Source organism: Chitinophaga niabensis, from assembly GCF_900129465.1.
GTDB classification, from domain to species: Bacteria; Bacteroidota; Bacteroidia; order Chitinophagales; family Chitinophagaceae; genus Chitinophaga; species Chitinophaga niabensis.
The window spans coordinates 4,115,997-4,224,143 of record NZ_FSRA01000001.1; the positions used below are offsets into that span (position 1 = coordinate 4,115,997).

Genomic DNA, 108,147 nt, shown 5'->3' on the forward strand with positions numbered 1-108,147 from the left:
CTTACGTAGCTTCTAAAGTAAAATCCTGTGCAGAGATCGGCTACCATTCCACGCTGCTGCGTTTCGATGACCACATTTCAGAAAAGCATCTGCTGGACCATATCAATATGCTGAATGAAAATCCGGATGTTGATGGTATCCTCGTGCAACTGCCATTACCTAAAAGCATCAACGAAGAACTGGTGATCAACACCATCGATCCCAGTAAGGATGTAGACGGCTTTCACCCCATGAACGTGGGTAAAATGGTGAGCGGTCTCCCTACTTTTATTCCTGCTACTCCTTACGGCATCATGCTGATGCTGGAGCATTATAATATAGAAACAAAAGGCAAACATGCCGTAGTGATAGGCCGCAGCCATATTGTGGGTACGCCCATGAGCATTCTGCTGAGCCGCAACAGCAATCCCGGTAACTGTACCGTTACGCTTTGCCACTCGCAAACAAAGAACCTGAAAGAACTGTGCCTGCAGGCAGATATCGTGGTAGCCGCCATTGGCCGCCCCGATTTTGTAACGGGGGATATGGTGAAAGAAGGCGCGGTGGTAATTGACGTAGGGATCAACCGTGTAGCGGATAACACCAAAAAAAGCGGGTTCCGCCTTGTAGGTGATGTGAAATTTGATGAAGTAGCTCCTAAATGCAGCTTTATCACCCCGGTACCCGGAGGCGTAGGTCCGATGACCATCGCAGCTTTATTGAAAAACACTTACCATTCTGCCATTGGCCAGAAAGGTAATCGTAATTAAGGATCAAGTACCTTTGTACCATATGCAAAGCACCGTTATACATACTGCCACATTACCTGTTATGGAATCTTTCTACACTATCCAGGGTGAGGGATTCCATCAGGGAAAGGCTGCTTACTTCATCCGCCTCGGCGGTTGTGATGTAGGCTGCGTATGGTGCGATGTAAAGGAAAGCTGGGATGCAGATAAACATCCGCAGCGGGATATTACAGGCATGGTACAGGAAGCAGCAGCACACCCCGGCCGGATTGCTGTTATCACAGGAGGGGAACCCCTGATGCATCACCTCGATGGCCTTACTAAAGCATTACACAAAGCGGGTTTCCGCAATCATATTGAAACCTCCGGCTCCTCTCCCCTGAGCGGCAGCTGGGATTGGATCACCCTTTCTCCCAAAAAGTTCAAAGCCCCTTTACCGGAAGCCTGCAAACAGGCCAATGAGTTAAAGATCGTGATCTATAACAAATCTGATTTTGCATGGGCAGAGAAATACGCGGCCCTGGTTGGCAAACAGTGCAAGTTGTACCTGCAACCTGAATGGAGCCGCGCAGCAGAAATGACCCCGCATATCATTGATTATGTGAAGGATAACCCGCAATGGCAGATTTCCCTGCAGGTGCATAAGTATATCAATGTGCCTTAAGCGTACCAATCCCGTATCATTCCCGTATCATTCCCGTATCAATCCCGTATCCATCCCGTAGTAAGGTGGGGTACCTGTCAAAATAGCAGCATCAGATCACCTCAAAAGCAGCTAAATACCGCAAAACACCTCAAATCCCCTCTTTTGATTTCTGCCATCCCCGCCAGAGATTTACTTTCACCGTACAGTACTTAAACCGCATAATTTATCGTTATTTAGTGATCGACTATGAAACACTACCTGTTATTATTATGCTGCCTGATCAGCATCCGCCTCACGGCACAAACAGTCACGTATGAAACGGCCGGCAAAAAAGCCCAGGCCTTCTTTGATCTGGCCATTGATGCCATGCGTGTTTATCAACCAAAAGAAGCGATCAAACATTTACAGGACGCCATCAAAGCACAACCGAAATTTGCAGATGCCTACGGGCAGATGGGGCTTTCCTATGTAGAGCTGAAACAATATACCCAGGCCCTGGAAGCCTTTACCAAACTACAGGAACTGGCGCCCGGTGACCTGCGCAGAGTACGCCTGGCCAATGCAAAAGCACTTGCGGGCAACGGCCGTTTCAAGGAAGCGCTGGACATGGTGAACCAATTCATCGAAACATCCAAAGCTCCTGTTCCCAATGCAGATAAGCTGAAGAAGAACATGGAATTTGCTGTAACAACCACGCCTGTTCCCTTTCAACCGCAGAACCTGGGAGATCATATCAATTCCGCAGACCCGGAATATTTCCCTTCCCTTACCATCGATGGTAAAACGTTGGTGTATACACGAAGAGTGAAAGGAAGGAATGAAGACTTCTTTATTTCCGCGAAAGACAGCATTCAATGGCAGCAGGCAAAAGATATGGGCGAACCTGTGAACTCCGCTTTCAACGAAGGGGCACAGAATATTTCGCAGGATGGGGAAATGCTGGTGTTCACCGGCTGCGATTTCCCGGATGGGCGTGGCAGTTGTGATATTTATTATGCAGTTAAAACAGCGGAAGGCTGGCAGGCCCCAAAGAACATAGGCGGCGCTATCAATACCCGCGCCTGGGAATCCCAGCCCTGCCTTTCACCTGATAAACAAACATTGTACTTTGCCCGTGAAACAGATGATGCCGGTGCAGATATCTTTGTAAGCCAGCTGGGAAAAGACGGGCAATGGTCCCGCGCAGAAAAGCTGGGGCCGAATATCAATACCCCCGGCCGGGAAACCACTCCTTTCCTGCATGCAGACGGGCAAACCCTGTACTTCGCATCCAACGGGCATCCCGGTTATGGCGGCCTTGATATCTTCTATTCCCGCAAACAGGCGGATGGCAGCTGGGGGCCTGCTGTAAATCTTGGTTATCCCATCAACACCATAGAAGAAGATGCGAGCCTTGCAGTAGCCGCAGATGGCAAAACCGCTTACTTTGCATCAGACAGATCGGATAGCCGTGGCGCATTGGACATCTATAGCTTTGAATTGTACGAGGCGGCAAGGCCCTTACCTACGCTGTATCTGAAAGGATATGTGTATGATGCCAAAACAAATGCAAGATTAACAGCATCCCTTGAACTGATAGATCTGCAGAACAAGCTGACCATTGCCACGATCCGCAGTAATGAGAACGGAGATTTTATTGTGCCGCTCCCTACCGGGAAAGATTATGCCTTTAACGTAAATAAAAAAGGATACCTCTTCTATTCAGATAACTTCTCTTTAAAGGAAGTAAAAACAGGAGAACCGTTTGAAAAGAACCTTCCCTTGCAACCGCTGGAAGCAAATGCTGTAGTGATCCTCCGCAACATCTTCTTTGAAACAAAACAATACGCACTGCAACCGGCTTCTGCTACCGAGCTGGATAAACTCGTAGCCTTGCTGAAAGATAATCCTACCATGCAGATAGAGATCAGCGGGCACACGGACAATGTGGGCAGCGATGCAGATAATCAATTGTTGTCTGAAAACCGTGCTAAATCTGTTGTACAGTATCTCATTCAAAAAGGTATTGCGGCAGCGCGCCTGAAAGCAAAAGGTTTTGGTGAAACAAAAGCCATCGACACGAATGATACGGAAGCAGGCCGCGCACAAAACAGGAGAACAGAATTAAAGGTGATCAGTTTGTAGTGATAAACATGGCAACATTATTCCCCTTATCGGAGCATGCAACACTCCGCAGTGTATTACATAAGTTACAACCGGATACTCAACCGGTTTGGGGCATAATGGATGCGCAACAGATGATAGAACACCTGGACCTTATTGTACAATATACCTTCAGCGGGGAACAAACCCATGTATTTACGCCGGTGGAACAGGTAGAAAAGGTAAAGCAGTTCTTATGGTCAGACAAACCATTACCGAGGCTGTTCAGGAATCCTGCCATGGGCGATGTGATCGTACAATATCCTGACCTTAACACCGCCATTCAATCACTTTTCAAAACACTGGATGGCTTTCATCTGTATTATAAAGAACATCCTGCTTATGAAACAACGCACCCTATATTCGGGATGCTGAACTACGAGGGCTGGTTAAGATTTCATCAGAAACACTTTCAACATCACCTTACACAATTCGGCTTATTATAATCCTTTCACGGCGTGCCGTAACACGCTGTCCATTTGTTGTGCATTCAATTTTACATTCTTTGGGAACAGCGAGGAGAGCCAGTCTCCATACATTACATTGGGCAGCATAATAAAACGCCTGCCGAACTCCGCATGTAATTTTTCCACGGCAGTATTCCTTTCATCCGATGTTTTCTTATAGAACACATCAGAAAAATCGCCGAGGTTATCCCCTACCAGCATGGCAATCTCATACTTCTTTTCTACCTGAGCACGGCGCGGCTCTTTATCTGAGCTGCCTGAAGAAAGGATCAGGTGCTCATTGTCTGCAAACGGGAAATTCCATTTCTGCAGGTTCTTTAAAGTAGCTGCGCGTTCAGACTCCTGCCTGTTGGTGATATAATAAATGGTGAGCCCGGTAGAAGCGGCATATTTAAAGAAAGCCAATGCGCCGGGAACGGTATCGCAGATAGCTTTGGAGGTCCATTGTTCCCATGCCTGCTGCGTATAAGGCTGGCCATTGAATGCAGATGTTACAGAGAAGGGGCTGTTATCCAGCACCGTTTCATCAATGTCTGTAACAATCGCACGCGGGCGGAGCGTTTGCTGATGGCTCATTTCTTCCACACGTATGGCGGCTAACTGGTAAGCCTGCAGGCATAAGGCTTTATATTCTGCGGCACGCTGTTGCCAGAGAGCACCCCATGCCGGACCATACTGTAATGATGTGTTGCTTTGCGCAACTTTTTGTGTACGGCATGCGGCAAAGGTTAATAACAAACAGATAAGAAAAGAGGTGTGCTTCATCCAACAAATCTAAAGTAAATTGGGGTATAAAATTGTTGGCCCATGTGTGAAATGTTTAACCGGGTAGCCCTTACTTTAATCCCGCAGATCGGCGATGTGGTAGCAAAAGAACTACTGCATCATTTTGGAAATGCCGCCGATGTTTTCGCAGCTAAAAAAAGAGAACTGGAACGTATTCCCGGCGTTGGGGAATACCGGGCCAATGCCATTAAAAGTTTCTGTGAACACCACATCGTAGAAAAAGAAATGCAGTTTATAGAAAGTAATGATGTGGAAGCCGTTTTCTATACAGATGCCAGCTATCCTGAACGCCTGCGGCATTGTTACGATAGCCCCGTGATGTTATATCATAAAGGCACCGCCGCATTACAGGCTCCCAAAATGCTGGGTATTGTAGGTACGCGCCAGCCTACTGCTTACGGCATACAACTTTGCGAACAATTCATCGATGCATTCAAAGCAGAAGATATCACCATTGTAAGCGGCCTGGCCTATGGTATTGATATCACTGCCCACCGTGCTGCTTTACAGGCAGGCTTACCAACTATCGGCGTATTGGCACATGGCCTCCAAACCCTCTACCCTGCAGCGCATCATTACACCGCGCAGCAAATGCTGCAGCAGGGCGGGCTGCTCACAGATTTTCACAGCAGCGCCAGGCTCAATAAACAAAACTTCCCCCGCAGGAACCGGATCGTTGCCGGCATCTGTGATGCCATCCTGGTAGTAGAAAGTGGTGCTAAGGGAGGTTCATTGATCACCGCAGATATCGCTGCCGGTTATAACAGGGATGTAATGGCCATTCCCGGAAGGGTCGGAGATCCGGGATCCGCAGGTTGCCTGGAACTAATCAAACAAAACAAGGCTTCCCTGGTATCCGGCCCACAGGATGTGCTGGAAATATTGAACTGGCGGCCCCTGGCACCAGTAGCCCAGCCGGTTTTGCAACAAAACCTTTTTAATACCCTGGATGCTGACGAAAAAGTGCTGCTTCAATTGCTGGAAACCCATAAAGCCCTCCACCTGGATGAACTCCGGCAACGCAGCGCTATGAGCAGATCACAGATCTCTGAGAAGCTCATACACCTGGAAATGATGGCATTGCTAAGGCCCTTACCGGGAAATACATACGAATTAATCAATACATGAAGTTCCGCAAAAAACCCGTACATTTGCGTGCAATTATTTACGAACTATCAAAATAATTGCGATATGCCTGCGGGAAAATCCAAACAGAAATTTGTAGCTGACGGTCTCACCTTTGACGATGTACTCCTTGTACCGGCTTACTCCGAAGTGCTGCCCAGAGAAGTAAATATCTCTACCCAACTTACCAAAAACATCCGGATCAACATACCCATGGTGTCTGCCGCTATGGATACCGTTACTGAAGCCAAACTGGCCATTGCACTGGCACGCGAAGGCGGCATCGGCATCCTGCATAAGAACATGAGTACGGAGAAACAGGCGGAACTGGTAAGGAAAGTGAAACGCAGCGAGAGCGGAATGATCCTGGACCCGCTGACACTCAGTGCCGACTCCACTATCGGACAGGCTTTGAAAATGATGCGGGAAAACGGCATCGGTGGTATTCCCATCGTTGACGGCGACAAGAAACTGAAAGGCATCCTCACCAATCGTGACCTCCGTTTCGAGAAACACAATACTAAAAGGCTCATCAGTGAAGTGATGACCAAAGAAAACCTGATCCTTGCCCCGGAAGGCACTGATCTGAAAAAAGCCGAAAAGATCCTCCAGCAACACCGCATCGAAAAACTGCCGGTGGTGAATAAACAAGGTAAACTGGTAGGCCTTATCACTTACCGGGATATCCTCCAGCTGCAAAGTTTCCCCCATTCTGCCAAAGACGGCTATGGCCGTTTACTCGTAGGTGCAGCACTTGGTATTACACCGGATGTACTGGACCGCGCAGCAGCTTTGTTACATGAAGGCGTAGACGTTGTAACCCTGGATAGTGCGCATGGCCATTCCATCTATGTACTGGAAGCATTGAAGAAACTCAAGAAAACATTCCCTAAGCTCCAGGTGATCGGCGGAAACGTAGCTACGGCAGAAGGTGCGCTGGCACTGGCTGCAGCAGGTGCAGATGCGGTGAAAGTGGGTGTAGGACCCGGTTCCATCTGTACTACCCGCGTAGTAACAGGTGCCGGTTTCCCGCAATTGTCTGCCATCCTCAATGCTGCACAGGCATTGAAAAAATCAGGCGTTCCCGTGATTGCAGATGGTGGTATCCGTTATACCGGCGATATGGTGAAAGCCCTGGTAGCAGGTGCCTCCACCATTATGGCAGGTTCCATCTTTGCCGGTGTGGAAGAGAGCCCCGGAGAAACGATCATCTACGAAGGCCGTAAGTTCAAATCTTACCGTGGTATGGGTTCTATCGAAGCCATGTCCGAAGGCAGCAAAGACCGTTATTTCCAGGATGTGGAAGCAGATATCAAAAAGCTGGTACCGGAAGGAATTGTGGGCCGCGTACCTTACAAAGGCAACCTCTCCGAAGTGGTACAGCAATTTGTAGGTGGATTACGTGCAGGGATGGGTTACTCCGGTTCCAAAGATATCAAAACCTTACAGGAAGCGCAGTTTGTGAAGATCACTTCCGCTACTGTAAAAGAGAATCACCCGCATGATGTGGTGATCACCAAAGAAGCGCCGAATTACAGCCGCTAAGCATATTAAAAAAGAGATGTGAGTTTTCACATCTCTTTTTTTTAATCTAATCATTCAACGCTTTCATAAAAGCAATGATCTCCTGCTTCTCTTTCTGCGTTAAATGCAAAGGATCAGGAGAAAGCGTTTGATTGCCCAGCTGAATGCCATATCCTGCTGCCCCGCCTTTATCGTAAAAATCCATCACTTCTTCTAATGTACGGTAAGCGCCATTATGCATATAAGGGGCCGTTAAAGCTATATTGCGAAGAGTGGGTGTTTTAAACGAGAAATTCAATTCTTCTATCTGTGTATGTGTGAATCTTCCCGGATCCTTATCCAGTGAAGCAATACCGGGTTTGCTCAATACGCCCAGCACTTCAGACTCTGTATTGGTAAAGGCCGGACCTGCTGTACCATTAAACAGCGGTATAAAATGGCAGGTAGCACAGCGGGCTTTGCCCATAAATAAATTAAAGCCCCTTTTTGCTGTATCGCTCATTGCCTGCTGATCTCCACGCATGTACCTGTCGAATGCAGAACTGAATGGATGCAGCTCCCGCACATAACTGGCAATGGCCATCATTACCTGCCGGGATTGGATGCTATCTTTCATTTGTGGAAATGCTTTCCGGAAACGGTCTTTCATTTCCGGCATTTTATTGAGCCATGCTGCTACTTTTTCCGGGGAGGAATGCATTTCATCTTTATTATTCAATACATCCATTACCTGGTTCTCTAAGGTGGGAGAACGCATATCATAGAACTGCGCATGCTGGAAACCAGCGTACATCAGGGTAGGCGTGTTGCGTAATATAGTGGCAGTTCCATTTAAAGTGAGGCTTTGATTCAGCCCGTCTGTAAATGCTTTCCCCGGCTGATGGCAACTCTGGCAACTACGTTTACCATTACCCGCCAGCTGATCATTGAAGAACAATGCCTGGCCCAGGCTTACTTTTTCTGCTGTGGGTAAGGCTTCTGTAGCATGTACAAAGAAACTGATATTGATGGCAGCACTATCAAAAAGCGTAGCAGCATCATTCCTGACGGCCGTTTGCTCCTTCACCAAAGGCAATCCTTTGCTCATCATTTTCCTGGTAAGCGGGTTCAGTTCAGTGGTAATAAAACCGGCATAATCAAATTGTGATTGTGCTGTATGTTGCCTTGCGATGGCAATAGGCCGGTCAAAATCAGCACGCATATCCACACCCATCAGTGACATCATTTGTGCCACAGCATCGAGGGATGCGGCGGACTCACTGATACCCAATCCGGATAAAGGTGTATCAAACCCGCTTAATCCAAGAATGATGACACGGAACACTTCCAGCCTGCAGGCATCCAGTACATGCGCCGTATCAAACTGTGTGTTTTCAATGGTGTGCCTCAGCGGAATAAGCCCTGATATAAAAGACCGGATCTCACTATGCAGGGTGGTAGAATCGTTCATATTATAAGGATATATCAATTCCTCGATCACCTGCAAACCGGAGGGTTCCGCTTTTTTATTCTCCTCTACTTCTATCTCCGGCAACGGAGGGCCATTCAGTAAACGGGAGGTGGCGGGTGCATAATATTCACTAAACCATTCCAGTTTTTTATATCGCTTTCTGCAATCTGCAAAAGCCTGCCGTAATGCAGTGGTGTCTCCTGAAAGCTGCAGCAGTTGATTGGCACTGGCTTCCAGGGAATCTGCCTGCGCATACAGCCATATATGCACCCTACTGTCAAAGGTCTCTTTTCTTGCTTCCCGGCAAGATGAACACCAGATCAAACAAACGAGCAAAGCTTTAATTAAGGGATGATTCGCCATAAAAAAGTAAAGTTTCCTCTTACGGGAGGAAACTTTTTTTATTGAATTTGCAAGAAAGATCATTTCTCAATTCCAGTGATGATAACAGTTTGCCCGCCTTCTTTGTTAGTTGTAAGGCCGCTACCGTCCGCATTTTTGAACTTATCGTCCGTCCAGGTATGCGGGTGAATGTTTACAACAAAAGTATTGGGTTTGCCAATGAGGTCTGAAATATCATACATGGCACCGTATTCCCATGAACTTAATTTTTGTTCGTTAGCAGGATTATACTTGGCGTTGAAAGCAGCGTCTGTACGGCGGTGGTCCATTTCAATCATCGGTTTGATTGCTTTGGTGGCAATGTTATATTGCCAGATGCGGCCATCGTGCTTGTTGTTTAGATAGTAAGAATCCCCATCTTCCTGGATATACACAAAGTTTTGTGTAACACAGATATTGTCGGGGTTCACGATGCTGTTACCGGGATTAACACCTCCGTCTATCAATGGAGTAAGTTTTCCTTTCAGGGGATTAGCGGCATCCAGTTCCAGCTGATAAACACGGCCCCACATGGTAAGCCCCGCAACAGGGGTTACTTTATCTGCCTGGCTAACGCCGGTGGAGGTAAAATACAATTTGCGGTTATTGGCCACGGAGCCTTTACCATAATCCAGGTCTTCCACACGGGCAAACTGGATAGCATTATTGGTGACTGTTTGTGCAGCTAACTGCGCGCCGGTGCTCGTTGCAACATTTTCATAAGCAACAAACTCCACATCATAAGTAGAACCTACCGCCATATCTGTTTCAACGATGTTTTTATCCAGCCTCCGTAACATATACAATTTGCCATTTGCCATATCTCCGGCAGCATTCGCATAATACAGGTTTACCTGGCCAAGTCCCTGGCGGCTGCTTTCATCTTCTCCGATAAAAATAACGGTTTTGCCGGGATAGGCATTTTTGTTTAAGGGAACTGCATTCTCTGCACTGCATTTACCCAGGGCAGGTAATGTGCGGTTTGTTTTTTTCAGGTTAATCGCTCCCAGGGGGTCTATGCCATGGATCATCGATTCACCATCTGTTTCTCCTGCGGTAAGGAAGATAGGACCAAAGCCATTTTCTGCAGGGGTAGCCAGGGTACCGGAGCAAAGGCGCATTTTACCACCTTCTGCATCTACGATGTACTCCCCTTTCAGTGGTTTCAGGTTCTTATCCAGGTAAACACGGGAAACAGAAAACAGGATCTCGTGGTTATTGATCAGGATATAACCGTTACCGGCAGGATCTTTCATCATTCCACCTCCATCAGGCTGTGCGCCGTAAACAAAATCGGCAGAACCGGAAAGCTTATCATCGCTGCTGATCAGCGGGTAGATCTTCAGACTTTCAAAACCGGCCAGGGTTTTTACGAGGGAAGGGGTTATGGAAGAAGTACTCAGCTCAACAGGAGGCGCAGGCTGGTCCTTGTCATTATTGCAGGATACCATTGCAATGCCCGCAAGTAACGGGCATACCCGGAGCGTTAGGTTAAAAAGCTTCATTATACAGATTTTAGTATTGGCTGCAATATGCACCTGTCAGGTTACCAGCATCTTAAGTGTGCGTTAAGGTTATATGAACAAATCACCAGGAGAAAATTATCTTCAAAGGCCTTATTTTTGAGCGATATGATGCACCCGACCTTGCGCAAACGTCTTCCACTGCTACTTAGCCTGCTTTCAGGGATCCTTATGTGGGCTGCCTGGCCTACTTCCCCACTTACCTTCCTGGTATTTGCAGGATTAGTTCCCCTGCTGGCACTCACGGACCTGGTCAAAGGCCGCGGGGCATACTGGGGGCTTACTTTCCTGAGCTTCTGGATCTGGAACACGGGCACCACCTGGTGGGTAGGTAACACCACTGTTCCCGCAAGCGGCATCTTTGCCAATGCATTCAATGCGCTGATCATGACCATTCCCTGGCTGGGCTATAAAATAGCCCGGGAAAGGATGAGCACGGCCATGAGTTATTTTGCGCTCATCATTTACTGGTTAACTTTTGAATACATTCACCTGGAATGGGACTTCAGCTGGCCCTGGCTCATGCTGGGCAATGCATTTGCCATGCGGCCGGACTGGGTGCAATGGTATGAATATACCGGCACCACGGGCGGAACATTATGGGTATTGCTGGTAAACATCCTCTTCTACAGTGTGATAAAAACCAAACCTTCCGCAGTATGGAAACCATTAACATTAGTGATCGTTCCGCTGGCACTTTCTTATGGGCTCTTTCCGAAACCGGGCAAAACAAATGGTATACACGTAGTAGTAGTGCAGCCCAATATTGATCCTTATGATGAAAAGTTCAGTGAAGGATCTGCACAACAGCAACTGGAAAAATTAATTACGCTCACCAAACAAAAGATCAGGCCGGAAACCCGCTATGTGATCTGGCCGGAAACGGCCCTTTTTACACAAGGGGCCTGGGAGCATGAACTGAACCTCATGCCGGATGTGATCCGGATCCGGGAGTTCTTACAACAATATCCCAATACCAGGCTCATTGCAGGAGCTTCTACCTTTAAGCAATATACAGGAACAAGCGAAGTACCATTAACCGCAAGGACCCGTGCAGACGGCGGCCCTCCTTATGATGCGTTCAATTCCGCCATACAGGTGGATACCTCTGGCAATATACAGATCTATCATAAAGCGAAATTAGTGCCCGGGGTAGAGCTCACTCCGTATATGCGTTATTTCCCATTCATGAAAAAACTGGCGCTGGACTTTGGTGGCATTTCCGGCAGTTATGGTCTGACCCCCGGGGTGAACTTATTTACAGATCCGGCACAGGGTTGTAATGTTTTTGATGCCATCTGTTATGAGTCCGTATATGGTGATTTTGTAGCACAAAAAGTACGGGAAGGGGCTAACATATTGGCTATTAGCACTAACGACGGATGGTGGGGCAACACCCAGGGCCATAAACAGCATTTACAATATGCAAGACTGAGGGCGATCGAAACAAGGCGCTGGGTAGCACGCAGTGCTAATACGGGCACCTCTGCTTTTATTGATCCCTGGGGTGCAGTGATTGATCCTCAACCCTATTGGCAACAAGGAATTATTGCACATGATGTAACACCACGATATGATCTTACGTTTTATGTAAAATATAGCAGCAGCATCGCCAAAGCTCCCCTGATCTTTTGTATATTGCTCTTGTCATACACCATTGTTTTACGTGTAATACGCAGGCAACATGTGGAAAAAAATCAGTAACGGAAACCAGGAAGGTGCTTATTGGGCAGAAGGCGAAGGGAAAGTAGTTGTATTAATACATGGATTTGCAGAAGATCATTCGGTTTGGGAACATCAAACGGCGTTCCTGAGGGTACACTACCGTGTATTGGTACCAGACCTGCCGGGAACCGGCAATTCCCCATTAACACATCCTTTAAGTGTAGAGAGCATGGCAGAATTCATCTATGCCATGCTGGTAACGGAAGGAGTCAGTGAGGCTACAGTTATCGGGCATTCCATGGGCGGATACGTGGCGCTCGCCTTTGCGGAAAAATATCCGCACCTGCTGGAAGGATTGGGTTTATTCAGCTCCACCGCCAAAGCAGATAGCCCGGAGAAAGTGGAAGCACGGCAGAAATCCATCCGCATGATGCAGCAATACGACAGGGAACCATTCCTGCGGCAGCTGATACCAAATATGTTCGCGGAGGCGTTTCGCAGCAAACAGGCTGCCCGCGTGGAAAATTTTGTGCAGCAGGCCCTGCCGGGCAATAAAGAACCGCTCATTGCGTATTATGAAGCAATGATAGCCAGGCCGGACAGAACAGCCGTATTAAAAGAGATCAGGGTACCGGTGCTGTTCTTCATCGGCAAAGATGACCAGGCAGTACCACCAGATAATACATTAGGACAAGTAACACTCCCGGCTATTGCCAGCGTGCATATTTTTGACCAGGTAGGACACATGGGACTATTAGAGGTTTACGAAGAAAGTAATCTCGTCCTTCATCATTTTATAGCTTTTTGCCAGCGGGCGTTGTAACAGGAATTTGCGGAAAATATTAATCATCACTTTATTGGGCCTGGTTTCCATGGCTGCAAAGGCCGATCACGTTATCGGTGGTGAAATGTATTATACCTACCTGGGTAAAGTTGGTGCGAATAATCAATACTCCATCACGCTCAAGCTCTTTATCCGCTGCGATGCAACCAGTCAGCAAATAGATCAGCAGGTAAATATTACCATCTATAATGCCGGCGGCAGCAGGGTAAGGGACCTGGAGAACATTCCCCTGGGCAACCTGCAACGTTATTCCGCGAATGAAGTTGATCCCTGCATCATCAACCCTCCCAATGTATGTTACCAGATCGGTTATTATACCAGAACGGTAGATCTGCCTCCTAACGCCAGCGGCTATATTGCCACTTTTGAACGTTGCTGCCGGCGGATAGGGCTTGCTAATATATTTTCAGACAACAATAATGTAGGCGGCACTTATTCCTGTAGTATCCCCGGCAACCATAATGGTTTTGATACAAACAGCAGTCCTACTTTTTCAAAAGAAAGAGGCGTGATCGTTTGTGCCAATAACCGGTTCAAATACGATTTCGCCGCGGAAGATCCGAATGGAGATTCATTGGCCTACTCCTTTTCTACTGCATTTACAGGAGCAACCAGGGATGACCCGAAACCAGACGTATCCAGCCCTCCCGGCCAGACCGTTACTTACAAATCTCCCTTTTCCGCAGACCTGCCATTGGGAGATAAGGTAACCATTGATCCCTTAACCGGCGTCATTTCCGGTATTGCTCCCAGGAGCGGCCTGTACATTGTAACAGTTACCGTGAAAGAATACCGCAATGGTATTTACATCGGCGAACACCGCAAGGAATTCCAATTCACGGTAGAATCATGCGTGCGGCAGGTAGTAGCAGCCATGCCGGATAAATATAATGACTGTGATGGCTATACGATCACCTTCATCAATAACAGTACGCCGAACAAAGAATATGTATGGGATTTTGGTGATGGTAATACGTTAACCACTACCAGCCGCGAACCTTTTCAATATACTTACGCCGTTCAAAATACCTATACCGTAAAACTGTCTGTAGACAAGAACAGTAGTTGCGGCGACAGTGCTTTTGCCAAAGTGCTTGTTTACCCTGTATTAAAACCCTCTTTTGATGCCAGCGGGCTTTGCATCACCAAACCTACACAGTTCATCAATACTTCCACTAACGACATTGGTAATTTTGAATACTATAAATGGGACTTTGGGGACGGTGCTATCCTGAATGATACGGCTAATGTGAGAACAACGAGCTGGCAATACACCCGGCCCGGGGATTATATTGTTAGCTTATATACCAGAACAGACAAAGGCTGCGAGAAAACATTTAAAGACACGCTCAGCATTTATGATAAACCGCCATTCACCACTACCGGCGATACAGTGCTTTGTATCAATGACGGTTTAACGCTGAGCGCTGAAAGTACGCTGCCGGGATCTTATCTCTGGGGTCCAACACCATTATATAATATCACAGGGGAAACTACTCCTAACCCATACGTTACGCCGAAGGTGGATTATACCTATAACGTTACCTTCACTGATAATACCGGCTGTACCAATACCAAAGAAGTGAAAATAGATGTACGGGATAAATTATTGGTACGTACCGGGGCAGACAGTGTGATCTGCACGGGCGATCCCGTAAACCTCCAGGCAGTAGCAGACGGGCCTTACCGGTTCACCTGGACCGATCTTGGCACCCGTGCTATTTTAGGCAACACAGCCAACATAACAGTAACGCCCGCACGATCAAGCTCTTATGAGATCAGAGTAGACCTTGGTACCTGTTTTGCGGCGGATTCCATCAATTTCAGAGGGGTGGATCCACCCAATGCTTTTGCCGGTTTGGATACTGCCATTTGTTATGGAGAAAAGCTTTGGCTGCATGCCAGCGGCGGTGCTTATTATTCCTGGACGCCACCCGGTACCCTTACGAGCCCAAGGCTTCCCAGCACACTGGCATGGCCTAAAACCACCACTACCTATGTGGTAACCGTTACGGATACACTCGGTTGCCCCAAACCAGTCACTGCATCCAGGACCGTAACCGTTATTCCTCCCGTTCCAGCTTTTGCCGGGAATGATACCATTATTACCAAAGGCCAGTTATTCCATATGCATGGAAGCGGCGGATACAGCTACACCTGGACTCCGGCAGACGGGCTGACCAACCCAAATATTGCAGATCCTGTCACCAATATCAACCGCGATTTCACTTATCACCTGGTAGTCAGAACGATAGAAGGATGCGTGGGAGAAGACGATATTAAGATCCGGTATATGGCCGGCCCTGAAATTTATGTGCCCACTGCGTTTACCCCTAACGGTGATGGTGTGAATGATATATTCCGGCCACTGCCCGTAGGGATCACCAAACTGGAATCCTTCAGGGTGTATAACCGCTGGGGAGAAGAGGTTTACAGCACCAATGAATATTTGAAAGGATGGGATGGTACCCGCCGTGGTCAACGGATAGATTCCGGTACTTATGTATGGATCGTAAGAGGTATGAACGAAGCAGGCGTGATGATGGAACGCCGGGGAACGGTAGTATTGATCCGCTGATAAATGATAATAACTCACTAAGAAAGCATTACACTTGAGCTTCTTTTTTATGTGCGGATAAGCCCGCCAATCGCACTTAAAACCCTTTATTTTCCGTAAATTCAGAGAGCACAACAAGCCTTACCCCATGGGCAAATTTGTATTCCTCGTTATCTTGAACTGCATGCTTTTTTGCATCGCAAACGCCTATCACATCATCGGCGGAGAGATCTTTTACCGCAACGTAGGATTCAATGCACTTAATGGTAATTTCCGCTATGTAGTTACGCTCAAATTATACCGCGATGGCGATTTTGTATGCGGCAGCCGGCAGGGTTGCCTGGATTATTTTGAGAACCCTGTTCCGATCAACATCTTTAATGCAGCAGGCAGCCGTGTGGGGCCTCCCAGGATACTAAGCATACAATACACCCGCCCTTTGAGGGACACCCTGAAGAATCCCTGCCTTGCGCCACAGACCATTTACCTGGAAGTAGCTTTTTATATCAGCGATACCATTGAGCTTCCTCCCATTGCCGGCGGATATTATATTTCTTATCAACGTTGCTGCCGCGGGGAAGCATTGACCAATATCTACAATTCAGAAAGAGAAGGCTCTACTTTCTATACCGTTATCCCCGGTACCGGATCAAGGCCCGGCAATAACAGTGCTTATTTTGGTATAGACGAAGCGCCCGTGATCTGTGCAGGCCTTCCCTTCCGTTATAACTATTCCGCCACAGACCCTGACGGCGATAGTTTAACGTATGAACTCTGCAGCGCCCTGGCGGGAGGTAATACCCGGAACAATGAATCTGTTTCTCCACCACCATACACCACAACAGTCAGTTATATAGCTCCTTATCATGGCGGTGCGCCTATGGGCGGAAATCCCGCCATGGCCATTGATAACAATGGCCTCATCACCGGCATTCCGGACAGGCCCGGGAAATTTGTTGTATCCGTATGCGTAACGGAATATGACCGGGCCACGAAACAACGGCTGGGCACACATCATAAGGACCTGTTGATCACGGTCTACAATTGCGTTACGCGGATCACGGCGTCCACTCCTTCCCTGCTCAATAACTGTAGTGATACCTTAGGATTTTCCGTGCCCATTACCAATAACAGCGTGGCAGGTTTTACCTCTACTTTCCAGTGGACCTTCAGTGATGGTACGGACACGGTCACTAATTCCCGCGATGTGTTCTTTCACCAATTCGCTGATACAGGCGTATATCGTGTTAAACTGGTAGTGAATCCGGGATTACCCTGTACGGACAGTACCACAGGCAGGATCAACAATTATCCCGGACTGCGTGCAGGCTTTACCGTAGATGGATTATGCAGGGAGAACCCTGTGTACTTTAATGATACTTCTTCCTACCGGTACGGCCGTATTATCAGCCGGAAGTGGGATTTTGGTGTACCCAATACCAAACTGGATACCTCGCTTGTGCAAAATCCTGTATATAGATTTCCCAAGGGAGAAGTGTATACAGTCCGGTTGATGCTGCAAACCAACCGGGGCTGCGAAGCAGAAGTAACAAAGAACCTCCGGCTCTACGAAGTGAATCCATTTGCGGGGAACGATACCATCCTTGCCCGTGGGGAAACGTTGAAGTTACAGGCATCCGGAGGGGATACCTATGCCTGGTGGCCACCCACAGGGCTTAGTGATGCCAACATACGGGACCCGCTCCTACGCTGGAACAACGAGATAGATTTTGTGCTGAGGGTATCTAACCAGCAGGGATGTGTGGGGTATGATTCCATCAATGTTAAATACTACACCGGCCCTGAGTTCTATATCCCCAATGCTTTCACTCCTAACGGGGACGGTACCAATGATTACTTCCGGTTCATTCCGGTAGGTATTAAAGAATATCATTTCTTCCGCATCTTCAACCGCTGGGGTGAACTGATGCACAGCTCCCTGGACTTCCGCAAAGGATGGGACGGTTATTACAAAGGCCGTCCGGCTGCCATAGATACCTATCTCTGGATCCTGGAAGGGGTAGACATGAACGGCAGGAAACTTTTCAAAAAAGGAACGGTAACTTTGTTGCGCTAAAATGAACGTAACATGAAAATTGCCCTGATCACCGGCGCCACTGCCGGTTTTGGAGAAGCTTGTGCAGAAAGGTTTGCCAAAGAAGGATACCATCTTGTGATCACCGGCCGCAGGGCAGAACGGTTACAGGAAGTACAGCAGCAACTGGAGCAGCAATATAAGGTAAAGGTTAAAACCCTTGTATTTGATGTAAGGGATAAAGCAGCGGTAGAAACCGCGCTGGGTTCCCTGGAAGATGCATGGCGGGCAATAGATGTATTGGTAAATAACGCAGGCCTTGCCCTGGACCTTTCCACCATCGACGAAGGCAATACAGAAGACTGGGATACCATGCTGGACACTAATGTAAAAGGCCTCCTTTACGTTTCCCGTACCGTGATCCCCTGGATGCGGGACCGCCGAAAAGGCCATATTGTGAACATTGGCTCCACTGCCGCCAAAACCGTTTATGCAAAAGGGAATGTGTACTGCGCCAGCAAAGCTGCCGTGGATGCACTTTCACAGGGTATGCGAATAGACCTCCTCCCCTATAATATCAAAGTAACCGCAGTACATCCCGGTGCTGCAGAAACAGAATTCTCCCTGGTGCGGTTCAAAGGAGATGCCTCCCGCGCCAAAGATGTGTATAAAGGATTCACTCCCTTAAGCGGGAAAGACGTGGCTGACGTGGTGTTTTACTGCTGCTCCCTGCCTCCGCATGTTTGTATTAACGACCTGGTGGTGACCCCAACGGCCCAGGCCAATGCTTATTATATCCACCGGTAGAAAATTACACATACGTGTTATATTACAGTTTATAATTATTATATATATTTGAAATCCCGGGTAATATTAGTGCGGAAATGATACTGTAACGGCCAGGGAGCCGGATGCCTTATAAATACCACCAAGTAGAACGAGAGTATACATTGCATTGAAAGGATGCAACCATCAAATGCGCCTATTGATAATCCTATATACCATATCCCTATGCTAACTTTTGTTACTATGTACGTCATCAGACTGTACTATCCTAGATGGAAAGAATTCTTTAGTTTCTATTTTGACAGTTCTCGCAGGAACAATTATGGCCGTTGGGCCATGCGTCAAAGCTGGAAGGGCGAAAAACAGTACTCCTTCGGCTATAGCTGAAAAAACATTCGTTTTTCATAAAAAAGGCTTTCGTTTATGCGAAAGCCTTTTTTATTTTATGCCGTGAGTGCTTTGTAGATGTTCTTCAATTGATGGGTATGCCGCTTTGTATGCACTACCATAAAATTAAGCCACTCCAACCGGGTAAGATGGCCAGCACCGGGTAATTCAAAATCCAGGCAGGTTTTAGTAAGGTCCAGTGTGCTGGCTGCCTCTTCAATTTCTTCCCAGATCTTTTCCAGTTGGCCCCTTACTTCCTGTTTAACATGCGGCCCATCTGAAGGAATGATAAAGTCCGGCGACTTCATTTTGATATCGAAGTTCAGGAACTGGTCCCGCAATGGTTTTACCATTACGTCCGGCGGCCTTTCTGTTTCTGTTGTATTACCATACAGGAGACCGGCAGATACTGCTTTGGTGAGGTGTTCACCTACTTGTCCTCCCGTCCAGCTGCCTTCAAAAGGCACCTTGTTGAGTTGCTCCTGGTTGAAAGCATCCAGGGCTTGTAATAAGGCAGTTTGGGTTTCTTTGATTTCCGTATTTAATTCCGTTGCCATAATGTGCGTATTTTATACCTGCAAGTTAGGTGCTCTGCTTTTTGGAGAGCGGGGGGGAATACGTTAATTAAGAGGCTTTTTGCGACATAATTGACAAGGATTGGGAAAAAAAGTACTAATACCGGATACCGCAGATGTTTATTTTTACTTGTTATGAAAACACTCTTACTCCTCTGCTGTTGCGTACAGATCTCTATGGCGCAAACCATTGATAGAACGGCCACAGCTGAAACAAAAGCCTTGTTCAAAAACCTCCTTTTACTCTCTGAGGATCATGTGTTATTTGGTCACCAGCATGCTACAGAGTATGGGCATGGCTGGGCTAATGAAGCTGACAGATCTGATGTAAGGTCTGTAGTGGGTTCGCATCCCGCAGTGATAGGTGTTGATTTCATGGGCTTCTCCGGGAATTCTCCCGAAGCAGTAAAACAGGCAAAAGAGCAGATCAGAAAAACGGTAACAGATGCTTATGACCGTGGTGGTGTGATCACTGCTGCCTGGCATTTCTCCAACCCGGTTTCCAAAGGTGGTTTCTATTGGGTGGACTCTCTTTCCTTACCGGCAGTTAAATATATCATTCCCGGTGGCAGCGCACATCAAACTTATAAAGAGATCCTTCGCGGCATTGGGGAATGGGCACATAGTGTAAAAGGGAAGAACGGAACGCTCGCCCCCGTGATCTTCCGCCCTTTCCATGAATTTGACGGGGATTGGTTCTGGTGGGGAAAAGGCCATACCTCCCGGGAAGACTTTATTTCATTATGGCGCTTTACGGTTTCTTACCTGAGGGACAGTCTCCAGGTACATAACTTCATCTATGCCTTTTCGCCGGATAATAAATTCAATACGAGAGAGGAGTTTTTAGAACGTTATCCCGGAGATGAATGGGTAGATATGGTAGGCATGGATAATTACGGGGATATGGGAAGAGACCGTTATGACCTGGAAACGGCTGCGCGTAAGTTAAAGATCGTATCGGACCTTGCCCTTGAAAAAGGTAAACTGGCTGCCTTCACGGAAACAGGACTGGAATCCATTCCCAATACAAACTGGTGGACGGGTACCCTTTTAAAAGTATTGAAAACACCAGGGCTGCGATTAAGTTATGTGCTGGTGTGGCGCAATGATATGAAGAGCCCTACGCATTATTATGCGCCATTTCCGGGGCAGGTAAGTGTACCGGATTTTAAATTGTTCTATGATGATCCGTTTACTTTGTTTGAGAAGGACCTTAAAAGTATTTACAAATTATAGTGTCACTAACTGTACACACACTTCTTCCCGTTTCCCTTTCACTTTTTTATACGCCACCAGCACCTTGCCTTCTCCAACTGTTTTCAACACAGGGAAGTTGGCATAAGCATCAGCAGATGTAATAAAACCGGCAGCGATCTTTTCACCGTTGCCTGCTTTGTGCTGGATGCCTATCCTGCTGCCACTGGTATCTACTGCTTCGTCCCATACCAAAGCAAGGTCCCCGTTCTTTAACGCGGTGATTTGCGGATGTTTGGCAGTAGGTAATGCACTGATACTTTCTCTGCGCGTGTAGGTGATACCGTTATCAGGAGACTGGCAATAAAAAACGCCCTGCCCTCCGCCCATGGTGAACCATGCAAAATGCAGGCCCTGTGCGTTCTTCACTAATGCAGGCCCGGTATGGGGGCAACCATTGATCGCCCAGTTATCTGCGCTGATCCGTACGGGCGGCGAAAAAGTAGCACCGCCATCTGCGGATACAATATGTACCATATCCCGGATCGTATCATTGATGATGTCCCTGAAGGTTGCATGTAATCCACCATCAGCATCTACATATAAAGCAGTGCGGCAACACTGGCAAACCGTTTGCGCAATCTGTCTTTCTTTCTGAAAGCCGGGCGCTTTGCCGGTAGTGGCAATGTATAAAGTGGAACCTTCTTTCGTATCATTCTTCCTGTTATCCAGCCATATGGTAACAGCTTCACCGGAAGGCAGTAAAGCCATATCAAAATAACGCTGGTCATAACTGGCGGTATCTGTTACCAATGGTTGTGCAGGTAACCAGTTTGCACCCGCATCGACGGACCGGGTGTAATACACTTTGCCTGCATATTTATTTCGCGGGTCGCCGCTTTGTGTGCCATACATGGCTATTACTTCCCCGTTGGGCCTGAACACCATTTTGGGCATGTTCTCCGGATGTGCCTGGATGCCTGATGTAGTAGGGATCAGTTTTCCTTTTGAAAACGTCAGGCCTTCATCCGGGGAAACAGCATAATACAACTGTTCGTTTTCTACCCAGCTCACTACGATCTGCCCTTGTGCATTACGCGTCATATAAGTACAGGAGGCATCGCGGGAAGTATCCGATAATACCAGTTCCTTTCCTCCTGAAAATGATGTTGTTCCTGTATCACATGCTACTAAGAAAAGCAATCCTATCAACCAATATCTCATGATCATTTTTTTGCGCTGAAGGTATAAGCTACTCCAACATTAAAGGTTCTGTTCGGGCCGGGGCGGTAACTTTTGCCGAAGGCACTTTTATCTACTGTTACAGCATACATCACATCTGCCACATTGCGGCAGTTCACCCAACATTCAAAGCCCCCGATGCTATATCCCACGCGGGCATTCAGCAGATCGTAACCTCCGTATTCTTCTGTATTCGCCGGGTCCATAAAGTATTTACCCACATGCTGCCATTCCAGTCCGGTGCGGATACCTTTCAGGAAAGCGGGTTTCCAGGTGATCTCTGTATTGGTGATCACAGCCGGTGCGCCATTCATACGGTTGCCGCCGAACTGTTTTCCTTTATCTTCATACCTTACAAAATCATGCACCGCATAAGTGCCGCCGGTACGGAAAAGGATGGAAGGTACCGGTGCATAACGCAGGTTCCATTCTACGCCGCTGTGGCGGGTTTTACCAGCATTCTGATTTTCTGAAGAACCATCCGGTAAACGCACGCTTACGATCTCATTGGTACCATCCATACGGTAAAGGCTCACATCCACATATCCCTTGTTCTTTGCAAAAGAGAACCACCCACCGATCTCGTAGTTGTGATAGGTGGCAGATTTAAGTGTGGGTACTTTTACCCCGCGATAGAGTTCGGAAATATTAGGGGGTGCAAAGCCCACGCTGTAATTGGCGTACAATCCACGGTCATGACCGAAATCGTACGTCAATCCCAGCTTAGGCGTCCAGGCATGAAAGTAATTACGTTCATCAGGAGAACCGGTAAAAGCGGAAGGAAGAAGATGATTATCAAAATTGTAATCCATCCTGTCGTAACGCAATGCGGCAATTACTTTCATGTGTTCTATAGGGCTCATCTCAGCCTGCGCATATAAGGCTGTATTTAATAAACCGGCATGGTAATCCGTTAATACGGAATCTGTTGGGGTGTAGCCGGTGAAATATCCGGCCGCATCCCTGTCAACATCAATATAGTTAGCAAAATAAGTAGCAGGACTGTAATCCGCGCTAAGCCCGGTTATCAGCGAAGCATGCTTCCAGCCGAAACGTTTTTTATGCTGTACCAGCAAACCATAACTCTGAAAAGCATCGCTGTTTATTTCACCGCGGGCCTTTAAAGGGTCGTTGGTTGTTTTGATGGCATAGAAAGGATTCTGCCCTATTTCATTATGGCGGTAAAAGGCCGTGAAACTGGTGAAGTTACCGGCGTTCCACTGATGCTCCAAAGTACTGCGCACCCTGAAAGCTTTTACCATCCTGTAAGAGAAGGTGTGAAAACTTTTGTAGTTCTTCGAAAAGAAGTTCGTACTATCTATACCACCCGTCTGATCTGTTTTATAATCCACTAAGGAGATCCCGTTGGTCCAGGTAGTACGGTCGTTGATCTTGTATTCCGTTTTTAAAGTGAGGGCCAGTTTGTGGAAGTCGCTATGTTCAATATATCCATTGTGCTGGTTGGCATAATACCCTCCCAGGATCACACCCAGTTTACCTTTGGTGCCTGATACACTGAAGTCTGTGCGTTTGTATCCCTGGTTGCTCATTTCCGCCTGCACTTTGGCAGTAGGTAATAAGGTAGGGGAAAGTGTGATAAAGTTCACGGCGCCTCCAACGGCTTCGCTGCCATATAAAGAAGAGGCCGGGCCGCGGATCACTTCTATTGTTTTCAGCGCAGCCATATTTATTTCAATGAGCGCATTATGGTTAAAGTCTCCCGTGGTGCGGATGGGAATACCATCTTCCAGGTAGAGGAAAAGGCTGCGGTAACCAATGGGCTGGCGAATAGCCATGGTATGCTGTTCATTTCCCAGGTCTACCATGTACACGCCGCTCACTTTGTTCAATACCTGTTCCAGCGAAGTAGCTTTTGTTTCTTTGAGCTGCTGGGTAGAGATAGAACTGATGGCGATCGGTGCTTCCGTGCGGAACTGTTTATCCCGGCCTGCGGAAACGATCACTTCATTCAAACGGGTGGAAAGCGGTTCCATGTAAATGACCATCTCTCCTTTTTGTGCAGCGGGCATGCGTTTAGCAACATAACCTATATATGATACCTGTATGGAATCGATCCGGTGTGGTTCTGAGAGTGTGAACCTCCCCTGCGCATCTGTTGTGCAGCCGTTGGCATTACACTGGATGGTAACACCGGGGAGTGCTTCCCTTGTTTGCGCATCAATTACCCGGCCCTGTAATTGCATTTGGGCAGCGGCGGGTATGCAGGGAATGGTTAATAAAAAAAGTATAAAAATGCGAAGCATGTTTTAGCTTTTAGCTTGTACGTAATGGGGTTACTATGCGTTGCCAGCAAGGCACGCTTTATGGATGCAAAGATGCATTATACCCGGGGCACGGGTAAGCTCAAGATGTCTGAATTGCCCGTAATCAGGCCTGAGGTGGGTGAAACACCGCATGAAGGGGATCGCGGTGTGCGCCGCCATTATAAGCGGTAAACAGCTCTTTAACAGCTATGGAAGGGGTAAGATGGAATGAAGTGTTGATCACTGCGAAAACCACTTCGTACTTATCTTTCAGGGCATTGCCGTTCTGCTCTTTCTTCGTTTCCTTCTCCATCTGCTTCATCAGCTGGCATTGACCATGGCAGGCCAGCTGGGGTTTGGCCTTGTTAATACACAGCACTTTAGCGATGTAATCCCTGTTCATCATGAATTCCGCCAATACCAGTCCCTTGCTGAATGTTTGCAGCATAAGGCTTGTTAAGGTTATTATGACGAATACATGTTTCACCGATAACCGCAAATGTAGACATTAACCGGATGTATACAATGATTTTTATCAGGAGGGCCCGGTGTTTCCGGGCCCTCTGAATATTATTGTGCAAGCATGAACCGCAACGTTAAACCTCCGCGGGTAGTGGTGATCGGGTAAGCTGTAGAGATCACCGGAATGGTCTGACGACGGTCATAGAAGAACTTGATATTTAAGCGGTTGTTCACCACATAGTCTATTGTAGGCTGAATACCGATCACTTTCTGACCGCTGGTGGGGATCACCAGGTCCGCATCCAGGCGGTTGTTCACGGTTTTATCGTCACGGAAGCTCAGGTCCAGCCGGAAGTTGAGGTCATTTTCCAGGCGGTTGCCACCTTCCTTGCCAATTTTGAATGGCATCGGGAATCCGCGAACACGGTATCCTGCGCCCATGGTTATTTCGCTGGAGCGCATTTCGCTCAATTGATAATCGATCAGGCTGAGACTTAATGTACGGCTGCGTTTGAAGCCCAGGCGCACATTCAGGCTATTGGTAAAGGTCATATCCGCTTCCAGCAACGGTGCAAACTGTTCGGTGATAGTCATGTTCGGCAACAGGAAGTACGGTACGTAGTTACCGGAAACAGAATCGCGGAAGGCAGGATAACCTAACAGCAATGGATCGTAGAACATCAATGCGGTGTTGTAGGAGTTCATACTGAGGCTTCCTACATATGCATGTGTTAAGGTGAAGTTGGTCAGGAAGTCCGTGAATGGTTTTACCCTGCTCAATCCATTATAAGTGATCCGCCAGTTAGGTCTTGGCAGGATGTTCTTGAACGGATTGGACCTTACACCTGATTCTCCCTGTTTCAACAAACCGATCGTTTCAGGACTCTTACCGGTATAGGCTGCCAGGAAAGCCGGGATCAATACATCCTGTGCATAACGGCCATAACCATAGCGGTAATCCGGATCTTTAGGATCAAATTCAGGTACACTTCCTCCATTATTATAGGGGTTCTCTTTACCTAAACGGGCAGAGATCACCTTACGGTAAGATTCAAAATCCTTGAAGGTGGTAGATACACCATTCTGTGTATTGATCTTGCCCCACATGGTTTTAATGGCAATGAACGTTATTTCAAAACCACCTGCATCATAAGGGTTGAGGTGACCGAAAGCACCATTACCGATGGTATCCTTGTAGAGTTCAGAGTGTGTTTTGGTAAATGACTTTGTGAGATTGAGGTCTATCCGCAGATCACGTACCGGCTCAAGGTTCACCTGAACATCCAGTTTTTGCGTGAACTGTTGCTGGAACTGGATATTGAAAAGCGTATCCCTGGAAAGGAGTCCTTTCTTCGAGAAGTCGTCCATCCATTTCTTATTAGGCTGATAACCGAATACAAATGGAAGGCCAGGTGCCATGGATGCAAAGTTCATCCCTATCAGTTTCGTACTATCCAGGTAACCTGGTAAACGGGTACCGGCGTTTTCCGAGTAATTGATGGTTGCTCTCTTTAAAGACATGGCTACACGCATCAGTGCTTTCACGAAACCGGATACCTGCGCATCGTCTTCCGCTGCTTTCGGTTTTTCTTTCGGTGCAGCAGCGTTGTTCATGATCGGCGGCTGTACAAAATCACTACCGGAAGAAGCGTTCATCTTCCTCAGCCATTTACTCTTATTATAGAGGTCTGTGAATTTCAATTCCGCATTTACCATTTTCTGGTGAGAGTTCTCAATGGCGTTACCGAGGTACAATGCCAGGCGGGATGCGCCTATCCACCTGTATTCCGTTCCATAACTTACCGCTACGTTCGTCCAGCTCAGGAGCGGGAATTTTGAAGTAGGCAATGTATACGTAATGGTGGCATTGTGGAAATAGTTGGTGGTACGGCCTAACTTGAAGAAGTTAGTACGCACACTGTCTTTCTTCGGCCCGGTATTGATACGGCCCTGTGGTTCATCGATACGTGCCATGTTTGTGGCATTGAAGTCGATAGACAGGTTACGGGTGAGGTCCAGTTTGAAAATATAATAACGGTCGAAGGTGAAATACTTATCGTACGTTTCCTGTAAAAGGAATGGCCCGCCACCTACGTTACGCAAACGCGTTGCACCGAACTGCCGTGTTACATCTGCACGGAAGCTGATGATAGAAGGAATGTAGTTAAAGTTGAATTCTTTCACCAGGCCAAACCAGGGCGATTTACTTTTGATCAGTTTCCTGAATGGTTCAATGAACCTGGGTGTTCCTGCAAAGTTGTACCCTAAACCACCACGATGGCGGGTGAGCACATCACTCTGGATAACAGGGTTATGCCGGCTGATCTGTGAATAGGAATAGCTGATATCAAAGTTCTCAATATCCCAGAGGCGGCTCTTCGATTTACCAACCGCCATTTTACGAACGTTGGTAAAGTTGAGGCTGGTGATAGAAGTGAAGTCCTGTGCATTCTTACGGATGGAATCCCTTTGTTCTTTATCTCTCGCCAGGGCCAGTTTATCTTTCAGTTTAATGTCCAGGTCATATGGATCATATTCCGGATTGCTCACGGTTTGAGAATATCCTGCGTATACGGGAACCGTGATGCCGGTACGTTTTGGCAATAGTTTTCCAAGGTCCAGGTTCGTGGCTACATCGTATTGCAGGTAGTTATCACGGAAACGTTCATTCACCCGCTGATCAATTCCACCGAAACCTGCGGTGTGCATATTACCGCTGAAGGTAACGGAACCCAGGTCTGCCAGTTGCAGGTCCATCCGTGCTAAAGCAGCATACCCGCCTTTTTCATCCAAACCGGTAAGGCGCAGTTCATTGAACCATACTTCCGTACAAAGCGGCATCCCGTCGTTCTGAGGATTCAATACGCCGATCATGATACTGCGTACATCCCCTAAACTCGGGTTACCCATAATGGCAATGAAGTTATTACCATCTGCCTGCACGTAAGGGATCAATGGAGACGCACCATCGTTATTACGTTTCTGTTTCAACTGGCTGAAACGGTCCAGCTGAAGATCGAGGTTGTTGAGATCGGGCCATATTGCTGCTTCCGTTGTAGAATTCCATGGTGTTACTTTTAACGGAATACGGTATTCGTAATAGTTCTCTGTAAAGTCACTACCCACCCGCACGATCGCTTGCAGATCATTGTCCTTTAAAGAAGTGGGAACATTTACGGCTTCCGCGTGGATGAACATCTGGATGCGGCTGTATTGGCGGAGGTCCAGGTTCAGGTTCTTATACAATGCTCTTGTATCACCATCTTTCAGATCACAGATCTGTGCAGAGAGAGATTGTTCATTGAGCAGGATGTTAGTATTGTTGGTGCTCAGGGTATTCTGACGCAGGATACCGGGAGGCAGTACATATGGAATAGGTTTGCGGCGTGAGTTCTCCTCAATGTTCACGGCGGAAGCATTGAATGCTGTTGTCTGATCCACAGGGATAGGATCACCCGGTTTCAGTTCATACAGGTAACGGCGCCATTGATTACGCACGAGGTCCAGTTTCGCAAAACGCAGCACCACGGAATCTTCAAAGCCGGTGAGGAACATCCGCATGAAACGGATGGATTTGAAATCCGGGATATTACCCACTTTTCTGTCGTACTGGTTCACCGGTACTTTGAACTGGTACCATACTTCATCATGTGTGGAATTATCAGGATACTGTACCGTGGTGGTAAATTTGTCTACCAGGTAATTGCTGCCCACCTGCATGTTCGGTGTAATGTTCACACGATACTGGAAGTATTCTTCCGTTTCGTTCATGGTATTATCCCTGTTCAGGTCTTCTGATTCAGGATAGTTGGTAGCAGCCTGTGAAAACTGTGAATTATTATCAGAAACCGGGGAGTTACCTTCCGGCCCGTTAATATATTTATACCTTCCGAGGATGCCGGTACCTTTTCCGCCGGTAGGGTTTGGTGCCGCATCATAGTCTCCATGACGGTACCATTTGTAATTATCGTTGGAAGGATCTTTCAGTGCATTCCGGTAAGCATCAGAGCTGGCACCGAAAACGGCTAAGAGATCGTTCAGGTAGGCAGCGCGGAAATGTTGTTCATCATCGTCCAGCAAACCATCAAAACCAACGTCCTGGTAACGGCGGATGGCAGGGTCGTTATCAAAAGCCTGCGTGATCTGCTGCTGGAATTTAGGAACACGGCCCCAGCGGCTGGAGTCCAGTTTGTTCCGGTCTGTGATGGGATTAGGTAATCCGTTTTCAAAAGCTTTACGGGAATCTTTCAGTACATCTTCAGAAACGTTACCTAAGTTGAAATATAACTGACCGCCTGTGCTGGTTGGATTAGTGATGAAAGGGTCCTGGATCCAGAATTCGATGAACTCGATATTCGCCGTTTCAAAGTCGCTGTTATCGATGGCGCGCATCATACCTCCCCAGCGGGATTTTGGATTACGCAACCTGCCGTTCGGGAACAATGCCAGCGGAGAGGATTCAAAGTTGTAAGGCCCTTTTTCTTCCGGGTAATAGGCAAGGTCCAAAGTACTTAACTGGCTTTGTCCGAAATCTGTGGAACGGTTCGGGAACACATCTTTCTGATAAACGAGGCGGGTACGCGGATCACTTTGTGATGGGCCTACGCCTGGTGGCAGATTGGGTGAGTTCGGGATCTGTAAGGTAGGCTCAATAATATACCAGGCCAGCAATGCCCTGTTGCGGCCATAAGGCAATGTATCATTCAAAGCAGCTTCGGGGAAAAGGATATTACCGTTTGCATCCGTAGCATCTCTTGGTGTAGAAGCCAAAGCCCAGCTGGTAGCAGGGAATTTGAGATCGTATCCGTTGCGGGCTCCTTCAAAATCGTCTATCATTACCTGGCCCTGTTTGCTGCCGGCAGCATTCACCAGTTTACTGTGGCCGGGGAACAGGCGGGCCACCTCTCCTGTGAAATTGATAGTGGCAGGGCGGGTAGACTGGAAGTTGGGTAATTTATCCAGCATGCGGGTAAGGCCGCGCCATTCTGAAACATAGTTTGCATCCAGGCCTACTACGGTATTCTTGATCGGATCGTCCCCATAGTTCACTTTCTGGTAGTAAGGTCTTTCACTCATTCTTACTACCGTACCGCCAATGTTCAATTTATCATTCACGAAATAATCCAGGCGCGTACCCATATAGTTGCGGACCTGTTGACCGAAGAGGGCGTTGTTTTCAAACTGCACATTGATGGGAACACCTGAGCTCAGTACACCACCGTTGATGATCTTGATCCGGCCCAGGTTATAATCGATAATGAAATCCACGTTCTCGCGCAACATCTGTCCACCGGCTGTAACAGTTACAGAACCGGGCGGGATGTTATAAGCGTTCAGTGAAATTTCAGAAGAGTTGGAAGATTTATAGGAACCTTTCAGGATGTACCTGTTCAGGTTCGGGAATTGCTGTGCGATCACTTTGATGGAGTCGTACAGCATGGGGTAGAGATATTGTTTTTCCAGGATAGGGTCTCCTTCAAAGGCTTTCCGTAATCCATCCGAGAAAGGCTCCAGCACGGGGAAGATCACTTTCCCGTTCATGGAGTTGATCGTATATCCTTCCACGTAATCGAACACCCCATCCGGCTGAGGGTCGTTCTGATTATTGAGCCTGTCCAGGTTGAGGATGGTAATGATCGGTGCGCCTGCATATTGACCTTTGGCATCGGGGAGGTATCTTTTTTCACTCGGCACCCTGTCTCCTGCTCCTGTTCCGGTACCCGGGTCCTTGAACAGAACATCCAGCTTGAAATCCTGCCGGTTGATCTGGAAGGCATTGGTGGCGTAGATGTTTTTCATCATCAGGTCCCAGATGGGTAATGCGGGGCGTGCGGATGTAGCTTTGAGGAGTTTCAGGAACAGGATCCGCTGGTTGGCAGAATTATTCTGGTCCGGCGGTACATCCTGGGAAAACTCACCCACCTGGTAAACACGGCCATTGTAAGAATACTGGTAAGCTACGGCCAATACCTCATCCGGCTGCAATTGCTGGTTGAGGGAAATGAAACCCAGCTGGCGGTTCACTACGTAATCCGCAGAATCCAGTTTACGGGCAAAGGTTTTTTCAAACTCCTGCACCGGTTGCAGGCCCATTGCCAGCAGGCGGCTTACCACCGTCCCTGAATTCCTGGCCCCGGGATCGCTTACCAGGTTGGAATAGAGGATGTTGGTTCCGTTGTTGGGCTTACGGTCTGAAGTGGTAACAGTAAGGCTGGTATTAAAGGGGCGGTATTCTCCAAGGTCCATCAGACCTACGATATCCCGTGTATCCGTAGTAGCCCCTGTTTTATTGGTCACCCAAACTTCCACCCGGATGATATTCGTTTGGGTACGGATAACCGGCAGGGTGGCCATGGCATAATTAAAGGTATCGCGGAAGAACTGGCCCATCAGGAAGTGCCGGTTATCTTCGTATTCATCTGCTTTGATGGTAAAATCCTGGATACTGTTCCCTCCCCGCAGCACCATGTTCTGCTTTTGGGATTTTTGGTTACTCAGTACGCTCGTAACCGTGAGGCGGCCGAACTGCAACTGGGTTTTGACTCCAAAAAGTGATTGCACTCCTGAGATCAGGGAGCTGCTGAGTGGAAAACTTACGTTACCAGCTTCTATCTTTTTAATGATCTCATCCTGGTAGCCGGTATATTCCAGTTTTACCTGGTTTTCAAAATCGAAGGTGGACTGGGTATTATAATTGGTGATCAGCTTCAGCTTCTCCCCGATCTTTCCGGTCACGTTCATATTAATATCAATGTCGAAGTCGAAACCTCCGTTCTTACGGGCCCTTTCTACCAGCACGGGGTTCTTTACGTTCTGCCCCTGGTAACCAAAAGTAAGTCCCAGTGATCCTTGTGGTTTAATATCCACTTTGGTACCACCGAAAACACGGTCGAACAATTTATCGCCATAATATAACTGGGGAGCGGTGGTCCGCTGGTTGAGGTTACCGATGGTATTGGCCCTTTTCTGCCAGTAATCCTGTTCACTTTGCTGTGCCTGGAGGCGGTAAAAGTCGGCAAAGCTCATCACGGTAGGCTGCCGGTAATTTTGGCCACCTATCTTTTCGGTAACGATATATTGTTTTGTAACTGGGTCGTATTCAACATCTTTTCTGATGAGGGCGGGATCTTTGAGATCGATCGCATTCTTCACAGGGTCGGTCACAGCGCTGCCCCTCCGGTCACGGATGGGGAACTTCAGCGTGTCAGGCTTCGCAGTAGTATCTGGCTTCGCAATATCAGCTTTCCGGTTAACCGCAATCTCACTATTACTTTTATAGGTATATCCCGAACTATTCCTTGGTCTGGCGGCCGATTCCACAATGATAAAAGAGACAACACCTATTACTGCAATAGCACCATAGTAATTCTTTCTTGGCAAGCGATCTTAGGTTTTATAGAGGTCAAGGACTATAAATTTATAAACTTTTGAGGGATTTCTTTATAAGTACCTCCAATTCATTTAATTGAGGCTCTGCTTTCAGTACCCTCTGTACTGCCTGCTCAGCCATATTACGGGCAATACCCAAGGTTACCAAAGCATTTAACGCGTCATCCTGTATTGTATTGTGAGAAGTTACAGATAAATGTAATACATCCTCTTTACCATGTTTCTTCATTTTGTCTTTCAGTTCAAGAATGAGGCGCTTGGCCGTTTTAGCGCCTATTCCTTTCACTCCTTCCAGCATTTTCTCATTTTCCATGAGGATGGCCCGCTGAATGTCTTCCGGATGGAGGGAACTGAGCATCATCCTGGCGGTGCTGGCCCCAATGCCGGAAACGCCGATCAATTGGAGGAACATACTGCGTTCCGCATCGTCAAAAAAGCCGTACATGGTGTGGGCGTCTTCCTTGATATGTACGAAAGTGAGTAGTTTGCAGACTTCCAAATGCTGGATCTGTGACCAGGTGTGCAGGCTGATCTGAACTTCGTACCCCACCCCATTAACATCCAGATGCAGGAGGGTGGGCGATTTATAAGCCAGTTTGCCGTTTAAATATGCAATCATAATAATTTATCAGGAGGTAAATTTAAATCATAAATAGAAATATTCGTTTAAGTCGTACTTTTACGCCCATTTTAAACTTATCCAAATAATATGAGCAAAATAACGGCCGCCATCACGGCGGTGGGTGGGTATGTTCCCGACTATGTACTGTCTAACCAGGAATTAGAGAAATTAGTAGAAACAACAGACGAATGGATCACCACCCGAACCGGCATCAAAGAAAGGAGGATACTGAAGGGCGAAGGGAAAGGAACTTCTGAGTTATGCGTACCCGTGGCCCTGGAAATTTGCAAAAAAAGAGGCATCAGCCCGTTGGAGATAGACCTGCTGATAGTGGCAACAGTAACGCCGGACATGGTGTTTCCTGCTACCGCCAACGTGGTAACGGATAAGATCGGCGCGAAAAATGCATTTGGGTTTGATATCAGCGCAGCCTGCTCCGGCTTCCTGTATGCACTGGATACCGGTGCAAAGTTCATTGAAAGCGGGCGTTATCAAAAAGTAATGATCATCGGAGCAGATAAAATGAGCTCCATCATCGACTATACAGACAGGGCAACCTGCATCATCTTTGGCGACGGCGCCGGCGGCGTATTGCTGGAAGCTAACACGGAAGGTTATGGGGTAATAGACAGCATCCTGAAAAGCGATGGCCATGGCCGTGAGTTCCTGAACATGAAAGCCGGAGGTTCCAACCGCCCTGCCACCCTTGAAACCGTAGCTGCCCGTGAGCACTATGTATTCCAGGAAGGTAAAACGGTTTTCAAATATGCGGTGGCAAACATGTCTGACGCTGCCCGCGGCGTAATGGAACGCAACCACCTTACCGCAGATGACATTGCCTGGCTGGTACCACACCAGGCCAATCTCCGGATCATTAACGCCACTGCCAGCGCAATGGGCTTACCGGAAGAAAAGATCATGATCAATATCCAGCGTTATGGCAATACCACAGCCGGTACTATTCCTTTATGCCTCTGGGATTGGGAAAGCAAGCTGAAAAAGGGAGATAACCTGGTCCTGGCTGCCTTTGGGGGTGGTTTTACCTGGGGAGCCTGTTACGTGAAATGGGCTTACGATTCCAAGAATTAAGCGACTAATCATATTGAAAAGGGGATGTTCCTGAGGGGAGCATCCCCTTTTCTTTTGTCGAAGGAGTAACGAACCTTGAGCCTATGTCAAGCCTATGTGAAGCATATCCCAGGTATAAGAAAAGGCTACCCTGGGTGAGGGTAGCCTGTAATTTTATCGGGCTGGTTTAAAAGAAACCAGGTTCTTCGTTAATATAAAAATCAGAGCGGTAGAATCCATACAGGTCGGTGCCGCAGAAAGGGCAATAACGGATGCTGATATGGTTGACAACTTTTTTCTGTCCTTCTTTATAACCGGGCGTCAGGTAAAACCGGTACACGTTATGGGTATCCATCCGGTGTTCCGGGTAAGGCTTCACGATCCTTAAATTGATCCCTTCTTCGCGGGATACCTCATGTCTGATGCCAAACCTGGCGCAGCAGTACTTACGATACATATTCGGGCCATTTTCTTTCGTAGTTAGGTTATAATGGTAAACAAAGGGGGCTTACAGGCAGGTTAGCTAAGGCGCATTCAACATTACATAATAGCCTTTATAGACCGGATGCAGGTTTGCTACGGAAAGCGAATATGGGTACCATATCGGGTGAAACAAACACATCCCTGGGTTTCAATAATTGCTATGTGACTATGTGAATCTTTCTTAAATCTCAAAAACCAGCCCATGCTGCGTCAGGGCGTTATACTTCTTTTTGTCGAACCGGTAAAGGTGTGCTCCCTTTTTAGAAGTGCTCTTATCTTTTTCGTCCAGTTTTTCCAATATATCCATCGCTAATATCTTCTTCCTGAAGTTACGTTTATCTAATGGACGCTGGTATATTTCTTCATATAAATTTCTCAGTTGCGGCAGGGAAAACTTCTCTGGCAGCAGCTCAAAGCCGATGGGGTGGAAATGGGCCTTGTCCCTCAAACGGGCCAGGGCATCGTTCAGCATTTGTGTATGGTCAAAGATCAGTTCAGGGATCTGGTGAAGGGATAACCAGTGCGCGCCATGTTGATTGGCCAGGATACGGTCGTGCTCACTGATACGGATCAGGGCATAATAGGCAACTGATATTACCCTTGCCCCGGAATCCCTTTCCACATCGCCATAACACATTAACTGGTCCATATAGATATCCTGGATGCCGGTTGTTTGTTGCAATACACGGGTAGCAGCCTCATTGGTACTTTCTCCTTCCTGCACAAAACCGCCTACCATAGACCATGCCCCCTCCATAGGAGCCACTTTTCTTTTGATAATGAGCAATTTCAGTTTTCCGTCCTCAAAACCAAAGATGATGCAATCTACCGCAACTAAATGTCTGGGAGCGCTTTCGTATGGCATGCTGATGATTATTTTTTGATCCTTGTATATTCTATAAAATCCGTCTGCGGTATTTTTGTAACGCCCGTCTGGCGCAGCATGGTAACCAGCTGGCCACGGTGATAGGTGGAATGATTGAATGCGGACAGGATCACATGTTCCACCGCCGATTTACAAATTCCCCTCACCGCATGATGATATTCAATGGTATGTGCCAGCTTGGCATCCGAAGCCGTTGCTATAAAATCTTTCAGCAACTCGCTTTGCCGGGAGAACAGCTGCACAAATTCCTCCCAGCTCCCGGAAAAATCCTTTGCTGGCAAAATAACGGACGCTGCCAGGTGCAACCGCTGATACCAGACACTTTCCGAATCCCATATATGATAAATGGTTTTTCTCATGGAAGAGAAACTGCTGCCAAGATCTTTGTCCAGCTGCTCTTCCGTTAAACCATTCAGTAAAACGATGATCCGCTGGTTAGCCCAGATATTATACATCGCATACCTTAGTAGGAGATCCTTCATCTAAATCTTATTTTTACAGAGGTAAAATCATTAACAAGATAATCAATACCCGAAAACAATACAAAATCAAACCATGAAACAAGCTCCGCTTACCGGTTTCAGTTCAGTATGCGTTCATGCCGGGCATGAACAGGACCCGCAATATGCCCATCTTACACCCATATATGCTTCATCCACTTATGTATATGATTCTGCAGAACAGGGCATGCATCGGTTCAGCGGAAAAGAAGATGGTTATATCTACACACGCTGGGACAGTCCTAATTTCCGGGAAGCGGAAGAAAAGATTGCTGCACTGGAGGGTTTCGGGCTTTCGCTGCCATTGAAGGCAAAACTCCATGCATCCGGTATGGGCGCGCTTTCCACCTTGTTCTTTTCGAACCTTACCGCAGGGGATAAAGTGATCTCCCATTATTCATTGTACGGCGGTACTGACGAAATGTTACGGAAAACCTTGCCGCCATTGGGTATTGAAACCATCTTCATAGATATGCAGGACCTCAATAAAACGGAAGAGATCATCAAAGCAGATCCTTCCATTAAGATGATGTACCTGGAAACGCCCGCCAATCCTACGTTGAAGTGTGTAGACCTGGAAGCATTGTGCGGGCTTGCGCAGCAATACAAACTGATCAGCGCGGTAGACAATACTTTCGCTACCCCCTACCTGCAACAGCCCTTTGCTTATGGAACAGATTATGTGTTCCATTCCACCACCAAGTTCCTAAATGGCCATGGTACTGCCATTGGCGGCGTATTGGTAGGAAAGGATATTGAAATGATGAGAGGGCCGGTAGAAAAAATGGCCCGTATGCTGGGTGCCAATAGTAATCCTTTTGATTCTTTCCTGCTCACGCAGGGTATCAAAACGCTGGAAGTACGTATGGAACGTCATTGCCACAATGCTATGGAAGTAGCTGGTTTCCTGGATGGGCATCCGGCAGTGGCGAGGGTAAATTACCTGGGGCTGGCAGATCATCCTGATTTTATGATCGCTTCCCGCCAGATGAAACATGCCGGCGCTATGCTGAGCTTTGAGCTGAAAGACGGGCTGGAAGCAGGTAAACGTTTCATAGACCGTTTGCAGATGTGCCTGCGTGCAGTATCCCTGGGTACTTGCGATACCCTAATCTGCCATCCAGCATCTATGACACATTACAGCGTACCAAAAGAACTGAGGGAGAAATATGATATCACGGATGGTCTGATCCGTGTGAGTGTTGGCATTGAGTCAGTAACAGATATCTTAAACGACATAGAACAGGCATTAGCATGAGTATAGTTATCAGAAAAGCAGAAAGAACAGATTGTGTAAGGATGATGGAACTGGTGCGGGAATTGGCTTTATATGAAAAAGCGCCGCAGGAAGTAACGGTTACGCAGGAACATTTTGAAGCAAGTGGATTTGGCCCAAACCCGGTTTGGTGGGCATTTGTAGCAGAAGTAGATGGCGTGGTGCAAGGTATTGCATTATACTATATCCGTTATTCCACCTGGAAAGGATGCCGCATGTTCCTGGAAGACCTGGTTGTGTCTGAAAACGCCAGGGGTAAGGGATTGGGCAAACTATTGTTTGACAGGCTGATAGAAGAAGCGAAAGAAAAGCACTTCTCAGGGATGGTATGGCAGGTATTGGAATGGAACGAACCTGCTATCAATTTCTATAAAAAATACCATGCGAAGTTTGATCCGGAATGGTGGAATGGCAGCATTGAGTTTACTGTTTCTCAAAAATAAGTTCTGAAGAAAGGCCTCCCGGATCTGTGAAGAAACGGCCGATCCTGAAGCTCTTTTTATCTTCTGCCATTTTGAAATAGAACCGCTGCTGACGGGTTTTCAGCAACAGGCTATCACCTTCAATGGTATAAAAGTAGATGCCGGATTCATTGGCGCGGCTTACATATTCCGGTAGTTTGCGGGATTGAAAGAAGAAACTGCCTTCCGTTCCGGTGGCATTGGTTGTGGGCAGGGAAGGTTGAGCATCATGTTTGAATACGATCACTTCTTCACGCTGGCTGGTTTCTACCCAACGTTCTTCATACTTGTCTGATTTACTGCAGGAAGACAGTGCGATAATGCTTGATAAGGTAAGGATTAATGCTGCACGCATGGGATTAGTTTGTGCTCATAGAACGGTTATAGGCTCCCAAAAGTTACAAATGCCGGGGTAAGTTCAGCACTTCCCCCGGCATCTTTAATTATTTCGCCACGGCGTCTTCCAGACCTGTGGAAATGCCATCTGCTACAGCTGTTTTATCGATCTTAGCGATCAGTCCCTGCAATACTTTACCAGGACCAACCTCTGTAAAACGTTGAGCGCCATCTGCAATCATCGCCTGCACACATTGCGTCCAGCGAACGGCGCCAGTAAGCTGGCTGATCAGGTTCTTTTTGATCTCTGCCGGATCAGACACTGCTTTTGCCACCACATTCTGGTAAACAGGGCAGGTTGGTGTATTAAAGGTCATTTTTTCGATTGCGTCTTGTAACTCTGCCTGGGCAGGAGCCATCAGGGGAGAATGGAAAGCCCCGCCCACAGGTAACAACATAGCCCTTTTGGCACCTGCTGCTTTCATAAGTTCCATGGCACGTTCCACTGCAGGAACTGTTCCGGAGATCACCAGCTGGCCCGGGCAATTATAGTTGGCCGGCACTACCACATCATCTGTAATAGTAGCGCAAACCTCTTCTACTTTTGCATCTTCCAGTCCTAATACAACCGCCATAGTGCTTGGCGTAGCCTCACAGGCTTTTTGCATGGCATTGGCACGGATGGCTACCAGGCGCAGTGCATCTTCAAAGGCCAGGGTGCCATTGGCCACCAGGGCAGAAAATTCTCCCAGGGAATGGCCGGCAGTCATAGCGGGCGTTGGATTATCCAGGCAAAGGAAGCCGATCACAGAATGCAGGAACACAGCGGGCTGCGTTACCTTGGTCTGTTTAAGGTCCTCGTCTGTTCCGGTAAACATAATATCAGAAATGCGGAAGCCCAGAATTTCATTGGCTTTCTCGAACAAAGATTTCGCTTTGGGATTATTGTCGTAAAAACTTTTGCCCATTCCCTGGAACTGGGAACCCTGGCCTGGAAAAACGTAAGCGTGTTTCATTGGTTACGATTTGTATTACATTAATTATCAGCGAGCAAATATATGTAAAAAAATATGGTTTAACCTAGCAAGGGTACTTAGCCAGGTTAAACCACAGAAATTTTGAGAAGGTTCTATCTTCTGCTGATCAGGTCTGAACTGATCAGTTTCATGAATTCTGCACGGGTGGCAGCATGTTCAAACTGACCGCTGAATGCAGAAGTAGTAGTAACGGAGTTCTGCTTGGATACGCCGCGCATCATCATGCAAAGATGCTGTGCTTCGATCACCACTGCCACGCCCTGAGGTTCCAGTGTTTCCTGGATGGCATCCAGGATCTGGTGCGTTAAACGCTCCTGTACCTGCATGCGGCGGGAGAATACATCCACCACCCTGGCAATCTTGCTTAGGCCGGTGATATAACCATTAGGGATGTACGCAACATGTGCTTTCCCGAAAAAGGGTAACATATGATGCTCGCACATGGAGTACAATTCAATATCCTTCACAATCACCATTTCGCTGTAAGCCTCTGTGAACTTAGCTCCGTTAAGGATAGCTTTAGCATCCAGGCCATAACCCTGTGTGAGGTACTGCATGGCTTTTGCCATACGTTCCGGGGTTTTGAGTAACCCTTCCCTTTCCGGATCTTCTCCCAATAATTCAATCGCGCCCCTGTAGTTCTCTATTAATCCGGCTGTAACTTTCTCGTCGAATGATTCTTCCTTCTTGTAAGCCATGGTCTGTATTTGTTATCGCTTATTTGCCTCCGAAGTACTCTACGTAGATCTTGGCAGTTTCGTGCAGTTTAATACAATGTAGCTGCACTGTTTCCGGCAGTGCCTTTTCCAGTTGTTCCCAGATGGCGATAGCCACATTCTCTGCAGAAGTGAATTTACCTGCCATGAAATCTACATCCAGGTTCAGGTTCTTATGGTCCATCTTCTCGATAATGAGGTCTTTGATGAGCACGCCTAATGTTTTGGCATTGAATACGAAACCTGTTTCCGGGTCAGGGTTGCCTTTAACGGTTACATGCAGGTCATAATTATGCCCATGCCAGTTGTCATTTGCACATTTGCCAAATACTTCCAGGTTCTGTTCCTTGCTCCAATGCGGGTTGAATAACTTGTGTGCCGCATTAAAATGCTCCACGCGCGTTAAATAGATCATTTTATTTCCTAATAAATTTCTGCAAAAATAACGCAATTACACGAGATACCCGTTGCGCAATGTACCTTTACGGGATGAAAGTACTTGTCACAGCCGCTACACAGCCAGAGATCAAACCTTTGATGAGCTGGCTGGAGCAAGAAGTTACAATAAAAGGACAAATTGAGGTGGAGGTGATGGTCACAGGGATCGGGATGTTCAGTACGGCATATCACCTCGGTAAGTATTTTGCGAAAAAACAGCCGGATCTGGCCATACAAGCGGGTATTGCCGGTAGTTTCCAACATAGCTGGCCTATCGGGGAAACCGTGGTCATAGCACAGGAAGTACTGGGAGACCTGGGGGTGGAAGATAACGATCAGTATAAGGACCTTTTTGATATTGGGTTATGGAACACTGATATGCCCCCCTTTACACATAATTATTTACCCAATACATCTCCATTGGGGCAGCATCTGCGCAGAGCGAAGGGAGTTACCGTGAATTTGGTAAGCGGTTCCGCAGCCACCATTGCCCGGCTGGAAGAAAAGTACCGGCCTGATATTGAAAGTATGGAGGGCGCCGCCTTTCATTATTGCTGTTTGATGGAGAACATCCCTTTTTTACAACTCCGCACTATTTCCAATTATGTGGAAGTGCGGGACAAAAGCAAATGGAATATTCCGCTTGCAGTAACCAATCTGAATAATACACTCCTTGCGTTATTGCAGGAGATAAAATAAATTGGATCATGCGTCTGACATTAGGATTTTCACCCTGCCCGAACGATACCTTCATTTTCGATGCACTGGTGAATCAAAAAATAGGAACGGAAGGATTTAGTTTTGACACGAAGTTGGAGGATGTGGAAACCCTCAACCAATGGGCTTTACAAGGCAAGCTGGATATTACAAAGCTCAGCTTCGCGGCGGGGCTCAAAGTAGCTGATAGATACAAACTGCTGAACAGCGGCAGTGCTCTTGGCCGTGGTTGCGGACCATTGCTGATTGCCAGGAAAGATATTCCCCTTGCAGCAATAAAAGACCTTACCATTGCTATTCCCGGAGAGAACACAACGGCTAATCTTCTCTTCAGTATTGCGTTTCCTGGTGCCTCGCAAAAAAAGATCATGCTGTTCTCTGAAATAGAAAATGCTGTTTTAAACGGGGATGTTGATGCCGGCGTGATCATTCATGAAAACCGTTTTACTTACCAGTTGAAGGGTTTGGTAAAGCTGATAGACCTGGGAGAATTCTGGGAGGCTACAACAGGGCAGCCCATTCCACTGGGTGGTATTTTTATCCGTAAAGACATTCCGGAAGCTGTACAACAGAAGGTGGATGAATTGATCCATACCAGCCTTGAGCATGCTTTCGCCGGATATCCTGCATTATCTTCCTATGTAACGGATCATGCGCAGGAAATGGATGAACAGGTGATGCGGCAGCATATTGACCTTTACGTAAATCAATTCAGTCTTGATCTGGGGGAAGAAGGAAGGATTGCAGTGGAGAAGTTAAAAGAGATGGCGGGGAAGTGAGATGTTACTCCGCGGGGCATTTTCAGGTGCCGGCAAATTCATTTCTTTAATGCCTTACCATATACTTCCAGTGCGCGTTTGCGTGCTACTTCATGTTGTACTATGGGTAAAATATAAGTGAGATCATCTACTTCCGGCACCCATTTGCGAATGTACTGCAGGTCCTTATCAAATTTCTGTGTTTGTAAGGCAGGATTGAACACACGAAAATAAGGAGCAGCATCGCAACCACTGCCGGCAGCCCATTGCCAGCCTCCGTTATTGGCAGCCAGATCGTAATCCAATAACTTCTTCGCAAAATATGCTTCCCCCCAACGCCAGTCTATCAGCAGATGTTTGGTCAGAAAACTGGCTACGATCATCCGCACCCGGTTATGCATATAACCTGTTGCATTCAGTTCCCTCATTCCTGCATCTACAATTGGATAGCCGGTTTGCCCATCGCACCAGCGCTGAAATTCCTTTTCATTATTACGCCATGCAATTGCATCATATTCTTTCCTGAAAGACTGATGCACCACCTGCGGAAAATGCCATAGGATCATCTGGTAAAAATCGCGCCAGATCAATTCATTCAGAAATACTTCATTCAGCTTACGTGCCCTCTGTGCTAAAGCCCTGATACTGATGGTACCAAAACGCAGGTGTACGCTCAACCTTGTAGTACCATCCACAGCGGGGAAATCCCTAGTTTGATCATAATGGCGGATGAGGGCATCCTCTCTATCAGTTCCAGGAAAACTGCTGTCTGTTATTTCAAACCCCATGTCTTTAAGAGCGGGAATAGGCAAGGGTTGTTGTCTGTAAAAATTATCCTTTGCCGGGTAAGGTTTGAGATAAAAATCATTCAGCTTTGCCTTCCACTTTTTGCTATAGGGTGTAAATACCGTATATGGTTCCCCGTTATCTTTCAACACTTCATTCTTTTCAAAGATCACCTGGTCCTTGTATGTATGAAAGGGGATGTTCAGGGTCTTCAATTGCTTTTCTATAGCAGCATCCCGTTCACGGGCATAAGGTTCGTAATCATGATTGGTGAAAACAGCTTTTACTTTGTAACGTTTGGTCCAGTGTATAAAGGCTTCTTCCGGCGTACCATAGAAAACATCCAGTGAGCTGGCGCTTTGTATTAGTTGTTGCTGCAATTGCTCCAGTGTATCGTGGATGAACTGCAATCGCTTATCCGTGCGGTCTTCCAGATCATTGAGAATGTTCGTGTCAAAAACAAAAACCGGCACAACCGGTATACCGCTGCGTAAGGCATGATATAAAGCTGCCTGGTCAGAAAGCCTGAGATCGCGGCGGAGCCAGCAAAGTACAACCATAATTATAAGATAGATTCATACAACAGTTCATGCAGGATAGCGCCTGTTGCATTGCCATAGCTCACTTTACGGAATGTTCCCACCCACCTGATGCCATAAATAGCATTAGTGAGGAAAATTTCTTCCGCATCCTGGAGGTCTGAAATAGTGAGTGGTCTTTCTTCGATCTTAAAAGGGAGATCGGCCTGCAGTAAGTATTTGCGCATCACGCCGCAAACACAGCCTTCGCTGAGTGGCGGTGTATAGATCTTACCATCCTGTACCGCGAAGATATTGGCAATGGTAGTATCAGCAGCACGGCCACGGGCATTCAACAACAATACCTCACTCAGCTGCTGTTGTTTGGCATAGAGTGCGCCCATGATGTAGGGCAGGCAGTTATTGGATTTTATGTTGGACAATTTGTCTCCGGACTTGGTAGCATCCGGATATACGTCCAGCCTTAAGCCGGCGTTGTTCAGTTCAAAGATGTGTTTAGGAAGTTCCCAGCACTGGATAATGAAATGAGGCGTATGATCAACGGGGTCGTACAAACCGGTACCGGCGCGCCATACGGTAAGCCTTACGCGTGCCAGCATACTCACGCCGTTTATGCGGCAGAGTTCCTGTATCAGGCCTGTGAAGTACTCCTTGGAAAAATGCGCAGGAATGTGAAAGTGCAGGATATGCAAACTCGCTATCAGTCTTTCAAAATGAAGATCTGCTAACAACAGTTGCCCCTGATAGACTTTCATCGTTTCAAAACATCCGTCGCCATAGCGAAAACTGCGATTATCCACGGTGAGCAATGGCTTGTCACTCGCCACGAATTTTCCGTTATAACACAATTGCATACTTCTAATTTACGATTATATTACCATTTCAGGAATTTCTCCCTCCACTACCAAACGGCCGGCTGTTTTAGCTACAATTTCAGCTACCGGCACCCCCGGAGCCCGTTCCAGCAGCTTAAAGCCACTGGAGGTTACTTCCAGTACAGCCAGTTCCGTCACGATCTTTTTTACACAATGCACCCCTGTTAATGGCAAGGTACATTTGGGCAGTAGTTTGCTCTCTCCTTTCGGATTGGTGTGCATCATGGCCACGATGATGTTCTTGGCAGAGGCTACCAGGTCCATGGCGCCTCCCATGCCCTTCACCATTTTCCCGGGGATCTTCCAGTTGGCAATATCCCCGTTGTCAGACACTTCCATGGCCCCCAGCACAGTGAGGTCTACTTTTCCTGCGCGGATCATTCCAAAACTTTCCGCAGAGTCGAAAAAGGCACCGCCGGGGAGTACCGTTACTGTTTCTTTACCTGCATTGATCAGGTCTGCATCTATATCTTCTTCCAGGGGATAAGGCCCCATGCCCAGCATGCCATTTTCAGACTGCAGCATAATGGAGATCCCGGAAGGAACAAAATTGGATACGAGGGTGGGAATACCAATCCCAAGGTTCACATACATGCCATCCCGCAATTCCTGCGCTATGCGTTTAGCGATACCGTATTTATCGAGCGCCATTGTAATTGATTTTAGATCTTCACTGTTTTACGCTCAATGCGCTTTTCATAATTGCTACCCTGGAAAATGCGGTGTACATAAATTCCCGCAACATGGATCTCGTCTGCATCCAGTTCTCCGGGTTGCACCAGGTGTTCTACTTCCACAATCGTTACCTTACCGGCTTTTGCCATAGAGGTGCTGAAGTTCCTGGTGGTTTTCCTGAAAACGAGGTTGCCCATGGTGTCTCCCTTCCAGGCTTTCACCAAAGCAAAATCCGCATGCAGGGCTAATTCCATGAGATAATCCTTTCCATCAAAATTGCGGGTTTCCTTCCCTTCAGCTATTTCCGTTCCATAACCTGCGGGGGTAAAAAAGGCGGGGATCCCCATACCTGCCATCTGAATACGGGTGGCCAGTGTTCCCTGGGGAATAAGGTCTACTTCCAGTTCTCCTGATAATAACTGCCTTTCAAATTCTGCGTTCTCCCCTACGTAGGAAGACATCATCTTTTTGATCTGTCTTGTTTTCAGTAAGAGGCCCAGTCCAAATTCATCCACGCCGGCATTATTGGAGATGCAGGTAAGTGTGTGAATGCCCTTACGGACCAGGGCAGCAATGCAGTTTTCCGGAATGCCGCACAGGCCAAAGCCCCCGAGCATAAGGGTAGCGCCGTTGGGTATGTCGGCGATCGCTTCATCGGCGTTAGCAACTACTTTCTTCATGTTTTGGTGTTATAATTAATTAGGGTAAAGTCAGGATCATACTATCCGCACGTGGCCAGTAGAGGGAATCTCTGCGGGTCCTGCCGGGGATGCCATTTTTCCGCTCCTCTTCTTTTCGTTCCAGCGAATCCACCACTTCACGTTTCCGCTTCACAATCTCCTGCATCTCTTTATATACTTCTTCCAGTTTATCCGGATGATGTTCATAATACTTATAGCTGTGCTGAAACTCTTCCCGGCTGATGCCATGCAGTTGAAGGATCTGCACATAGTAACGTTTTATATTTTCTTCGCGGACGGAATCTGCGATCTTTACGGTATCTATTCCCTGGTCTCTTCCGTATACTTCCGCATAATTCATATCCAGCAGGATGTCTCTCATTTTATCCTTTGCCAGCACATCCTTTGGTACACGATCCGCCTGTCCGCAGGCGAACAACAAACTGAGTAAAAATACTCCGGCCGTCTTACGCATGAATCTATCTTAATTGTTGATATTTATTAGCATTGGGTATATCCAGTGTGGCCAGGATCTGGCCTGCCCTCACTTTTTCCTGGGGAGGGGCTTTGGAAAAGATCTTCAGCAGCTCATCGCTCTTTGCATTAAAGAAAACCTGCAGCAGCATGGAGTTCGGCATTTCTTCCTGGATCCCCACGAGCATATTCAGGCAGTTCATGACAGCAGCTCTCCCCTTGTTCACATCCTCATACATCTGGTCCAGCCCCTGGCGATGGTACTGGTACATTACATCATGAAAGCGGCTGAACTTTACATTCAGCAGGTTATCCTGTAACCAGTAACGGTTACGGTTACCCTCAAATGCTTTCCAGCCGGAAATATCTTTTCCGTCCGGGGCATTGTTTACAATGTTCAGTGCTTTTTTGAAGAAATTGTCGCCACCACGGGGAGAGAAAGAATCGTAATCCATTCCCAGTATGATATAGATATAATATGCAAGAGAAGCCGTGAGGTTGGATACCAGCGGATCATTGGCCACGATACGCTGTTCATTGAATTCCAGTGGTTGGAATTCAATGTATTTGAACACGATATTGTTATCCTGCGTGTTCAGGATGCTGGTAGTATATCCGGCATTAAAAACCGGGCGGGTGGCCTGTATGGTGAGGGAAGCTTTGTAAGTGTTGTTACCCAGCGCCTGTGTTACGTTCAGCAGGAAATTGCATTCAATACGTTCTGCGGGAGTGAATGCATCATCCGTCCATCGGCGGTTATTGAGGAACTCAGCGAGGGCACTCTGCAGGGTATTGAAGATCTTCCTATCTGTACCGGTGCTCAATTGCGCAGCCTGTACAGAAACATTGGCCCTCAGTTCCTGGGCACCTGCATGGAAACAGCAGAACAGGCAGAGGGAGGATAGCAGGTATTTAAGCATGTTGCAAATCGATTATAGCCAATACTATATTTCGGGCCACCTCCTGCTTTGATTGCAGGGGCAGTGCCTGTTCTTTTCCATTCCGGGATAAGAGCAGTACTTTATTTGTATCGTAATTGAAACCGGCGCCGGCATCGTTCAGGGAATTGAGCACCACCATATCCAGGTTTTTGTCCTGCAGCTTCTTAAGCGCAAACTCGCGCTCATTGTTAGTTTCGAGGGAAAATCCTATCAATAGCTGGCCATTCTTCTTCTGGCTGCCGAGCGTTCGGGCAATATCTTTTGTTTTCTCCAGTTCAATATTTAATTCGTCATCCTTCTTCTTCATTTTCTTATCTGCCACGTTTTTGGGTCTGTAATCCGCCACTGCAGCGGCCATTACGATAATGTCCGCTTTCGGTGAAAGTTCCATACAGCTGGAAAACATATCCGCTGCCGTTACCACACGGGTAGTAACAACGCCACTATGTTGGGTGGAAAGATGGGTAGGCCCTAAAACCAATTGCACATTTGCACCCGCTTCGGCTAATGCTTCTGCAAGTGCTATGCCCATTTTTCCGCTGGAATGATTACTGATAAAACGAACGGGGTCCAAAGGTTCCTGGGTGGGGCCTGCAGATACAAGCGCTGTTTTGCCAGCCAGGGGTTTATTCCCTTTTGAGAAGAAATCATGGAGATACGCAATAATGGCTTCCGGTTCGGCCATTCTGCCCTCCCCGAATAAACCACTGGCCAGTTCCCCTTTTTGAATGGGTATCTGCTGGTGACCGTAGGAGAGCAATTTAGCTATATTGGCTTTGGTGGCAGGATGGAACCACATATCCTCATCCATGGCAGGGGCAAATAATACAGGGCAGGTGGCAGAAAGGTACACTGCCAGCAGCAGGTTATCTGTGATACCATTGGCCATTTTGGCCATGGTATTGGCAGAAGCGGGGGCAATCAACATTACATCCGCCCAGCGGCCCAGCATTACATGGTTACTCCAGCTGCCGTGCTCACTGATGGTAACCCCTACTTCCTGTTTGGAAAGGGTGGATAAAGTGAGCGGCGTAATAAATTCCGTAGCAGCGGGGGTCATAAGCACTTTAACCTGTGCGCCTTCTTTTACAAGCAAACGCACCAACAGGGCAGCTTTATAAGCTGCAATGCTGCCGGTAACACCTAATAGAATTTTTTTCCCTTGTAACATGCAGTAAAACAAAAGCGGCAGAATGTATCTATTCTGCCGCTATGAAGTTAATATTTTTCGTGATAACTGATGTGGATCAGCTATACAGATCGTCGTCGTTCTTACGGAAGTAGATCTTGTTATCCAGGAACTCGTTGGTAGCCTGAATAGCAGAATTAGCCAGTCTTTCGTAGAAACGGGATATTTCGATCTGCTCTTTGTTCTCATGCACTTCTTCCAGATTATCCGTGTGGCTGGCGAACTCTTCCAGTTTGGAATGCAGTTCTTCCTTTACAGTAATATTGATCTGGTTTGCCCTTTTGGCAATAATGGCAATAGATTCATACAGGTTACCAGTCCGGTTTTTGATGTCGGTGGTGTTCCTTGTTTCAACCATAGGGTTTATGCTACTGGTTAGACTTCTCTTTATTTTGCTCATTTTCCAGCGTTTTAATGTTATTTTTTGCTAAGGTATAATATTTTTCGGCATCGCCCTTCAATTTGCTTGAGGGGTAACGGTCTGTAAACTCCAGGAACTCGGTTACCACGGTCTCATAACGCTCCATTTGCTTGGAAGGTATGCTTTGCTTGGCATACTGGTAATAGCATTTGATAGCCATGAACTTGTAACCGTCACTTTTCTCGGAATCCGGGTAAGCGCGCATGAGGCTTTTGAATGAAACCCCTGCTGCTTTGTAATGCCCCAGGTTATAATACAGTTCGGCTGCGTTATAGTCCTTTTGTTCCAGCTTGCGGCGTAATAACTCTATCACCACATTGGCTTCCGCTGCTTTAGGGGAAGTGGGGTATGAGTTGATGAAGGTCTGCATCGCTGCGATGGCCTTCATGGAGTTGGTTTGATCCAGCGGTACCTTGGGAGACAGCTTATAATAGCTGTAAGCATGCTGATAATCCACTTCCATCGCTCTTGGGCTGCTGGGCAGGGCCTCCAGGTAGTTCTTGAAATGGAAAGTAGCCTGGGTATAGTCCTTCAGGTAAAAAGAACAGTAGGCGTACTTATAGTACAGATCTTCAAACTTCTCGGTGCCTTTAAAGATTGGAATCAGTTCCTCATACAGCGTTTGCGCCATCTGGTACTTCTTCTTGTCGTACATCTTATTAGCGTACGCCAGTTTCTTTTCAAGATCGTTACTTTTTTCGATCCGCCTTAATTCCCTGTTACAGGAGACAGCGCCAACTAAAAATGCCAAAAGGCCAGTGTATAAGAGAATTTTCCTCATAAAAAAGAATCGCAAAGGTACGAATTAAAAGCAAATATTATTAACAGCGGAGAAAGAGCAGTTAAAATTTTGCAAAAATGGTGTAAATCAGGGTCTAAGGCCTACAGAATGGGCTTATCCACAGATAAGCAATCACTATCAACAATTTATCCACATTTCTATTCACAGTATCCACACTCCCACCCTGAAAACAACCTTGAAACGCTGACTAACAGGCACAAATAACCTGTGGAAAAAATATATAATCTCTTTTTTCGGTTAAAAGTGGGAAAAAGTGTTATTTTGTGTTAGAAAGTAGAATTTAGGTACTAAATCAAAGCATGACAGGATTTTTAGGTGAATATGAAGCAACGCTGGACGCGAAAGGGCGTTTTCTGCTCCCTGCCGGATTTAAACGGCAGATAGCGGAAAGTGCCGGGAACCAGTTTGTGCTGAACCGTGGCTTTGAAAAGTGCCTGACTTTGTACCCGATGAATGAATGGCAGCCTATACAGGAGCGGATTGGCAAGTTGAATGATTTTGACCCGAAAGTTAGGGAATTCCGCCGCTATTTTCTCAACGGGGCCACCATCCTGGAACTGGATAGTGCAGGCCGGCTGAACATCCCAAAGAACCTGATGGTTCATGCGGGGTTAGACAAGGATATTGTGCTGACGGCGGCCAACAACAAGATTGAGATCTGGGACAAAACGAAATACCAGGAGTTCTTTGATAATTTTTCACCGGAGGCCTTTAGCAGCTTAGCGCAACAGGTAATGACCGGAGAGGGACCAAATTTGGGATTGTAAAGCGGCGCATATGGAACCATCACAGTATCACCTGCCCGTTCTGCTTCATGAAGTAGTGGAGCATTTACAGATCAAACCCAACGGCACTTACGTGGATGTCACTTTTGGCGGCGGAGGACATTCCAGGGCTATCCTGGAAAAACTCGGCCCCCAGGGAAGACTGATTGTGTTTGATCAGGATGAGGATGCTTACCGTAACCGGATCATCGATGACAGGGTCACTTTCGTCCGCGAGAATTTCCGTCACCTTCACCGCTTCATGAAACTGCATAAAGCTTTGGATGCGGATGGGCTACTGGCAGACCTTGGTGTTTCCTCCCATCAGTTTGATACAGGAGCCAGGGGGTTTTCCACCCGTTTTGACGGAAACCTGGATATGCGGATGGATACCCGTAATGCTAAAACGGCGGCGGACATTCTGCATACCTACTCTGAACAACGGCTTTTGCAGATCTTCCAGGATTACGGAGAGGTAACCAACTCCAAAACCCTGGCAAAAACGATCGTACAGTTGCGGAAAGCGCATCCGTTACGCACCATTACTGAATTCAAATCTCTCATACAGCCTATCGTGAAAGGCAATCCTGCAAAATACCTGGCCCAGGTCTTTCAGGCCCTGCGGATAGAAGTGAATGATGAGCTGGGTGCATTGAAAGACCTGCTCACACAATCACAACAGGTATTGAAGCCGGGAGGTATACTGGCAGTGATCACCTTCCATTCCCTGGAGGACCGGTTGGTGAAGAATTATATGAAAACCGGAAGTTTTGAAGCCACGGACGATAACCCCTACGCTTTCGAAACACCGCCAAAGCTGTTCAAGCCGGTTACAAAAAAACCGGTTACAGCCAGTGAAGCAGAATTGAAGGCAAATCCGCGGAGCAGAAGCGCCAAGTTAAGGATCGCAGAAAAAGTATAATAGCGCCGGTTACTTCCATCCTATCCCCTAGTTACTGAGAAAAGAATTTTGAGAATAAACTGTTGCTAAACCTTGTAATGTGTTGCAGGAAGAAGAAAAGCATATGAATGAAGAAGCAGGTGCGGAAGCACTTCCACAGGAGCCAAAAAGAGAATGGCGCCTGCGGATCAACTACCAGCTCATCACGCAGAACCTTCCCTTCCTCCTTTTCCTGGCAGTACTGGCACTGGTGTATATCGCCAACAGTCATCTGGCAGAAAAAAAGGTCCGCCGCATCAACAAGCTCAGCAAAGAGATAAAAGAATTGAAATGGGAATATCTGAGCGTGAAAAGCGAACTGATGTTCCGGAGCAAATTAAGTGAAGTAAGCAAAGCCGTGGAACCGCTGGGGTTGAAAGAACTGAATGCACCACCGCAACGCATTGAAGTGAAAACGGAAAAAGCGGAACAACAATAATATTCATTAGATACTGATACCTGACCCGGCAAATGGAAATTAAAAAGGACATACTATGGCGAGCTTATCTGTGCTTAATTGGCATGGGGATCTTTGCTGTGGCTATCCTCGGCAAGGTATTCTATATACAACATGTGAAAGGCGATTACTGGCGCAGTATGTCTGACAGCCTGCATACCTCCTATATGGACCTTGATGCAGACCGTGGCACGATCTATTCCGAAGAAGGACGCATGCTTTCTACCTCCATTCCCTACTTCGACATCCGGATAGATTTTCAGGCAGACGGGCTGATGGATAAGAAAGCCAACATCTTCAAGGATAATATAGACTCTCTCTCCGTCCGCCTGGCGGCCCTGTTCATGGATCGTTCCGCAAATGCATACAAGAAGTTGCTCGAGGAAGGATACAAGGATAAGGACCGCTACTTTCTTCTTAAAAGAGATATCAAATTCGATGACTACCAGGAACTGCGGACCTTTCCAATGTTCCGGCTCGGAAGGAATAAAAGCGGGCTCATCGCTGAGACTAAAAACAAAAGGATCAACCCTTTCAAACTACTGGCCAATCGTACGATTGGCCTTGCGCGTGAAAACTCGCAGAACGTAGGACTGGAAAGAACGTATAACGAAAGCCTGAATGGTGTTACCGGTAAACGCCTCATGCGCCGCATCGCGGGAAACACTTTTATGCCGGTGGAAGGATTTGACATCGAACCTGAAAACGGGAAAGATGTGATCACCACCCTGGATGTGAACATGCAGGACATTGCCGAGAACGCACTCATGAAAATGCTGGTGCAGAACGAAGCAGAACACGGTACCTGCATACTCATGGAAGTGAAAACCGGTAAGATCAAAGCCATTGCCAACCTGGGCCGTCAAAAGGATGGCAGCTATTGGGAGGATCTGAACTATGCCCTGCAGGTGGGAGAACCCGGCTCTACTTTCAAACTGGCCACAATGATTGCCGTATTGGAAGATGGATTTGTAACACCTAATAATACGGTGGACCTGAACTATGGCAGATGGCCGGTAGGTAAAAGAGTGGTGTATGATTCCGAACCACATCACCTGACCACGGTAACCATTAAACGTGCATTTGAAAGAAGCTCGAATGTAGGGATGGCTAAACTGGCCTATCAATATTATTATAAGAACCCGAATGAGTTCGCTAATCACTTTAAAAGATTACACCTCGATACACCTACTGGAATTGACATTGTAGGGGAAGGGAAACCGGTGATCAAAACAACCGCTTCCCGCAGCTGGAGTGCCAGCACCCTGCCCTGGATGGCTTTTGGATATGAAGTATTACAAAGCCCTCTGCAAACAGCCATGCTCTATAATGCAGTGGCTAACAACGGAAAGATGATGCGGCCTTACCTCGTAAACGCCATTATGGAGTTTGGTAAACCGGTAAAATCGTTTGAACCCACAGTTGTGCTGGACAGCATCTGCTCTCCCCGTACACTGGCACAGCTGAAAGATATGCTGGAAGGTGTGGTGCTGAATGGTACCGCAGTAAAACTGCAAACACCTTACTACCGTATCGCCGGCAAAACTGGTACAGCACTGGTAGCTAACGGAAACCGCGGATATGCGGATAAGATCTACCAGTCTTCATTTGCAGGTTATTTCCCTGCGGACGACCCGCAATTCACCTGCGTAGTGGTGATCAAAAATAAACCCCATGCTGCAAAGTTCTATGGAGGAACTGTAGCTGGGCCTGTGTTCAGGGAAGTAGCGGATAAATTGTATGCGCTGGCTATTCAGAAACCCCGTCCTATAAACGGCGTTTCAGTACTGGACACACTCATGGCCATGAAAGGTGGCAAAGGAAGTGAATGGCGCAGCGTGGTAACGGCATTGAACTTACCCTGGCAAGGCGTGATCAACAACTCTAACTGGGTAAGTACAGATGTAAAGAACAACAAAGTCAGCTTTGAATCGCTGTCGCAATCCCCGGGCCAGGTACCTGATGTGAAAGGAATGGGATTGAAAGATGCATTGTACCTGCTGGAAAATGCAGGGCTGAGGGTAGTGATCAAAGGTGCAGGAAGGGTTACATCACAATCCCTGCCTGGCGGTACCAATATTGGAAAAGAACAAACAATCATAATAGAACTCGGTTGATGAAGACGCTGCGGGAAATATTATATAATGTGAACATCCTGGCGGTGCAGGGCAATAATGATATTGCCGTGCGCGCTTTGAGCATTGATTCACGGCAGATCAAAACAGGCGATGCTTTCATCGCCATTCGTGGTTTTGCGGCAGACGGGCATCAGTTCATCTCCAAAGCTATTGCATTGGGTGCTTCTGCTGTGATCTGTGAAACACTGCCGGATACCATTTCCCCGGATGTATGTTATGTGCAGGTAAGCAATAGTGCACAGGCAGGTGGCGTAATGGCCGGTAACTTCTTCGACAATCCTTCCCAGAAACTGACACTGATAGGGGTAACAGGTACAAATGGTAAAACTACCATCGCTACCCTCCTGTTCCGTTTGTTCACACAACTGGGGCATCATTGCGGGCTGTTATCTACTGTTCAGAACCAGATAGGCGACAGGATTGTTCCGGCAACACATACCACGCCCGATCCCATCAGTCTGAATGCACTACTGGCAGACATGGTAGCGGAAGGTTGTGATTATGCTTTTATGGAAGTAAGCTCCCATGCTATTCATCAGCAACGGATAGCAGGACTGAGGTTCGCGGGAGGCATCTTCTCCAATATCACGCATGATCACCTAGACTATCACAAAACCTTTGATGAATATATCCGTGTAAAGAAGTCCTTCTTTGATCAGTTACCAAACAATGCTTTTGCCATCACCAACCTCGATGATAAACGCGGACCGGTGATGCTGCAAAACACCAAAGCCCGCAAAGCCACTTACAGCCTGCGCAGTATGGCCGACTTTAAAGGTAAGATCATTGAAAACAATATCACGGGCCTTGTGATGCTGGTAGGAGAAAGGGAAGTACACTTCCGCCTGATCGGTGAGTTCAATGCTTATAACCTCATGGCCGTGTACGGTGCAGCGGTGCTGGCAGGTAAAGACAAGGATGAAGTACTGGCTGCACTCAGTGATCTGAAAGGAGCTGAAGGCCGCTTTGATTATATCATTTCCAAAGAGCAACGTGTGATCGGTATTGTTGACTATGCCCACACACCGGATGCTTTGCTCAATGTGCTGGCCACCATCAAAAATCTCCGCCAGGGCCATGAGCAGATCATTACCGTGGTAGGTTGCGGTGGAGACAGGGATACAACCAAACGCCCGGTGATGGGAGAAGTAGCTGCAGAACATAGTGATAAAGTGATCTTTACTTCGGATAATCCCCGTTCTGAAGATCCGGGAGAGATCATCCGCCAGATGGAAGCAGGTGTTGGAGTGCATCAACGTAAAAAGGTTATTTCCCTTTCCGATCGTAAGGAAGCTATCAAAACCGCCTGCAGCTTTGCAAAGCAGGAAGATATCATCCTCATTGCCGGGAAAGGTCATGAAAAATACCAGGAGATCAATGGGGTAAAACATCCTTTTGACGATAAACAAGTGTTGCTGGAAATGTTCGCGCTGTTAGAAAAATAAAATCAGAGATCACGATCCATTTATATGTTATACTACTTATTCAATTATCTAAAAACAGAATTTAACTACACCGGTACCGGAATGTGGCAATTCATCACCTTCCGGGTAACGATGGCGTTATTACTGTCACTCGCGATCTCTTTGCTTTTTGGTAAACGTATTGTCAGGTACCTGCAAAAGAAACAGATCGGCGAAACGATCCGTGATCTGGGCCTGGAAGGGCAGGTAAGCAAAAAAGGCACTCCCACCATGGGTGGCCTGATCATCCTGGCTGCCATCGTGATCCCTACTATCCTTTTTGCCCGGGTATTGAATGTATACATCCTGCTCATCCTGCTTTGCACCATCTGGCTGGGATTGATCGGGTTTATTGATGACTATATCAAAGTATTTAAAAAGAATAAAGAAGGACTTGCCGGAAGGTTTAAAATACTGGGGCAGATAGGGCTTGGGCTCATCGTGGGGCTTACCCTGTATTTCAATGACAATGTGGTGATCTCCCGTGAAGTAATGAACGGTAAAAAGATGCCGGCGAATGAAAGAGTGATCAATAGTTCCGAAAGGGTAACCGTAGATGGGCAAAAGTTTGTGGACGTTAAAACACCAATCACCACCATTCCTTTCGTAAAGAACCATGAATTCAATTATTCCAAACTGATCTCCTGGATAGGGCCCGGTGCGGAGAAATACACTTTCATCCTGTACACCCTGATCGTGATCGTTATCATTGTAGCCGTGTCCAATGGTGCCAATCTTACGGATGGACTGGATGGGCTGGCAACAGGCGTTTCCGCAGTGATAGGGATCTGCCTTGGCATTTTTGCTTATGTGAGCGGTAACATCAAGTTTGCGGAGTACCTCAATATTATGTACATCCCCAACCTCGGTGAACTCTCCATATTCATTGCAGCCCTGGTAGGAGCCTGTGTAGGTTTCCTCTGGTACAACGCTTTCCCTGCCCAGGTTTTTATGGGTGATACAGGCAGTCTCGCACTGGGAGGCATCATTGCATCACTGGCCATTATTGTGAGAAAAGAATTGCTGATCCCCATCTTCTGCGGTGTGTTCCTGGTAGAAAACCTGAGCGTACTGATCCAGGTGAGCTATTTCAAATACACGAAGAAGAAGTATGGTGAAGGAAGAAGGGTATTCTTAATGAGTCCCCTGCATCACCATTATCAGAAGCTGGGATATCATGAAAGTAAGATCTCTGTGCGGTTCTGGATTGTGACGGTGATGTGTGTGGTATTTGCCATTGCTACATTAAAAATGAGATAAGGCCCATGAAACTCGTTATACTGGGAGCTGGAGAAAGCGGGATCGGTGCAGCATTGCTGGGAAAACAAAAGGGATTTGAAGTATTTGTTTCAGACGGCGGTCAGATCAAAGACATCTATAAACAGGAGCTGGCGGTGAATAATATCCCTTTTGAAGAAGGGCACCACTCCTGGAATATTATACTGGAGGCGGATGAAATTGTGAAAAGTCCGGGTATACCGGAAAAGTCCGAGTTGATGAAGAAAGTGAGGGAGCGTGGTGTATCAGTGATCTCAGAGATCGAATTTGCGTGGCGCTTCAGTAAGGACAAAAAGATCATTGCCATCACGGGTAGTAACGGTAAAAGCACCACAACGGCGCTCACTTACCACATTTTCAGAACAGCCGGCCTTAACGCCGCACTGGTTGGTAACATTGGCATCAGCTATGCCCGCCAGGTAGCCTTAGAGCCTGCAGACTATTATGTTATAGAGATCAGCAGCTTTCAGCTGGACGATATACGTGATTTCAAACCGGATGTAGCTATCCTCCTGAACATCACACCGGACCATCTGGACCGCTATGATTATAAAATGGAAAACTATGTGGCATCAAAATTCCGCATAGCCATGAATCAAACGAAGGAGGATTTTTTCATTTACTGTAAAGACGATCCAGAGATCAGGCATTATTTAGAAACGAAACCCATTTATTCAGAACCAATACCTTTTAGCATTATGGAACCATTGAAAGAAGGTGGATTTATAGAAAACGAACAATTGAATATTCACGTGAAAGACGAGCCGGTAATTATGTCTATGTATGACCTGGCATTAAAAGGAAAGCACAATTTGTATAATTCAATGGCAGCAGGGATAGCAGGTCGCACAATGGATATCCGGAAAGAAAAGATCCGGGAAAGCCTGGCTTCATTCAAGAGCCTGGAGCACCGTATGGAATATGTAGCCACGGTGCGTGGTGTAGACTTTATAAACGACAGCAAGGCTACTAACGTGAATTCAGTATGGTTCGCATTGGAAAGTATGGAACGCCCTGTAGTTCTTATTATGGGCGGTGTGGATAAAGGCAATGATTACAGTGCCATCCGTGACCTGGTACGTGAAAAAGTGAAGGCCATCATTTGCCTGGGCGTAGATAACCGCCCCATCCACGAAGGTCTTTCCAAAGACATAGAAGTAATGGTGAATACGGACAATATGAAGGATGCCGTTGCGGCCGCCTTCCAGATGTCCAGCAAAGGAGATGTAGTACTGCTCTCCCCTGCCTGCGCCAGCTTTGACCTCTTCAAGAATTATGAAGAGAGAGGCCGCCAGTTTAAGGAAGCAGTGAGAGAACTTTAATCATAAATAACAAGCGTGAACAACTTACTTCAAAGGACAAAAGGTGATAAGGTGATCTGGACGATCGTGTTCTTCCTGTCTGCAGTAAGCTTGTTGGCAGTATACAGTTCAACCGGCTCTTTGGCATATCGGGTTTATAGCGGTCATACGGAGTACTATCTTTTCAAGCAACTCTCCGTATTGATACTGGGTGTTATGATCATCTATTTTGCGCATCGGGTGAATTATACCATTTACTCCAGGGTGGCACAGATAGGTTTTATCCTGTCCATCCCCCTGCTGATCTATACACTGGCTTTCGGTTCCAATCTGAATGAAGCCAGCCGCTGGATCAGGCTGCCGGTGATCAACCTTACGTTCCAAACGTCGGACATTGCGAAGCTAGCCTTGTTCATGTACGTAAGCCGTCAACTGTCACGCAAGCAGTTAGTGATCACAGACTTTAAAAAAGGCTTCCTGCCTATCATCATACCGGTTGGTGTGATCTGTGCATTGATCATGCCTGCGAACATGAGTACGGCATTACTTTTAGGAGCCAGTTGCATGTTGCTTTGTTTCATTGGCCGTGTACCGTTGAAGTTCTTACTGTCGATGGTGGGAGGTGCCATATTATTGATCGTGCTGATGTTCGCAGTAGCAAGTTTAACGGGTTACGGACGTGCGGAAACATGGAAAAAAAGGATAGAAAGTTTTACCAGTAATGAAGCACATGAGGTGCCCTACCAGGTACAGCAGGCAAACATTGCCATTGCAGGTGGCGGTACAGTAGGGAAAGGACCGGGTAATAGTACGGCAAGAAATTTCTTACCGCACCCTTATTCGGATTTTATTTTTGCGATTATTCTTGAGGAGTATGGTATCTTTGGCGCCTTTTTAGTGTTGATTGCTTATCTCGTACTGCTCTTACGAAGTATCAGAATATTCAAGAACTGTCCATACGCATTTGGTGCATTCCTCGCACTAGGTCTGAGTGTTACATTAGTGATCCAGGCATTGATGCATATGGCTGTAAACGTACACCTGCTACCGGTTACAGGGTTAACCCTGCCGCTGGTGAGTATGGGAGGATCATCCGTGATCTTTACGAGCCTGGCCATAGGAATTATACTGAGTGTTTCCAGAAGTGTAGAAGAAACTTCAAAGAAAGAGGTTACCAATGTGGCAGTTGCCGCATAAAGAAAACATAAAAGAAGAAAAACATTGGCATACAAAGTGATCATAGCAGGCGGCGGTACAGGAGGACATATCTTCCCGGCCATTGCCATTGCAAACGCGCTCCGCAAGTTGGAACCGCAGACGGAGATCCTCTTTGTGGGAGCCAAAGGGAAAATGGAAATGGAGAAAGTGCCGCAGGCTGGCTATCCCATCGAAGGATTGGAGATTGCAGGTTTCAACCGCAGCAATATGTTGAAGAACATCCTGCTGCCATTCAAACTGCTGAAAAGCTTACGCCAGGCAAAGAACATCCTTACCCGTTTCCAACCGGATGCCGTAGTAGGTGTTGGTGGTTATGCCAGCTTCCCTATTTTAAGGCAGGCACAGCGCAGGGGAATTCCTACGTTGATACAGGAACAGAATTCCTATGCCGGAAAAAGCAATAAGATATTAGGCCGCAAGGCTGGTAAGATATGTGTGGCATACGAAGGAATGGATAAATTCTTTCCCGCCGACAAACTCCTCTATACAGGTAACCCTGTACGGGGAGCCATTACAGAAAGTGCTGTAACAAGAGAAGAAGCATTACGCCATTTTGGATTGCTGGATGGTAAACCTACCATTTTTGCAGTAGGTGGCAGCCTCGGCGCAAAATCCATCAATGAAGCAATACTGCCTCATCTTGTGGAATTTGTGAATAAAGATATCCAGCTGATCTGGCAAACGGGAAAGCCGTTCTACGATACAGCAAAATCAGCTGCGGCAGCTTTTGCCACACATGTGAAGGTCTATGAATTCATCAATGTGATGGATTTTGCCTACAAAGCGGCAGACACCGTGATATCACGCGCAGGAGCTTTAGCGATTGCTGAGCTTTGCGTAGTAAAGAAGCCGGTGATCTTTGTGCCCTATCCATTTGCGGCAGAAGATCATCAAACACAGAATGCGCTCAGCCTTGTGCATAAACAGGCCGCGCTGATGATCAAAGACGGCGAAGCACAAAGCCGCCTGGTGAATGAAGCATTCAGCCTGGTACAGAACAAAGCACTGATGGACCAGCTGGAGCAGAACATCGCGCCACTGGGAAATAAAAATGCAGACATGACTATCGCCCGGGCAGTGCTTGGGTTGATTAAATAATATGGAACTGAAGAAAATACATAGGATCTATTTTGTTGGTATCGGTGGTATCGGTATGAGTGCGATTGCACGTTTCTTTAATGAGAAAGGTGTGAAAGTGAGCGGGTACGATAAAACAAGTACCGAGCTGACACAGCAACTGGAAGCAGAAGGCATCGACATTCATTATTCAGAAGACCTGGATAAGATCGACAAAGCTGCCGACCTTGTTGTGTATACCCCTGCTATTCCGGCCACACAAAAAGAACTGGTGTATTATCGTGAGAATGGATACGAAGTAGTGAAACGCAGCGATGTGCTGCAGGAGATCACCCGTGAATTGTTTGCTATCACCGTGGCAGGTACACATGGAAAAACAACGGTCTCTACCATGATCGCCCATATCCTTCGTCATACAGGATATGGCTGCAATGCTTTCCTGGGAGGCATCAGTTCCAACTACGGAAAGAATTTCTGGAGCAGCGAAAAGCAGGTAGCAGTGATTGAAGCAGATGAGTACGACCGCTCTTTCCTGAAACTGAGCCCTGATGTAGCTGTACTCACCGCCATGGACCCGGATCACCTGGATATCTATGGTACAGAGCAGGCTGTGGTAGACGCCTTCATTCAATATACAAAGAACATCAAGCCAAACGGCACCCTGCTGGCAAGGCATGGTTTACCACACGGCGCAGCACTGGAAGGAGATAATAAACTTTTCTACAGCCTGCAGAATGATGCCGCCGATATATATGGGAAAAATATCCGCATGGATAACGGAGGTTATGAGTTTGATGTAGTGCAGCAGGATTGGCTGATAGATAATGTGAAACTATATATCGGAGGTATGCACAATGTGGAGAATGCCATTGCGGCTATCGGCGTGGCACATCTCTTAGGCATCAGTAACGAAAAGATCAGGGCAGCAGTAGCTGATTTTAAAGGTATCCGCCGCCGTTTTGAATACCTGGTGAAGAAAGATAACGTTGTATATATAGATGACTATGCACATCACCCGGAGGAATTAAGAGCATTGATCACCAGCGCCAAATCTTTGTTCCGCGGAAAGAAATGTACTGTCATCTTTCAACCGCATCTATTTACCAGAACAAGGGATTTTGCCGATGGATTTGGGGAAACCCTCTCCATGGCAGATGAAGTGATCCTCCTTCCTATCTATCCTGCAAGGGAATTACCGATAGAAGGAGTAACCAGTGAAATGATCGCCTCCCGGATCCATGGCCCGGAAGTGAAGATCATAGAAAGGGATGCGGTAGTAACATGGCTGAAGGACCATCCTTCGCAACTTTTAATCACGGCAGGTGCAGGAGACATTGATCTGCTGCGCGAACCGATACAACATTTATTGAACTGACATGCAAAGCAAAACCAAAATAGCCTTCAAACGTATTGGTATTGCCCTCCTCTGGAGTGGTGTACTGATAGGCTTTATGGTATTGCTTGTGGCCGCAGTGCGGGAAAAGGACCATACAAAATGTAAAGGCCTGAAGATAACGCTCAAAGGAGACGACCGGAATGCCTTTATAGATGAAAAAGATATTAAAGCACTGATCAACAACTCCAAAGACCGTAAGCAAAACCCGGTAGGCATGCTGATCAGCGATATCAATATCGGCAACCTGGAACGTATTGTTGAACGGGACCCCTGGGTTCGCTCCGCGGAACTGTTCATCGACAACAACGAGGTGTTGAATATCGAAGTGGTACAACGCGATCCGCTGGCCCGCGTGTTCACTTTCTCCGGGAATAGTTTTTACCTGGATGAACAGGGAGAGCGCATTCCCGTTTCAGATCGCTTTTCAGCCAGGGTGCCTGTATTTACCGGTTTCCCTACAGATGCCATGCAGTTGAAAAAGGAAGACAGCCTGTTGTATACGCAAATGGGAGAAATGGCCCGCTTCATTGCAACAGATACTTTCTGGAATGCGCAGGTGGAACAGGTGATCATTACAGGAGACAGAAAATTCGAGTTCATTCCCAAGCTCGGCGACCATGTGGTTGTTTTTGGTGAGGGAACGGATATAGCCGCTAAGTTTAACAAACTGCTCGTTTTCTACCGCGAAGGCTTAAACAAAGCAGGATGGAACACTTACTCAAGACTGAACATTGCCTACCATGAAGAGGTGATAGGAACCAGGAGAGATGGCAAGAGCGCACCGCCGCCGCCCATGTACAAAGATTCTACTGTTGCAGATGTAGCGATGGATGATGATGATCACAGTACACCGGCACCGGCCACGACACCTAAACCAGCAGCGGCTAAACCCAAAGCTGACAAACCAGCTGCTACTAAAAAGCCAGCAGCCAGAAAGCCTGAGAAAAAGGCAGAAGGCCCAAAGCCCAAAGCAGTATATAACAAACCTAATCGTAATCGCAACTAAAACAATAAAGTACCATGAATCAGGAAGCTCCCATCATTGTAGGTCTCGACATTGGCACCACGAAGATAGCAGCCATCGCAGGAAGGAAGAATGAATACGGGAAATTGGAAATCCTCGGATTCGGGAAGGCCCCATCATTTGGTGTTCAACACGGTATGGTGTTGAATATCGACCAAACTATCAAGGCTATACGCCAGGCCCTGGAAAACTGCTATGCCTCCAACCCCAACCTGGAGATCAATGAGGTATATGTAGGCATCGCCGGCCATCATATAAAAAGCCTTCAGACGCGTGGTGACATTGTACGCAATGACACAGACGCCGAGATCTCTCAGAAAGACATTGATCAGCTGATCAATGATCAATATAAAACCGTGATCCCTGCCAGCGATCAGATCATCGATGTGATCCCGCAGCAATATATTGTGGACAGCCTGCAGAATATTACCTATCCTATTGGGATGAGTGGTGTGAAAGTAGGGGCCAACTTCCATATCATCACCGGTGATAAGAACGCCATCCGGAACATCAACCGGAGCGTGGAAAAATCCGGCCTCCGTATCAAAGACCTGGTATTGCAGCCGCTGGCATCTGCCGCTGCTGTTATGTGCGATATGGACTTTGAAGCCGGAGTTGCAATCGTAGACATTGGAGGTGGTACAACGGACCTCGCAGTGTTCTATGAAGGCATTCTGAAACACACTGCCGTGATACCATATGGTGGCGAAAACATTACCAACGATATCAAGAACGGCCTGGGTGTTTTAAAAACACAGGCAGAGCAAATGAAGGTACAGTTCGGTTACGCCCTTGCAGACGAAGCCAAGAACAACGCATACATCACTATTCCGGGTCTCCGTGGCCAAAGCCCTAAAGAGATCTCTGTAAAGAACCTCGCACACATCATCCAGGCAAGGATGAGCGAGATCCTGGACTTTGTGGTGTATCACCTGAAACAGATCGGGATGGACAACAAAATGCTGAATGGTGGTATCATCCTCACGGGTGGAGGCTCTCAGCTGAAACACCTGATCCAGTTAACGGAGTATACTACCGGTGTAAGTGCAAGGATCGGTTATCCTAACGAACACCTGGCCAGTGGCCATACAGATGAGCTGACCAAGCCCATGTATGCCACCTGCGTTGGTTTGATCCTGAAAGGCTACAATGATTATGAAAATGACAGAAGAGCACTGGAAGAAAATTATGTGAAGATCAACACCAGCTATTTTGCCAAAGAACAGGCCGCACGCAAAGCAGAAGATGAGGAAGGCTGGATGGAAGAAGAAGAGCCGGATACAGTTGAATCAGCCACTGCAAGGCAGGATAGGAAAGCAAGAGAACGTAATGCATCTCTCAAAGGATTCCTGGACAGGATGAAAACAAAGATCATCGACATGTTCACCGAAGAAGAGGATGCGAAACTGTAATTACGCTATGGCGTGATTGTTGCAATTAATGATGAATTCAAATAAAACGATCAAAACAGCGCGTAGGAACGGTACACCAAATACTAACCCAAAAAAAGAGAAAGAGTCATGATACATTTTGATCTTCCAAAGGAAAAATCCTCAATCATCAAGGTAATAGGCATTGGTGGCGGAGGTAGCAATGCAGTCAACCACATGTTCAGCCAGAACATTGATGGAGTGAACTTCATTATCTGCAATACCGATGCACAGGCTATTGCAAACAGTCCTGTACCCAATAAGGTACAACTGGGACCACACCTGACGCAGGGTTTAGGAGCAGGCGCCAATCCAAGGATCGGCGAACAGGCTACGGAGGAATCCTTTGAAGAAATCAAAAAGATCCTGGAGGTGAATACCAAAATGGCATTCATCACTGCAGGCATGGGCGGCGGAACCGGAACCGGCGGAGCACCCATCATTGCCAGGATCTGTAAAGAGCTGGGGATCCTTACTGTGGGTATTGTTACCACACCCTTTTCATATGAAGGGAAAAAACGGATGCAGCAGGCAGAAGAAGGTATCAACCGCTTGAAAGAATGTGTGGATACTTTACTGATCATATCCAACGACAAGCTCCGTCAGAAGTTCGGTGACCTGAAATTCAAAGCGGCGTTTGAAAAAGCGGATAACGTGTTAGCTACAGCGGCTAAATGTATCACAGATGTGATCAACTCCACCGGTCAGATCAACGTTGACTTTGCGGACGTTTGTACCGTAATGCGCAACGGTGGCGTGGCCATCCTGGGAGCTGCTCTTGCAGAAGGCGAAAACCGTGCACAAATAGCGATAGAAGAAGCATTGACTTCTCCATTGCTGAATGATAATGATATCAAAGGAGCCAAATGGATCCTTATCAATATTTCTTCCGCAGAAGGTGAATTTGAGCATACGCTGGATGAAATGGATACTATCCAGGCCTATGTACAAAGCATGGCCGGTGAGGATTGCGATGTGATCCTGGGTGTGGGCTACGATCAAACACTAGATCGCAATCTGGGTGTTACCATCATTGCTACCGGATTTGAACAAAATCCTATTCAGCAACTGAAAGCTGCTGCAAATCCACAGCAACAGGTAACCAAGGAAGAGCCAAAGATCGTTATGACACTGGGCCAGGAAGGAGATGAAAAGAAAATGCACAACCAGGGCATGCTTTTCTCTGAAGAAGAACCAGAGATCAAGGATGTAATGGCGCCAACATTGGTAGTGCCAGTAGTATCTCACCCCGCTCCTGCTACTTCGTTTGAGCAACCTGCAGCACAACAGCCTGTGAGGGAAACCTACACGTTGAACATTGAGCCTGTTGAACCGGTGAATGTACCACAGCCACAAGCACAACAGCAAGTACAGCAGCCAGCGCAACAACCAGTTCAACCACAGCAGCCAGCAAGCACACCAGCTTCCGGAGGTTATCTTAACCGCCCTTCCAATATCTATGTGGAACCGGTGAATAACAATACGGAAGACCAACCGGAAATGAAAATGGTGTTCAAAGAAGATGCAGCGCCGGTTGTACCGGAACAGCCTGTGCAGCAGCCTGTACAACCTGTACAGCAGCCACAGCAACTGGTACCGCAGCAGGAAGAACCTAACGATGAACAGAAACGTAAGCAACTGGAAAGAGTAGCCAAACTGCGCAGCATCAGTTTCAATGTGAAGAACATGGAAAATAACCAGGAGATAGAAAATGTGCCTGCATACCTTAGAAGGAATGTAGATCTGGATAATGGTGCCGGCTCCGCTGAGCAGTTCTATTCCAGCTACACTGTGGGCAACGACCAGGATAACAAGGCAGAGATCAATACGATCAATACCTTTTTAGATGGCAAAAAACCAGACTGATCTTTTTGAATATTATAAAGTTTGATTGTTTTTTAGTTGTGTTAAAAAAAATCCTCCGATTCCTCGGAGGATTTTTTTATCCCTATAATGTATTCAATATCGTTGTGGCCCTGTTCACCATATCCCCTGCTGTTTTCGCTTTCAGGGCATTGATCTCAAAAGCTTTCAGCACCTTGTCTATTTCCGCACCTTTTCCTTCTGCTCTTAGCACCCTGATCTTTTCATATACCTGGATGCCTTCTATCATCCGCTCAAATCGCATGGACGACCTTGGGCCTGGATAAACCAGGTAAGTATCTCCTGCAGCCCAGGTACGGAAACGGGAGTCCTGCAAGGGTTCTTTTACCCAGCAATTATAGGCCCAACGCAGATAACCGCTGTAATTCCTTGCAGCAGCATGCCATCCCAACCAGGCAGATTCAGCTAAAGGAGAGAAAGTGAAAGTATTAGGATAGCCTTCTGAACAACAGGTATAATAAGTACTAGGCCATCCTTTTTCAAAACGCCATTTGCGCTCTTCTTTCGTGAAATCCTGTCCGGATGCTACACAATAATCATAGATATCATTCACTAACTCCTTATGATAATTACCAGCTAAAGACACTTTGAAGTCCTTATCTACACTGCGGATCAGTTTAATTGCACTCTGCATGGCTTCCATAGGGCGTTCGTCCATGGCAATGCAGGTAATGTCAAACCAACCTTTCGCTTTCAGGTGTTTAGAAAAATCGGCCAGCATCGGACGCCAGTGATCATCATATTCTTTGGTGCCGGGTTTAGCTACTATAAAAGTATCTTTTCCGCTGGCTTCATTGTAATAATAGAATTTCAGGTTCCAGGGGATCATGCTGTAGCAGGCCACCTGTTTTTTAATGCCGGCTTCCTGCATGAAGGCAACCCACTTATCAAATACAGTATAATCAAAATTCCAGGTGCCGTCTTTCTTTTTTGTCCATTTCACCATATCTCCGTAAATATCTTCCGTCTGGCTGTTCCAGGGATCGTAAATAATACTGGCAGTGATCACCTTTTGCCCTGCATTGGCCAACATCTCCATATAGGGTTTCATGGCAGCAAAGTGTTCTTTACTCCACAATTTGGTATTGTGTACCCTTGCAACCGCATAAGGGCTCTGCCAGAGATCCAGGTGAAAAGCCCAGTCTTTAGGTTGTGGTAAAATGCGGTTGGATACCACCACCTCATAGTTGAGCTTTTGCTCCTTCACTTTCACATAACCCTTGTAAACACCTGCAGGCGTTTGAGGAGGAACGGTTACACTTAACCATACAGGCTGTGTGGTATTGGCAGCGATATTAATGGCCGGCATAAAATCAATACCATCTGCCACCAGCGAAGAATCAAAAGAACCAGGAGCCCGGTGTCCGCATCCGCCGCCTTCGCTGTTCAGTTCATCTGTCATCACATAACGAACAAAACCCGGTGTAATGGCGCTCGCCGGGATCTTGTTCCCATTGTTGTCCTTAAGATCAGATTTCTCAATACTTACAGCGGTGAGGGGTTTGGTGGTGTAGATCACAAATTGCGTATGCACTTTCTCTCCCCTCCAGGCTTTGGCGCTCCAGGAGGATCTGAGAGATGAAGCAACAGGTGCATAGTTCTTTTCATAACGAACATCCGCACTTCCGAAGTGGGCATGTACACCTGGTTGAACCGTACTCCAGCTTATGGGATCAATGGGACGCGGATCGGGCAGTTCGCGGTAGTCTGATCGAACACTGTTCTGGGCAAAACCTGCGCAGGACAGCGCCAACAATAAAGTAGTAGCGTAGACGTGTTTTAACATTATTAGCGTTTTTAGGAATTGCTAAAATAATACACGCCACATTAGCAAGCAACCTATTAATCTTCGTATCTGTAACGTTCCTGCACCCTTCTCAACTGAAGATTGGTAACCGGCGCTACCACTAATGGGAACTTCTCGATGGTTACATAACTGGAATCCAGTCCAAAACCACGTTCCTCGGAAAGCCCGATCTTTTTAAGCATGAAGTAAATGCGCATGATGATCCGCTCATGCAGCGGAAGGTCATTATCGTGAGAGAGGAATTTTTCCATAACGATGAACTGGAAGTCGCCCACCACATTGTTTTTACTTAGTGATTCGTAGCGGCTGGTGATATTCACTTCCTTATTACGTACCATATCTTCCACCACCATTCTGAACATCAGGTTGATCCGTTGCTCCACCCTGAACCCAAGGCGGAATTCCACCCTGATCACTTCATTGGGAATAATGGTTTGCACGGTGTATTCGCTCATATATGGTTCATCCACTACATCCACATGTACAAACCAGTAGATATCCGCACGTTTGGGTTTCTTATTAAGAATGGAGTAGATGATCTTGTGTTCTATTTCTTTCGGGTTATCCGCACTACTCATATATACAAGGTGCGTGGCATATTTAGGGATCGTGGTGTCGTTGCTCAGTTCCTGCAAAATAGGCAGGTAATCCTCCAGTTTTACAAATTCCACGTACCTGTTCTTGATCTTGCGGGACCGGAACCAGGAGTACATAACTAGGAAAAGCGCGCCCCCAACGATCACTGTCACATAACCGCCGTGCATGAATTTCACCAGGTTGGCAAAGAGGAAAGAGAACTCAATGGTCAGATATACAACAAGATATAACCCGATCCACAGCAGTCTTACCCTTCGCGTATACAGGTAGAATGCGAAAAGGCAGGAGGTCATTAACATACAAATGGTAATGGACAGGCCATAGGCCGCTTCCATCGCGGAAGATTCCTTAAATATCAAAACGATAGCCACACAACCGGTAAACAACATCAGGTTGATGCCCGGAATGAATAGCTGACCGCGTAATTCAGTTGGGTAATTGATCTTCAGCTTTGGCCAGAGGTTCAGGCGCATTGCTTCGGAAATAAGGGTAAAAGATCCGGAGATCAGTGCCTGACTGGCAATCACAGATGCAATAGTTGCAATTAACACCCCGAATATCACAAACCATTCCGGCATGATCAGGAAGAAAGGGTTCTCTCCATGGAGTGTACCACCACGTTGGGTTAACAACCATGCCCCCTGCCCGAGATAGTTGAGGATCAGGGAAGATTTTACAAATACCCAGGAAACACGGATGTTGCCACGGCCGCAGTGTCCAAGATCTGAATAGAGGGCCTCCGCCCCCGTGGTACAGAGGAACACTGCTCCCAGGATAAGGAAGCCGTGCGGATATACTGCCAATAATTCAATAGCATAATAGGGGTTAAAAGCTTTTAATACGGTGAGGTCGTCTGCAATATGGGAGATCCCCAATATCGCCAGCATACTGAACCAGATCACCATGATGGGGCCGAACATCTTACCAATGGACATGGTACCGAACTGCTGCATAAAGAACAACAGTGTGATGATCACGAGTACGATCTTTACGATCGTCCATTCGCCCAGGTCTTTAAATACAGGCAGCGTGCGTAAACCTTCTACAGCTGAAGTGACCGTGATAGGTGGGGTAATGATACCATCTGCCAATAAAGCGGCCCCTCCTATCATACCAAATATAACCGTCCATTTCCCATGCCGCCGAACCAGGGCATAAAGTGAGAAGATCCCGCCTTCACCTTTATTATCGGCTTTGAGGGTCAGGATCACATACTTTACTGTTGTTTGAAGAGTAAGGGTCCAGATGATGCAGGAGATACCGCCGACCACCAGCAGATCGCTGATTTCGTTGGTTCCAACAATTGCTTTGAACACGTAGAGCGGAGAGGTACCGATATCGCCGTAAATGATTCCCAGTGCCACTATCAGACCGGCCAGGGAAGCTTTATTGAAGTCTTTTACCACGCAGAGTACAATATAAAAGATTAAAGGCAGGTCAAATTTAGTAATAAATACGCATCCGGCGCGTATTATCTCTTTGCCATAAAAAAAGAGGTTGCTCAATATGAGCAACCTCTTTTAAATATTTACCAGTGTGCAACTGTATTAGTTGGCAGGAGCCAGGTCTACAGTATTTGCATCACCAGGAGTGTTTTGTTTGATGAAGCGACCGCGATCGATACCTTGTTTTTCAGCCAGGTAGTCGATTACAGCGTCAACACGGCGAGAGCTCAGATCAACACCACCTTTCTTGCCTTTAGCACCAGCGTGGCCAGTAACCAGGATGTTGCAGGAAGGGTTAGAACGGAGAGTGTTAGCTACGCTACCCAGTACAGCTTCAAAATCGTTAGAGATTTTGGTTGCGCTGCCTTTGAAAGCTACGCTTGGGAAGATCAGGCTAGCGCAGTTAGGCTGAGCTACGATGTTTTTGCAGCACTCAGGATCTGGGCATTTACCTACGCCATCAGCATCAACTGGGAAGCAGTAAGTAGGCGTGATCAGTTGTTTGTCTTTGTAGTCAGGAACACCATCACCATCAGTATCCTTAGCTACACCGTGAGAATCAACGGGAGCACCAGCTGGTGTGTTAGGTTCGCGATCGAATTGATCAGTAACACCATCACCATCAGCATCAGGCAGTACCGGAGTAGGCAGCTTCATGCGGCGTGGGCTGTTCAGCTCGTTGTAAGCGAAATCCAGCGGGTTAACCCACCATAATGGTTCAACACGTTTGTTGGGGTTACCGAGGTTGAAGTTCAGACGAACGGAAGTGTAAGAGAAGAAATCTTTGCTACCATCGTAAGCACCTGCAGTATAGCTGTCCAGGTAATCATCGAAAGGCAGGGTCAGTTTCTCTTCAACACCAATGTTGAAACGTTTAGAAACTTTGAAAGCGATACCAGTACCTAATTCCAGCGCATGACGCAGGAGTTGGTTGTCATCTTTACGACCGATCTGAACACGGTTACCTTGAGAAGGTGCATTTTGTTCATATTCCTTGTCGTGATAATTTTTCAATGCATCGCGGATATCTTTCTTCTTGCCGGTGAAATTGATGTTAGCACCACCAGCACCGTAGTTATATGGTGCATTTCCGGCATTCAGTGCGTCAACGTCAACATCTGCCAGCATCAGACCGTAACCAGCCAAAACGTACCAGTTAACTTTAGGTTGAGCTTTGTAGAACAGGATGTTGCTCAGAGAAGCGATGAAGTCCAAAGACAGTTGGTGTGTTGCTGTTCTGTAAGCAGGAACAATCATACCGCCATTTGCTCCAGCAGTAGCGTTATAAGCACCGCCTACTGTGTTAGGTTTCAATTTGTAATCCAGACCGTAGTCGAAAGATCCAGTATACTCACCTCTGATAGAGAAAGTATGACCGAGGGCTTTTCTCAGGGAGAGACCGCCACCGAAACCGGGAAGAGCCGCAACGTCACCTTTAATAAAGTGGTAACCGCCGTGAACTCCCAATTCCCACATATTTCTCGGCTTGGCCGGATAGTCAGATTGGTTGTTTCTGAAACTGTTGAATTGCGCCATATTCTTCGCGGAAACTTTAGAGGAGTCCAGCGCATCGTATGAGGGCTTAACCTGCGCAAAACCGGGAGATGCTGCCAGAAGAGTCATTGCACCTGCCAGTAGTAAGTACTTTTTGCTTGCCATAATTGTTTTTTTATTTAAAAACTGTTAAAGATTTTACAATTAACGCGTTTTTTACCAAGCAAAGGTAAAAATCCTTAATGAATATACAAATTTTTCTTGCGATTTTATTTGTATTGATAACTCCCTCAAAATTAAGGGCTATTTAAAAGAACACTCGGGTATTATCTACAAATTCGGGGCCAAATTATTAGAATGTGGTATTTTAGGGGTAGCTTAGCGAAGCTTTTTTTAACATATGGAGGAAATTAAACAACTGATTGGGAAGGAATTACAGGATTTCGAAGGAAAGTTTGCAGATGCTGTAAAAAGTGATGTCCCCCTGCTGGACCGGATCATGCATTACATCGTAAAACGCAAGGGAAAGCAGATCAGGCCGATGTTCGTGATCCTTTCTGCCCGGATGTTCAACGCTGAGATCAATGAAAGTACTTACCGGGCAGCTGCTCTTGTAGAAGTATTACATACCGCCACCCTTGTTCATGATGATGTAGTGGACGATTCCCTCGAACGCAGAGGCTTTTTTTCTGTAAATGCACTTTGGAAGAATAAGATTGCCGTGCTGGTGGGGGATTATCTCCTCACCAAAGGCCTTTTATTGTCCCTTAATAATAATGATTATAAAGCTCTCCAGATCCTGTCCAACGCCGTTAGGGAAATGAGCGAAGGGGAATTGCTCCAGATGGAGAAAACCCGGAAACTGGATATTAAGGAAGAGGTCTATTTTGATATTATCCAGCGTAAAACGGCCTCCCTCCTGGCTTCAGCTTGTGCTGCAGGTGCCTGGAGTACCTCAGGCAGTGAAGAGATCACCCAAAAAATGCGCCTTTTCGGACAAAAAGTAGGGATTGCCTTCCAGATCAAAGACGATCTTTTCGATTATGGCTCTGCCAACATCGGAAAACCTACCGGGATTGATATCCGGGAAAAGAAAATGACCCTCCCCCTGATCTACACCCTTCAACATGGATCCGCAGAACAACGCAGACATATAATTAATATAGTAAGGAACCACAATAAGGAAAAAGACAAGGTCAACGAAGTGATCTCCATGGTCAACGAAAGTGGCGGTATAGACTATGCCCGGCAAAAAATGCTGCAATACCGCGATGATGCACTGGCTATTTTACATGAGTTCCCCGATAATAATATACGGGCAGGACTGGAAACACTGGTGAGATTCACCACAGACAGGAAATTTTAAGGTTTTTATCCGTTTTAGCACAAACAATCTTCGATTTAGCGGTCATTGCAGCCGATTATACGCTAATCATCCTTATATTACGGTTACTGAAGACTGATTAGAACAATGGAAGCAATTTCCACAAGTACCAATTCATGCAGAAACGCTGGACAGTAAAGAAATATCAACCAATACCGGAACAACAGCTGCAGGCAGCTTTGCGCATTCATCCCTTACTATGCAGATTACTGGTGCAAAGAGGCATCAAAAAATTTGATGAAGCCAAACATTTTTTCCGTCCAACACTGGAAGATCTCCACGATCCCTGGGTCATGAAAGATATGGATAAAGCGATCTCCCGCATAGAAGAAGCTTTTTTCAGACATGAAAAGATCCTCATTTACGGAGATTATGATGTAGATGGTACCACCGCGGTAGCAACTGTTTACAGCTTTCTCGAAACCATTTATTCAAACCTGGAATTTTATATCCCTCACCGCTACCGGGAAGGATATGGTATTTCCATGCAGGGCATTGAATATGCCCGGGACAATGATGTGTCCCTCATCATTGCATTAGACTGTGGGATCAAATCCACAGATCATATTGCACTGGCAAAAAGCTGGGGAATTGATTTCATTATCTGCGATCACCATCTGCCGGACCCTGTTTTACCAGATGCCGTGGCCATCCTCAATCCCAAACAGCTGGACTGCCCCTACCCCTATAAGGAATTAAGCGGTTGCGGCATTGGCTTCAAACTGATCAGTGCCCTGGCCCAGAAAAAAGGTATCCCCATGAAAGAGGTATACCAGTATTTAGACCTGGTGGCCACCAGTATTGCTGCAGATATTGTTCCCATGACGGGCGAAAACCGAATACTGGCCTTTCATGGTGTAAAACAGGTAAATGAAACGCCAAGCTCCGGTATCAAAGCTTTGATACAACTCAGCGGACTCAAAGAAAAGCTAACTACTTCCAATCTCGTATTCGTTATTGCCCCCCGTGTAAATGCAGCCGGTAGAATGGACGATGCCCGGAAAGCTGTGAACCTCTTCATCGAAAAGGATTACGAAAAAGCTTATGCCTTCGCCGAAATGCTTCATGCAGATAATTTCGACAGGAAGGAGATTGATATGACCATTACACAGGAAGCTATCAGCATCATTCAGCAGGATACCCTGCAACATACCCGCAAATCCACGGTATTGTTCCAACCACACTGGCATAAAGGTGTGGTAGGGATCGTAGCTTCCCGCCTGATCGATAAATATTTTTACCGCCCTACAATTATCCTTACACAAAGTAATGGACAGGTAGCAGGGTCTGCACGTTCAGTGGCAGGATTTAATGTATACGAAGCCATCCATCAGTGTAAAGACCTGCTGGAGAATTATGGCGGACACTTCTATGCAGCCGGCATGACCATGAAGCCGGAAAATGTAGAAGCTTTCCAGGAAAGATTTGAATCCATCGTAGCAGCAACAATAGATCCGGACCTGCTGGTTCCGGAGATAGTGATCGATTCAGAAATAAGCTTTTCCGACATCACCCCCTCCTTTTATAATATCATGCGGCAATTTGAGCCACTTGGCCCGGAAAACCTCAAACCTTTATTCATCGCAAGGAATGTAACAGATACCGGTTATTCGAAAATTGTAAAAGAAGAACATCTGAAGCTGTCCGTGAAACAACGCAACAGCAGTTCTATTTCCGGCATAGGCTTTTTTATGGCTGATAAATTTGACCTGGTGAGCAGTAAAAAACCATTCGATATTGTTTTCACGCTGGAAGAGAATGAATGGAACGGTAATACCACCCTTCAGTTAAAGGTTATAGATATCAGGGCCTCCGCATAGAATGATACAATTCTGCGACAGAATGATACGAATCGGCCAGAAGATTCAAAGGCCTGTCGTTATTTTTAGAGAGTTGAACCCACATTAACCCTCTAAAAATTTATCTTATGATCAAACGAATTTCACTGTTAACTGCTGCAATCATTTTTAGCTTTGCTTTTAGCATGAAGGCAACTTCGGGCGTCAAAATTCCCGAACCCGCACCAGCTTTGCATGCGCCCGCTTTTGTATGGAATTTCATATATGCCTTCGGTAATGGGCCCGTGCCGGGCTTAAGCTGGTCAGGTAACTACCTGTATATTTCCTCCGGTAACTATACGGTGTATTCCGCGAACGGATATGGATTCCTTACACCATCCACACCGGTTTATTGTAATGCCGTAGATAATGCAAATACCTATGTGCAGGTTGCTGTGACCGGCGGCGGCCCGGTTTCTTATTATGATTTCCAGGATTTTTAACAAAAGAGCTCCCCTATCGGCGGGTTACTTCTTTTGCCTGCTCAGCCAGTTGAACAAAGCAGGATCTCTGTAAACGTTGGTCCAGGCATCATGCCCACCGGTAGGGCTTTCTTTGTAATATATCTGCGTACTGCCGCAGGCTTTAATGGCCTGCACTATCTTTCTTGTTTCACTTACTTTGATGGTTGGATCATCGGTATTATGAAAAGTATAGATAGGCAGCTCTTTCATGCCGCAAGGGTTCATACGTGAAAGCCCGTAACCCGCAATAGGAACAATAGCTGCAAAACGCTCTGGATGGGCAGATGCCCAGATCCAGGTACCATACCCTCCCATACTTAAACCTGTCAGGTAAATACGGTTGGTATCGATCCGCAAGGAACGTTTTACATCTTCGTATAATGAATCCAGGCTGGGCAATTCCCAGGTAGGCGCAGTCAGTTTACATTGCGGTACGATCAGGATAAAAGGAAGATCATGCTTAAGTATCTCCGGCACACCTGTAATAGTGGCCCTGCTCAGATCATCACCCCGCTCCCCTTTTCCATGAAGGAAAAAGAGTACAGGCCAACGCTGTATACTGCGGCGGCGGTATTTATCCGGTAAGTAAACCAGGTATTTTTTGATGGAAGCACCAGGGTGGGAGATCGTTCTTTCAGAAAAATCCTGTGCCCGGCCTGAAAAAGAAAAGATAATCGTGAATAGAATGGTATAGGTAGCGTATCGGATCATTTACTTCTTTTGCTCACTTAACCAGGCAAACAAAGCCGGGTCTTTATATGCTTTAGTCCAGGAATCGTGGCCACCGGTTGGGTTTTCTGTATACTTTACAAGGGTGGATCCGCATTTCTTTAATGCATCCACCATGTCCCGCGAATTGGAAACATTTACAGTGCCATCATCCGCATTATGGAATACCCAAATAGGCTTGTTCTTTAATACACAGGCATTGGACGGAGTACCGGCACCACAGATAGGTATAATGGCAGCAAATTTATCCGGACTTCCCTGCGCCCATGTCCATGCACCATATCCGCCCATGCTAAGACCGGTAAGATAGATACGGGAAGGGTCCACGTTGTATTGTTTCAGTACATCTGCATATAAAGCATCGAGATTGGCATTGTTCCACCAATCATTACCTGCTTCTTCTTTGCATTGCGGAGATATCAGTATGTAAGGAAAATCTTTATCCTTAGCTGCAATGGCAGCAAGGCCCGCATTTTTCACCTTATTGAGGTCTGTCCCTCTTTCTCCCATACCATGCAGGAAAATGATCACCGGCCACTTTACCGTATTTTTCTTCTCATTATAGGAATCAGGAATTTGAAGCACGTAGTCTGTGATCCCTTTAGGATTATTCACTTTCTTAAAACTAACACCAAGTGTCTGTGGAGTAAAGTTGTCTATTACTACCGGCGGAGGATTTTCCGTGCCGCCACCACCCGGTACTTCAGGTACGGGATTTGACTTTTTGGAACAAGCCACCATTATCATTAGGGCAAAGCTGATTGCCACCATGTCACTAAATCTTGTGTTAGAATTCATATGGTCTGTAAAAATAATGGTTTTTCAGCATTAGAATCTGCAATGATTATACCAAAAGAAAAAGCTGGCAGCGCGAAAACCGCTGCCAGCTTAGTAATTACTATAATTCATCAGGAATTTATATATGAAATCCCCTCATGCCTATTCTTTTCCCATTAATTCAACACTGCGGTTCACAAATGCCGTCAGTTCTGCTCCCTGTAATAAGTTCTGGGAAAGCAAAGCCAGGTCAGCCAGGTTACGCACCAGCTTTTGTTGCTTTTCTGCATTTCCTTCTCCGAGGATATTCAGATAGATAGGGTGATTGGCATTCACCGTCATGGTGATCTCATCCGGCATACCTGCAAACATACTGGCGGAACCGCCCATCGCTGCCATATCTTTCATCCTGCGCATAAATTCAGAACGGGTTACGATCACCGGTTGGTCCTGCGCACTTAATCCTTTCAATTCCACTTTAATATTAGGCTGCGGAATTTGTTGGCCGAACATCTCTTTTAGTTTGCCTTCCTGCTCTTCACTCAATACACTAATAGCCTTTGCTTCGTTATTGATCAGGTTGTCTGCAATATCTGCATCCACCCGGTTGAACTGAACATTCTCCCACTTGGTTTCCATTTGGTTGATGAAACCGGCATCCACCATAGTATCCAGTTTCACTACTTTATATCCTTTAGCTTTTGCGGCCTGGATATAACTATCCTGTTGAACGGGATTCGTAGCATACAAGATCACCAGTTTACCTTCTGTGTTAGTTTGCAGCGCTCCTGTAGCTGTACGGTATTCCTCCAGCGTATAGAAAGTACTGTTATCCACATCTGCCATCACATGGAACTTGCTGGCTTTATCAGCAAATTTATCCTCCGTCATCATCCCATATTTCACGAACAGACCAATATGCTCCCATTTTTCTTCAAAGGACTTACGGTCTGTGCGGAACATTTCATCCAGTTTATCCGCTACTTTTTTAGTGATGTGCGCATTGATCTTTTTCACATTGGGATCTCCCTGCAGATAACTCCTGCTCACATTCAGCGGAATATCCGGAGAATCTATCACACCATGCAACAGCATCAGGAATTCCGGAACAATGTTCTTCACTTCATCCGTCACATATACCTGGTTACTGTACAGGCTGATCTTATCTTTCTGTATTTCGTATGATTTGGTGATCTTGGGGAAGTACAGGATACCGGTAAGATTGAAAGGATAATCCACATTCAGGTGGATCCAGAACAATGGTGGTTCAGCAAAAGGATACAGTTCTTTATAGAAGTTCTGATAATCCTCTGCAGTTAATTCACTGGGCTTTTTCACCCATGCAGGTGAAGTATTATTGATCTGTGTATCCTGGAAGCGGATGGGAACAGGTAAGAAGCGGCAGAATTTTTCCAGGATGGTGCGGATGCGGTTCTCATCCAGGAACTCTTCGCTTTCTTCATTGATATGCATCACAATGTCTGTGCCGCGCTCTTCTTTTACTGTTTCTTCCAGTTCATATTCCGGGCTGCCATCGCATTCCCAGCGAACGGCTTTTGTATCAGGGCGCCAGGATTTGGAATAGATCTCCACCTGGCTGCTCACCATAAAAGAAGAATAAAAACCAAGGCCGAAGTGCCCAATGATATTCGCTCCGTCTGTTTGTCCTTTATACTTGTTCACAAATTCTTCCGCACCGGAAAAAGCTACCTGGTTAATATATTTATCTACTTCTTCAGCCGTCATGCCCACACCACGGTCAGAAATAGTAATGGTCTTTTTTTCTTTGTCCAGCGATACAGTGATATCTGTATTTCCAATGTCGCCTTTAAACTCTCCAACGCTGGCCAGTGTTTTGAGTTTCTGCGTGGCATCCACGGCATTACTTACCAGCTCACGTAAAAAAATGTCGTGATCGGAATAAAGGAACTTTTTGATAATGGGGAAGATGTTCTCTGTTTGTACACGTATAGCGCCTTTCTGCATAATTGATCAGTTTTTAACGGAGGTTGCTGGTCAAAGGCTGTGCCAGCGCATGCCTGGCTGACAAGATGACCGTCTGCCCTTAAGTTAACAAAAACTTCTTTTCTCGTATACCTGAACTGGTGTAAATTCGGGTAACCATATTTCAGAACCCCTTTCAAACCCAAAACCCTTTATGAAAAGAGCTTTACTCCTGTCATGTTTACTGGTACCCTTCTTTGCCCTTGCGCAAACAAACCCGGTACCACAATCAGTACCCTACTTGCAAACATTTTCTGCCATGCCCCACAATTCAACTGTTTTGCCGGACGGTTGGCTGGGCTGGGTACTGAGCGGATCCCCTTCCGGTAATTTTAATCTGTTGCCGGCAGCTTCGGATAAAACCCTGGCGGCTAACAGCACAGCTTCCACCACCGCAAACGGCGTTCACAATTATAACGGCAAAGCCGGTTTCCTCAATAGCGGCACGGTAGACAATTCCCTGGTGCTGAGTGTGAACACAACCGGTAGCACCAATGTGAGCGTAGGTTTTGAGGTAATGACCATCCGCAACCCTTACGACAACAACAGTAATACCCGCATCAACGAAGTGGTATTGCAATACCGGGTAGGCACCAGCGGTAATTTCACCAATCTGCCATCCACGGCCTATCAAAACAATACCTCCCTGCAAACCGGCTCCGGGATTACTACTCCGCAGAACCTCGTTTTCAAACAGGTATTGCTTCCGGCGGAATGCGAAAACGCCCCTGTTGTACAATTGCGTTGGGTGAACCGCCAGATCAGCGGAGCCGGCTCCCGCCCTGGTTTTGCGATTGACAGCATTACTGTTGGCGGAGTGAGCGGAGACGTTACCCCTCCTGTGATCAGCAGTTTATCGCCTGCCGATGGAGCCACTGGCGTACAACCTGGCAGCAGCCTGGTGATCACTTATGATGAAAACATCCGTAAGAATGCGGGTAATATAACTATTCACGGTACCACTGCACAGGTATTAGATATCAACAATCCGGCTATCCTTATTTCCGGTAACACACTCACTATCCCCGCCACCCTGCGTGGGAACCGTAATTACTATGTTACGCTGGACAGTAATGCTATCCAGGATTCCAACGGTAATGGCGCTGTCGGAATTTCAGACAGTACCCAATGGGCTTTTGCCACCGGCAGCCAGTTGCTGGATTTCGAATTTACCGCCTGTACGAATAATCTCTCAGGCGGTTTCTCCCAATACAGTGTGACAGGAGCGCAAACCTGGGCCTGTACCACTTTTGGTCAAACCGGCAATGGTGTGCAGATCAATGGTTTTGCCAGCGGAGCAAGGGATAATGAGGACTGGCTGATCACGCCCGTGCTGGACCTCAGTAGTTTCAATTTCCCGCTTTTATCTTTTGCCACAAGAAGTGCTTTTGCAGGACCTGCCCTGGAGTTAAAAATATCCACAGATTACAGTGGCAGCGGGGATCCCCATCTCGCCAACTGGACGACCATCAATGGCCGTTTCCCTGAAACCGGCTCAGATGTATGGTCTGTTTCCCAGGGCATCAACCTGGCAGCTTTCAAAGGCACGGATGTTTATATCGCCTGGGTATACACTTCCTCTCCCACTTTACAGGCCAGCCGCTGGACCCTGGATGATGTACACATCACCAATTCCGCCACGGCGCCCCCTCCTACTGTAACCACTTCTCCGGCACAACTGGATTTTGATTATATCAAAGCAGGCAGCCGCTCAGAGCCACAGCCCTTTACTTTCTGGGCCAACGATCTTACAGGGCCCTTACATGTGACAGCGCCTCCTAACTTTGAAATATCGCTGGATAAGGTACAATACTATCCCACGCTTACTTTTAATGACACAGATCCTCATACGGTTTGGGCAAGGTTTGCCCCTTCCGCGGCAGATCAGAATTTTACCGGCACCCTGAGCTTCTCTTCTGCGGCCCTTTCTGCCAGCAGGGTAAACCTTTCCGGTACTTCCCTCCGTACCCTCAAAGTAGTGAACTGGAATATGGAATGGTTCGGACACCTGGGTTTTGGCCCTACAAACGAAGCACTGCAGCAGGCCAATGCCCTGAAAGTGATGCGCAGCGTGAATGCAGACATTTTTGCATTGGTAGAAGTGGTAGATACCATCCGTCTCAAAGCGATCGTGGATTCCCTGCCGGGATACAAATACCTGGTATCGGATTTCGGTTCCAGGGTGGATAGCCTTACCGCTCCATTATACGACAGTGCCCAGAAACTGGCCTTTGTGTATAAAGACTCCCTGGTGAAAAGTATCCGCAGTTATGGTGTATTACGTAAAGGAGGAAGCCCAACTGCCTACTACAACTGGTCTTCCGGCAGGTTCCCTTACCTGATGGAAGCCAATGTGATCATGAATAACGATACTGCCCGGATCCATTTCATTGTGCTGCATGCCAAAGCCAATACAGGGAATACAGCCGAAAAGATCGAAAGCTGGCATCGCCGGAAAGATGGTGCTAAAGAGCTGAAAGATTCCCTGGATGCGCAGTATCCTTATAAGAACATACTGGTGCTGGGGGATTTCAATGATGACTTCGACAGGACCATCACTGCTGAAATGGCGCCGGACACCACTACTTCCTATATAGATTTCAAACTGGATTCAGCCAATTACACGCCGTTCACATATGAGCTCAGCCTGGCCAAACAACGTTCTACAGGCTCTTTCCCTGATATGATCGACCATGCGATGGGATCCAATGAAATGCAGCAGGCCTATGTGCCACAATCTGCAAAGGTCCTGCGTTCTGTGGAAAGCCTCATTCCGTCATACACCACCTTTACTTCAGACCATTTCCCTGTGATCAGCCGTTATGATGTAAGGGTACTGGCACATCCTGTTGTGATCACCACTTTCACAGCCAGAGAGGATGATGGCGGCGTAAGATTAAGCTGGAACACTACCCGCGAGATCAATAACGACAAATTCATTGTAGAACGTTCCCTGAACCAGCGGAACTATACACCCGTCGATACCGTCCCTGCCCTCAATATCCAGGGAGCAGCTTATCAAAGCTTCGATGGCGCTGTATTACCCGGATACTGGCATTACCGCCTGAAACAGATCAGTAAAGACAGTACTATTCAATATAGCCCTGTACAAAGCGTGCTGGTATTGAGCAGGGAATCCTGGTTCAGGTTATTATGCCTTATCCTGGGCAGGCAGCTTTATATTTACATGGATGCCCCACAAGCCGGTCCAGCATCTATACAATTAATTGATTTACAAGGAGTAATTCGCTATCAAAGTCAACTGAACTTCTCCAAAGGCATGAATCTGAGAAAAGTCGATGTGGGGAACATGCCGGCCGGCATTTACCTTTTGAGGGTACAAAGCGGGAATAAGACAGAGGTGAAGAAGATATTTATTACTCGTTGATAATAAGCATATTAGAAAAATAAACGGGGATACTGCGGTATCCCCGTTTAAAATAACGGAAATTCGCGCCAGTAAAGCGGAAGAATCAAAAATTACCCCTATCTTTGCACTCCAATTTTTATTTTTTATTTACAATTAACAAACAAGGGAAAATTATGTCAAACTACGAATTGATGGTGATCTTTACCCCTGTGCTCTCTGAAGAGGACTATAAAGCCGCTCAGAAGAAATTCGCTGACGTTATCAAGGATAACGGCGGTGCAATTGTGCACGAAAATCCCTGGGGTTTAAAATCACTGGCGTACCCAATCCAGAAGAAAACCACGGGCATGTTCCTGGTTCTGGAGTACACTGCGCCATCCGACCTCAATGAGAAGCTGAAGATTCAGCTGAATCGCGATGAAAATGTATTGCGTTACATGGTGAACAAACTGGACAAACACGCTCAGGCGTACAATGCCCGGAAAAGAGGTAACCTGAATGCTGAACCTAAACCAGTAGAAGCTTAAGTTATGGCAGTAAAACAAGAAATTAAGTACTTAACAGCCGTTAAGCAGGAGAAGCGCCAGAAGAAATACTGCCGCTTCAAAAAATTAGGTATCAAGTATGTAGATTACAAGGATGCCGAGTTCCTGAAAAAATTCCTGAACGATCAGGGCAAGATGCTGCCTCGCCGTATCAGTGGTAACTCACTGAAATTCCAGCGCAAGGTAGCTGAGGCTATCAAGAAAGCTCGTCAAATGGCTTTATTGCCTTATGTTACTGACCTTTTAAAGTAAGAAACAATGCAAGTAATCTTAATACAAGACGTAGATAATCTGGGCCAGAAGAATGAACTGGTGACCGTAAAGAACGGTTACGCCAGGAACTTCCTGATCCCTCAAAAGGTTGCCGTAGAAGCAAGCTCTTCCAACCTGAAGCAACTGAACGAACGCGTGAAAGTGCAAAAGGTAAAAGAAGAAAAAATGCTGGCTGAAATCGCGAAAGTGGTGGAAGTCCTCAAAGCTTCTCCTGTGAAGATCGGTGCTAAAACCGGTACTTCAGGCAAGATCTTCGGTAGTGTTACCGGCGTTCAGATCGCCCGTGCTATCAAAGAACAAAAAGGTTATGAGATCGACCGTCGTCGTATCCATATCCTTGGCGATGTAAAAGAACTGGGTTCTTACAAAGCACGCCTCGATTTCGGTAAAGGAAACGATACCGAACTGGAATTCGAAGTGGTAGCTGAGTAATCTCTCCCGCTGATATTTGTAAAAGGGCTGTTCATCAATGATGAACAGCCCTTTTTAATGCAATTAGCGCAACAATTCCCCTAACTTATTTGTAATATCTGTCAACCCAATACAATCCCCTTTATTATGAAAAAGATTTTCGCAGCCCTGCTGCTCCTGTCAGTAACCGGTTCAGTAACCTTTGCACAAAATGTGCTGGACAAAGCAAAAAATACAGCCAAAGCCGCACAGGCTGCTGGCATAGATGTAAATGGCATAGCCAACTCAATCCTGGGGAAATTGTCGCCGGCACTATCCCTTTCAGAAACGCAAAAGCCAAGCGTACTAACCGCCGTAACCGGATTCCTGAAAGATAAATCAGGCATTCTCGGTTTGGCGAATACGGACAAAGCGGCTTATGCCTCTAAATTCGCTGGTCTGCAAGGTGGATTATTTAAAAAATTGAAGACAGTGCTTACGGTGGCACAATACACCAAGTTCCTGGGGTTAAAACCTAAAACGAACGATGCAACGAATGCATTATCCCAGCTGTTCTTCTAAAAGAACTATGCCGGGGGAAGGTTTTTCCCCGGCATTATTCGTATCGTAAAGCCACAATAGGGTCCAGCTTAGCCGCTTTCATGGCCGGATAAATTCCGGAAATTAGTCCTACCGTTGCACACAACAGAATTCCTCCGCTGATCCACAGCCAGGGCACCAGGAAAGTGGTACCCATCAATAAAGACACCGTATTTCCCGTTAGCATTCCCAGGATCACCCCGCAAATACCGCCCAGCACACTGATCATTATAGACTCTACGATAAATTGCTTTTTAATAGTGGACGATGTAGCCCCCAGGGCTTTGCTCACCCCGATCTCTCTTGTACGTTCTGCCACAGATACCAACATGATGTTCATCAGACCAATAGCAGAGCCAAAGAGCGTGATGAACCCGATCACACCTGCCGCCATCGTAACCGTCGCTAAACTGTTGAACAACATTTCCGCCACACTGTCACTCCGGCTCATGTAAAAATTATTCTCCTCAAATGAGTTCATCTTCCTGATGATCCTGAAATCACCTGTAGCCTCTCCTATAGCTGCATCTATTTTAGAAATATCGTTTACATTCACATTGATCATGTAAGAAGCATTGGGCCTGTTGAACACCCGCCTTGTGCTGGTCACCGTTGTTACCACCACATTATCTGCACTGAAAAGATTACTGCTGCCCTTGGTTTTCAGGATCCCGATCACCCGGTACCGCACATTCCCTACCCGAACATTTGTATTCAGCGCATATTCCGGTTTATCCGGGAATAATTTCTTCACCACGTCATTTCCCAGGATGGCCACATTCCGCCCGGATTCGATATCTGCCTTATTGAAATTACGGCCCATGAGCAGGTCGTAATTGGATAGTTGTAAATAATTCTCATCTCCCCCCACCACCTGTACCGTAGGGTTCGTTTTCTTTTCATCTTTATACACGGTCATGCCGCCACCAGCGCGAAAGGAAACGCCAACGGTAGCCGGGAAACTATAACGTTCTTTGAAAGCCATGGCTTCATCAAAAGAGATCACTTTATTCTTATTGGAATTCCGCACTTTCAGCTTCTGGCTGGTACCCCGGGTAGCATTGCCCCTTCCGCCTATCCGGATGTTCAGTTCCCGGTTGCGGATAGTGAACCCGTTGGCTCCCATATTGGCGAAGCTGTCATAGATCTTGTTCTGCATCACATCTATAGCCGTGAGGATACCTACAAGGGCCCAGATACCGAAAGCTATGATAGCCACGGTAAGGATCGTCCTTAAACGGTTGGCGCTGATGGAGCGTAGTGCCAGGAAGTATATATCGCGAACTTGCATAAATATGGGTTATAGTAAAGTTAATGTAAATCTGTACGCAAAAACGCATAAAAAAAGCGCTCCTTGATAAGAAGCGCTTCAATATGGAAGAACGGTAATTTTTAGAGGAACTGCAGGAGCAGGTTCGGGAACATTCCCAGCAGGATGATCACTGCCGCACCAACCACCAGCACGCTTTTGAAGCCAGTTGTGATAGGTTCTGATGTTTCCGCATCACCCGTTTTGAAATACATGGCTATGATCACACGGAAGTAGTAGTAAGCACTCACCGCAGCACATAAAACCGCCAGGATCACCAGCCACAGCAACTGCCCTTGCTGAACAGCTGCGCTGAGTACAAAGTACTTGGCAAAGAAACCCGCCGTTAATGGAATACCTGCCAGTGATAACAGGAAGATGGTATTCACCACTGCCAGCAAAGGATGTTTGCGGGCAAGACCATTATATCCTTCAAAAGTATAGTCCTTCAGTTTCAGGAGGATGGCAAAGATGCCGATGGTAGCTATACTGTAAGCGGCTGCATAAAGGATGATCCCCTGCATGGCCATTTCGTTCATGGCTACAACGGCAAAAAGCATAAAACCCGCCTGTGCAATACTGGAATAAGCCAACATTCGCTTCACACTCTGCTGGAATACCGCGGTAAAGTTACCGATCAGCAAAGTAGTAGCAGTAATGAGCGCAATGATCAATTGCCAGTGCGCGCTGAGATTACCGCCTGCAAAGCTCACATGGAATAAACGCATGAAAGCAATAAAGCTCGCAGCTTTTACCACAGTGGCCATAAAGGCAGTGAACACACTGGGAGAACCATCGTACACATCCGGTGTCCAGAAATGGAAAGGAGCAGCGGATACTTTAAAGGCCAGGGCAAAACCCAGCAGGATGATACCGCATAAAGCCAATGGGCTCAGGTCTCCGGTACCAAGCCCCATTTCACGGATATTGAAAGTGCCGGTAGCACCATAGATCAGGGCAATGCCCATCAAAAGGATCCCTGTTGTAAAGGAACCCATCAAAAAGTATTTCAGGGATGCTTCATTACTTTTCAGGTTCTTTTTGTCTACCCCGGCAAGGATATATTGCGGAATGGAAATGATCTCAATAGCCAGGAACAACATGAGCAGGTTGTTGAAAGAACCTGACAGTGTGATGCCGGAAAGGATAAAGAATACCAGTGCAAAATAATCCGCCACATCATCTCCTGCTTTTTCAAATGCGCTGCCGCACAGAACAAAGTAGAGGAAAGTAGTAGCAATAGCCACTGCATTGAAGAGTACGGAAAATTTACTTAGTTCAATCATGTTGTGCAGTACCACACTGCCATTGGTCACCAGCTGGGCATCGAACCAGTTGGCAATAAAAGCAATGATAGTGCCGGCGACAGCATAATATTTAATGTGCTGCCTGTTCTTCACAAACAGCCCCGTAAACATCAGTACAATCCCAAATACAGCAGTAGAAATTAATGCGTTCATATCTTAGCGTTACAGAATCTCTATTTAAAATTAATGGCATTCACTAACAATGAAGTAGTGTTCACCAGTTCCAGCAGCGGTTTGGGATAAAAGCCCAATACAAAGATCACCACTATCACCACACCAATGGCGAGCGTCTCTCCTGCTTTCAGGTCAACGATAGCAGCCGTTTGTGCATTAGCTTCTCCGAAGATCACCTTTTGCAGCATCCGCAACATATACACCGCTGCCAATATCACAGCAACACCTGCTACCGCAGCAAACCATGGATTATACTGGAATAAACCACTGAACATCAGGAATTCCCCGATGAACCCATTGGTTAAAGGAAGCGCAATATTCGCGAAGCTTACGATCACCAGCGTAATCGCCAGTTTCGGCGCATACGTGGCGATACCGCCCATTTCATTCAGGTTCTTTGTATTGATCCTGTTCTGTATCACTTCCACCAACATCCACAACCCGATGATATTGATACCGTGGTTGAACATTTGAACCATCACACCCTGCATGCTTTGTTCGTTATTCGCAAAGATCGCGGCACTCATTAAACCAATGTGCGCAATAGACGAATAAGCGATCAGGCGTTTCAGGTCAGATTGCATGATAGCAATACAGGAAGCATAAATGATCCCGATCACAGACAATACGATAGCCGCCTCCTGCCACATGTATGCACCTTTCGGTAATACAGGCAGTAACCAGCGGATCACGGCAAACAACCCCATCTTCACCATAATCCCACTCAGCACCATGGTAACGGGTGTGGGAGATTGCTCGTAAGTATCCGGCTGCCAGGTGTGGAAAGGGAATACCGGCATCTTGATGGCAAAGGCCACAAAGAATAACCAGAATAACCAGGATTGCTCTGTAGCACTCAGTTGATTAGAGGTAAAGATCGTCCAGCTGAAAGAGCCGCCTGTTTGACTGTAGATATAAATGATACCTACGAGCATCAGCAGCGATCCTGTAAAAGTGTAAACAAAGAATTTAAAAGTAACCGGCACAGCTCTTTCCCCACCCCACATTGAACATAGGAAATACACAGGGATCAGCGCCAGTTCCCAGAACATATAGAACACCAGGGCATCGTAAGCAGTGAATACACCGATCAACCCAGCCTGGGATAATAACATCAAACCATAGAATGCACCCGCGCGCTCATACTCTCTGCTGAAAATAGTGATAAAGATCAGCGGGAAGGAAATAGCAGTAAGCAGGCACAGCATCAGGCCCATACCATCCAATCCTACATTGAACTGCGTACCCAGTTGAGGGATCCAGTCTACTGTAAAGTGTAAGGCTTCCGGGGCAGTCTCAAACTGCGTCCAGGCAATCACCGTGATCACCAGGGTGGCTAATGAGGACAACAGGCTGAGTACTTTCGCACCCGGGCCTTTCGTTCCGAATGTGATCAGGCCTGTTATCAAAGGAACCAATATGAGTAATACTGTCAACATATCTTTTTCTTAATCCGCTATCGATTTATAAAAACAAACTGATCACAAACAACACGATCATACCAATCACCATCGCAAAAATGTAAAAGCCTACCTGTCCGTTCTGCAGTAACCGGAACTGCCGGCTGCTCCATTTTACACCACGGCCCACACCATTTACGGTAGCGTCAATACCAGACCTTTCAACGGTATCCTGGAAGAAACCGCTCAGCACCATCAAAGGTTTTACGATAACGGCATCATACAGTTCATCCACATACCATTTATTCTCCAGCACTTTAGCAAGCCCTGTATTAGCAACACCGCTATCCTGGTAATTCCTGAATTTGCTTCTTGCAAAGAAGATCACAATGATCACCAGCCCGGAGCTAAGCCCCATCAGGATCCATTCCAGTTCATGGCTCAGATGATGTGCATGCAGGAAAGGAACAGAAGGTGCAAAGACCGGGGCAAGATATTCACCCAGGAAATGAGGTACGCCAAATACTTCCGGCATACCAACATAACCACCGATCACAGAAAGTATTGCCAGGATGATCAGCGGGAATGTGATCGCAGCAGGACTTTCATGCAGATGATGCTCCTGCTCATGCGTGCCACGGAACTGACCGCTGAAAGTGATATAATATAAACGGAACATGTAGAAAGCTGTCAGTAAAGCACCGATCAAAGCCCCTGCATAAATGATCTTGTTAAAACCAAAAGCATGCGCCAGGATCTCATCTTTGGAGAAGAAACCGGAAAGTCCCGGAATACCTGCAATAGCCAGGCATCCGATCAGGAAAGTTATATTCGTGATGGGCATCCATTTTTTCAATCCGCCCATCTTACGGATATCCTGCTCACCGCCCATAGCATGGATCACGGAACCGGAACCAAGGAACAACAGGGCTTTGAAGAACGCATGCGTCATCACATGGAACACGGCAGCCGTATAAGCACCAACACCCAATGCGATGAACATATAACCTAACTGGCTCACTGTAGAGTAGGCCAGTACTTTTTTAATATCGTTTTGCTTCAGTGCGATCGTAGCAGCCAGCAAAGCTGTTACCAGGCCCACCACCGCAATGATCGTTTGAATGCAGGGGGCAAGTGTATAGATCACGTTGCTGCGTGCCACCATATAGATACCTGCAGTAACCATCGTTGCAGCATGTATCAGTGCAGACACAGGAGTAGGACCCGCCATCGCATCCGGTAACCAGGTATATAAAGGAACCTGTGCAGATTTACCCATGGCTCCAATAAAGAGCAGCATGGCCACAGCAAAAAGGATTCCGCTGTTTTCCCCAAGTGCAGGCACCTGTGCAAATACATCCGTGAAAGTAACAGAACCAAACTGTTGGATCAGTAAGAAGATGCCCAGCAAAAAGCCAAGGTCACCGATCCGGTTCATAATAAAAGCCTTGTTAGCTGCTTTATTATATGTGGTGTTCTTAAACCAGAAACCGATCAGCAGGTAAGAGCAAAGCCCCACGCCTTCCCACCCGATGAACATCATCACGTAGTTAGCGCCCAGCACCAGTATCAACATGGAGAACACGAACAGGTTGAGATAAGCAAAGTAACGGGCAAAACCTTCGTTACTTTCCTCATGCATGTAAGAAGTAGAGTAAATGTGAATGAGAGAACCAACGCCTGTAATGATCAGCAGGAACAAAGCACTAAGCTGATCTACCTGGAAGGCAAAGGGAATATGAAGACTGCCTACGCTGATAAAGTCGAACAGCGTCACCACCTGGGGTGTAAAACCCGGTTGGCGCACTTCAAAAAAAATGAGCAGGCTGATCACAAAACCAGCCAATATGGTACTGCTGCCAATTACGCCTGTCAGCGATTTAGATAAATACCTCCTGCCCAATCCATTGATCAGGAAACCTAACAACGGTAAGAACGGTACCAGCCAAACAAGATGTATCATCGATCTATACTATTTTTAAATTCCTTAGTTTTTCAACCTGCTGAGAATATTGATGTCTACCGAATGTGTGTTGCGGTACATCATAACAATAATGGCTAAGCCTACAGATACTTCCGCAGCTGCTACCACCATTACAAAAAATACAAAGAGCTGAGCAGAAGCAGCATCTACTCTGCCGGCATCCACCCACATTTTAGAAAATGCTACCAGCAACAGGTTCACTGCATTGAGCATTAACTCTATACACATGAAAATGATAATGGCGTTCCTACGCATCAATACTCCCATAATGCCTATGCAGAACAAGGCGATACTCAGGAAAATGTAATATTGAACCGGCATATTATATGATTAGCTGGCCAGAGGCCAATGAACATTCGTGATGATTATTTCTTTCCAATTACAACCGCACCTACCATTGCGCTCAGGAACAATACGCTGCTAAGCTCAAAAGGCACCACATAACTGGTGAACAATGTTTTTCCAAGGTTAGAGATCAGCCCAATGTCTGAAGACGCGCCGGCATTGATTGCAGGCAAACTGGCTTCCCGGAGTGCGCCCACCAGCACCAGCAATAAAGCGCCGCCGCTGATAGCTCCTGCATACTTTAACCAGTTACGCTTCTGTGGCTCTATTTCCGCATTGAGGTTCATCATCATCAGTACAAAGAGGAACAGTACCATGATGGCGCCGGTATACACAATAAGGTGTACCACAAAAAGGAATTGCGCATTCAGCATGATGTAATGCCCTGCAATTGCCACAAAGCAAATGATCATGCACAACACGCTGTTAACGGGATTTTTGCTTAAAATAACACCCAATGCAGCTGCAATGGCTATTGAAGAAAGCACAATAAAAATAATCTGTTCTATACTCATTCCCATTGCTAGTTAGTCTTTCTTAGTTACAGTGATTGGATGCTTTGGATCAGGGATCAGCAGATCATCTTTTCCATAGATAAAACCTTTACGCTGGAAATTAGAAGGAGCAAAGGTCTCTGTCATGTAAATAGCATCTTTAGGGCAGGCTTCTTCGCAAAAGCCACAGAAGATGCAACGCAGCATATTGATCTCGTAACGGGCAGCATATTTCTCTTCGCGGTATAAATGCTCCTCTCCTGTTTTACGTTCTGCCGCTTCCATTGTAATAGCTTCAGCAGGGCAGGCCACCGCACACAAACCACAGGCAGTGCAACGCTCACGGCCTTCCTCATCCCTGTTCAGTACATGCAGTCCACGGAATACCGGGCTGAAAGGCCTTTTTTCTTCAGGGTAATTTACAGTGGCTTTCTTCTTGAATATATGCGAAAAGGTGATCCCCATGCCCTTTGCAATCGCCGGCAGGTACAGCTTCTCCCAGAATGTCATGGGTCGTCTGTCAACCGGTTGTGCTCTGTTCGTTAGTGTTTGCATATAATGAGTTTCGAATGTTTTTAATTAAAAGCCGATCGAGCGGTATAACACCACAGCGCCGGTAATGAGCATATTCACCAATGCCAGTGGTATCAATATCTTCCAGCCCAGCTTCATCAGTTGATCATAACGGAAACGCGGTAAGGTCCAGCGTACCCACATGAAGAAGAAGATGAACGCGAATGTTTTCAGGAATAGGGCCACTATACCTAAAATGGTCACCGTGTTAGGACTAAGTCCCAGGCTGTCCATAAAGGGGAAGTGGTATCCACCGAAATATAAAGTAGCCATCAGCGCAGAGCTGATGAACATATTGATATACTCCGCAAACAGGTAAAAGCCCAGTTTCATGGAAGAATACTCCAGGTGATATCCGCCGTTCAGTTCGTTCTCCGCTTCCGGCAGGTCAAATGGTGTACGGTTACACTCTGCAAAAGCACAGATCAAAAAGATCAGGAAACCAACAGGCTGTAACAACACATTCCAGATACCGCTTTCCCGTTGTTGTTCCACCATATCTTTCAAAGAGGGAGAACCACTGATCATGAATAATGCGATCAGGGAAAGCCCCATCGGCAATTCGTAAGAGATAACCTGCGATGCACCGCGGCAGGCAGCCAGCAGGGAGAACTTGTTATTGGAAGCCCATCCGCCGATCATGATACCATACACACCCATACCTACCACCATGATCACCCACAGTACGCCGATATTGATATCCGCTATCTGGAGACTTACTTCTCTTCCTGCAATGGTCAGCACATCTCCCCAGGGGATCACAGCGCTGGTCATACAGGCAGTAAGCATAGCCATGGACGGACCTAATATAAATAAGAACTTATTAGCCGTAGAAGGGATGATCTCTTCCTTGAAGAATAATTTACCACCGTCTGCCAATGGTTGCAATAAACCAAATGGACCAGCGCGGTTAGGACCACGGCGGTCTTGTATCCATGCGGCAACCTTTCTTTCGCCCCAGGTGGAATACATGGCAATTACCAATGACGCTGCCAATACTGCCGAGATGAGCAGTATCTTCTCTATTACATAAAACCAGTCAATTGCTATTGTGAGTAAGGTCATATCTCGCTTTATTGAACGCCGTTGCTTTTATTTTTGGGAAAATCATTGGAATGTGCGGGGCCGTCTATCTTACTAAGATCAACTGCCGGCATATTCACCTCGCTGACACTGTGAATGTCCAGCAACAATTTCGGTGCGCGGCCATCCATTACTTTTGCGATTGTTTCATCCGGTTTATGCACACCCACATAGTGGCCCTGGGAGATAACGCTGTGGCGGGAGATCTTGCGCGGCCCTTCTACCGTCCAGTCCTTCGGATCTTTCCTTTCAAACCGGCAGGTATCACAAATAAATTCTTCTACCTCTCCGTATTTGTCTTTCCGTGCAGTTACCCGGAATACTTCATTACCCCTCATCCACAATACCGCTTTACCGGAACATTTATCACAGCTGCAATGTGCATCCACTGGTTTCAGGAACCATACCCTGTTCTTGAAACGGGCAGTCCTGTCTGTCAATGCACCAACAGGGCAAACATCAATTACGTTACCGATGAAATCATTGTCCAGTGAATTCTGAATGTAAGTGCTGATCTCAGAAGCATCGCCACGGCCAAGGATCCCGTGTTCACGTTTGTTAGTAAGTTGATCAGCAGTGAACACACAACGGTAGCAAAGGATGCAGCGCGTCATGTGCAGTTTGATGTGATCACCGATATCTATCTTATCGAAAGTTCTGCGTTTAAATTCATAGCGCGTAGCGGAAACGCCATGTTCATAGCTGAGGTCCTGCAGATCACATTCTCCGGCCTGGTCGCACACGGGGCAATCCAGCGGGTGGTTCAGCAGCAGGAATTCCACTACACCTTTGCGGGCATCCAGTACTTCGGGAGAAGTAATGTTACCTACTTCCATGCCATCCATTACCGTAGTACGGCAACTGGCTACCAGCTTGGGCATGGGACGGGGATCCGCATCAGACCCTTTGGATACTTTTACGAGGCAGGTACGGCATTTACCACCGCTGCCCTGGAGTTTTGAATAATAACACATCGCAGGCGGCACCACATCGCCTCCAATTAAACGGGCGGCATTCAGGATCGTTGTACCCGGCTCCACCTCTACGGTGATGTTATCTATCTTAACCTTAAATAATTTCTTTTCTTCCGCCATTGTTCTAAAACTTTGCATTCCCCGGAAAGCCATTCATCCGGGTGAAAATTATTTTATCAAACAGCAGCAGCAGTTGCTACTACCGGCAAGGGATCTGCATAATGTGCCAAACCAAAGTTGCGGATCTGCGCTTCTTCAGGATGGGTCACGTGCCATTCAAACTCATCACGGAAATGACGGATGGCTGCAGCTACAGGCCATGCAGCAGCATCGCCCAGCGGACAAATCGTATTGCCCTCGATCTTACGCTGGATATCCCAGAGCAGATCAATGTCAGTCATTTTGCCTTTACCGTTCTCAATGTTCAGTAATACTTTCTTCATCCAACCGGTTCCTTCCCTGCAGGGGCTGCATTGTCCGCAGCTTTCATGGTGGTAGAAACGCGCGAGGGACATGGTATGGCGTACCACACACTGATCTTCATCCAACACAATAAAGCCGCCGGATCCCATCATGGAACCGGTAGCAAAACCGCCATCGTTTAAACTTTCGTACGTCATCATCCTTTGCTCGCCTTTCGCTGTTTTCAGCAACAGGTTTGCAGGCAGGATGGGAACGGAAGATCCTCCGGGAATGCAGGCCTTCAGGCGTTTGCCGTTAGGTATGCCTCCACAGTATTCATCAGAATAAATAAATTCTTCCACAGAGATGTTCATGTCTATTTCATAAACACCAGGTTTGTTGATATTGCCACAGGCAGAGATCAGCTTGGTACCGGTAGATTTACCTGTACCGTATTTTGCATATTCATCTCCCCCGATATTGATGATGGGCACCACTGCTGCCAGTGTTTCCACATTGTTCACTACCGTAGGGCATTGCCACAAACCTTTTACAGCAGGGAATGGAGGTTTGATGCGGGGATTACCACGTTTACCTTCCAGGGATTCTATCAATGCCGTTTCTTCACCACAGATGTAAGCACCTGCACCACGTTGCACATAGATCTCCAGGTCATAACCGGTTCCCTGGATGTTCTTACCCAGCCAGTTATTTTTACGGGCATCGTTGATCGCTTCTTCTAAAATATCGGGGATCCAGGCATATTCACCACGGATATAAATGTAAGTACTGTGGGCTCCGAGTGCAAAGCTGGAGATCAGCAGGCCCTCGATGAGCAGATGGGGAATGAATTCCATCAGGTAACGGTCTTTGAAAGTACCTGGTTCAGATTCATCCGCGTTACAAACAAGATAGCGGGGTACACCTTCCGGCTTAGCCAGGAAGCTCCACTTGAGGCCGGTTGGGAAACCTGCGCCACCACGACCACGCAGGCCGCTTTTCTTCACTTCTTCAGTCACCTGATCCGGGCTCATGCTTTTCAGGGCCTTTTCAGCAGCGGCATAACCACCGTTCTTCCGGTAGGTATCGTAGTACCGGATGCCTTCTATATGCGCCTTGTCTAACAATAATTTTCGTCCCATTGTCTTCCTTTATATAGTGTCCCTTTTGATCGGAACAGGATTATTTTACCAGCTTTTTTTATTCTGTTCAGCCGCCGTTGTGTCACTCACTTGTACGGTTGGTACGCTACTCAGCGTATTCTTACATCTACTTACACAGCAGCTGCCTCATTTGCCTTAGCCCTGCACTCTGCAATGATCTCATCCACTTTTGCTTTGGTGAGATGTTCTCTGAAGTGTTTACCCAACTGCATCATCGGCGCATAACCACAAGCTCCGAGGCACTCCACAGTCTTCAAAGTGAAAAGACCATCGGCTGTTGTTTCACCATTACTGATCCCTAGTGTTTCTTTGATATATGCAACGATATTATCAGAACCATTCAACATGCAGGGACCGGTATGGCATACTTCGAAAAGATATTTACCAACAGGTTTCAGATTGTACATGGAGTAAAAGGTAGCCACCTCATATACTTCAATCGGTTCTATCTGCAGCAGCGATGCCACATAATCCATAGTTTCCGCACTCAGCCAGCCGCCGAACGATTCCTGCGCCAGGTGTAATACCGGAAGCAGTGCACTCTTCTGCTTCCCTTCCGGGTAGCGTGCTATGATCTCTTTTACTTTATTCAGCTTCTCTTCAGAAAATTGAACGGCCATTTATAAAACTTCTTTATTGTTATTCTTCTTAAGCATCTAACTCACCCGCAATCAGGTTCAGCGAACTCATACAAATGATTGCATCACTCAGCATCGCCCCTTGCACCATCTCAGGATAGGCCTGGTAGTAGATGAAACAAGGTCTGCGGAAATGCAAACGGTATGGGGAACGTCCGCCATCACTGATAAGATAAAAACCAAGCTCACCATTCGCCCCCTCTACGGGATTGTACAGCTCACCAGGTAAAATATCTGTCTCACCCATCACAATCTTAAAGTGATAGATCAGCGCTTCCATCTTCGTATATACATCAGATTTATCAGGTAGGTAATAGGCCGGAACATCCGCGTGGTAAACATCTTCCGGCAGTGACTTCAGTTTATCCATCGCCTGGCGGATGATGCTGATGCTTTGCCATTGTTCTGCATTGCGCACCAGGAAGCGGTCATACGTATCACCAGTGGTACCTACGGGAATTGAGAATTCAAAATCCTCATAAGAACAATATGGATTAGCGATGCGCACATCGTAATCCACACCTGTCGCTCTCAGGTTAGGTCCGGTGAAACCATAGTTCATAGCCCTTTCAGCGGTAATACCACCAACACCCTGGGTACGTTCCATGAAAATACGGTTACGGGTAAAGAGGTTTTCAAACTCCTTCAGTACCGCAGGATATTCCGCAAGGAATTTCTCGATCTTCTGGAAAGCAGCCGGTGTAAAGTTCCTTTCAAAACCACCTACACGGCCAATATTAGTAGTGAGGCGGGAGCCGCACACTTCTTCATAAATTTCATATACCAGCTCACGGTACTGCATCACATAGAGGAACCCTGTAAAGGCACCGCTATCCACCCCAATCACGGAATTACAGATCAGGTGATCCGTAATACGTGCCAGCTCCATGATGATCACCCGCAGGTAATCCACACGCTTAGGTGTTTGGATCCCCAGCAGTTTTTCCACCGTCAGATGCCAGCCCATATTATTAATAGGAGCAGAACAATAGTTCAGCCGGTCTGTTAAAGGCGTGATCTGATAATAAGGTCTCCGCTCTGCAATCTTTTCGAAAGCACGATGAATATAACCCACAGTAGGTGTGGCGGACACAATGCGCTCGCCATCCATCTCCATAATATTCTGGAACACACCATGCGTGGCAGGGTGTGTTGGACCCAGGTTGAGCGTGCTTGTTTGCTTCTCTATGGAACCGTCTGGTAATTTTATATGTTGCTCTGACATATCCTGGCTAAATAAAATTCAAAATTTAGATCCCTGCTGTGTTTCCTCCACGGCCAAACATTTCATCGTCTTTGTCCGTTCTGCTCTGGTCTTCCAGCGGAAATTCCTTACGCATCGGGAAGTAATCCATCTCGTCCACATTCAGGATGCGGATCAGGTTAGGATGACCTACGAAATCGATACCGAAGAAATCATACGTTTCTCTTTCCATCCAGTTAGCGGAAGAAAAGATCTGCGTAGCCGTGAACACCTGGGGTGTATTTACATCTGTAAACACCTTGAAGCGCAAACGCACATTATCAACAAAATTATGCAGGTGGTATACTACAGCCAGCTCAGCTCCCTTTTTATCAGGATAATGCACTGCTGTAAGATCAGAGAGGAAACGAAATTGCAGGTCCTTTTCATCATAAAGGAACTGCATCACTTTGAGGTTCATCTCCTTGGGGGCATGAAAGCTCATGATCCCGAAAGACTCCTCGAAATCGGTAATTGCATCGCCAAACTTCTCTGCCAGCCTGTTTTTTATATGCTCGTTCGTCAAAGACATGTATAAGCTATTAACTTTTCTATTGTATTCCGTAGGAATTCATCAACTCCTGGTACCGGTCTGAATGGCGGCGGCGCAAACTTTCCTGGCCTACCAGTTCCTGTATACGCATAAACCCGTCAATGATGGCTTCAGGGCGTGGCGGGCATCCCGGTACATACACATCCACCGGTATCACCTGGTCTATACCCTGCAGCACAGAGTAAGTATCAAAGATACCTCCACTGCTCGCACATGCACCCACAGCAATCACCCAGCGTGGCTCTGCCATCTGCAGATACACCTGGCGTAATACGGGGGCCATCTTCTTCGCAATAGTACCCATCACCATCAGCAGATCGCACTGCCGGGGTGTGAAGCCTAAACGTTCAGAACCAAAACGGGAAATATCGTAGTGAGCGGCCATGGTAGCCATAAATTCAATACCACAACAGGATGTGGCAAACGGTAATGGCCAGATGGAGTTTTTCCTTGCAGCACCAATTACCTTATCAAATGAAGTAGCGAAAAATCCTTCGCCGGTATAACCTTCCGGTATTTCTACCAGCTTCACCTTGTCGTTAAACTGAACAGGACGAGACATAATCTTTACCCTCCTTATCCCCCTGCCTTAAACAGGGAGAATTTTATAAATAGTTAACTTAATCCTGACTAATCTTCCCAGCGCAATGCTCCCTTCTTGATAATATAGAAGAAACCAGCCATAAAGAACCCTACAAATGCCAGCACAGCCCAGAAACCATCCCAACCTAAAGCCTTAAAATTAACAGCATAAGGGTAGAAAAAGATTACCTCCACATCGAATAGAACGAAAAGGATAGCCGTGAGGAAGTACTTAACCGCCACTGGCTGACGGGCATTACCCATTTGTTCAATACCACTCTCAAAATTCACCAACTTATCACTGGTTTTCCGCTTAGGCCCTAAAAAATGGGTGGCAATCATCGTAACGCCAACAAACCCCAAGGCTGCAATCAGTTGCAAAACGATAGGGAAATAACTAAAAGGAGTACTGCTGGCAGTCAAAAATTCAGAGGCAAAAAACATAAGCTTCCCAATATAATTGTCCGAAAGCGCAAAAATACTGCAAGAAATGCATAAATCAAATCCATGACGGGGGAAAATCTAATCTTTTTTTTGTATATGTAATATAATCAGATATGATTGTTTGGGTTTCCGGGGTTTCCAAATGGTTGTAAATCTATTGAATTCGAACATCTTATTAATTTGGAACGGCAAATATCCTTTCAAGTATAGCGTCCAGAGGAGGCCCCTTTAGCTTAGATGCAATTATTTTTCCTTCATTATCAATCAGAAAGATGGAAGGAAATTCCCTGACACCATATTTCCACTTACCGATGCTTTCAGCTCCCTGTTTATCGAATAATTGTAACCATTTCATTTTCTCCTGCCTGATCATGCGGAGCCAGGCCTCTTTTTCTGTATCCATTGAAATACTGATGATAATTAACCCGTTTTTCTCATATTTGGCTTGAATTTCTTTCAAATGCTGCAACTCTACGAAACAATTATAGCATGTACTCTCCCAAAAATCTAATAAAATATACTTTCCTTTATATTCTTCTAAGCGGTGTTGGATATTATTTGAGTCAGGTAATGCAAACAGGAATGCCAGGTTGCCCGCCAGGTTTTTCCTTTCCGTATCCAGCCTTTTTAGGAAATCAACCGCACCAGGCATCGTTTTCCCCTCTTGCCCCAGGCTGTTATAAAAACTTTCACGGGTGGAGAGATCAAAATAAAGAGAATATTTGTCCAGGATATAAGCAGTTGCATAGGAATTAGGATATTGGCTCAGCAACTTATCATATTGTGGTTTTAAAAATGTTTGCAGGGGGAAAGCAGTGCTTTGTTGTTTTAAGCTGTCCTGTAATTTTTTATCCTTTACTACAACAGACAGCTTCTCTGCTAGTTCCTTCAAAAAACCTTCCAGTATTTTATTGGCTTCCGCTCCGGAAATGGCAGAAGTGGCAAAAGAATTTGAAGAAGCCTGGATCTCTATTCTCCCCGGACGATCTACTAAAATGGCCAAAGGCAGAAATCCTCCGCTTTTCCTCAACTCAAACTCCGTATAAAACAAATACCTGGATGGATAAATAAAATCGCAGTTTATTTCAAAGGCCCCATCATGAATAATAGCAGAATCTTTTTGGCGTGTAACGTTATTGTACATGTAAACACGATAGTTATCTAAACTATCCTTCCTATCCTTAAAGTATCCTTTAAACGTTATGGTATTATTATTGGCATGTATGCTGATGGGGAAAAATAAGGTTAGCAGTGTTAATATTACCCTACTCATATTCTAATTTATATAATTTCTGCAGAGTTGATTCCCTTCTTCTGATAGTAAAAGGCGATATCACTGATTTGATATCGCCTTTAAAAGGAATATTCCTCTTATTAGTCACATTGAATACCTCCCCATACCACACATCTACCATTTACACAAATTTGGCCGTCAGGACAATCCAAATTTTCAAGACAATCTTCACCTTCCCAGTAACTTATGCAAAACCCATGATGACAATAAAAGCCGGCAGGGCATGGTCCTTGCGAAACTTTCACATCGTTGGTAGTTTGATTACTGGCAGTTAACCGGCTTTCAATCTGGCCGGCTTTTGTAAATTCATTACGGATAGATTCATTTTTCTCCTGTTGATTAACCGCTGTATTATTCACATCTTTTTCCATAGATGTAAAAATCTGCATAGTTAATGTCCGGACGTCTCTTTCAAGGGATTGGGCCTGTGCTTTAGAAACTGAGATCAATGCAAAAAAGCATACGGATGCGAGGATTAGGACAAACTTTTTTTTCATCGGGTTAAAATTAGATTAACAAATACAATTATATCATATCTAAGATACAGGTATTAGTTATGCAAAACAAGTAGAATTATTACTACATATTCTAAAATAAAAAGGCGGCATTGGTGAGTCCGATGCCGCCTTCAAATAATTGGAATAATGTTATTGACCCTTTTTGTTAGAAGCCTTACTGGTCATATTCTCCTTGATTTGTTTCATCGCTTCACTGTTTGGATCAAGTGGTGAGACTTTATCCATATACTTCTGCAAATTGGTCTTATCATCCTTATTATAATAGTATACCATTAAATAAGTGTATGCTTTGATAAGGCCGGCCTTGTTTTTTTCAGTGTCTGCTTCCGCCAAAGAAATATACTTTTCGAAGTAGGGAACCGCAATACCCGTTTTGGCTTCCACATCATTCCCTGCAGAACTCATACCCTGCCAGTAGTATCCGGTAGTTAATTCAGGAAACTTCGTGGCTAAATCGGTGAATGCAACAAGGGCTTTACCCAGCATACTCGTGTCCGTTGTTGTTCCTGCTGATGCACGATAATAATTGAACCCGATATTAAAGTAATCTACTGCAGCAGGCGTTTGTTTCTGCTCTATTTTCAGATCAAGATACTTCTGATACCACTCTGCGGCCTTATTATACACCCTTGCAGTGTTGAAAGCTTTTGCCACTCCTTCATATCTTTCCAGGTCCCTTACAGTATCAGAGGCAGCGAATTTCTCCAGGTAACCTAAAGCCTTCTGGTCAATCTGGCTCTGTGTTGCGGAATCCTGGTATTTGATACGGCCATATATCTCACTCAATAATTTATAATCAATCGGTTCCAGTTTGGCCTCCCCAACTTTACTTACATACTCGTCTATTGATTTTTTAGCATTGAGAGAGTCTCCTTTTTGAAGGTAGGCATCTGCAATCATACGCTCAAGCTTGGTCTTGTATGCATCACTGGCTTGTGGGATCAGGGCTTTTGCTTTATTAATGGCGCCATCATAGTCCTTATCCAGGAACATGATGGAAGCTAAGAAATATTCATTTTTAACATGATCTACCTGATCCGAGAGCGCTAAATATTTTTGAAGATACTCCTTGGCTTTTGGCAAAGAAAACTGCTGTGGCCGGGGAGTGTAGTAAAACTGATACAGTTCGTAGAACACAGGAGCATAATTCGGGTCAAGGGATGCAGCTTTCGCATAATCGGCTACCGCCTGTTGCAAAAGTTTGGCGTTATAGTTAACATGCCCCTGTTTCATCACTGCTTCTGCATTATTAGCTTCCATTTCAAGCGCCTTTTCGTAAGCTGCTATGGCTTTCCCCCCATTCTCGCCTCCTAAAGCCCGGTAAGCATCTCCTAATTCGATATAATCCGTTGCCGTAGCATTATACACATCTCTCTTTTTGGCACCCTCATTATTGAGTAATGTCTGCATGGTAGTAAGTGCGTATTGCCTGTCGCCGCCTTTTATTTCTGAATTAGCGTCTGCGATGGCACGTGCCACTTCCGGATTCTTTCCTTTCGTAGCCGCAGTAGCGGCGTCAAACTTCTGGCGGGCACCACTTGCATTGCCATTCAACAGATCAATACGTCCCATCCCTGCCGTAAGTAATGGAGAATTGGGTATTGCCTGTAATCCCTTTTGGAATACTGCTGCAGCTGCAGCTTTATTCTCCAGGCCCAATTCGGATATACCCAGATAATAAGTGGCTCTCTCATCCGTTGGCTTCGCTGCTACGATCTTTTCAAAAGCCTGCTTGGCACTGGCAAATTTACCATAGTAAAGGTTTTTGAGACCATCTTCCACCGATTGAGCCATGCCCGCACTGGCCAGGAACAATAGAGCTGTTATAGTGCTGATACGTTTGTTCATGGGTTTTAATTTTAGTCCTTAAATAACTGGCTTGTTTCTGATTACGTCCAATATGGGTTTACTATATAAAAAAACATGCCAGAATACGAGTAGAGTCCGGCTATTGAGGGGCTACACTCATTATTGAATTTAATCATTTCTTTCGATAATAACAATGCATGAAAAGTTAAATCTGAGGGGATGGCGAGGCTATTGGGAAAGAAGCAGTTGCCTGCGTGGGCTTACCCTGGTACCGAAAAACCGGGCCTTTACCCCATAAAAAAAGGCAGCGCTCATGAGCGCTGCCTTTTTACCGGATCTATTATCCTATAATGCTATTATTTGGTGCCTTTGGAAGCAGGCGTTTTAGCGGCGGTACCACCAGAAGCTGCTTTATTCGTAGACTCAAGATATTCCTTCACCTGGCGAACAGTTTCGTTGGCCGGGTCAATAGCTACCAGTTTGTCCATGAAAGGCTGCATAGATGCTTTATCATCTTTATTGTAATGATACAGCATCAGGTAAGTGTAAGCATTGGTAAGGTTCCTTTTGGATTTTGCTTCATCTTCAGGTTTGATCATGGAGATGTACTTTTCAAAAGGCTCTTTTGCTTTACCTTCCTTAGCTTGCTGATCAACTGCAAAGTTGCTCATACCTCTCCAGTAAAAACCGTTTGCCTGGGTAGGATACTTGGTAGTGAAATCCGCCCAGGTAGAATCTGCTAAAGAGTACTGCTGAGAATAATACTCATAAATACCTTTGAAGAACTGGTCTTCAATTGCACGGGGGTTGTCTTTTGCAGCCAGTGTTCTACCATACCATTTAGCCGCTTTTGCATAATTGTTCATTCCTTTGAACGCCTCTGCAATGCCACGGAATTTCTCTGCATCTTTTGCAGTATCCGCTTCTGCATATTTCTCCAGGTAATCACCTGCCTGTACTGAGAACTGCGCCTGGGTAGCAGAATCTCCGGATTTCAATTTTGCATAAATAGCACTCAGGAGTTTCAGATCGTTTAATTCGAGTTTTGCCTCTCCTAAGACCTTAGCACGCTCATCCATTATTGCTTTTGCAGCGAGAGAATCTCCCTTTTGCAAATGAGCATCAGCGGTCAGGTGCGTCAGCTTCGTTTTATACACGTCATTGGCAGTGGCCATAAGGGCTTTAGCCTTGTTGATAGCCGCATCGTAATCCTTTTGGAGAAAAGACAGGGCTGCAAGGTAGTATTCGTTCTTTGCTTTGTCAGAAGGGTCACTCACTTCTACATACTTTTGCAGGTACTTAGAAGCATTTGACGGTGAGTATTGGTCCTTTTTCAGAGTGATGTAGAACTGGTAAAGCTCAAAGTAAGCAGGAGCATAGTTTGCATCCATGTTAGTTGCTTTTGTCCAGTCACCTACAGCCTGCTGCAGCAAACGAGCGTTGTAGTTCACAAGCCCTTGCTTCATTACAGCTTCAGCGTTGTTAGGATCCAGTTCCAGGGCTTTTTCGTAAGCGCCAATGGCTTTACCGCCATTTTCGCCACCCAGGAAACGGTAAGCATCGCCCAGCTCGATATAATCAGCCGCAGTAGCGGTATACATTTGTTTTTTCTTACGGCCTTCGTTATTGAGCAGCTTCTCCATAGTGGTCAGTGCATAACCACGGTCTCCCGTAACAATCTCACTGTTAGCATCTGCAATAGCGCGGGCAACATCTCCATTACGGCCTTCTGAGGCTGTGCTGGCAGATTCAAACTTTTGTTTTGCTTCTGCGTTTTTACCGCTCAGGAGGTCAATACGACCTAAACCTGCAGTCAGCAGTGGAGAAGCGGGTACTGCAGCAAGACCTTTTGTGAAGGCAGCTGCTGCACCAGCCTGGTTTTCTAATCCCAGCTCAGCTATACCGAGGTAATAATAAGCGCGGTCATCCGTTGGTTTGGCGGCAATCGCCTTTTCAAGGTTCTGTTTCGCGGTTTGGAATTTGCCGTAGTACAAATCCTTCAAACCATCTTCCACAGATTGTGCCATGGCCCCGTTGGCTATGCAGAGCATGGCGACAAATAAACTTTTCCTTCTGTTCATGAGCAATCCGGTTTTAGTTGTGTTTTATCAGTATTTATTATTTCAAAGTAGCTTCCCGGAAGACAATATTCAGCCTTGCAGGATACAATTTAAACTTACCTATCAGGAGTTGGCCTTCCTGACCGCCGAGGAAAGTGGCAAACCCCGCGCCCAGGCCCTGATAAGGTTCTTTCAAGATATAAAACATGCCGCGTGTCAGCGGGTATGATTTCATTCCGATGTAAAATTGGTACGGCTGCACAAAATCCGTAAAGCCATCCGCACGTAATTTCACCGTAGTTACCTGTTTGGTAAAATCAATCGCCGTAGAGTCATTGGTATCTGAGATCCAGTTCACGCCTATCACGCCAATCGCATTTTTATTCTTAGATACGTAATCGATCACTTCAGGATTCGTTTTTGCAGCCATCGTAGTAGCTGGCAACGGTTTACCCTTATTGATGGAATCACGGATAAAACGTACCGTGCTGGAATTCTGATTATCAAATACGATCTGCCATGGCTTATCTCCCTCTCCCACCATGATCTTGCGCACCTGGTCCATCGTAAGGATAGAATCCGGGTTGCTATGGTTCACGATCAGGGCTATTGCATCAGTAGCCAGCTTCAAACTTTGCGGACGGATCTTTTCCTTTTGAAAATATTCCTTTTCCTCCTCTTTCAGTTCCCGGGTAACAATGATCATCCTTGCACTATCGCTGAACAGATCCTTAAAGCAATCTGCCTCCGGTTTGTAATCAGCAATGATCTTTGTTTTGGGATATAAAGATTGAAATACTTTGATCTCTGAATCTAAAAGCGGTTTGTAAGTCTCATCCACAGAGATATGAATAGTTCCCGAGGTGGGAGTATCCTTTTCTTCTCCGTTAGAAGTTGATCCCGAATTACAAGCTGCTACAACCACCATGCCACTCATGGTTGCAAATAAAATCTTCATCCAGTTTTTAGTTCTTAAAAACATACGCACTGTCTGTCTAATGGTGACGAAATAATAGGATCAAAAAAATAACTGTTTAACTCCCCTGTACACACGAAATAATCCATACGCACATAAAATACCACCGAGGGTATAAAGTACTTCCGGTGATAAGGCAAGTTGGCCAAAGCCTAACCGCTCGGAGAAAAATGCATATAGGCCGAAGGCTATAAAAAATACTCCCCTGATCAACTCGCCCATTGGACGATAAGATACATTCATTCGTTTGTTCCTGTGTTCGTTCTCCTGTTGCATGGTGGCAAATTACAAGTATACAAAAAAAATTGTTTTCTGCTAGTCATAGAAACTTATTCGTTTGTTAAAAAATCTTCAGCAGCCTTCATTTTAGAGATGCATATTCATCCGATTTCCATATTACAGCAAAGTTTTAACATATGCAATTGTACGAGAATGCATTATAGACTTCCCTGAAAATTCGGTAGGTTTGCGGTCAGAAAAATGAGGAGGAAGCGGTACCAGCAAAGAAAATAAGCCACTGGTTACCAGCCGTTTACTCTTCCAGAAACAGCAACAATGAAGATATTGATGGTTTGCCTTGGCAACATTTGCCGGTCTCCCCTTGCTGAAGGCATTCTCCGCCATATGGCAGCACAAAAGCATTTGAACTGGGAGATAGATTCCGCCGGTACCGGAAACTGGCACGTGGGAGACCCTCCGGACGCCAGATCAGTTAAGGTAGCCAGGCAGCATGGCATTGATATTTCAGGGCTAAGAGGCAGGCAGTTCAATGCGGGCGACTTCGATACTTTCGACCGGATCTACGTGATGGACCTGGACAATTACCGGGACGTGCTGCGTAAAGCCCGGAATGATGCTGACCGCGAAAAGGTACAATTATTGCTCGAACACCAGCAGCCGGTACCAGATCCCTGGTACGACGATGCGCTGTTTGAGCCTGTCTTCAACCTGATCCACAATGCCTGTGAACGCATTGTAAATCAGTAAAATATTTATTCAAATTCATTCCTGATCATAATGGCAAAATTAAGTATCCCCGCAGGTACACGAGATTTCGGGCCGGAAGTGGTACGCAAGCGTAACTATATCCTTGCAACCATCCGCAAAACATTTGAACTATACGGCTTCCAGCCGCTGGAAACACCAGCCATGGAAAATACCTCTACACTGCTCGGAAAATACGGGGAAGAAGGAGACCGCCTGATCTTTAAGGTGCTGGACAATGGAGATATCCTTGGCCGTGCCCAGCAGGCAAAAGACAACCGGGAACTGAGCTTGTTACTCTGCGAAAAATCTTTAAAATACGATCTCACCATTCCTTTTGCCCGTTATGTGGTGATGAACCATGGCAAGCTGGTACTACCTTTTAAGCGTTACCAGATCCAGCCGGTATGGAGAGGCGATAAACCTCAACGTGGCCGCTACCGTGAGTTCTACCAATGCGATGCCGATGTGGTAGGCAGTAATTCCCTCGTCAATGAAGTGGAACTGCTGAAGATCTATGATACTGTACTCACTGACCTTGGCATGAAAGGTTATCAGCTGAAGATCAACAACCGTAAGGTGCTGGCAGGATTGGCAGAACTCGTAGGCCGTACAGACCTCATGATCGATATCACCATTGCTATCGACAAATTAGATAAGATCGGCGATAACGGCGTACGGGAAGAATTGGCCCAGCGCGGTCTGCAACCAGCAGAGATAGATACCGTTATGGATTTTATTGCTGTACAAGGCAGCAATGAAGAGAAACTGGAAAGGCTCTCCGCATTGCTCGCCAACTCTGAAACCGGGTTAAAAGGAGTGGAAGAGTTACGCTATGTATTGAACGGCAAACTGGCCACCTTCAATTCCGAACCACTCATTGACCTTACCTTAGCACGTGGCCTCAACTATTATACAGGTATGATCGTAGAGGTAAAAGCCCCTCCGGGAGTGAATATGGGTAGCATTGGCGGTGGCGGCCGTTATGATGATCTTACTGGTTTGTTCGGTTTACCAGGTATTTCAGGTGTAGGTGTTTCTTTCGGCGTAGACCGGATCTATGATGTACTGGAAGAATTACAGTTATTCCCTGCTGCTGCTCAGCAATCTACACAGGTGATATTTTTTCATCCGGGAGAAGCCAGGCTCCCAGAGGTTTTCAAGTATGTGACCCAGGTGCGCGAACGGGGTATTGTAACAGAACTCTTCACAGAAGATATCAAGCAGGATAAACAATATAAATACGCAGAGAAACGTGGCATCCCCTTTATCGCATATGTGGAAGACAATGCGCCGGATACCATCTTCATCAAAAATATTCCCTTAAAGCAAAGGTTCACGATCAAGCCGGAAGAGCTGGCAGACTTTGCCTTCTGATAAAATGGCCCGGAAAGTATCCGGGCCATTTTTGTTTAAATAAAAAAGCGCTGTGAACACAGCGCTTTATCGCAACTAAACTAAACAATAAACATATGTCTGTAGTATAATCCTTATTCCCAGGCAGTAGACCCTATCTTCTTACCAGATAAGAACCGCCAGTAACTGTAAAATTCATCATCACATTCTTTGTATTTATAATCAGGAATGATCTTCGCCACATAATTCTTCCAGTGAGGTATGTTCCCGTCAACATCTATAAAGCCATATTCATCTGAAAGGTTCCAGGAACTGTATACCCTGCCTGTTTTCTCAAATACTTCAGGATCAGCCGCCAGCGCCGCTACTGCGCGACCAACGAAATAAGGTGTCTCAGATGCTATAAAATTAAGGTCCACCTTCGTTCCATCCTGCCAGTTGTCCTCTGTAACACCAAAGTGTTCCAGCATGGCTTCCGATCTCAAAAAGCCGGGTGTCACCGCTACAGAAGTAATATGATGTTCCTTTAATTCCTCTGCCATTCCAAAAGCAAGGCGAATAATGGAAGTCTTCACCAGGTCGTAGAACAGGTGTCCGCGATAAAAGAACCCATCGCCATCTGTTATCTCTACGATCAATCCTTTCTTTACAGGGAGCATTAAAGGAAGTGCGTATTTACTGGTCAGGATATGCGTATGCACAGCCTGCTGCAGCATTTTAAATCCATTGGAAAGATCTTCTTCCCAGAAGGACTTACCCCATTGCGTAAGCGCATCTCCTCCCCACACATCATTCACCAGGATATCTAATCTTCCCTGTTCTTTAGTAATACGTTCAAACAGCGCAGCTACCTGTGCTTCATCGCTATGGTCTGTTCTCACAGGAATACCAGTCCCTCCTTTTTCAGTGACCATTTCAGCAGTCTCCTCGATTGTTTCCGGGCGGTTACTGCCAGACGCCAGGTTTCCGCGGGTACTTCTGCCGGTACAATAAACAGTGGCGCCAGCTTCTCCAAGCATACAGGCTATTCCTCTGCCTGCACCGCGTGTAGCTCCGGCTACAACAGCTATTTTTCCTTGTAGTGGTTGCATATGTGTGTTTGGGTTGAAATGTAAAAGTGCGGAGTAGCTACGCAGTGTATCTGTGTAATGATGGGAGGTTAACGTATGAGGGGGTATAAAAAACAAAAGAGCCTTACCGAATGAACGATAAGGCTCTTTAAATAAATATGGCAGCTACCTACTCTCCCGCATGATAGTGCAGTACCATTGGCCATGAGGGGCTTAACTTCTCTGTTCGGAATGGGAAGAGGTGAACACCCTCGGCAAAACCACCATAAGATCTTGTATATCTCTAGTCTTGACGACAATAATTTACATATTGGGAAGTTGTAAAACAATGCTCCTTGCGAAGCAAGACGAATAATAAAATTAAAGCTTACGGGCAATTAGTACTACTCGGCTTCGATATTACTATCCTTACACCTGTAGCCTATCAACGTCGTAGTCTCCGACGGCCCTTAAAAGTAAACTCATCTCGAGGT

Annotated in this window: 92 protein-coding genes and 2 rRNA genes (1 of these 94 cut by a window edge); 40 read left to right on the top strand and 54 right to left on the bottom strand. The window is 46.4% G+C overall.

Annotated features, from left to right (window positions below):
• The 4 genes from folD to BUR42_RS16500 form a co-directional block, all read left to right on the top strand.
• Nucleotides 1-749, top strand: partial view of a bifunctional methylenetetrahydrofolate dehydrogenase/methenyltetrahydrofolate cyclohydrolase FolD gene (folD, locus tag BUR42_RS16485; RefSeq protein WP_074240268.1) — the 3' portion only. The gene continues 139 nt to the left of window position 1, outside the view; 749 of the gene's 888 nt are visible here — the last part of the coding sequence; its start codon lies beyond the left edge, outside the window; it ends in the stop codon at nucleotides 747-749.
• 22 nt (nucleotides 750-771) lie between these two features.
• Nucleotides 772-1,392 carry a 7-carboxy-7-deazaguanine synthase QueE gene (locus tag BUR42_RS16490; RefSeq protein WP_074240269.1) on the top strand — a complete coding sequence of 207 codons (621 nt, stop codon included), beginning with the start codon at nucleotides 772-774 and terminating at the stop codon, nucleotides 1,390-1,392.
• A 228-nt stretch (nucleotides 1,393-1,620) separates the two neighbouring features.
• Nucleotides 1,621-3,498, top strand: coding sequence for an OmpA family protein (locus tag BUR42_RS16495; protein ID WP_074240270.1), 1,878 nt, complete (start codon nucleotides 1,621-1,623; stop codon nucleotides 3,496-3,498).
• An 8-nt stretch (nucleotides 3,499-3,506) separates the two neighbouring features.
• A complete protein-coding gene (locus BUR42_RS16500; protein WP_074240271.1) occupies nucleotides 3,507-3,962 on the top strand; it encodes a DUF1569 domain-containing protein in 456 nt (151 codons plus the stop codon).
• Here BUR42_RS16500 and BUR42_RS16505 read toward each other — a convergent pair.
• Nucleotides 3,957-4,748 (bottom strand): 5'-nucleotidase, lipoprotein e(P4) family, encoded by a 792-nt coding sequence (locus BUR42_RS16505; RefSeq protein ID WP_074240272.1) that lies wholly within the window; start codon nucleotides 4,746-4,748, stop codon nucleotides 3,957-3,959. The two genes, BUR42_RS16500 and BUR42_RS16505, sit on opposite strands and share 6 nt — an antisense overlap.
• A gap of 42 nt (nucleotides 4,749-4,790) precedes the next feature.
• Here BUR42_RS16505 and dprA point away from each other — a divergent pair, with 42 nt between their 5' ends.
• Nucleotides 4,791-5,897, top strand: coding sequence for a DNA-processing protein DprA (gene dprA, locus BUR42_RS16510; protein WP_074240273.1), 1,107 nt, complete (start codon nucleotides 4,791-4,793; stop codon nucleotides 5,895-5,897).
• Nucleotides 5,898-5,960: 63 nt separating this feature from the next.
• Nucleotides 5,961-7,439 (top strand): IMP dehydrogenase, encoded by a 1,479-nt coding sequence (gene guaB, locus BUR42_RS16515; RefSeq protein WP_074240274.1) that lies wholly within the window; start codon nucleotides 5,961-5,963, stop codon nucleotides 7,437-7,439.
• A 46-nt stretch (nucleotides 7,440-7,485) separates the two neighbouring features.
• Here guaB and BUR42_RS16520 read toward each other — a convergent pair whose 3' ends face one another.
• Nucleotides 7,486-9,231, bottom strand: coding sequence for a cytochrome-c peroxidase (locus tag BUR42_RS16520; RefSeq protein WP_074240637.1), 1,746 nt, complete (start codon nucleotides 9,229-9,231; stop codon nucleotides 7,486-7,488).
• Between the two features lie 59 nt (nucleotides 9,232-9,290).
• On the bottom strand, nucleotides 9,291-10,754 hold the full coding sequence (locus BUR42_RS16525; protein WP_074240275.1) for a PhoX family protein: 1,464 nt from the start codon (nucleotides 10,752-10,754) through the stop codon (nucleotides 9,291-9,293).
• Between the two features lie 126 nt (nucleotides 10,755-10,880).
• Here BUR42_RS16525 and lnt point away from each other — a divergent pair, with 126 nt between their 5' ends.
• The 5 genes from lnt to BUR42_RS16550 all read left to right on the top strand — a co-directional run bounded on the left by lnt (nucleotide 10,881) and on the right by BUR42_RS16550 (nucleotide 18,680).
• Entirely contained in the window at nucleotides 10,881-12,476 is a 1,596-nt protein-coding gene (gene lnt / locus BUR42_RS16530) for an apolipoprotein N-acyltransferase (RefSeq protein WP_159442289.1), read from the top strand.
• On the top strand, nucleotides 12,457-13,260 hold the full coding sequence (locus tag BUR42_RS16535; protein WP_074240276.1) for an alpha/beta fold hydrolase: 804 nt from the start codon (nucleotides 12,457-12,459) through the stop codon (nucleotides 13,258-13,260). The genes lnt and BUR42_RS16535 overlap by 20 nt, the downstream gene beginning before the upstream one ends.
• A 7-nt stretch (nucleotides 13,261-13,267) precedes the next feature.
• The gene (locus BUR42_RS16540; RefSeq protein WP_143197467.1) at nucleotides 13,268-15,859 is read left to right on the top strand and encodes a T9SS type B sorting domain-containing protein; all 2,592 of its coding nucleotides are present in this window, start codon (nucleotides 13,268-13,270) and stop codon (nucleotides 15,857-15,859) included.
• Nucleotides 15,860-16,022: 163 nt separating this feature from the next.
• Nucleotides 16,023-17,915 (top strand): PKD domain-containing protein, encoded by a 1,893-nt coding sequence (locus tag BUR42_RS16545; protein WP_159442290.1) that lies wholly within the window; start codon nucleotides 16,023-16,025, stop codon nucleotides 17,913-17,915.
• A gap of 12 nt (nucleotides 17,916-17,927) precedes the next feature.
• Nucleotides 17,928-18,680, top strand: coding sequence for an SDR family NAD(P)-dependent oxidoreductase (locus BUR42_RS16550; RefSeq protein ID WP_074240279.1), 753 nt, complete (start codon nucleotides 17,928-17,930; stop codon nucleotides 18,678-18,680).
• 422 nt (nucleotides 18,681-19,102) lie between these two features.
• Here the strand turns inward: BUR42_RS16550 and BUR42_RS16555 are convergent, their stop codons facing one another.
• Nucleotides 19,103-19,603, bottom strand: a complete 501-nt coding sequence (locus BUR42_RS16555) for a DinB family protein (RefSeq protein ID WP_074240280.1) — start codon at nucleotides 19,601-19,603, stop codon at nucleotides 19,103-19,105.
• Nucleotides 19,604-19,756: 153 nt separating this feature from the next.
• Between BUR42_RS16555 and BUR42_RS16560 the strand changes: the two genes are divergently transcribed.
• Complete coding sequence (locus BUR42_RS16560) at nucleotides 19,757-20,857, top strand: glycoside hydrolase family 26 protein (RefSeq protein ID WP_074240281.1); 1,101 nt, start codon at nucleotides 19,757-19,759, stop codon at nucleotides 20,855-20,857.
• Here BUR42_RS16560 and BUR42_RS16565 read toward each other — a convergent pair.
• The 5 genes from BUR42_RS16565 to ruvA all read right to left on the bottom strand — a co-directional run bounded on the left by BUR42_RS16565 (nucleotide 20,852) and on the right by ruvA (nucleotide 32,791).
• Entirely contained in the window at nucleotides 20,852-22,039 is a 1,188-nt protein-coding gene (locus BUR42_RS16565; protein WP_143197468.1) for a sialidase/neuraminidase family protein, read from the bottom strand. The two genes, BUR42_RS16560 and BUR42_RS16565, sit on opposite strands and share 6 nt — an antisense overlap.
• Nucleotides 22,040-22,041: 2 nt before the next feature.
• On the bottom strand, nucleotides 22,042-24,321 hold the full coding sequence (locus BUR42_RS16570) for a TonB-dependent receptor (protein ID WP_074240283.1): 2,280 nt from the start codon (nucleotides 24,319-24,321) through the stop codon (nucleotides 22,042-22,044).
• A 124-nt stretch (nucleotides 24,322-24,445) separates the two neighbouring features.
• Nucleotides 24,446-24,769 carry a hypothetical protein gene (locus tag BUR42_RS16575; RefSeq protein ID WP_074240284.1) on the bottom strand — a complete coding sequence of 108 codons (324 nt, stop codon included), beginning with the start codon at nucleotides 24,767-24,769 and terminating at the stop codon, nucleotides 24,446-24,448.
• A gap of 122 nt (nucleotides 24,770-24,891) precedes the next feature.
• Complete coding sequence (gene sov, locus BUR42_RS16580; protein ID WP_074240285.1) at nucleotides 24,892-32,163, bottom strand: T9SS outer membrane translocon Sov/SprA; 7,272 nt, start codon at nucleotides 32,161-32,163, stop codon at nucleotides 24,892-24,894.
• A 37-nt stretch (nucleotides 32,164-32,200) separates the two neighbouring features.
• Complete coding sequence (ruvA, locus tag BUR42_RS16585; RefSeq protein ID WP_074240286.1) at nucleotides 32,201-32,791, bottom strand: Holliday junction branch migration protein RuvA; 591 nt, start codon at nucleotides 32,789-32,791, stop codon at nucleotides 32,201-32,203.
• 90 nt (nucleotides 32,792-32,881) lie between these two features.
• On the opposite strand from ruvA, the gene BUR42_RS16590 reads away from it, so the two are divergent.
• Nucleotides 32,882-33,883 (top strand): beta-ketoacyl-ACP synthase III, encoded by a 1,002-nt coding sequence (locus BUR42_RS16590; RefSeq protein WP_074240287.1) that lies wholly within the window; start codon nucleotides 32,882-32,884, stop codon nucleotides 33,881-33,883.
• A gap of 166 nt (nucleotides 33,884-34,049) precedes the next feature.
• Here BUR42_RS16590 and BUR42_RS16595 read toward each other — a convergent pair whose 3' ends face one another.
• The 3 genes from BUR42_RS16595 to BUR42_RS16605 all read right to left on the bottom strand — a co-directional run bounded on the left by BUR42_RS16595 (nucleotide 34,050) and on the right by BUR42_RS16605 (nucleotide 35,713).
• Nucleotides 34,050-34,319 (bottom strand): hypothetical protein, encoded by a 270-nt coding sequence (locus tag BUR42_RS16595; RefSeq protein WP_074240288.1) that lies wholly within the window; start codon nucleotides 34,317-34,319, stop codon nucleotides 34,050-34,052.
• A 207-nt stretch (nucleotides 34,320-34,526) separates the two neighbouring features.
• Nucleotides 34,527-35,210, bottom strand: coding sequence for an NUDIX hydrolase (locus BUR42_RS16600; protein WP_084185610.1), 684 nt, complete (start codon nucleotides 35,208-35,210; stop codon nucleotides 34,527-34,529).
• A gap of 8 nt (nucleotides 35,211-35,218) precedes the next feature.
• A complete protein-coding gene (locus BUR42_RS16605; protein ID WP_074240290.1) occupies nucleotides 35,219-35,713 on the bottom strand; it encodes a DinB family protein in 495 nt (164 codons plus the stop codon).
• Between the two features lie 73 nt (nucleotides 35,714-35,786).
• Between BUR42_RS16605 and BUR42_RS16610 the strand changes: the two genes are divergently transcribed.
• Both BUR42_RS16610 and BUR42_RS16615 read left to right on the top strand, forming a co-directional pair.
• Nucleotides 35,787-36,989 (top strand): trans-sulfuration enzyme family protein, encoded by a 1,203-nt coding sequence (locus BUR42_RS16610; protein ID WP_074240291.1) that lies wholly within the window; start codon nucleotides 35,787-35,789, stop codon nucleotides 36,987-36,989.
• Nucleotides 36,986-37,450 (top strand): GNAT family N-acetyltransferase, encoded by a 465-nt coding sequence (locus tag BUR42_RS16615; protein WP_074240292.1) that lies wholly within the window; start codon nucleotides 36,986-36,988, stop codon nucleotides 37,448-37,450. Before BUR42_RS16610 ends, BUR42_RS16615 begins: the two co-directional genes overlap by 4 nt.
• On the opposite strand, the gene BUR42_RS16620 is transcribed toward BUR42_RS16615, so the two are convergent.
• The 4 genes from BUR42_RS16620 to BUR42_RS16635 form a co-directional block, all read right to left on the bottom strand.
• Nucleotides 37,431-37,823 carry a hypothetical protein gene (locus BUR42_RS16620; RefSeq protein WP_074240293.1) on the bottom strand — a complete coding sequence of 131 codons (393 nt, stop codon included), beginning with the start codon at nucleotides 37,821-37,823 and terminating at the stop codon, nucleotides 37,431-37,433. The two genes, BUR42_RS16615 and BUR42_RS16620, sit on opposite strands and share 20 nt — an antisense overlap.
• Before the next feature lie 88 nt (nucleotides 37,824-37,911).
• Nucleotides 37,912-38,820 carry an ACP S-malonyltransferase gene (fabD, locus tag BUR42_RS16625; protein WP_074240294.1) on the bottom strand — a complete coding sequence of 303 codons (909 nt, stop codon included), beginning with the start codon at nucleotides 38,818-38,820 and terminating at the stop codon, nucleotides 37,912-37,914.
• 113 nt (nucleotides 38,821-38,933) lie between these two features.
• Nucleotides 38,934-39,539 (bottom strand): GTP cyclohydrolase I FolE, encoded by a 606-nt coding sequence (gene folE / locus BUR42_RS16630; protein WP_074240295.1) that lies wholly within the window; start codon nucleotides 39,537-39,539, stop codon nucleotides 38,934-38,936.
• Between the two features lie 19 nt (nucleotides 39,540-39,558).
• On the bottom strand, nucleotides 39,559-39,972 hold the full coding sequence (locus tag BUR42_RS16635) for a 6-pyruvoyl trahydropterin synthase family protein (protein ID WP_074240296.1): 414 nt from the start codon (nucleotides 39,970-39,972) through the stop codon (nucleotides 39,559-39,561).
• 74 nt (nucleotides 39,973-40,046) lie between these two features.
• Here BUR42_RS16635 and mqnB point away from each other — a divergent pair, with 74 nt between their 5' ends.
• Both mqnB and BUR42_RS16645 read left to right on the top strand, forming a co-directional pair.
• Nucleotides 40,047-40,694 (top strand): futalosine hydrolase, encoded by a 648-nt coding sequence (mqnB, locus tag BUR42_RS16640; protein WP_074240639.1) that lies wholly within the window; start codon nucleotides 40,047-40,049, stop codon nucleotides 40,692-40,694.
• An 8-nt stretch (nucleotides 40,695-40,702) separates the two neighbouring features.
• Complete coding sequence (locus BUR42_RS16645) at nucleotides 40,703-41,491, top strand: 1,4-dihydroxy-6-naphtoate synthase (protein WP_074240297.1); 789 nt, start codon at nucleotides 40,703-40,705, stop codon at nucleotides 41,489-41,491.
• A gap of 38 nt (nucleotides 41,492-41,529) precedes the next feature.
• Here BUR42_RS16645 and BUR42_RS16650 read toward each other — a convergent pair whose 3' ends face one another.
• The 9 genes from BUR42_RS16650 to BUR42_RS16690 form a co-directional block, all read right to left on the bottom strand.
• Nucleotides 41,530-42,816 carry a cryptochrome/photolyase family protein gene (locus tag BUR42_RS16650; RefSeq protein ID WP_074240298.1) on the bottom strand — a complete coding sequence of 429 codons (1,287 nt, stop codon included), beginning with the start codon at nucleotides 42,814-42,816 and terminating at the stop codon, nucleotides 41,530-41,532.
• A 2-nt stretch (nucleotides 42,817-42,818) separates the two neighbouring features.
• Nucleotides 42,819-43,649, bottom strand: coding sequence for an aminotransferase class IV (locus tag BUR42_RS16655; protein WP_074240299.1), 831 nt, complete (start codon nucleotides 43,647-43,649; stop codon nucleotides 42,819-42,821).
• A 15-nt stretch (nucleotides 43,650-43,664) separates the two neighbouring features.
• Complete coding sequence (locus BUR42_RS16660) at nucleotides 43,665-44,321, bottom strand: 3-oxoacid CoA-transferase subunit B (RefSeq protein WP_074240300.1); 657 nt, start codon at nucleotides 44,319-44,321, stop codon at nucleotides 43,665-43,667.
• Between the two features lie 11 nt (nucleotides 44,322-44,332).
• Nucleotides 44,333-45,025 (bottom strand): CoA transferase subunit A, encoded by a 693-nt coding sequence (locus BUR42_RS16665; protein ID WP_074240301.1) that lies wholly within the window; start codon nucleotides 45,023-45,025, stop codon nucleotides 44,333-44,335.
• 19 nt (nucleotides 45,026-45,044) lie between these two features.
• Nucleotides 45,045-45,500: a DUF4296 domain-containing protein gene (locus tag BUR42_RS16670; RefSeq protein ID WP_074240302.1), complete on the bottom strand. Its 456-nt coding sequence runs from the start codon at nucleotides 45,498-45,500 to the stop codon at nucleotides 45,045-45,047.
• A gap of 4 nt (nucleotides 45,501-45,504) precedes the next feature.
• A complete protein-coding gene (porD, locus tag BUR42_RS16675) occupies nucleotides 45,505-46,419 on the bottom strand; it encodes a type IX secretion system protein PorD (RefSeq protein WP_074240303.1) in 915 nt (304 codons plus the stop codon).
• Nucleotides 46,412-47,611 (bottom strand): bifunctional phosphopantothenoylcysteine decarboxylase/phosphopantothenate--cysteine ligase CoaBC, encoded by a 1,200-nt coding sequence (gene coaBC / locus BUR42_RS16680; RefSeq protein ID WP_074240304.1) that lies wholly within the window; start codon nucleotides 47,609-47,611, stop codon nucleotides 46,412-46,414. Before coaBC ends, porD begins: the two co-directional genes overlap by 8 nt.
• A gap of 76 nt (nucleotides 47,612-47,687) precedes the next feature.
• The gene (locus tag BUR42_RS16685) at nucleotides 47,688-47,987 is read right to left on the bottom strand and encodes a DNA-directed RNA polymerase subunit omega (RefSeq protein ID WP_234979687.1); all 300 of its coding nucleotides are present in this window, start codon (nucleotides 47,985-47,987) and stop codon (nucleotides 47,688-47,690) included.
• A gap of 10 nt (nucleotides 47,988-47,997) precedes the next feature.
• The gene (locus BUR42_RS16690; protein ID WP_234979688.1) at nucleotides 47,998-48,801 is read right to left on the bottom strand and encodes an outer membrane protein assembly factor BamD; all 804 of its coding nucleotides are present in this window, start codon (nucleotides 48,799-48,801) and stop codon (nucleotides 47,998-48,000) included.
• 350 nt (nucleotides 48,802-49,151) lie between these two features.
• Between BUR42_RS16690 and mraZ the strand changes: the two genes are divergently transcribed.
• The 13 genes from mraZ (at nucleotide 49,152) to ftsZ (ending at nucleotide 65,204) form a co-directional block, all read left to right on the top strand.
• The gene (gene mraZ / locus BUR42_RS16695; protein ID WP_074240307.1) at nucleotides 49,152-49,619 is read left to right on the top strand and encodes a division/cell wall cluster transcriptional repressor MraZ; all 468 of its coding nucleotides are present in this window, start codon (nucleotides 49,152-49,154) and stop codon (nucleotides 49,617-49,619) included.
• A gap of 10 nt (nucleotides 49,620-49,629) precedes the next feature.
• Nucleotides 49,630-50,538 (top strand): 16S rRNA (cytosine(1402)-N(4))-methyltransferase RsmH, encoded by a 909-nt coding sequence (gene rsmH / locus BUR42_RS16700; protein WP_074240308.1) that lies wholly within the window; start codon nucleotides 49,630-49,632, stop codon nucleotides 50,536-50,538.
• A gap of 79 nt (nucleotides 50,539-50,617) precedes the next feature.
• Nucleotides 50,618-50,995 carry an FtsL-like putative cell division protein gene (locus BUR42_RS16705; protein WP_234979689.1) on the top strand — a complete coding sequence of 126 codons (378 nt, stop codon included), beginning with the start codon at nucleotides 50,618-50,620 and terminating at the stop codon, nucleotides 50,993-50,995.
• Nucleotides 50,996-51,078: 83 nt separating this feature from the next.
• The gene (locus BUR42_RS16710) at nucleotides 51,079-53,130 is read left to right on the top strand and encodes a penicillin-binding protein (protein ID WP_234979690.1); all 2,052 of its coding nucleotides are present in this window, start codon (nucleotides 51,079-51,081) and stop codon (nucleotides 53,128-53,130) included.
• The gene (locus BUR42_RS16715) at nucleotides 53,130-54,596 is read left to right on the top strand and encodes a UDP-N-acetylmuramoyl-L-alanyl-D-glutamate--2,6-diaminopimelate ligase (protein WP_074240310.1); all 1,467 of its coding nucleotides are present in this window, start codon (nucleotides 53,130-53,132) and stop codon (nucleotides 54,594-54,596) included. The genes BUR42_RS16710 and BUR42_RS16715 overlap by 1 nt, the downstream gene beginning before the upstream one ends.
• An 81-nt stretch (nucleotides 54,597-54,677) precedes the next feature.
• Nucleotides 54,678-55,874, top strand: a complete 1,197-nt coding sequence (mraY, locus tag BUR42_RS16720) for a phospho-N-acetylmuramoyl-pentapeptide-transferase (protein ID WP_234979691.1) — start codon at nucleotides 54,678-54,680, stop codon at nucleotides 55,872-55,874.
• A gap of 5 nt (nucleotides 55,875-55,879) precedes the next feature.
• A complete protein-coding gene (murD, locus tag BUR42_RS16725) occupies nucleotides 55,880-57,214 on the top strand; it encodes a UDP-N-acetylmuramoyl-L-alanine--D-glutamate ligase (protein WP_074240312.1) in 1,335 nt (444 codons plus the stop codon).
• A 15-nt stretch (nucleotides 57,215-57,229) separates the two neighbouring features.
• A complete protein-coding gene (locus BUR42_RS16730; RefSeq protein WP_234979692.1) occupies nucleotides 57,230-58,390 on the top strand; it encodes an FtsW/RodA/SpoVE family cell cycle protein in 1,161 nt (386 codons plus the stop codon).
• Between the two features lie 24 nt (nucleotides 58,391-58,414).
• Nucleotides 58,415-59,509, top strand: coding sequence for an undecaprenyldiphospho-muramoylpentapeptide beta-N-acetylglucosaminyltransferase (gene murG, locus BUR42_RS16735; RefSeq protein ID WP_074240314.1), 1,095 nt, complete (start codon nucleotides 58,415-58,417; stop codon nucleotides 59,507-59,509).
• Nucleotide 59,510: 1 nt separating this feature from the next.
• Nucleotides 59,511-60,863, top strand: coding sequence for a UDP-N-acetylmuramate--L-alanine ligase (murC, locus tag BUR42_RS16740; RefSeq protein ID WP_074240315.1), 1,353 nt, complete (start codon nucleotides 59,511-59,513; stop codon nucleotides 60,861-60,863).
• Nucleotide 60,864: 1 nt separating this feature from the next.
• Complete coding sequence (locus BUR42_RS16745) at nucleotides 60,865-61,890, top strand: cell division protein FtsQ/DivIB (RefSeq protein WP_074240316.1); 1,026 nt, start codon at nucleotides 60,865-60,867, stop codon at nucleotides 61,888-61,890.
• 14 nt (nucleotides 61,891-61,904) lie between these two features.
• Nucleotides 61,905-63,320, top strand: a complete 1,416-nt coding sequence (ftsA, locus tag BUR42_RS16750) for a cell division protein FtsA (RefSeq protein ID WP_074240317.1) — start codon at nucleotides 61,905-61,907, stop codon at nucleotides 63,318-63,320.
• A gap of 108 nt (nucleotides 63,321-63,428) precedes the next feature.
• Nucleotides 63,429-65,204: a cell division protein FtsZ gene (gene ftsZ, locus BUR42_RS16755; protein ID WP_074240318.1), complete on the top strand. Its 1,776-nt coding sequence runs from the start codon at nucleotides 63,429-63,431 to the stop codon at nucleotides 65,202-65,204.
• Between the two features lie 82 nt (nucleotides 65,205-65,286).
• Here the strand turns inward: ftsZ and BUR42_RS16760 are convergent, their stop codons facing one another.
• The 3 genes from BUR42_RS16760 to BUR42_RS16770 form a co-directional block, all read right to left on the bottom strand.
• The gene (locus BUR42_RS16760) at nucleotides 65,287-67,008 is read right to left on the bottom strand and encodes a DUF4091 domain-containing protein (RefSeq protein ID WP_074240319.1); all 1,722 of its coding nucleotides are present in this window, start codon (nucleotides 67,006-67,008) and stop codon (nucleotides 65,287-65,289) included.
• Nucleotides 67,009-67,064: 56 nt separating this feature from the next.
• Complete coding sequence (locus BUR42_RS16765; protein WP_074240641.1) at nucleotides 67,065-69,032, bottom strand: KUP/HAK/KT family potassium transporter; 1,968 nt, start codon at nucleotides 69,030-69,032, stop codon at nucleotides 67,065-67,067.
• Nucleotides 69,033-69,173: 141 nt separating this feature from the next.
• Nucleotides 69,174-70,730: an OmpA family protein gene (locus BUR42_RS16770; protein WP_074240320.1), complete on the bottom strand. Its 1,557-nt coding sequence runs from the start codon at nucleotides 70,728-70,730 to the stop codon at nucleotides 69,174-69,176.
• A 235-nt stretch (nucleotides 70,731-70,965) separates the two neighbouring features.
• On the opposite strand from BUR42_RS16770, the gene BUR42_RS16775 reads away from it, so the two are divergent.
• From BUR42_RS16775 to BUR42_RS16785, 3 genes are all read left to right on the top strand, one after another.
• Nucleotides 70,966-71,931, top strand: a complete 966-nt coding sequence (locus BUR42_RS16775; RefSeq protein WP_074240321.1) for a polyprenyl synthetase family protein — start codon at nucleotides 70,966-70,968, stop codon at nucleotides 71,929-71,931.
• 134 nt (nucleotides 71,932-72,065) lie between these two features.
• Complete coding sequence (gene recJ / locus BUR42_RS16780) at nucleotides 72,066-73,769, top strand: single-stranded-DNA-specific exonuclease RecJ (RefSeq protein ID WP_074240322.1); 1,704 nt, start codon at nucleotides 72,066-72,068, stop codon at nucleotides 73,767-73,769.
• A gap of 107 nt (nucleotides 73,770-73,876) precedes the next feature.
• On the top strand, nucleotides 73,877-74,230 hold the full coding sequence (locus tag BUR42_RS16785; protein ID WP_143197469.1) for a hypothetical protein: 354 nt from the start codon (nucleotides 73,877-73,879) through the stop codon (nucleotides 74,228-74,230).
• A gap of 24 nt (nucleotides 74,231-74,254) precedes the next feature.
• Here BUR42_RS16785 and BUR42_RS16790 read toward each other — a convergent pair whose 3' ends face one another.
• The 3 genes from BUR42_RS16790 to htpG form a co-directional block, all read right to left on the bottom strand.
• Nucleotides 74,255-74,962 (bottom strand): carboxylesterase family protein, encoded by a 708-nt coding sequence (locus BUR42_RS16790; RefSeq protein ID WP_084185612.1) that lies wholly within the window; start codon nucleotides 74,960-74,962, stop codon nucleotides 74,255-74,257.
• A complete protein-coding gene (locus tag BUR42_RS16795) occupies nucleotides 74,963-75,751 on the bottom strand; it encodes a carboxylesterase family protein (protein ID WP_200798267.1) in 789 nt (262 codons plus the stop codon).
• Nucleotides 75,752-75,919: 168 nt separating this feature from the next.
• On the bottom strand, nucleotides 75,920-77,743 hold the full coding sequence (gene htpG, locus BUR42_RS16800; protein WP_200798268.1) for a molecular chaperone HtpG: 1,824 nt from the start codon (nucleotides 77,741-77,743) through the stop codon (nucleotides 75,920-75,922).
• A gap of 172 nt (nucleotides 77,744-77,915) precedes the next feature.
• Between htpG and BUR42_RS16805 the strand changes: the two genes are divergently transcribed.
• The 5 genes from BUR42_RS16805 (at nucleotide 77,916) to BUR42_RS16825 (ending at nucleotide 82,921) form a co-directional block, all read left to right on the top strand.
• A complete protein-coding gene (locus BUR42_RS16805) occupies nucleotides 77,916-81,149 on the top strand; it encodes an Ig-like domain-containing protein (protein ID WP_074240325.1) in 3,234 nt (1,077 codons plus the stop codon).
• Between the two features lie 155 nt (nucleotides 81,150-81,304).
• Nucleotides 81,305-81,658, top strand: a complete 354-nt coding sequence (rpsF, locus tag BUR42_RS16810) for a 30S ribosomal protein S6 (RefSeq protein WP_074240326.1) — start codon at nucleotides 81,305-81,307, stop codon at nucleotides 81,656-81,658.
• A gap of 3 nt (nucleotides 81,659-81,661) precedes the next feature.
• Nucleotides 81,662-81,928, top strand: coding sequence for a 30S ribosomal protein S18 (rpsR, locus tag BUR42_RS16815; RefSeq protein ID WP_074240327.1), 267 nt, complete (start codon nucleotides 81,662-81,664; stop codon nucleotides 81,926-81,928).
• 6 nt (nucleotides 81,929-81,934) lie between these two features.
• Nucleotides 81,935-82,381: a 50S ribosomal protein L9 gene (rplI, locus tag BUR42_RS16820; protein WP_074240328.1), complete on the top strand. Its 447-nt coding sequence runs from the start codon at nucleotides 81,935-81,937 to the stop codon at nucleotides 82,379-82,381.
• Nucleotides 82,382-82,507: 126 nt separating this feature from the next.
• Nucleotides 82,508-82,921 carry a hypothetical protein gene (locus BUR42_RS16825; protein WP_074240329.1) on the top strand — a complete coding sequence of 138 codons (414 nt, stop codon included), beginning with the start codon at nucleotides 82,508-82,510 and terminating at the stop codon, nucleotides 82,919-82,921.
• A 34-nt stretch (nucleotides 82,922-82,955) separates the two neighbouring features.
• On the opposite strand, the gene BUR42_RS16830 is transcribed toward BUR42_RS16825, so the two are convergent.
• From BUR42_RS16830 to BUR42_RS16925, 20 genes are all read right to left on the bottom strand, one after another.
• On the bottom strand, nucleotides 82,956-84,230 hold the full coding sequence (locus tag BUR42_RS16830; RefSeq protein WP_074240330.1) for an ABC transporter permease: 1,275 nt from the start codon (nucleotides 84,228-84,230) through the stop codon (nucleotides 82,956-82,958).
• A gap of 101 nt (nucleotides 84,231-84,331) precedes the next feature.
• Complete coding sequence (locus tag BUR42_RS16835; RefSeq protein ID WP_074240331.1) at nucleotides 84,332-85,708, bottom strand: NADH-quinone oxidoreductase subunit N; 1,377 nt, start codon at nucleotides 85,706-85,708, stop codon at nucleotides 84,332-84,334.
• A 20-nt stretch (nucleotides 85,709-85,728) separates the two neighbouring features.
• Nucleotides 85,729-87,168, bottom strand: coding sequence for a complex I subunit 4 family protein (locus BUR42_RS16840; protein WP_074240332.1), 1,440 nt, complete (start codon nucleotides 87,166-87,168; stop codon nucleotides 85,729-85,731).
• A 25-nt stretch (nucleotides 87,169-87,193) separates the two neighbouring features.
• Nucleotides 87,194-89,092, bottom strand: coding sequence for an NADH-quinone oxidoreductase subunit L (nuoL, locus tag BUR42_RS16845; RefSeq protein WP_074240333.1), 1,899 nt, complete (start codon nucleotides 89,090-89,092; stop codon nucleotides 87,194-87,196).
• Between the two features lie 24 nt (nucleotides 89,093-89,116).
• Nucleotides 89,117-89,434, bottom strand: a complete 318-nt coding sequence (nuoK, locus tag BUR42_RS16850) for an NADH-quinone oxidoreductase subunit NuoK (RefSeq protein WP_074240334.1) — start codon at nucleotides 89,432-89,434, stop codon at nucleotides 89,117-89,119.
• Nucleotides 89,435-89,478: 44 nt separating this feature from the next.
• The gene (locus BUR42_RS16855) at nucleotides 89,479-89,973 is read right to left on the bottom strand and encodes an NADH-quinone oxidoreductase subunit J family protein (protein ID WP_074240335.1); all 495 of its coding nucleotides are present in this window, start codon (nucleotides 89,971-89,973) and stop codon (nucleotides 89,479-89,481) included.
• A 12-nt stretch (nucleotides 89,974-89,985) separates the two neighbouring features.
• A complete protein-coding gene (nuoI, locus tag BUR42_RS16860; protein WP_074240336.1) occupies nucleotides 89,986-90,507 on the bottom strand; it encodes an NADH-quinone oxidoreductase subunit NuoI in 522 nt (173 codons plus the stop codon).
• Between the two features lie 24 nt (nucleotides 90,508-90,531).
• On the bottom strand, nucleotides 90,532-91,590 hold the full coding sequence (gene nuoH, locus BUR42_RS16865; protein ID WP_200798269.1) for an NADH-quinone oxidoreductase subunit NuoH: 1,059 nt from the start codon (nucleotides 91,588-91,590) through the stop codon (nucleotides 90,532-90,534).
• 8 nt (nucleotides 91,591-91,598) lie between these two features.
• Entirely contained in the window at nucleotides 91,599-92,702 is a 1,104-nt protein-coding gene (locus BUR42_RS16870; protein ID WP_074240337.1) for an NADH-quinone oxidoreductase subunit G, read from the bottom strand.
• A gap of 56 nt (nucleotides 92,703-92,758) precedes the next feature.
• Nucleotides 92,759-94,126, bottom strand: coding sequence for an NADH-quinone oxidoreductase subunit NuoF (gene nuoF / locus BUR42_RS16875; protein ID WP_074240338.1), 1,368 nt, complete (start codon nucleotides 94,124-94,126; stop codon nucleotides 92,759-92,761).
• A 131-nt stretch (nucleotides 94,127-94,257) separates the two neighbouring features.
• A complete protein-coding gene (locus BUR42_RS16880) occupies nucleotides 94,258-94,767 on the bottom strand; it encodes an NADH-quinone oxidoreductase subunit NuoE family protein (protein ID WP_074240339.1) in 510 nt (169 codons plus the stop codon).
• A gap of 28 nt (nucleotides 94,768-94,795) precedes the next feature.
• A complete protein-coding gene (locus BUR42_RS16885) occupies nucleotides 94,796-96,010 on the bottom strand; it encodes an NADH-quinone oxidoreductase subunit D (RefSeq protein WP_074240340.1) in 1,215 nt (404 codons plus the stop codon).
• Nucleotides 96,011-96,035: 25 nt separating this feature from the next.
• Entirely contained in the window at nucleotides 96,036-96,560 is a 525-nt protein-coding gene (locus BUR42_RS16890; protein ID WP_074240341.1) for an NADH-quinone oxidoreductase subunit C, read from the bottom strand.
• A gap of 19 nt (nucleotides 96,561-96,579) precedes the next feature.
• On the bottom strand, nucleotides 96,580-97,143 hold the full coding sequence (locus tag BUR42_RS16895; RefSeq protein WP_074240342.1) for an NADH-quinone oxidoreductase subunit B: 564 nt from the start codon (nucleotides 97,141-97,143) through the stop codon (nucleotides 96,580-96,582).
• Between the two features lie 68 nt (nucleotides 97,144-97,211).
• Nucleotides 97,212-97,607 (bottom strand): NADH-quinone oxidoreductase subunit A, encoded by a 396-nt coding sequence (locus tag BUR42_RS16900; RefSeq protein WP_074240343.1) that lies wholly within the window; start codon nucleotides 97,605-97,607, stop codon nucleotides 97,212-97,214.
• 175 nt (nucleotides 97,608-97,782) lie between these two features.
• A complete protein-coding gene (locus BUR42_RS16905; RefSeq protein ID WP_074240344.1) occupies nucleotides 97,783-98,880 on the bottom strand; it encodes a peroxiredoxin family protein in 1,098 nt (365 codons plus the stop codon).
• A 101-nt stretch (nucleotides 98,881-98,981) separates the two neighbouring features.
• Nucleotides 98,982-99,398, bottom strand: a complete 417-nt coding sequence (locus BUR42_RS16910) for an EB domain-containing protein (RefSeq protein ID WP_074240345.1) — start codon at nucleotides 99,396-99,398, stop codon at nucleotides 98,982-98,984.
• Between the two features lie 150 nt (nucleotides 99,399-99,548).
• Nucleotides 99,549-101,267: a tetratricopeptide repeat protein gene (locus tag BUR42_RS16915; RefSeq protein ID WP_074240346.1), complete on the bottom strand. Its 1,719-nt coding sequence runs from the start codon at nucleotides 101,265-101,267 to the stop codon at nucleotides 99,549-99,551.
• 317 nt (nucleotides 101,268-101,584) lie between these two features.
• A complete protein-coding gene (locus tag BUR42_RS16920; protein ID WP_143197470.1) occupies nucleotides 101,585-103,309 on the bottom strand; it encodes a tetratricopeptide repeat protein in 1,725 nt (574 codons plus the stop codon).
• A 37-nt stretch (nucleotides 103,310-103,346) separates the two neighbouring features.
• Entirely contained in the window at nucleotides 103,347-104,246 is a 900-nt protein-coding gene (locus BUR42_RS16925) for a substrate-binding domain-containing protein (RefSeq protein ID WP_074240645.1), read from the bottom strand.
• 573 nt (nucleotides 104,247-104,819) lie between these two features.
• Here BUR42_RS16925 and BUR42_RS16935 point away from each other — a divergent pair.
• Nucleotides 104,820-105,251 (top strand): low molecular weight protein-tyrosine-phosphatase, encoded by a 432-nt coding sequence (locus tag BUR42_RS16935; RefSeq protein WP_074240349.1) that lies wholly within the window; start codon nucleotides 104,820-104,822, stop codon nucleotides 105,249-105,251.
• A gap of 30 nt (nucleotides 105,252-105,281) precedes the next feature.
• A complete protein-coding gene (gene hisS / locus BUR42_RS16940) occupies nucleotides 105,282-106,625 on the top strand; it encodes a histidine--tRNA ligase (RefSeq protein WP_074240350.1) in 1,344 nt (447 codons plus the stop codon).
• 113 nt (nucleotides 106,626-106,738) lie between these two features.
• On the opposite strand, the gene BUR42_RS16945 is transcribed toward hisS, so the two are convergent.
• The 3 genes from BUR42_RS16945 to BUR42_RS16955 all read right to left on the bottom strand — a co-directional run.
• On the bottom strand, nucleotides 106,739-107,695 hold the full coding sequence (locus tag BUR42_RS16945; RefSeq protein WP_074240351.1) for an SDR family oxidoreductase: 957 nt from the start codon (nucleotides 107,693-107,695) through the stop codon (nucleotides 106,739-106,741).
• Nucleotides 107,696-107,830: 135 nt separating this feature from the next.
• A 5S ribosomal RNA gene (gene rrf, locus BUR42_RS16950) occupies nucleotides 107,831-107,942 on the bottom strand.
• Between the two features lie 88 nt (nucleotides 107,943-108,030).
• Nucleotides 108,031-108,147 (bottom strand): 23S ribosomal RNA (locus BUR42_RS16955); the annotation flags it as partial.

Bases quoted from the DNA above. Each gene is read 5' to 3' on its own strand.
- BUR42_RS16490 (WP_074240269.1), top strand. From the start codon at position 772: ATGCAAAGCACCGTTATACATACTGCCACATTACCTGTTATGGAATCT.
- BUR42_RS16495 (WP_074240270.1), top strand. From the start codon at position 1,621: ATGAAACACTACCTGTTATTATTATGCTGCCTGATCAGCATCCGCCTC.
- BUR42_RS16500 (WP_074240271.1), top strand. From the start codon at position 3,507: ATGGCAACATTATTCCCCTTATCGGAGCATGCAACACTCCGCAGTGTA.
- BUR42_RS16505 (WP_074240272.1), bottom strand. From the start codon at position 4,748: ATGAAGCACACCTCTTTTCTTATCTGTTTGTTATTAACCTTTGCCGCA.
- dprA (WP_074240273.1), top strand. From the start codon at position 4,791: ATGTGTGAAATGTTTAACCGGGTAGCCCTTACTTTAATCCCGCAGATC.
- guaB (WP_074240274.1), top strand. From the start codon at position 5,961: ATGCCTGCGGGAAAATCCAAACAGAAATTTGTAGCTGACGGTCTCACC.
- BUR42_RS16520 (WP_074240637.1), bottom strand. From the start codon at position 9,231: ATGGCGAATCATCCCTTAATTAAAGCTTTGCTCGTTTGTTTGATCTGG.
- BUR42_RS16525 (WP_074240275.1), bottom strand. From the start codon at position 10,754: ATGAAGCTTTTTAACCTAACGCTCCGGGTATGCCCGTTACTTGCGGGC.
- lnt (WP_159442289.1), top strand. From the start codon at position 10,881: ATGATGCACCCGACCTTGCGCAAACGTCTTCCACTGCTACTTAGCCTG.
- BUR42_RS16535 (WP_074240276.1), top strand. From the start codon at position 12,457: ATGTGGAAAAAAATCAGTAACGGAAACCAGGAAGGTGCTTATTGGGCA.
- BUR42_RS16545 (WP_159442290.1), top strand. From the start codon at position 16,023: ATGCTTTTTTGCATCGCAAACGCCTATCACATCATCGGCGGAGAGATC.
- BUR42_RS16550 (WP_074240279.1), top strand. From the start codon at position 17,928: ATGAAAATTGCCCTGATCACCGGCGCCACTGCCGGTTTTGGAGAAGCT.
- BUR42_RS16555 (WP_074240280.1), bottom strand. From the start codon at position 19,603: ATGGCAACGGAATTAAATACGGAAATCAAAGAAACCCAAACTGCCTTA.
- BUR42_RS16560 (WP_074240281.1), top strand. From the start codon at position 19,757: ATGAAAACACTCTTACTCCTCTGCTGTTGCGTACAGATCTCTATGGCG.
- BUR42_RS16565 (WP_143197468.1), bottom strand. From the start codon at position 22,039: ATGAGATATTGGTTGATAGGATTGCTTTTCTTAGTAGCATGTGATACA.
- BUR42_RS16570 (WP_074240283.1), bottom strand. From the start codon at position 24,321: ATGCTTCGCATTTTTATACTTTTTTTATTAACCATTCCCTGCATACCC.
- BUR42_RS16575 (WP_074240284.1), bottom strand. From the start codon at position 24,769: ATGCTGCAAACATTCAGCAAGGGACTGGTATTGGCGGAATTCATGATG.
- ruvA (WP_074240286.1), bottom strand. From the start codon at position 32,791: ATGATTGCATATTTAAACGGCAAACTGGCTTATAAATCGCCCACCCTC.
- BUR42_RS16590 (WP_074240287.1), top strand. From the start codon at position 32,882: ATGAGCAAAATAACGGCCGCCATCACGGCGGTGGGTGGGTATGTTCCC.
- BUR42_RS16595 (WP_074240288.1), bottom strand. From the start codon at position 34,319: ATGTATCGTAAGTACTGCTGCGCCAGGTTTGGCATCAGACATGAGGTA.
- BUR42_RS16600 (WP_084185610.1), bottom strand. From the start codon at position 35,210: ATGCCATACGAAAGCGCTCCCAGACATTTAGTTGCGGTAGATTGCATC.
- BUR42_RS16605 (WP_074240290.1), bottom strand. From the start codon at position 35,713: ATGAAGGATCTCCTACTAAGGTATGCGATGTATAATATCTGGGCTAAC.
- BUR42_RS16610 (WP_074240291.1), top strand. From the start codon at position 35,787: ATGAAACAAGCTCCGCTTACCGGTTTCAGTTCAGTATGCGTTCATGCC.
- BUR42_RS16615 (WP_074240292.1), top strand. From the start codon at position 36,986: ATGAGTATAGTTATCAGAAAAGCAGAAAGAACAGATTGTGTAAGGATG.
- BUR42_RS16620 (WP_074240293.1), bottom strand. From the start codon at position 37,823: ATGCGTGCAGCATTAATCCTTACCTTATCAAGCATTATCGCACTGTCT.
- fabD (WP_074240294.1), bottom strand. From the start codon at position 38,820: ATGAAACACGCTTACGTTTTTCCAGGCCAGGGTTCCCAGTTCCAGGGA.
- folE (WP_074240295.1), bottom strand. From the start codon at position 39,539: ATGGCTTACAAGAAGGAAGAATCATTCGACGAGAAAGTTACAGCCGGA.
- BUR42_RS16635 (WP_074240296.1), bottom strand. From the start codon at position 39,972: ATGATCTATTTAACGCGCGTGGAGCATTTTAATGCGGCACACAAGTTA.
- mqnB (WP_074240639.1), top strand. From the start codon at position 40,047: ATGAAAGTACTTGTCACAGCCGCTACACAGCCAGAGATCAAACCTTTG.
- BUR42_RS16645 (WP_074240297.1), top strand. From the start codon at position 40,703: ATGCGTCTGACATTAGGATTTTCACCCTGCCCGAACGATACCTTCATT.
- BUR42_RS16650 (WP_074240298.1), bottom strand. From the start codon at position 42,816: ATGGTTGTACTTTGCTGGCTCCGCCGCGATCTCAGGCTTTCTGACCAG.
- BUR42_RS16655 (WP_074240299.1), bottom strand. From the start codon at position 43,649: ATGCAATTGTGTTATAACGGAAAATTCGTGGCGAGTGACAAGCCATTG.
- BUR42_RS16660 (WP_074240300.1), bottom strand. From the start codon at position 44,321: ATGGCGCTCGATAAATACGGTATCGCTAAACGCATAGCGCAGGAATTG.
- BUR42_RS16665 (WP_074240301.1), bottom strand. From the start codon at position 45,025: ATGAAGAAAGTAGTTGCTAACGCCGATGAAGCGATCGCCGACATACCC.
- BUR42_RS16670 (WP_074240302.1), bottom strand. From the start codon at position 45,500: ATGCGTAAGACGGCCGGAGTATTTTTACTCAGTTTGTTGTTCGCCTGC.
- porD (WP_074240303.1), bottom strand. From the start codon at position 46,419: ATGCTTAAATACCTGCTATCCTCCCTCTGCCTGTTCTGCTGTTTCCAT.
- coaBC (WP_074240304.1), bottom strand. From the start codon at position 47,611: ATGTTACAAGGGAAAAAAATTCTATTAGGTGTTACCGGCAGCATTGCA.
- BUR42_RS16685 (WP_234979687.1), bottom strand. From the start codon at position 47,987: ATGGTTGAAACAAGGAACACCACCGACATCAAAAACCGGACTGGTAAC.
- mraZ (WP_074240307.1), top strand. From the start codon at position 49,152: ATGACAGGATTTTTAGGTGAATATGAAGCAACGCTGGACGCGAAAGGG.
- rsmH (WP_074240308.1), top strand. From the start codon at position 49,630: ATGGAACCATCACAGTATCACCTGCCCGTTCTGCTTCATGAAGTAGTG.
- BUR42_RS16710 (WP_234979690.1), top strand. From the start codon at position 51,079: ATGGGGATCTTTGCTGTGGCTATCCTCGGCAAGGTATTCTATATACAA.
- BUR42_RS16715 (WP_074240310.1), top strand. From the start codon at position 53,130: ATGAAGACGCTGCGGGAAATATTATATAATGTGAACATCCTGGCGGTG.
- mraY (WP_234979691.1), top strand. From the start codon at position 54,678: ATGTGGCAATTCATCACCTTCCGGGTAACGATGGCGTTATTACTGTCA.
- murD (WP_074240312.1), top strand. From the start codon at position 55,880: ATGAAACTCGTTATACTGGGAGCTGGAGAAAGCGGGATCGGTGCAGCA.
- murC (WP_074240315.1), top strand. From the start codon at position 59,511: ATGGAACTGAAGAAAATACATAGGATCTATTTTGTTGGTATCGGTGGT.
- BUR42_RS16745 (WP_074240316.1), top strand. From the start codon at position 60,865: ATGCAAAGCAAAACCAAAATAGCCTTCAAACGTATTGGTATTGCCCTC.
- ftsA (WP_074240317.1), top strand. From the start codon at position 61,905: ATGAATCAGGAAGCTCCCATCATTGTAGGTCTCGACATTGGCACCACG.
- ftsZ (WP_074240318.1), top strand. From the start codon at position 63,429: ATGATACATTTTGATCTTCCAAAGGAAAAATCCTCAATCATCAAGGTA.
- BUR42_RS16760 (WP_074240319.1), bottom strand. From the start codon at position 67,008: ATGTTAAAACACGTCTACGCTACTACTTTATTGTTGGCGCTGTCCTGC.
- BUR42_RS16770 (WP_074240320.1), bottom strand. From the start codon at position 70,730: ATGGCAAGCAAAAAGTACTTACTACTGGCAGGTGCAATGACTCTTCTG.
- BUR42_RS16775 (WP_074240321.1), top strand. From the start codon at position 70,966: ATGGAGGAAATTAAACAACTGATTGGGAAGGAATTACAGGATTTCGAA.
- recJ (WP_074240322.1), top strand. From the start codon at position 72,066: ATGCAGAAACGCTGGACAGTAAAGAAATATCAACCAATACCGGAACAA.
- BUR42_RS16785 (WP_143197469.1), top strand. From the start codon at position 73,877: ATGATCAAACGAATTTCACTGTTAACTGCTGCAATCATTTTTAGCTTT.
- BUR42_RS16790 (WP_084185612.1), bottom strand. From the start codon at position 74,962: ATGATCCGATACGCTACCTATACCATTCTATTCACGATTATCTTTTCT.
- BUR42_RS16795 (WP_200798267.1), bottom strand. From the start codon at position 75,751: ATGGTGGCAATCAGCTTTGCCCTAATGATAATGGTGGCTTGTTCCAAA.
- htpG (WP_200798268.1), bottom strand. From the start codon at position 77,743: ATGCAGAAAGGCGCTATACGTGTACAAACAGAGAACATCTTCCCCATT.
- BUR42_RS16805 (WP_074240325.1), top strand. From the start codon at position 77,916: ATGAAAAGAGCTTTACTCCTGTCATGTTTACTGGTACCCTTCTTTGCC.
- rpsF (WP_074240326.1), top strand. From the start codon at position 81,305: ATGTCAAACTACGAATTGATGGTGATCTTTACCCCTGTGCTCTCTGAA.
- rpsR (WP_074240327.1), top strand. From the start codon at position 81,662: ATGGCAGTAAAACAAGAAATTAAGTACTTAACAGCCGTTAAGCAGGAG.
- rplI (WP_074240328.1), top strand. From the start codon at position 81,935: ATGCAAGTAATCTTAATACAAGACGTAGATAATCTGGGCCAGAAGAAT.
- BUR42_RS16825 (WP_074240329.1), top strand. From the start codon at position 82,508: ATGAAAAAGATTTTCGCAGCCCTGCTGCTCCTGTCAGTAACCGGTTCA.
- BUR42_RS16830 (WP_074240330.1), bottom strand. From the start codon at position 84,230: ATGCAAGTTCGCGATATATACTTCCTGGCACTACGCTCCATCAGCGCC.
- BUR42_RS16835 (WP_074240331.1), bottom strand. From the start codon at position 85,708: ATGAACGCATTAATTTCTACTGCTGTATTTGGGATTGTACTGATGTTT.
- BUR42_RS16840 (WP_074240332.1), bottom strand. From the start codon at position 87,168: ATGTTGACAGTATTACTCATATTGGTTCCTTTGATAACAGGCCTGATC.
- nuoL (WP_074240333.1), bottom strand. From the start codon at position 89,092: ATGATACATCTTGTTTGGCTGGTACCGTTCTTACCGTTGTTAGGTTTC.
- nuoK (WP_074240334.1), bottom strand. From the start codon at position 89,434: ATGCCGGTTCAATATTACATTTTCCTGAGTATCGCCTTGTTCTGCATA.
- BUR42_RS16855 (WP_074240335.1), bottom strand. From the start codon at position 89,973: ATGAGTATAGAACAGATTATTTTTATTGTGCTTTCTTCAATAGCCATT.
- nuoI (WP_074240336.1), bottom strand. From the start codon at position 90,507: ATGCAAACACTAACGAACAGAGCACAACCGGTTGACAGACGACCCATG.
- nuoH (WP_200798269.1), bottom strand. From the start codon at position 91,590: ATGACCTTACTCACAATAGCAATTGACTGGTTTTATGTAATAGAGAAG.
- BUR42_RS16870 (WP_074240337.1), bottom strand. From the start codon at position 92,702: ATGGCGGAAGAAAAGAAATTATTTAAGGTTAAGATAGATAACATCACC.
- nuoF (WP_074240338.1), bottom strand. From the start codon at position 94,126: ATGGGACGAAAATTATTGTTAGACAAGGCGCATATAGAAGGCATCCGG.
- BUR42_RS16880 (WP_074240339.1), bottom strand. From the start codon at position 94,767: ATGGCCGTTCAATTTTCTGAAGAGAAGCTGAATAAAGTAAAAGAGATC.
- BUR42_RS16885 (WP_074240340.1), bottom strand. From the start codon at position 96,010: ATGTCAGAGCAACATATAAAATTACCAGACGGTTCCATAGAGAAGCAA.
- BUR42_RS16890 (WP_074240341.1), bottom strand. From the start codon at position 96,560: ATGTCTTTGACGAACGAGCATATAAAAAACAGGCTGGCAGAGAAGTTT.
- BUR42_RS16895 (WP_074240342.1), bottom strand. From the start codon at position 97,143: ATGTCTCGTCCTGTTCAGTTTAACGACAAGGTGAAGCTGGTAGAAATA.
- BUR42_RS16900 (WP_074240343.1), bottom strand. From the start codon at position 97,607: ATGTTTTTTGCCTCTGAATTTTTGACTGCCAGCAGTACTCCTTTTAGT.
- BUR42_RS16905 (WP_074240344.1), bottom strand. From the start codon at position 98,880: ATGAGTAGGGTAATATTAACACTGCTAACCTTATTTTTCCCCATCAGC.
- BUR42_RS16910 (WP_074240345.1), bottom strand. From the start codon at position 99,398: ATGAAAAAAAAGTTTGTCCTAATCCTCGCATCCGTATGCTTTTTTGCA.
- BUR42_RS16915 (WP_074240346.1), bottom strand. From the start codon at position 101,267: ATGAACAAACGTATCAGCACTATAACAGCTCTATTGTTCCTGGCCAGT.
- BUR42_RS16920 (WP_143197470.1), bottom strand. From the start codon at position 103,309: ATGAACAGAAGGAAAAGTTTATTTGTCGCCATGCTCTGCATAGCCAAC.
- BUR42_RS16925 (WP_074240645.1), bottom strand. From the start codon at position 104,246: ATGAAGATTTTATTTGCAACCATGAGTGGCATGGTGGTTGTAGCAGCT.
- BUR42_RS16935 (WP_074240349.1), top strand. From the start codon at position 104,820: ATGAAGATATTGATGGTTTGCCTTGGCAACATTTGCCGGTCTCCCCTT.
- hisS (WP_074240350.1), top strand. From the start codon at position 105,282: ATGGCAAAATTAAGTATCCCCGCAGGTACACGAGATTTCGGGCCGGAA.
- BUR42_RS16945 (WP_074240351.1), bottom strand. From the start codon at position 107,695: ATGCAACCACTACAAGGAAAAATAGCTGTTGTAGCCGGAGCTACACGC.